Source organism: Nocardia sp. JW2 (assembly GCF_051843015.1).
Taxonomy (GTDB): Bacteria; Actinomycetota; Actinomycetes; order Mycobacteriales; family Mycobacteriaceae; genus Nocardia; species Nocardia coubleae.
Genome location: NZ_JBPXLK010000003.1, coordinates 1 through 112122, shown reverse-complemented (window position 1 = coordinate 112122; position 112122 = coordinate 1). Strand labels below are relative to the sequence as shown.

The 112122-nt window shown below is 68.0% G+C and carries 109 protein-coding genes, 1 tRNA gene, 1 rRNA gene, 1 other RNA gene and 1 pseudogene; 60 read left to right on the top strand and 53 right to left on the bottom strand.

The genetic code is table 11. The features are described 5' to 3' along the window. The first annotated feature begins 230 nt into the window (after window positions 1–230). A complete protein-coding gene (locus ACSVDM_RS05815; RefSeq protein WP_439263396.1) occupies window positions 231–857 on the top strand; it encodes a GNAT family N-acetyltransferase in 627 nt (208 codons plus the stop codon). Here ACSVDM_RS05815 and ACSVDM_RS05810 read toward each other — a convergent pair. Both ACSVDM_RS05810 and ACSVDM_RS05805 read right to left on the bottom strand, forming a co-directional pair. Continuing rightward, a complete protein-coding gene (locus tag ACSVDM_RS05810) occupies window positions 843–1319 on the bottom strand; it encodes a hypothetical protein (protein WP_439263394.1) in 477 nt (158 codons plus the stop codon). The two genes, ACSVDM_RS05815 and ACSVDM_RS05810, sit on opposite strands and share 15 nt — an antisense overlap. Next, entirely contained in the window at window positions 1306–1464 is a 159-nt protein-coding gene (locus ACSVDM_RS05805) for an ATP-grasp domain-containing protein (RefSeq protein WP_439263749.1), read from the bottom strand. Before ACSVDM_RS05805 ends, ACSVDM_RS05810 begins: the two co-directional genes overlap by 14 nt. A gap of 208 nt (window positions 1465–1672) precedes the next feature. On the opposite strand from ACSVDM_RS05805, the gene ACSVDM_RS05800 reads away from it, so the two are divergent. Further along, the gene (locus tag ACSVDM_RS05800) at window positions 1673–2899 is read left to right on the top strand and encodes a vWA domain-containing protein (RefSeq protein ID WP_439263392.1); all 1227 of its coding nucleotides are present in this window, start codon (window positions 1673–1675) and stop codon (window positions 2897–2899) included. Window positions 2900–2905: 6 nt separating this feature from the next. On the opposite strand, the gene ACSVDM_RS05795 is transcribed toward ACSVDM_RS05800, so the two are convergent. After that, window positions 2906–3283: a MerR family transcriptional regulator gene (locus ACSVDM_RS05795; protein ID WP_357151716.1), complete on the bottom strand. Its 378-nt coding sequence runs from the start codon at window positions 3281–3283 to the stop codon at window positions 2906–2908. Between the two features lie 65 nt (window positions 3284–3348). On the opposite strand from ACSVDM_RS05795, the gene ACSVDM_RS05790 reads away from it, so the two are divergent. Together ACSVDM_RS05790 and ACSVDM_RS05785 are read left to right on the top strand one after the other, a co-directional pair. After that, the gene (locus ACSVDM_RS05790) at window positions 3349–4449 is read left to right on the top strand and encodes an alkene reductase (RefSeq protein WP_439263390.1); all 1101 of its coding nucleotides are present in this window, start codon (window positions 3349–3351) and stop codon (window positions 4447–4449) included. A 133-nt stretch (window positions 4450–4582) separates the two neighbouring features. Then, window positions 4583–5071: an FBP domain-containing protein gene (locus ACSVDM_RS05785; RefSeq protein WP_067487172.1), complete on the top strand. Its 489-nt coding sequence runs from the start codon at window positions 4583–4585 to the stop codon at window positions 5069–5071. A 164-nt stretch (window positions 5072–5235) separates the two neighbouring features. Here ACSVDM_RS05785 and ACSVDM_RS05780 read toward each other — a convergent pair whose 3' ends face one another. Then, a complete protein-coding gene (locus tag ACSVDM_RS05780; protein WP_067487175.1) occupies window positions 5236–5526 on the bottom strand; it encodes a hypothetical protein in 291 nt (96 codons plus the stop codon). A gap of 203 nt (window positions 5527–5729) precedes the next feature. Between ACSVDM_RS05780 and ACSVDM_RS05775 the strand changes: the two genes are divergently transcribed. After that, window positions 5730–6023 carry a hypothetical protein gene (locus ACSVDM_RS05775; protein WP_067487178.1) on the top strand — a complete coding sequence of 98 codons (294 nt, stop codon included), beginning with the start codon at window positions 5730–5732 and terminating at the stop codon, window positions 6021–6023. On the opposite strand, the gene ACSVDM_RS05770 is transcribed toward ACSVDM_RS05775, so the two are convergent. Further along, the gene (locus tag ACSVDM_RS05770) at window positions 6020–7696 is read right to left on the bottom strand and encodes a TerD family protein (RefSeq protein WP_439263387.1); all 1677 of its coding nucleotides are present in this window, start codon (window positions 7694–7696) and stop codon (window positions 6020–6022) included. The two genes, ACSVDM_RS05775 and ACSVDM_RS05770, sit on opposite strands and share 4 nt — an antisense overlap. A gap of 170 nt (window positions 7697–7866) precedes the next feature. Between ACSVDM_RS05770 and ACSVDM_RS05765 the strand changes: the two genes are divergently transcribed. Continuing rightward, on the top strand, window positions 7867–8721 hold the full coding sequence (locus ACSVDM_RS05765; RefSeq protein ID WP_439263385.1) for a carbonic anhydrase: 855 nt from the start codon (window positions 7867–7869) through the stop codon (window positions 8719–8721). A 54-nt stretch (window positions 8722–8775) separates the two neighbouring features. Continuing rightward, on the top strand, window positions 8776–9261 hold the full coding sequence (locus ACSVDM_RS05760) for a hypothetical protein (protein WP_174550357.1): 486 nt from the start codon (window positions 8776–8778) through the stop codon (window positions 9259–9261). Here the strand turns inward: ACSVDM_RS05760 and pabB are convergent. Next, complete coding sequence (gene pabB, locus ACSVDM_RS05755) at window positions 9258–11309, bottom strand: aminodeoxychorismate synthase component I (RefSeq protein WP_439263383.1); 2052 nt, start codon at window positions 11307–11309, stop codon at window positions 9258–9260. The two genes, ACSVDM_RS05760 and pabB, sit on opposite strands and share 4 nt — an antisense overlap. Window positions 11310–11348: 39 nt before the next feature. Here pabB and ACSVDM_RS05750 point away from each other — a divergent pair, with 39 nt between their 5' ends. The 3 genes from ACSVDM_RS05750 (at window position 11349) to ACSVDM_RS05740 (ending at window position 14219) form a co-directional block, all read left to right on the top strand. Next, window positions 11349–12389 (top strand): phosphotransferase family protein, encoded by a 1041-nt coding sequence (locus tag ACSVDM_RS05750; RefSeq protein WP_439263381.1) that lies wholly within the window; start codon window positions 11349–11351, stop codon window positions 12387–12389. A gap of 71 nt (window positions 12390–12460) precedes the next feature. Then, entirely contained in the window at window positions 12461–12985 is a 525-nt protein-coding gene (locus ACSVDM_RS05745; protein ID WP_439263379.1) for a DinB family protein, read from the top strand. 103 nt (window positions 12986–13088) lie between these two features. Continuing rightward, window positions 13089–14219, top strand: coding sequence for an NDMA-dependent alcohol dehydrogenase (locus ACSVDM_RS05740; RefSeq protein WP_439263377.1), 1131 nt, complete (start codon window positions 13089–13091; stop codon window positions 14217–14219). Here ACSVDM_RS05740 and aztA read toward each other — a convergent pair. Then, window positions 14198–14896: a zinc ABC transporter ATP-binding protein AztA gene (gene aztA / locus ACSVDM_RS05735; protein WP_439263375.1), complete on the bottom strand. Its 699-nt coding sequence runs from the start codon at window positions 14894–14896 to the stop codon at window positions 14198–14200. The genes ACSVDM_RS05740 and aztA overlap by 22 nt on opposite strands. A gap of 48 nt (window positions 14897–14944) precedes the next feature. Here aztA and aztB point away from each other — a divergent pair, with 48 nt between their 5' ends. Genes aztB through aztD form a run of 3 tightly spaced genes read left to right on the top strand, consistent with a single transcriptional unit; the run spans window position 14945 to window position 19067 of the window. Further along, on the top strand, window positions 14945–16918 hold the full coding sequence (gene aztB, locus ACSVDM_RS05730; protein ID WP_439263373.1) for a zinc ABC transporter permease AztB: 1974 nt from the start codon (window positions 14945–14947) through the stop codon (window positions 16916–16918). Beyond that, on the top strand, window positions 16915–17883 hold the full coding sequence (aztC, locus tag ACSVDM_RS05725) for a zinc ABC transporter substrate-binding protein AztC (RefSeq protein WP_439263371.1): 969 nt from the start codon (window positions 16915–16917) through the stop codon (window positions 17881–17883). Before aztB ends, aztC begins: the two co-directional genes overlap by 4 nt. 23 nt (window positions 17884–17906) lie before the next feature. Then, window positions 17907–19067, top strand: coding sequence for a zinc metallochaperone AztD (gene aztD / locus ACSVDM_RS05720; protein ID WP_439263369.1), 1161 nt, complete (start codon window positions 17907–17909; stop codon window positions 19065–19067). Between the two features lie 90 nt (window positions 19068–19157). Here aztD and ACSVDM_RS05715 read toward each other — a convergent pair whose 3' ends face one another. Next, a complete protein-coding gene (locus tag ACSVDM_RS05715) occupies window positions 19158–20354 on the bottom strand; it encodes a serine hydrolase domain-containing protein (protein ID WP_439263367.1) in 1197 nt (398 codons plus the stop codon). A gap of 31 nt (window positions 20355–20385) precedes the next feature. Between ACSVDM_RS05715 and ACSVDM_RS05710 the strand changes: the two genes are divergently transcribed. Then, window positions 20386–21201 carry a serine hydrolase domain-containing protein gene (locus tag ACSVDM_RS05710; RefSeq protein WP_225281120.1) on the top strand — a complete coding sequence of 272 codons (816 nt, stop codon included), beginning with the start codon at window positions 20386–20388 and terminating at the stop codon, window positions 21199–21201. A gap of 101 nt (window positions 21202–21302) precedes the next feature. Then, window positions 21303–21830: a DUF3145 domain-containing protein gene (locus ACSVDM_RS05705; RefSeq protein WP_067487208.1), complete on the top strand. Its 528-nt coding sequence runs from the start codon at window positions 21303–21305 to the stop codon at window positions 21828–21830. 57 nt (window positions 21831–21887) lie between these two features. Here the strand turns inward: ACSVDM_RS05705 and ACSVDM_RS05700 are convergent, their stop codons facing one another. From ACSVDM_RS05700 to ACSVDM_RS05690, 3 genes are read right to left on the bottom strand one after another with little or no spacing between them, the layout of a single operon-like run. Next, window positions 21888–22427, bottom strand: a complete 540-nt coding sequence (locus ACSVDM_RS05700; protein WP_439263364.1) for a hypothetical protein — start codon at window positions 22425–22427, stop codon at window positions 21888–21890. Further along, complete coding sequence (locus tag ACSVDM_RS05695) at window positions 22424–23062, bottom strand: MFS transporter (protein ID WP_439263362.1); 639 nt, start codon at window positions 23060–23062, stop codon at window positions 22424–22426. Before ACSVDM_RS05695 ends, ACSVDM_RS05700 begins: the two co-directional genes overlap by 4 nt. Continuing rightward, entirely contained in the window at window positions 23035–23895 is an 861-nt protein-coding gene (locus ACSVDM_RS05690; protein WP_439263360.1) for an MFS transporter, read from the bottom strand. Before ACSVDM_RS05690 ends, ACSVDM_RS05695 begins: the two co-directional genes overlap by 28 nt. Before the next feature lie 109 nt (window positions 23896–24004). Here ACSVDM_RS05690 and ACSVDM_RS05685 point away from each other — a divergent pair, with 109 nt between their 5' ends. Then, window positions 24005–24721 carry a TetR/AcrR family transcriptional regulator gene (locus ACSVDM_RS05685; RefSeq protein WP_439263358.1) on the top strand — a complete coding sequence of 239 codons (717 nt, stop codon included), beginning with the start codon at window positions 24005–24007 and terminating at the stop codon, window positions 24719–24721. A 27-nt stretch (window positions 24722–24748) separates the two neighbouring features. Here ACSVDM_RS05685 and ACSVDM_RS05680 read toward each other — a convergent pair whose 3' ends face one another. Next, entirely contained in the window at window positions 24749–26413 is a 1665-nt protein-coding gene (locus tag ACSVDM_RS05680; protein ID WP_439263356.1) for an ATP-binding cassette domain-containing protein, read from the bottom strand. 275 nt (window positions 26414–26688) lie between these two features. Between ACSVDM_RS05680 and ACSVDM_RS05675 the strand changes: the two genes are divergently transcribed. Continuing rightward, complete coding sequence (locus tag ACSVDM_RS05675) at window positions 26689–27093, top strand: hypothetical protein (RefSeq protein ID WP_157105051.1); 405 nt, start codon at window positions 26689–26691, stop codon at window positions 27091–27093. A 25-nt stretch (window positions 27094–27118) separates the two neighbouring features. Here the strand turns inward: ACSVDM_RS05675 and ACSVDM_RS05670 are convergent, their stop codons facing one another. Then, window positions 27119–28006, bottom strand: a complete 888-nt coding sequence (locus ACSVDM_RS05670) for a ribonuclease Z (protein WP_439263354.1) — start codon at window positions 28004–28006, stop codon at window positions 27119–27121. Window positions 28007–28151: 145 nt separating this feature from the next. Between ACSVDM_RS05670 and ACSVDM_RS05665 the strand changes: the two genes are divergently transcribed. The 3 genes from ACSVDM_RS05665 (at window position 28152) to ACSVDM_RS05655 (ending at window position 29883) form a co-directional block, all read left to right on the top strand. Next, window positions 28152–28913 carry a class I SAM-dependent methyltransferase gene (locus tag ACSVDM_RS05665; protein ID WP_439263352.1) on the top strand — a complete coding sequence of 254 codons (762 nt, stop codon included), beginning with the start codon at window positions 28152–28154 and terminating at the stop codon, window positions 28911–28913. Window positions 28914–29063: 150 nt separating this feature from the next. Beyond that, window positions 29064–29621: an RNA polymerase sigma factor gene (locus ACSVDM_RS05660; protein ID WP_181697990.1), complete on the top strand. Its 558-nt coding sequence runs from the start codon at window positions 29064–29066 to the stop codon at window positions 29619–29621. Continuing rightward, complete coding sequence (locus ACSVDM_RS05655; protein ID WP_439263350.1) at window positions 29614–29883, top strand: hypothetical protein; 270 nt, start codon at window positions 29614–29616, stop codon at window positions 29881–29883. Before ACSVDM_RS05660 ends, ACSVDM_RS05655 begins: the two co-directional genes overlap by 8 nt. 33 nt (window positions 29884–29916) lie before the next feature. Here ACSVDM_RS05655 and ACSVDM_RS05650 read toward each other — a convergent pair whose 3' ends face one another. After that, complete coding sequence (locus ACSVDM_RS05650; protein ID WP_439263348.1) at window positions 29917–30819, bottom strand: aminoglycoside phosphotransferase family protein; 903 nt, start codon at window positions 30817–30819, stop codon at window positions 29917–29919. A gap of 50 nt (window positions 30820–30869) precedes the next feature. Between ACSVDM_RS05650 and ACSVDM_RS05645 the strand changes: the two genes are divergently transcribed. Further along, window positions 30870–31349 (top strand): hypothetical protein, encoded by a 480-nt coding sequence (locus ACSVDM_RS05645; RefSeq protein ID WP_439263346.1) that lies wholly within the window; start codon window positions 30870–30872, stop codon window positions 31347–31349. 78 nt (window positions 31350–31427) lie between these two features. Then, entirely contained in the window at window positions 31428–32402 is a 975-nt protein-coding gene (gene ligD, locus ACSVDM_RS05640) for a non-homologous end-joining DNA ligase (protein ID WP_439263344.1), read from the top strand. Window positions 32403–32437: 35 nt separating this feature from the next. On the opposite strand, the gene ACSVDM_RS05635 is transcribed toward ligD, so the two are convergent. From ACSVDM_RS05635 to ACSVDM_RS05620, 4 genes are all read right to left on the bottom strand, one after another. Continuing rightward, window positions 32438–32509 (bottom strand) — tRNA-Val (locus ACSVDM_RS05635). A 31-nt stretch (window positions 32510–32540) separates the two neighbouring features. Continuing rightward, window positions 32541–33005, bottom strand: a complete 465-nt coding sequence (locus ACSVDM_RS05630) for a peroxiredoxin (RefSeq protein ID WP_067487241.1) — start codon at window positions 33003–33005, stop codon at window positions 32541–32543. A 74-nt stretch (window positions 33006–33079) separates the two neighbouring features. Next, complete coding sequence (locus ACSVDM_RS05625) at window positions 33080–33502, bottom strand: DUF3052 domain-containing protein (protein ID WP_067487242.1); 423 nt, start codon at window positions 33500–33502, stop codon at window positions 33080–33082. A 118-nt stretch (window positions 33503–33620) separates the two neighbouring features. After that, the gene (locus ACSVDM_RS05620) at window positions 33621–34175 is read right to left on the bottom strand and encodes a hypothetical protein (protein ID WP_439263342.1); all 555 of its coding nucleotides are present in this window, start codon (window positions 34173–34175) and stop codon (window positions 33621–33623) included. A gap of 207 nt (window positions 34176–34382) precedes the next feature. Between ACSVDM_RS05620 and aceE the strand changes: the two genes are divergently transcribed. The 7 genes from aceE (at window position 34383) to ACSVDM_RS05585 (ending at window position 43375) form a co-directional block, all read left to right on the top strand. After that, entirely contained in the window at window positions 34383–37256 is a 2874-nt protein-coding gene (aceE, locus tag ACSVDM_RS05615; protein ID WP_439263340.1) for a pyruvate dehydrogenase (acetyl-transferring), homodimeric type, read from the top strand. Between the two features lie 44 nt (window positions 37257–37300). Further along, the gene (locus ACSVDM_RS05610) at window positions 37301–38602 is read left to right on the top strand and encodes a PucR family transcriptional regulator (RefSeq protein ID WP_174552191.1); all 1302 of its coding nucleotides are present in this window, start codon (window positions 37301–37303) and stop codon (window positions 38600–38602) included. 127 nt (window positions 38603–38729) lie between these two features. Then, window positions 38730–39644, top strand: a complete 915-nt coding sequence (locus ACSVDM_RS05605; RefSeq protein ID WP_067642221.1) for an ACP S-malonyltransferase — start codon at window positions 38730–38732, stop codon at window positions 39642–39644. 83 nt (window positions 39645–39727) lie between these two features. Then, the gene (acpM, locus tag ACSVDM_RS05600; RefSeq protein ID WP_019046010.1) at window positions 39728–40027 is read left to right on the top strand and encodes a meromycolate extension acyl carrier protein AcpM; all 300 of its coding nucleotides are present in this window, start codon (window positions 39728–39730) and stop codon (window positions 40025–40027) included. Between the two features lie 11 nt (window positions 40028–40038). Continuing rightward, window positions 40039–41289, top strand: coding sequence for a KasA/KasB family beta-ketoacyl-ACP synthase (locus ACSVDM_RS05595; protein ID WP_067487248.1), 1251 nt, complete (start codon window positions 40039–40041; stop codon window positions 41287–41289). A gap of 106 nt (window positions 41290–41395) precedes the next feature. Continuing rightward, entirely contained in the window at window positions 41396–42841 is a 1446-nt protein-coding gene (locus ACSVDM_RS05590) for an acyl-CoA carboxylase subunit beta (protein WP_067487425.1), read from the top strand. Window positions 42842–42919: 78 nt separating this feature from the next. After that, window positions 42920–43375 carry a winged helix-turn-helix transcriptional regulator gene (locus ACSVDM_RS05585; protein ID WP_439263336.1) on the top strand — a complete coding sequence of 152 codons (456 nt, stop codon included), beginning with the start codon at window positions 42920–42922 and terminating at the stop codon, window positions 43373–43375. Between the two features lie 71 nt (window positions 43376–43446). On the opposite strand, the gene ACSVDM_RS05580 is transcribed toward ACSVDM_RS05585, so the two are convergent. Continuing rightward, window positions 43447–44136: a nitroreductase gene (locus tag ACSVDM_RS05580; protein WP_439263334.1), complete on the bottom strand. Its 690-nt coding sequence runs from the start codon at window positions 44134–44136 to the stop codon at window positions 43447–43449. Between the two features lie 192 nt (window positions 44137–44328). Then, on the bottom strand, window positions 44329–46137 hold the full coding sequence (locus ACSVDM_RS05575; RefSeq protein ID WP_439263332.1) for a vWA domain-containing protein: 1809 nt from the start codon (window positions 46135–46137) through the stop codon (window positions 44329–44331). 164 nt (window positions 46138–46301) lie between these two features. Here ACSVDM_RS05575 and ACSVDM_RS05570 point away from each other — a divergent pair. Together ACSVDM_RS05570 and ACSVDM_RS05565 are read left to right on the top strand one after the other, a co-directional pair. Beyond that, window positions 46302–46910: pseudogene (locus ACSVDM_RS05570) on the top strand (HsdM family class I SAM-dependent methyltransferase); the annotation flags it as partial. Window positions 46911–47079: 169 nt separating this feature from the next. After that, a complete protein-coding gene (locus ACSVDM_RS05565) occupies window positions 47080–47556 on the top strand; it encodes a pentapeptide repeat-containing protein (RefSeq protein WP_439263748.1) in 477 nt (158 codons plus the stop codon). Window positions 47557–48394: 838 nt separating this feature from the next. Here the strand turns inward: ACSVDM_RS05565 and ACSVDM_RS05560 are convergent. Both ACSVDM_RS05560 and ACSVDM_RS05555 read right to left on the bottom strand, forming a co-directional pair. Beyond that, window positions 48395–49012, bottom strand: a complete 618-nt coding sequence (locus tag ACSVDM_RS05560) for a TetR/AcrR family transcriptional regulator (protein ID WP_067487261.1) — start codon at window positions 49010–49012, stop codon at window positions 48395–48397. A gap of 313 nt (window positions 49013–49325) precedes the next feature. Beyond that, window positions 49326–49841 carry a gamma carbonic anhydrase family protein gene (locus tag ACSVDM_RS05555; RefSeq protein WP_439263330.1) on the bottom strand — a complete coding sequence of 172 codons (516 nt, stop codon included), beginning with the start codon at window positions 49839–49841 and terminating at the stop codon, window positions 49326–49328. 136 nt (window positions 49842–49977) lie between these two features. On the opposite strand from ACSVDM_RS05555, the gene ald reads away from it, so the two are divergent. Beyond that, complete coding sequence (ald, locus tag ACSVDM_RS05550) at window positions 49978–51090, top strand: alanine dehydrogenase (protein WP_439263328.1); 1113 nt, start codon at window positions 49978–49980, stop codon at window positions 51088–51090. On the opposite strand, the gene ACSVDM_RS05545 is transcribed toward ald, so the two are convergent. The 3 genes from ACSVDM_RS05545 to sigJ all read right to left on the bottom strand — a co-directional run bounded on the left by ACSVDM_RS05545 (window position 51087) and on the right by sigJ (window position 53561). Continuing rightward, the gene (locus ACSVDM_RS05545; protein ID WP_439263326.1) at window positions 51087–51581 is read right to left on the bottom strand and encodes a nuclear transport factor 2 family protein; all 495 of its coding nucleotides are present in this window, start codon (window positions 51579–51581) and stop codon (window positions 51087–51089) included. The two genes, ald and ACSVDM_RS05545, sit on opposite strands and share 4 nt — an antisense overlap. A gap of 52 nt (window positions 51582–51633) precedes the next feature. Then, on the bottom strand, window positions 51634–52494 hold the full coding sequence (locus ACSVDM_RS05540; protein ID WP_439263324.1) for an SDR family NAD(P)-dependent oxidoreductase: 861 nt from the start codon (window positions 52492–52494) through the stop codon (window positions 51634–51636). A gap of 128 nt (window positions 52495–52622) precedes the next feature. Then, window positions 52623–53561: an RNA polymerase sigma factor SigJ gene (gene sigJ, locus ACSVDM_RS05535; RefSeq protein WP_067487275.1), complete on the bottom strand. Its 939-nt coding sequence runs from the start codon at window positions 53559–53561 to the stop codon at window positions 52623–52625. Between the two features lie 110 nt (window positions 53562–53671). On the opposite strand from sigJ, the gene ACSVDM_RS05530 reads away from it, so the two are divergent. Then, complete coding sequence (locus ACSVDM_RS05530; RefSeq protein WP_439263322.1) at window positions 53672–54589, top strand: cobalamin biosynthesis protein; 918 nt, start codon at window positions 53672–53674, stop codon at window positions 54587–54589. Between the two features lie 3 nt (window positions 54590–54592). Here the strand turns inward: ACSVDM_RS05530 and ACSVDM_RS05525 are convergent, their stop codons facing one another. Next, complete coding sequence (locus tag ACSVDM_RS05525; protein WP_439263320.1) at window positions 54593–55450, bottom strand: SURF1 family cytochrome oxidase biogenesis protein; 858 nt, start codon at window positions 55448–55450, stop codon at window positions 54593–54595. Next, on the bottom strand, window positions 55450–55944 hold the full coding sequence (locus ACSVDM_RS05520) for a low molecular weight protein-tyrosine-phosphatase (protein ID WP_439263319.1): 495 nt from the start codon (window positions 55942–55944) through the stop codon (window positions 55450–55452). The genes ACSVDM_RS05525 and ACSVDM_RS05520 overlap by 1 nt, the downstream gene beginning before the upstream one ends. A 52-nt stretch (window positions 55945–55996) precedes the next feature. On the opposite strand from ACSVDM_RS05520, the gene ACSVDM_RS05515 reads away from it, so the two are divergent. Together ACSVDM_RS05515 and ACSVDM_RS05510 are read left to right on the top strand one after the other, a co-directional pair. After that, window positions 55997–57268 (top strand): pyridoxal phosphate-dependent aminotransferase, encoded by a 1272-nt coding sequence (locus ACSVDM_RS05515; protein WP_439263317.1) that lies wholly within the window; start codon window positions 55997–55999, stop codon window positions 57266–57268. 127 nt (window positions 57269–57395) lie between these two features. Beyond that, a complete protein-coding gene (locus ACSVDM_RS05510; RefSeq protein WP_439263315.1) occupies window positions 57396–58511 on the top strand; it encodes a Nif3-like dinuclear metal center hexameric protein in 1116 nt (371 codons plus the stop codon). Between the two features lies 1 nt (window position 58512). On the opposite strand, the gene ACSVDM_RS05505 is transcribed toward ACSVDM_RS05510, so the two are convergent. Then, window positions 58513–58800: a hypothetical protein gene (locus tag ACSVDM_RS05505; RefSeq protein WP_439263313.1), complete on the bottom strand. Its 288-nt coding sequence runs from the start codon at window positions 58798–58800 to the stop codon at window positions 58513–58515. A gap of 73 nt (window positions 58801–58873) precedes the next feature. On the opposite strand from ACSVDM_RS05505, the gene ACSVDM_RS05500 reads away from it, so the two are divergent. The 3 genes from ACSVDM_RS05500 to ACSVDM_RS05490 all read left to right on the top strand — a co-directional run bounded on the left by ACSVDM_RS05500 (window position 58874) and on the right by ACSVDM_RS05490 (window position 61754). Then, window positions 58874–59611: a zinc ribbon domain-containing protein gene (locus ACSVDM_RS05500; protein WP_067642208.1), complete on the top strand. Its 738-nt coding sequence runs from the start codon at window positions 58874–58876 to the stop codon at window positions 59609–59611. 17 nt (window positions 59612–59628) lie between these two features. Beyond that, complete coding sequence (locus tag ACSVDM_RS05495) at window positions 59629–60951, top strand: bifunctional RNase H/acid phosphatase (RefSeq protein WP_439263747.1); 1323 nt, start codon at window positions 59629–59631, stop codon at window positions 60949–60951. 98 nt (window positions 60952–61049) lie between these two features. Continuing rightward, window positions 61050–61754 (top strand): S1 family peptidase, encoded by a 705-nt coding sequence (locus ACSVDM_RS05490; protein WP_243749924.1) that lies wholly within the window; start codon window positions 61050–61052, stop codon window positions 61752–61754. 33 nt (window positions 61755–61787) lie between these two features. On the opposite strand, the gene ACSVDM_RS05485 is transcribed toward ACSVDM_RS05490, so the two are convergent. Continuing rightward, window positions 61788–62573 (bottom strand): helix-turn-helix domain-containing protein, encoded by a 786-nt coding sequence (locus ACSVDM_RS05485; RefSeq protein WP_439263311.1) that lies wholly within the window; start codon window positions 62571–62573, stop codon window positions 61788–61790. Window positions 62574–62684: 111 nt separating this feature from the next. Between ACSVDM_RS05485 and ACSVDM_RS05480 the strand changes: the two genes are divergently transcribed. After that, window positions 62685–63074 (top strand): hypothetical protein, encoded by a 390-nt coding sequence (locus ACSVDM_RS05480; RefSeq protein ID WP_439263309.1) that lies wholly within the window; start codon window positions 62685–62687, stop codon window positions 63072–63074. Between the two features lie 48 nt (window positions 63075–63122). On the opposite strand, the gene ACSVDM_RS05475 is transcribed toward ACSVDM_RS05480, so the two are convergent. Beyond that, complete coding sequence (locus ACSVDM_RS05475) at window positions 63123–64010, bottom strand: alpha/beta hydrolase (protein WP_067487303.1); 888 nt, start codon at window positions 64008–64010, stop codon at window positions 63123–63125. A gap of 36 nt (window positions 64011–64046) precedes the next feature. On the opposite strand from ACSVDM_RS05475, the gene rnpB reads away from it, so the two are divergent. Then, window positions 64047–64456, top strand: an RNA gene (rnpB, locus tag ACSVDM_RS05470) — RNase P RNA component class A. Window positions 64457–64517: 61 nt separating this feature from the next. Here the strand turns inward: rnpB and ACSVDM_RS05465 are convergent. Continuing rightward, on the bottom strand, window positions 64518–64880 hold the full coding sequence (locus ACSVDM_RS05465; protein WP_439263307.1) for a hypothetical protein: 363 nt from the start codon (window positions 64878–64880) through the stop codon (window positions 64518–64520). Window positions 64881–65274: 394 nt separating this feature from the next. Here ACSVDM_RS05465 and ACSVDM_RS05460 point away from each other — a divergent pair, with 394 nt between their 5' ends. Both ACSVDM_RS05460 and ACSVDM_RS05455 read left to right on the top strand, forming a co-directional pair. Continuing rightward, window positions 65275–65607, top strand: a complete 333-nt coding sequence (locus tag ACSVDM_RS05460) for a hypothetical protein (protein WP_439263305.1) — start codon at window positions 65275–65277, stop codon at window positions 65605–65607. Between the two features lie 19 nt (window positions 65608–65626). Next, window positions 65627–67084 carry an RNB domain-containing ribonuclease gene (locus ACSVDM_RS05455; protein ID WP_439263303.1) on the top strand — a complete coding sequence of 486 codons (1458 nt, stop codon included), beginning with the start codon at window positions 65627–65629 and terminating at the stop codon, window positions 67082–67084. Window positions 67085–67240: 156 nt separating this feature from the next. Here ACSVDM_RS05455 and ACSVDM_RS05450 read toward each other — a convergent pair whose 3' ends face one another. The 4 genes from ACSVDM_RS05450 to panB all read right to left on the bottom strand — a co-directional run bounded on the left by ACSVDM_RS05450 (window position 67241) and on the right by panB (window position 70451). After that, complete coding sequence (locus ACSVDM_RS05450; protein WP_439263301.1) at window positions 67241–68089, bottom strand: CHAD domain-containing protein; 849 nt, start codon at window positions 68087–68089, stop codon at window positions 67241–67243. A gap of 3 nt (window positions 68090–68092) precedes the next feature. Next, window positions 68093–69055: a prolyl aminopeptidase gene (gene pip, locus ACSVDM_RS05445; protein WP_439263299.1), complete on the bottom strand. Its 963-nt coding sequence runs from the start codon at window positions 69053–69055 to the stop codon at window positions 68093–68095. Further along, window positions 69055–69486 (bottom strand): hypothetical protein, encoded by a 432-nt coding sequence (locus tag ACSVDM_RS05440; RefSeq protein WP_439263297.1) that lies wholly within the window; start codon window positions 69484–69486, stop codon window positions 69055–69057. The genes pip and ACSVDM_RS05440 overlap by 1 nt, the downstream gene beginning before the upstream one ends. Window positions 69487–69593: 107 nt before the next feature. Then, the gene (panB, locus tag ACSVDM_RS05435; protein ID WP_357151621.1) at window positions 69594–70451 is read right to left on the bottom strand and encodes a 3-methyl-2-oxobutanoate hydroxymethyltransferase; all 858 of its coding nucleotides are present in this window, start codon (window positions 70449–70451) and stop codon (window positions 69594–69596) included. Between the two features lie 203 nt (window positions 70452–70654). Between panB and ACSVDM_RS05430 the strand changes: the two genes are divergently transcribed. From ACSVDM_RS05430 to ACSVDM_RS05420, 3 genes are all read left to right on the top strand, one after another. Further along, window positions 70655–72196, top strand: coding sequence for an alpha/beta hydrolase (locus tag ACSVDM_RS05430; protein WP_439263295.1), 1542 nt, complete (start codon window positions 70655–70657; stop codon window positions 72194–72196). 113 nt (window positions 72197–72309) lie between these two features. Continuing rightward, complete coding sequence (gene glnA / locus ACSVDM_RS05425) at window positions 72310–73650, top strand: type I glutamate--ammonia ligase (protein ID WP_067487327.1); 1341 nt, start codon at window positions 72310–72312, stop codon at window positions 73648–73650. A gap of 61 nt (window positions 73651–73711) precedes the next feature. Then, on the top strand, window positions 73712–76723 hold the full coding sequence (locus ACSVDM_RS05420; protein ID WP_439263293.1) for a bifunctional [glutamine synthetase] adenylyltransferase/[glutamine synthetase]-adenylyl-L-tyrosine phosphorylase: 3012 nt from the start codon (window positions 73712–73714) through the stop codon (window positions 76721–76723). A 59-nt stretch (window positions 76724–76782) separates the two neighbouring features. Here the strand turns inward: ACSVDM_RS05420 and ACSVDM_RS05415 are convergent, their stop codons facing one another. Then, window positions 76783–76986 (bottom strand): cold-shock protein, encoded by a 204-nt coding sequence (locus ACSVDM_RS05415; protein ID WP_056821080.1) that lies wholly within the window; start codon window positions 76984–76986, stop codon window positions 76783–76785. 221 nt (window positions 76987–77207) lie between these two features. On the opposite strand from ACSVDM_RS05415, the gene ACSVDM_RS05410 reads away from it, so the two are divergent. Both ACSVDM_RS05410 and ACSVDM_RS05405 read left to right on the top strand, forming a co-directional pair. Further along, window positions 77208–78203 carry a hypothetical protein gene (locus tag ACSVDM_RS05410; protein WP_067642372.1) on the top strand — a complete coding sequence of 332 codons (996 nt, stop codon included), beginning with the start codon at window positions 77208–77210 and terminating at the stop codon, window positions 78201–78203. A gap of 115 nt (window positions 78204–78318) precedes the next feature. Next, complete coding sequence (locus ACSVDM_RS05405; RefSeq protein WP_439263290.1) at window positions 78319–80835, top strand: GmrSD restriction endonuclease domain-containing protein; 2517 nt, start codon at window positions 78319–78321, stop codon at window positions 80833–80835. On the opposite strand, the gene ACSVDM_RS05400 is transcribed toward ACSVDM_RS05405, so the two are convergent. Further along, window positions 80832–81089 (bottom strand): hypothetical protein, encoded by a 258-nt coding sequence (locus ACSVDM_RS05400; protein WP_439263288.1) that lies wholly within the window; start codon window positions 81087–81089, stop codon window positions 80832–80834. The two genes, ACSVDM_RS05405 and ACSVDM_RS05400, sit on opposite strands and share 4 nt — an antisense overlap. Before the next feature lie 94 nt (window positions 81090–81183). Between ACSVDM_RS05400 and ACSVDM_RS05395 the strand changes: the two genes are divergently transcribed. After that, a complete protein-coding gene (locus tag ACSVDM_RS05395; protein WP_439263286.1) occupies window positions 81184–82134 on the top strand; it encodes an endonuclease/exonuclease/phosphatase family protein in 951 nt (316 codons plus the stop codon). Between the two features lie 73 nt (window positions 82135–82207). Beyond that, window positions 82208–83659: a metallopeptidase gene (locus ACSVDM_RS05390; protein ID WP_439263285.1), complete on the top strand. Its 1452-nt coding sequence runs from the start codon at window positions 82208–82210 to the stop codon at window positions 83657–83659. On the opposite strand, the gene ACSVDM_RS05385 is transcribed toward ACSVDM_RS05390, so the two are convergent. Genes ACSVDM_RS05385 through ACSVDM_RS05375 form a run of 3 tightly spaced genes read right to left on the bottom strand, consistent with a single transcriptional unit; the run spans window position 83660 to window position 86433 of the window. Beyond that, complete coding sequence (locus ACSVDM_RS05385; protein ID WP_439263283.1) at window positions 83660–84121, bottom strand: 6,7-dimethyl-8-ribityllumazine synthase; 462 nt, start codon at window positions 84119–84121, stop codon at window positions 83660–83662. A 24-nt stretch (window positions 84122–84145) separates the two neighbouring features. Then, window positions 84146–84979, bottom strand: coding sequence for an alpha/beta hydrolase (locus ACSVDM_RS05380; RefSeq protein WP_439263281.1), 834 nt, complete (start codon window positions 84977–84979; stop codon window positions 84146–84148). After that, window positions 84976–86433 carry a M20/M25/M40 family metallo-hydrolase gene (locus ACSVDM_RS05375; protein ID WP_439263279.1) on the bottom strand — a complete coding sequence of 486 codons (1458 nt, stop codon included), beginning with the start codon at window positions 86431–86433 and terminating at the stop codon, window positions 84976–84978. The genes ACSVDM_RS05380 and ACSVDM_RS05375 overlap by 4 nt, the downstream gene beginning before the upstream one ends. Window positions 86434–86533: 100 nt before the next feature. Here ACSVDM_RS05375 and ACSVDM_RS05370 point away from each other — a divergent pair, with 100 nt between their 5' ends. Then, complete coding sequence (locus ACSVDM_RS05370) at window positions 86534–87280, top strand: DUF4191 domain-containing protein (protein WP_067487348.1); 747 nt, start codon at window positions 86534–86536, stop codon at window positions 87278–87280. A 51-nt stretch (window positions 87281–87331) separates the two neighbouring features. On the opposite strand, the gene ACSVDM_RS05365 is transcribed toward ACSVDM_RS05370, so the two are convergent. Together ACSVDM_RS05365 and ACSVDM_RS05360 are read right to left on the bottom strand one after the other, a co-directional pair. Further along, window positions 87332–87715 (bottom strand): YrdB family protein, encoded by a 384-nt coding sequence (locus ACSVDM_RS05365; RefSeq protein ID WP_067487351.1) that lies wholly within the window; start codon window positions 87713–87715, stop codon window positions 87332–87334. Window positions 87716–87754: 39 nt separating this feature from the next. Next, window positions 87755–88207, bottom strand: a complete 453-nt coding sequence (locus ACSVDM_RS05360) for an RDD family protein (RefSeq protein WP_067487354.1) — start codon at window positions 88205–88207, stop codon at window positions 87755–87757. A gap of 253 nt (window positions 88208–88460) precedes the next feature. Here ACSVDM_RS05360 and glnA (ACSVDM_RS05355) point away from each other — a divergent pair, with 253 nt between their 5' ends. Then, complete coding sequence (gene glnA / locus ACSVDM_RS05355) at window positions 88461–89897, top strand: type I glutamate--ammonia ligase (protein WP_067642193.1); 1437 nt, start codon at window positions 88461–88463, stop codon at window positions 89895–89897. Between the two features lie 188 nt (window positions 89898–90085). After that, on the top strand, window positions 90086–91738 hold the full coding sequence (locus ACSVDM_RS05350) for a CocE/NonD family hydrolase (protein ID WP_439263276.1): 1653 nt from the start codon (window positions 90086–90088) through the stop codon (window positions 91736–91738). Here the strand turns inward: ACSVDM_RS05350 and ACSVDM_RS05345 are convergent. From ACSVDM_RS05345 to ACSVDM_RS05335, 3 genes are all read right to left on the bottom strand, one after another. After that, the gene (locus ACSVDM_RS05345; protein ID WP_439263274.1) at window positions 91735–93444 is read right to left on the bottom strand and encodes an alpha/beta fold hydrolase; all 1710 of its coding nucleotides are present in this window, start codon (window positions 93442–93444) and stop codon (window positions 91735–91737) included. The two genes, ACSVDM_RS05350 and ACSVDM_RS05345, sit on opposite strands and share 4 nt — an antisense overlap. 73 nt (window positions 93445–93517) lie before the next feature. Then, entirely contained in the window at window positions 93518–94072 is a 555-nt protein-coding gene (locus ACSVDM_RS05340; RefSeq protein WP_439263272.1) for a TetR/AcrR family transcriptional regulator, read from the bottom strand. 37 nt (window positions 94073–94109) lie between these two features. Further along, window positions 94110–95063: an NAD(P)H-dependent flavin oxidoreductase gene (locus ACSVDM_RS05335; protein ID WP_439263270.1), complete on the bottom strand. Its 954-nt coding sequence runs from the start codon at window positions 95061–95063 to the stop codon at window positions 94110–94112. Window positions 95064–95197: 134 nt separating this feature from the next. On the opposite strand from ACSVDM_RS05335, the gene ACSVDM_RS05330 reads away from it, so the two are divergent. Beyond that, entirely contained in the window at window positions 95198–95494 is a 297-nt protein-coding gene (locus tag ACSVDM_RS05330; protein ID WP_067642188.1) for a hypothetical protein, read from the top strand. Here the strand turns inward: ACSVDM_RS05330 and ACSVDM_RS05325 are convergent. After that, the gene (locus ACSVDM_RS05325; protein ID WP_067642187.1) at window positions 95427–96008 is read right to left on the bottom strand and encodes a TetR/AcrR family transcriptional regulator; all 582 of its coding nucleotides are present in this window, start codon (window positions 96006–96008) and stop codon (window positions 95427–95429) included. The two genes, ACSVDM_RS05330 and ACSVDM_RS05325, sit on opposite strands and share 68 nt — an antisense overlap. Window positions 96009–96106: 98 nt before the next feature. On the opposite strand from ACSVDM_RS05325, the gene ACSVDM_RS05320 reads away from it, so the two are divergent. Both ACSVDM_RS05320 and ACSVDM_RS05315 read left to right on the top strand, forming a co-directional pair. Next, window positions 96107–96772: a class I SAM-dependent methyltransferase gene (locus ACSVDM_RS05320; RefSeq protein ID WP_439263269.1), complete on the top strand. Its 666-nt coding sequence runs from the start codon at window positions 96107–96109 to the stop codon at window positions 96770–96772. 71 nt (window positions 96773–96843) lie between these two features. Beyond that, window positions 96844–97485: an HD domain-containing protein gene (locus tag ACSVDM_RS05315; protein WP_439263268.1), complete on the top strand. Its 642-nt coding sequence runs from the start codon at window positions 96844–96846 to the stop codon at window positions 97483–97485. 2 nt (window positions 97486–97487) lie between these two features. Here ACSVDM_RS05315 and nagB read toward each other — a convergent pair whose 3' ends face one another. From nagB to ACSVDM_RS05295, 4 genes are all read right to left on the bottom strand, one after another. Next, a complete protein-coding gene (nagB, locus tag ACSVDM_RS05310; RefSeq protein WP_439263267.1) occupies window positions 97488–98267 on the bottom strand; it encodes a glucosamine-6-phosphate deaminase in 780 nt (259 codons plus the stop codon). Then, the gene (locus ACSVDM_RS05305) at window positions 98267–99550 is read right to left on the bottom strand and encodes an N-acetylglucosamine-6-phosphate deacetylase (RefSeq protein ID WP_439263266.1); all 1284 of its coding nucleotides are present in this window, start codon (window positions 99548–99550) and stop codon (window positions 98267–98269) included. Before ACSVDM_RS05305 ends, nagB begins: the two co-directional genes overlap by 1 nt. Before the next feature lie 363 nt (window positions 99551–99913). Continuing rightward, complete coding sequence (gene ptsP, locus ACSVDM_RS05300) at window positions 99914–101578, bottom strand: phosphoenolpyruvate--protein phosphotransferase (RefSeq protein ID WP_439263265.1); 1665 nt, start codon at window positions 101576–101578, stop codon at window positions 99914–99916. Window positions 101579–101584: 6 nt separating this feature from the next. Next, the gene (locus ACSVDM_RS05295; RefSeq protein ID WP_439263264.1) at window positions 101585–102910 is read right to left on the bottom strand and encodes a PTS transporter subunit EIIC; all 1326 of its coding nucleotides are present in this window, start codon (window positions 102908–102910) and stop codon (window positions 101585–101587) included. Between the two features lie 174 nt (window positions 102911–103084). On the opposite strand from ACSVDM_RS05295, the gene ACSVDM_RS05290 reads away from it, so the two are divergent. The 3 genes from ACSVDM_RS05290 (at window position 103085) to ACSVDM_RS05280 (ending at window position 105042) form a co-directional block, all read left to right on the top strand. Beyond that, entirely contained in the window at window positions 103085–103315 is a 231-nt protein-coding gene (locus tag ACSVDM_RS05290; protein ID WP_067487390.1) for a glucose PTS transporter subunit EIIB, read from the top strand. Further along, entirely contained in the window at window positions 103312–103761 is a 450-nt protein-coding gene (locus tag ACSVDM_RS05285) for a PTS sugar transporter subunit IIA (protein WP_439263262.1), read from the top strand. The genes ACSVDM_RS05290 and ACSVDM_RS05285 overlap by 4 nt, the downstream gene beginning before the upstream one ends. Window positions 103762–103986: 225 nt before the next feature. Then, a complete protein-coding gene (locus ACSVDM_RS05280) occupies window positions 103987–105042 on the top strand; it encodes a class I SAM-dependent methyltransferase (RefSeq protein ID WP_439263261.1) in 1056 nt (351 codons plus the stop codon). Here the strand turns inward: ACSVDM_RS05280 and ACSVDM_RS05275 are convergent. Together ACSVDM_RS05275 and ACSVDM_RS05270 are read right to left on the bottom strand one after the other, a co-directional pair. Continuing rightward, complete coding sequence (locus ACSVDM_RS05275) at window positions 105024–108368, bottom strand: DEAD/DEAH box helicase (protein ID WP_439263260.1); 3345 nt, start codon at window positions 108366–108368, stop codon at window positions 105024–105026. The two genes, ACSVDM_RS05280 and ACSVDM_RS05275, sit on opposite strands and share 19 nt — an antisense overlap. A gap of 78 nt (window positions 108369–108446) precedes the next feature. After that, the gene (locus tag ACSVDM_RS05270) at window positions 108447–108701 is read right to left on the bottom strand and encodes a hypothetical protein (protein WP_067487404.1); all 255 of its coding nucleotides are present in this window, start codon (window positions 108699–108701) and stop codon (window positions 108447–108449) included. Between the two features lie 145 nt (window positions 108702–108846). On the opposite strand from ACSVDM_RS05270, the gene ACSVDM_RS05265 reads away from it, so the two are divergent. Next, entirely contained in the window at window positions 108847–109464 is a 618-nt protein-coding gene (locus ACSVDM_RS05265) for a hypothetical protein (protein WP_439263258.1), read from the top strand. Window positions 109465–109476: 12 nt separating this feature from the next. Here the strand turns inward: ACSVDM_RS05265 and ACSVDM_RS05260 are convergent, their stop codons facing one another. Beyond that, a complete protein-coding gene (locus tag ACSVDM_RS05260) occupies window positions 109477–110055 on the bottom strand; it encodes a SanA/YdcF family protein (RefSeq protein ID WP_439263256.1) in 579 nt (192 codons plus the stop codon). A gap of 538 nt (window positions 110056–110593) precedes the next feature. Here ACSVDM_RS05260 and ACSVDM_RS05255 point away from each other — a divergent pair. After that, window positions 110594–112112 (top strand): 16S ribosomal RNA (locus tag ACSVDM_RS05255). Window positions 112113–112122: the final 10 nt, after the last annotated feature.

Genomic DNA, 112122 nt, shown 5'->3' with positions numbered 1-112122 from the left:
GCCGGCTGGGATCTGCACGGTCGGACCTCATCGAATATCGTTCGCGCATGTCTTCCCGGTGGCGAGTCGCGTATGTCAGAGCGGCCGTTCAGCAAGCGCCCTGGCATTCCGTCGCCCTCGGGCTGGCGAGTTGGATCGTCGTAGTCGGAGCGCCGGCGGTGTTCGTCGGGATCGTGGTGACGATCGAATCCGGTGCCGCTGCAAAGCGATTCGCTATCACCCTATGGGCGGTGCTCGTGGTGGGCGTCCTGCTTGTCGCGGGCGGGCTGTGGGCGTGGCGGGTCAGCGGGCTCGTCGACAAGGAAGTCAGGGGGCGCTACCACGGGCTGCGGGAGGTCGAGTCCGAGCGGCTGCTGGTGCGCCGACCGGTACGGCAGGACGCGGTTGCGCTCGCCGCCGCGATCGATGCGGAGATGCTCGCCGGGAACGGGTGGACCGACCGCGAGGCTCGGACAATGGTGAAGGCTGTCCGGTCGGGTTACCCGGTACCCGGGCTGCTCGTCTTCGAGGCGCGGTCGGACGGGGCCCTCGTCGGTGGCGCGACGGTGCATCCGGGTGCCACAGACCCGTCGTCGCGAACCCTCGGCTGGTGGATCGGACCACGACACCGGCGCGCGGGCTACGCGAGCGAAGCGGTCGCGGCGCTGGTCGAGGCGATCCACGACGCCGGCTTCGCTACCGTCGAGATCGGTACCTCCGAGTCGAATCTCGCGGTGCGGCGAATCTGCGACAAGATCGGCGCGACGGAAAAGGACCGGCGAGCACAACGGTTGCCGAACGGATCGCTTGTCCCGTCGATCTGGTACGAGCACCGACAGGTAGCAACAGATGAGCCGTCTGTGTCACCCGCCGGATGACACACCCTCGCCCGTGACGGGATCGACGCCGTCGATGGCCCGCGTCAGACGTTGCGCCGCCTCACCGGGATCATGCACCGCCAACGCCTGATTGACGATCAGCCAGTCCGCGATGTCCTCACCCGAGACGTACTTGCGGAAGCAGTTGTAGATGGCGTAATAAGCGAACTCGACCGGATCGGGGAAGGTCAGGTCGTCGTCTTGCAGCGCGGCAATGGGCTCGAGATAGCGGCCGCCGATATTCGTGGGGTCCACACCGGCCCGAGCCGCCTCGAGGGCATCGATCGGAAGCTCGACGTCTACGTGGTGGCGCATCCCGACCACCGAGTCGCGATAGCGAAGCGCGGCAGGGTTTCCCCGAACATAATCGGTCCACGTCGGGAGGACATCGGCACACAGCGACAGATGAACCTGTCGCCGGTGAGCGGCCCCTAGCCGCAGAAAGCGGTCATTCGGGGTCATGCTTCACCGCCCCCAGCAGCTCTCGCCACCGCGCCATCACCAGTTCGGTGTAGTGATCCGCCGCGATCCGGTAGGCGCCGAGGGCATAGCCGTCGTTGACTTCGACAAGTGCGGTGTCCCCGTTCGCGAGCACGCCGAAGTCGATGGCGTAGGCGCATCGGTCCGGAATCGGCGTATTGCAGGTATGCGACGGTGAAATCCATCCTGCGCCTCCCGATCTCGAGGTCGAATGCTCATCCTACGTGCGCTTGCTGACCTCGTCTGCTCATCCTACGTGCGCTCGCTGACCTCGTCCGTGGTTGACGGGTTTGGCCTAGGGTGTGGGGCATCGGGTGCGAGATGAGGGGCGTGCGATGGCTGCTGTGCTGGTGAAGGGGCAGAACCTGGGGCTGGCGGCGGGGGAGGTGGTGCTGTCGGTGCGTGGTGGTGTGGCGGCGGATCTGTCGGCGCTGCTGGTCACCGAGGTGGGCAAGGTTCGAACGGATGCCGACTTCGTGTTCTTCAATCAACCCCGGGCACAAGGGGTCCGTTTGGACGGGGCGGCGCTCCACGTCACGCCGGACCAGGTGCCGGGTGAGATCGCGCAGATCCGGGCGGTGATCACCGCCGACGGGCAGACCTTCGGGAGTGGACCGGCGCCGGTCGCGGTCGTGGCCGATGCCGCGGGAAACACCGTGTGCGAGTACCTGATCGAGGGCTTGGATCGAGAGACCGTGGTGATCGCGCTCGAGCTGTATCGCCGGGGTGAGCAGTGGAAGGTGCGCGCGGTCGGGCAGGGGTATGCCGGCGGATTCGCCGATCTGGTCACCGATCACGGGGTGAGTGTCGACGACGAACCGGAAGTCGTCGCCGCACCGAGGACGGTGCCCGGCGAGCACGCGCTGTCGTTCGAGAAGCGGCAGAAGCTGGATATGCGTAAGCAGGAAGTCGCCAAGATCCTCATCGACAAGAGCGCGTTCGGAACGCGGGCGCGGGTCGTGCTGGTGATCGACAAGACCGGCAGCATGCAGAAGATGTACCGCGCCGGAACCGTGCACCGGGTGGTGGAGCGGATGATCCCGGTCGCCACCCAGCTCGACGACGACGGCACTCTCGAGGCCTACCTCTACGCCCTGTCCTACGCGAAACTCCCGGACATCACCGTGGCCGACGCCGAGCGCTGGACGCAGACCTATCTGCACCTGAACGGCACCCACGACGGTATCGACTACGGCAGCCTCGGCGGGCGCAACGACGAACTGCCGATCATGCGCGCGGTGATCGACACCCTGCACGGCAGCACCCGGCCCACGCTCGTCCTGTTCTTCACCGACGGCGGCTTCGCCAAGAAACGTGAGATCGCCGCGCTCATGCGCGAGGCCGCCCACCTGCCCGCGTTCTGGCAGTTCATCGGACTCGGCCCCGCCAACTTCGGTGTGCTGCGCACCCTGGACGAACTCGACGGCCGGGTGGTCGACAACGCGGGCTTCTTCGCCGTCCCCGACATCGACCAGCTCGACGACGCCGAGCTCTACCGACGCCTGCTCAGCGAGTTCCCCGACTGGCTGCGCGCCGCCCGAGCGGCCGGAATCGTCCGGTAGCGGTGCCTATTCCGCGGCGACGGGAATGTCTTCCGAGGCTCGCGCGATGACGTCGTCGAGGACATCCCTCGAGCGGATCAGATCGGCGATCGTGCGGTCGATCCGGGCTCGCTCGGTGCAGAGTTCATCGATGAGTTCAGGCGTGGCGTTCTCGTTGGCCCGGCCATCGGCATCGCGGATGCAGCACAGGATCTGGCCGATCTTCTTGCTGGACAGTCCGGCCGCGTACAGCTCCTGGATGTGGATCACCCGGTCCACGGCGAGATCGGGGTAGTCACGGTGGCCGCCCGGGGTTCGGGCAGAGGCAAGCAAACCCTGTTCCTCGTAGTAGCGAAGTGACCGTTCGCTGACGCCGGTCCGCGCCGCGAGCTCCCCGATTCGCATGCGCCACCAGGCCTTTCACGCATCGACTTGAATCTCACACCAATGTCAGGTTTTACCGTATCCGCATGACGAAGAACGCGGTACCCAGCCTTTTCGATGCGGCCGTTGTCGGTGCTCTCCAACTCCCCAACCGGCTCGTGATGGCGCCGATGACGCGCAACCGGGCCGCCGAGGACGGTAGCCCGACCGAACTGATGGCGACCTACTACGCCCAGCGCGCCGACGCCGGTCTGATCATCGCCGAGGCGGCCAGCCCCAACCGGGTGGGCATCACCTTCGCGGGCATCCCCGGCATCTACACCGATGCCCACATCACCGGCTGGCGCGGGATCACCGAGGCGATCCACGCGGCGGGTGGGCGGACCTTCCTGCAGGTGCAGCACGGTGGTCGCGTCGGGCATCCGGACAACAGCGGTGCCACCCCGGTCGCCCCTTCACCGGTGCGGCTGTCGACGCCGATCCGGACCGCGGCAGGCTCGCAGGACGCGGTGATTCCCCGGGAGCTGAGCATCGACGACATCCACGGCACCGTTCAGGATTTCGCACAGGCGGCCCGCAATGCGATCGCGGCCGGGTTCGACGGCGTGGAGGTGCACAGCGCCAACGGCATGCTGCTGCACCAGTTCCTGTCCGACAACACCAACCAGCGCACCGACGAATACGGCGGCACCGTCGACAACCGCATCCGGTTCACCGTGGAGGTGGTCGAGGCCGTGGCGGCGGCGATCGGACCGGAGCGAGTCGGGGTGCGCATCGCGCCCGGTGTCGGCGCCAACGACATCGTCGAATCCGACACCGAGGAGCTGTACTCAGCGCTGGTCGCCGCACTCGGCGGTCGCGGTCTGGCCTACCTGCACGTGGTATTCGCCGACCCGGGAACCCCGGTGTTCGAGCGGATCCGGGCGGGCTGGGACGGCGTGCTGATCGCCAACCCGGTGCTCGGCTGGGGTTCGCCGTTGCCCGCCGACGGTGGCAGGTCCGCGGCCGAGGAACTACTCGCCGCGGGCGCCGACCTGGTCTCACTCGGCCGGTCGTTCCTGGCCAATCCCGACCTCGTCGCCAGGTTGCGCGACGGCGCGCCGATCAACCAGTTCCGTGCGGACTACTTCTACGGTGGCGATGCGACCGGCTACACCGACTACCCGGCCCTCGAATCCGTGGCGTGACCGGCCGGATGCCTCGGCGGCCGAATCGCCGCCGAGGAATGGAGGCCGTGTGAGCTGGAGAAACTCGGTTGTCAGCGGGTGGGCAACTCGTTAGCGTGGCTACGTTTTGTGTTCGACTACCGAGAGGAATGCGATGGAACCCATCACTGAACGCGAGATCAGAGCGTCGTTCGTCAACTGTTCGAAAGGCGACGCCAAACGTCTCAATGTTCCCCGTGACCTGGCCGAACGTCCGTGGGAAGATCTCGACTTCCTCGGCTGGACCGACCCGTCCTACGCGGGGCGCTGCTACATCGCCGTGCCGCGTGACGGCAAGCTGGTGAGCATCGCGCTGCGCCACGAAACGGGTGGTTCGGGCAAGACGCAGATGTGTGCGCTGTGCCTCACCAGCCACACCGGCGGCGGGGTCTCGCTGATGACGGCGAACAAGGCCGGGGAATCGGGGCGGCGCGGGAACACGATCGGCAGCTACATGTGCACCGATCTCGCGTGCTCGCTGTACGCCCGCAACAAGAAGAAGCCCTCGATGGGCAGCCGATACCGCGAGGATCTGACCGTGGAGCAGAAGGCCGAGCGCGTGGTGGAGAACCTCTACGCGTTCGTCGACAAGCTCTACACCTAGCGAACCCGCCCCGGCTGACAGAAAGGAAGTTGCTGCCATGTGCCGACACAGTAGAGCCCAGCTGAAGCGACCCGGGTCCTGTTGAACCACAACAGAACCCGGGTCGGGAGTCCTTGCCGGTCGAGGCGGCCCGGTTCATCCGGACCGGCCCGAGCGGACAGGAATCAGATCATGGCGTTCATGATGGTGCCGCCGCTGGTGGCGACCACACCGCCGATCATCGCGCCCGCGACCATCCGCGGCGACTGCATCGCACCGCCGGTCCACTTCTCCCACGCGAACTTGCCACCCGCGTAGGTGATGGCGATGATGCCCGACAGCAGCACGAACCACGTGAAGTAACGCACCATCTGCAAGAGCTTCTCCGACAGCGGCGGCGCCTCGGGTGTCGGATTGCCGATCTGGGCCAAGGTATCGGTGAAGACCAAGGTATCGGCGACAGCGGCCAGAATCATGTTTGCTCACTCGGTAACTCGGGGGAACGGCGATGAACTGCTGTGGCCGATGGTATCCCGTCCGGCGCGGCGTCGCAGCCACCCCCTCGACAGAACCGATCGGTTTTGTTGGTGCGCTGGGGGTTCGCGGCCGTATCCTGGACTCGTCCGAATACGGCAGCGCTGGAACGTAGTTCGCTATACGCGGAAAAGGGGAGCAGGCTATGAGCATCATTCTGACGTCGATGGCCGACACCGTCACGACGTTTGCGCAGGTCGGCAACCCTACGCCGGAGGCGCCGCCGCTCTCGGACAAGATCATGCAGATGGTCCAGTACCTCACCTGGTTCATGATTCTGTCGGGCATTCTGGCCATCACCGTCGCGGGCGGAAAGTTTGCCTGGGAGAAGTGGAACGGCAGCTCCATGGAGTCGCCCAAGATGATCGCGGGCGCCATGATCGGCGGTGTGGTCGCCACCAGCGGTGGCACCATCATGAACGCGGTTCTGGGCAGCTAGATCCGCGCGCCCTTGGCCCGGTTGCAGGCCCGGCACAGGATCTGCAGGTTCGACGCGCTCGTCGCGCCGCCCCGGCTGAGCGGGATGATGTGGTCGAACTCCAGGTAGTGCCGGTCGCCGCACTCCACGCACGCGCCACCGTCGCGCTGCCACACCAGGGCTTTCACGTCCTGGGGAATGCTGCGGCTGTCGCGCTGGCCGGGTGTGAGGACCAGGCGCTTAGCCACGCGCAGCGCACCTTCGAGCGCGGCCGCCACATAGTCCGGGTCGGCCACACCGAAGGTCGCGCCGCCGCGTGCGGAGGTCGCGGCCACCACGACGGTGCCGTGTTCGGGATGCACCGAAACCACCCGGGACCAGGGCAGTTCCACACCGGTGCCGTCGCCGACGAAGCGCAGCTTCTTGGAACTGCCGATCAGCCTGCCCTCGGAGTGGCGTGGACCGCGCGCCAGCATCCGGATGTGTACAGCGGGCAGGTCGAGGTGGACGCGTTCGTCCGGGTCCAGGTGCAGGCCGCGGGTGTCGACGGCGGGCAGCTCGCCTGCGCGCAGTCGTGACAGCGTGCGGCCCCGGTGCATTCGCCTGCGCAGATCGTCGACGATGGGGCCGCCCAGGTCGAGCTCACCGACGACGTGCTCGAACGCGTCGAGTTCATCGGCGAACACCTCACCGTCGGCGAACGCGAACGCGACCATCCGCTCCACCTGGGTGAGGCCGTCCTCGCGCAGAAACGCTCTGCCCTGTTCCTCGTCGATGCGCTGGAACCGCAGTGACGCCCACACCTGCGTCCACTCCGGTGATCGGGCGCCGGGGCCGGTGAGGACCCGCACGGCGCGGTTGCGCCAGTGGGTGAGGAACTCGTCGATCTCGGCCGCACACGCCTTGCACGGAGCATGACCGCCGAAAAGCTTGCGGCGCAGAGTATTACCGCAGCGTGCGCAGTGGCCTCGGGTCGGCGGGAGGAATGGGCGAACGCTCGATGTCCATTCGTCGCCGTCCCACCAGCGCAGGCGGTCGGGCGCGTCCGGGTCGGGATGCCAGTCGGCCAGGTCGGGGTCCGCCGGTGGTGGCGGCGGGGTATCGATGACACGGCGGGTCAGGGCGGGCGCGCCGGACGGCTCGGCACCGGTCCGGCCGGTGCGTGGTTCGTCGGCCCTGCCCACGGCGGCCGGTTCGTCGACCGTGACACCGAATTCGACGGCCAGCCCCCGCAGCCCGCCTGCCCAGCCCTGGCCGATCGCACGGAAACGCCAGCCACCGTCGCGCCGGTAGAACTCCCCGAACATCATCGCCTGCACGTCCTCGATGCTGTCGACAGCGAAGCGGGCGATCGGACCGTCGGCGGCGTGGACGGTGAGGGTGAGGTCGTCGAGGCGGTCGAAGGTGGTGTCGTCCACTGATGCCGTGACGACGATGCGGGCGATGTCGGCCTCGGTGCGGGGCAGGGAGATGCTCAGCCGAGCCGTACCCGGTTCGGGTTCCTGGTCGAGGGTGACCGCCTGCGAGGCGTGGCGAGGGGCGTTGAAGAAGACGAAATCGCGGTCGGTGCGGACCAGCCCGGATTCGGTGACCAGGAGTGCGTGGGCGTCGACAGCCTGCGCGCCCCGCCATGAAACAACCACGGCGAGAAGCGATGTCGGTACCGGCGAATTCGCGCCCTTGCGTAGTTCCATGGTCCTCGCATGATGCCACGGAGGTCCGACACGGTTTGCCGGAGCGCCGCCCAGGCCATCCCGGTGGGTGTGAGCCATCTCGCAGGACCGGGCCTGGTTTTCGCCCTTCTCAGAGGTTTAGCGTTGAGGTCCGCTCGCTGCCGAAATCCGTTGTGATATAGGGATATTCGGTGCAAAGCGGACATTTTCGGGCCGCCGCGTTCGGTGCCGACGGCCGAGCTGACGAGGAGCTGGTCGGTATGTCGAATGGTCACCTACTCACCCGACGGGGAGCGCTGGCCGCGCTCGCTCTGCTCGCGGTAGCGGGTTGTGGAGGGTCGGGGCAGGCGGCGCACAGCGACGTGCACTGGGATTACGACGCGGAAGGGCCCGACCACTGGGCCGATCTGGACAGCCGGTTCGTGACCTGCCGCAGCGGGCACGCGCAGTCGCCGATCGATCTGCCCGCCCATACGGAACTGCATCCCGACGAGCACATCGACATCGAGTACCGGCCGATGTCCTCGGTGGAGGTGGTGAACAACGGGCACACGATCCAGGCGAACGTGGCGCCCGGCTCGGGTAACCGCGTCGTCGTCGACGGGAGCGCGTTCGAGTTGACCCAGTTCCACTTCCATCTGCCGAGCGAGCACACCGTCGACGGGGCGGAAGCGGCGATGGAGCTGCACTTCGTGCACGCGGACCGGGCGGGCAGGCTCGCGGTACTGGCCGTGCTGTTGCGCGCGCAGCCGGACTCGGTGCCGCTGGGGGCGGTACTCGCGGCGGCACCGGATCGGGTGGGTGCCACCAGGACGGTGACGAGCATCGATCCGCGCGCGTATCTGCCGACCGGGTTCGCCCAGTTCCGGTACGAGGGATCGCTGACCACGCCGCCGTGTACCGAAGGGGTGCGCTGGATCGTGCTGCGCGAACCCGCGCCGGTCGCGATCGCCGACGTGGAGCACTATCGCGCGCTGTTCCCGCACACCAACCGCCCGGTGCAACCGCGATTCGGCCGACCGGTCGTGCTGGCCGGACCGAACTGACGGACACGGCGGCTCCTCCCTGCGCACGAGGCCGCCGTGGGGCACAGTGGAGGCATGACGAACCCGAAGAAGCGGGGGCGCACGCCGCAACCACCACCGGTGCCGCCGCAGGCGCGCAGGGTGCCGGGCGCCGAGCTGCTGTCGGCGGCGCAGGCGGCGGTCGGCGCGGCACAGTCGGCGGCGGGGCAGGCCATCGACGCGGCGCAGCAGACGGCGGGATACGCCTTCGACGCGGCGGTGCGGCTGCCACCGGCCTCGGCGCAACTCGCCGCACAGCTGCCGGATCTGGTGGAGAACCTGTCGATCGCGGTCGACCGGCTCAACAGCACCATCGACCGCCTCGACCGCACGCTCGCCCTCGCCGACCCGGTGTTCGCCACCTACGACCGGTTGCTGCCCCGCCTCGAGGCGATGATCTCGCTGGGTGAGGACCTGTTCGGTGCCCTGGCGAAACTGCCGGGCGTGGGTCTGATCGGCCGCTTCACCGGGCGCGGTGGCGAGGAACCACCACCGGAACCGGAGAAGCGCCGACGTCGCTAGAGTGCGCGGAAGGTCGCCGCGGCCTTGAGGACCATCTCGGCGTACTCGTCCTCGGCGTCGGAATCGAGCACGATCGCCCCGCCGGCGCCGATGGTCCACTCGTCGTCGTGGCGCACGGCCGTGCGGATGACGATATTGAGGTCGGCGGTCCCGCCGAGCCCGAGGAAGCCGATGGTGCCCGAATAGATCCCGCGCGCCCGGGTTTCCAGCTCGTCGAGGATTTCCATGGTGCGCAGTTTCGGCGCCCCGGTCATCGACCCACCCGGGAAACACGCGCGCACGCAGTCGACCACACCCGCCCCCGGACGCAGGGTGCCGCGGACTGTCGACACCAATTGGTGCAGGGTGGAATAGGTTTCGGTGACCATGAGCGCGGGCACGTGCACCGAACCGACCTCGCACACGCGCCCGAGATCGTTGCGCAACAGGTCGACGATCATCAGGTTCTCGGCGCGCGTCTTCGGGTCGGCGGCCAGCGCGTCACGCAACCGGGCGTCCTCGGCGGGTGTCCGGCCACGCGGTGCGGTGCCCTTGATCGGCTTGCTCTCCACCACCCGGTCCCGGTCGACCTTGAGGAACCGTTCCGGCGACGAGCACGCCACCTCGAGCCCGTCGAACCGCAGGTAGGCGGCGTAGGGCGCGGGATTGCAGCGGCGCAGGCGGCGGTAGAAGGCCAGGCCGTCGTCCTCGCCCGCCGCGACCGCGACCGCATCGGTCAGGCAGATCTCGTAGGACTCACCCGCGTGTAAGCGCTCCTGGCATACCGCGATATCGGCCAGGTAGCGGTCGCGGCCACGCACGAGATGCGCCTGGACGGCGTCGGGATCGGCGCGCACGCGCAGGTCGACGGGGTTCTTCCAGGTCGGCAGGTCGGCGAGGGCGGATTCGGTGGCACCGAGCCAATCCGCACCCGCCGCGTCGCTACCCGGATCGGTGAGAGCGAGCAGATGGGTGCGGCCCGCCACATGGTCGACCACGACCAACCGGTCGGCGAAGATCCACTGCGCGTCCGGGGTGGGGGAGCGATGCGCCGCCCGCGCCCCACAGTCGGCCTTCACCTCGTAACCGAGATAGCCGACATAACCGCCCGCGAAATCGAAAGGCAGCGACGGTGTTTCGCAGTGCCTGGCACGCAGTTCGCGGTCCAGGTAGTCGAGTACGGTGCCCGCGACGGTCCGGGTGCCAGCGCCATCCGTCACCGTGACGGCGCCGTCGCCGACCCGGTACCCGACGATCTCGGCGTGCGGTCCCGCCGCGTCGCCGAGGAAGGAGAACCGGTCCAGACCCGGTTCGACGTGTTCGCTGTCGAGCCAGAACGCGGTCGCCGAGTCGCGGTAGCAGCGCAGGAAGATCGCCTCGGTATCGATCGCCCGTTCGATCACCTTGTGCCGCAGCACGAACCGTCTCGTCGGCGGATCCGACGGTAGTTCGGGGCCACGCACGACGACCGGCGCGGCCACCGAGGTCCGTGCCTTGGTGAGATCGGCGAAATTGCGCAACAGCGCGGCCCCGAACTCGCTCGACACCGACTCCGGATGGAACTGCACACCCCATTGCGGGCGCTCGCGGTGCCGCACACCCATCACCACGCCGTCGCCCGTCGTCGCCGTCACCTCGAGCACGTCGGGCAGCGGTCGCAACGCCGCCAGCGAGTGGTAGCGCACCACCGTGAAGTCCTGCGGCAACCCGGCGAACAGGTCCTTGTCGTCGTGGGCGACCCGATCGAGGTAGCCGTGGCGTGCCTCGGGTGCGCGACCGACCTGTCCACCGGCCCCGATCACGATGCCCTGATGTCCGAGGCATACCCCGAGTAGCGGCAGCTCGGCCTGTTCGAGCACCGCCGTCGAAATCCCCATGTCCCTGGCCCGGTCGGGACGTCCCGGTCCCGGCGAGATCACGACATTGTCGAATCGGTCGAGGCCGAGTTCGCCCACGCTGCCCACCTCGTCGTTGCGCACGACGACGGGCTCGCTCCCGTTGACCTCACTGATGAGCTGGTAGAGGTTGTAGGTGAACGAGTCGTAGTTATCGATCAACAGCGTGCGCATCGTGGCCAAAACCCTACGCCGGACGCGGTTCGGGGCAGAATGTGCGCCATGGCTGTTTCGCAACCGGATCTCGTGGCGCTCGGACGTTGGATGGACGAGCAGGGCTTACCCGGCGACACGATCGGGGAGGTCAGCCCGATCGGCGGCGGCACCCAGAACATCATGATCCGCTTCACCCGGGGCGGCCGCGAATACGTCCTGCGTCGTGGGCCCGAACACCTGCGGGCCAAGAGCAACGAGGTGATCGCCCGCGAAGCCCGCCTGCTCACCGCGCTGGACGGCACCGAGATCCGCGCACCGCGGGTGATCGCCGCCTGCACCGACCCCTCGGTCCTCGGCGCGGTCTTCTACCTGATGGAACCCATCCGCGGCTTCAATCCGCAGACCGAACTGCCCGACCTGCATGCGAACGACCCGGAGATCCGCAGGCGGATGGGGCTGTCGGCGATCGAGGCCATCGCGCGCCTCGGCACGGTCGACTACCTGGCGCTCGGCCTGGCCGACTACGGCCGCCCCGAGGGCTTCCTCGAACGTCAGGTGCCGCGCTGGCTGCGCGAACTCGACACCTACGCCGCCAACGAGGGCTACCCGGGCCCGCAGATCCCCGACGTGGAGCGCGTCGGTGACTGGCTCGACCGCAACCGTCCAGCCGATCCGTCGCCGGGCATCATGCACGGCGACTGCCACCTGGCCAACATGATGTTCGACTACGACGGCCCCGAGGTGGCGGCCATGGTCGACTGGGAGATGTCGACCATCGGCGACCCGCTGCTCGACCTCGGCTGGCAGCTGGCCACCCGCCCCGAACCCGGCACCGTCGGCGCCGGGCTGATGGGCACCCTCGGCACCGTCGGCGGCCTGCCGACACCCGAGGAGATGATCCGGCACTACGCCGAATTCTCCGACCGCGACCTGCGTGCCGTCACCTGGTACGAGGTGCTGGCCTGCTTCAAGCTCGGCATCGTGCTCGAAGGCACCCACGCCAGGGCCTTCGCGGGCAAGGCGCCCAAACAGGTGGGCGACTTCCTGCACGCGGTGACCCTCGAACTGTTCGAGAAGGCGCGCAAGCTCATCGACTGATGCCCGGATCTCGACGATCATTGGCTGAATATCAATGGACGTCAAGATTGCGACGCCATAGCCTTGGCGACATGATCGTGCCTGATACCAAGGACTGGACCTGGGTCCTCGAAAAGCCCTGCGCCGAATGCGGATACGACGCCGCGTCGATCGCGTTCGAGCAGGTGCCCGACCGGGCGCGCGCAGCTGCCGCCCACATCGCCTCGGCGCTGGACCGCGACGACGCGCGCGTGCGGCCCGACGCGCAGACGTGGTCGGTCCTCGAATATGCCGCCCACGTGCGCGATGTCTGCCGGATCTTCGACACCCGGCTCGCGCTGATGCTGGGCGGTGACGGCGCGACGGCGCCGCGATTCGCGAACTGGGATCAGGACGCCACCGCCGTCGCCGACCGCTACAACGAGCAGGACCCGGCGGTGGTCATGCAAGAGCTGTCCGCCGCTGCCGAGCAGGTGGCCGCCGCCTTCGCCGCCGCGCCCTCGGATCGGCTCGACTGGCGCGGTGCCCGCAGCGACGGATCGCTGTTCACCGTGGCCTCACTGGGCCGATACTTCCTGCACGACCTCGAGCACCACGTCCACGACGTGCGCGGATAGAGAAATCTTCACCAGATTTCTAGAACGTGTTCCAGAATCGGCCGAAAGTTCGTAGGGTGGGAGCAGTCACAACGAGGCACTGCTTGGCGAGAGGTCGATCGTAATGAAGACGAAGGGCGCGATCCTGTGGGGCGTCGACCAGGAATGGTCGGTCGAGGAGATCGAGGTCGGCGACCCCGTGTCGGGGGAGGTGCAGATCCGCATGGAAACGGCGGGCATGTGCCACTCCGATCACCACATCGTCACCGGTGCCACGCCGATGCCCGGCTACCCGGTGATGGGTGGCCACGAGGGCGCGGGTGTGATCACCAAGCTCGGGCCGAACTGCCCGAGCGATCTGGCCGTGGGCGACCACGTCATCCTTTCGTTCATCCCGGCCTGCGGACGTTGTCCGTCGTGTGTGGCCGGGAATATGGCGCTGTGTGACCTGGGTGCGGGATTGCTGATGGGACAGGCGATTTCGGACGGCACGTACCGCATCCAGGCGCGCGGCGAGAACGTCATCCCGATGTGCCTGCTCGGCACCTTCGCCCCGTACATGACGGTGCACCACACCTCGGTGGTCAAGATCGATCCGACCATTCCGTTCGAGGTGGCCTGCCTGGTCGGGTGCGGCGTGCCGACCGGCTTCGGGTCGTCCACCCATGTGGCGCAGGTGCGGCCGGGCGAGACCGTGGTGATCGCGGGCATCGGCGGCGTCGGCATGAGCGCGCTGCAGGGTGCGGTGCTCAGTGGCGCGTCGAAGGTCGTCGCCATCGACCCGAATCCGTGGAAGCGCGAGCAGGCGCAGAAGTTCGGCGCCACCCACACCTACGAGAGCATGGCCGCCGCGATCATGCCGCTGATGGATGCCACCGAGGGCCGGATGGCCGAGAAGGTCATCCTCACCATGGGTGAGATGCACGGCGACTACGTCGAGGAGGGTCTGATCCTCACCGGCAAGGCGGGCACGCTCGTCGTCACCGCCATGGGCCGCATGGACGCGGGCGAGGTGAAGATGAACAGCTTCCTGCTCTCGATGCTGCAGAAGACGGTGAAGGGCTGCATCTTCGGCGGCGGCAACGCCCGCCAGGACGCGCCGCGGCTGCTGTCGCTGTACAAGGCCGGTCAGCTCAATCTCGACGACATGGTCACCCGGAGCTACTCCCTCGAGGAGATCAACCAGGGCTACCGGGACATGCTGGACGGCAAGAACATTCGCGGGATCATCCGCTACACCGAAGCCGACTGGTAACCGACGATTCCCAGTACCTCGCCGGGTGAGCCCCCGGCGAGGATTCTGCCGTCGCGCATCTGCAGGCAATGATCGGCACGTGCCGCCTCGGCTGGGTCGTGGGTTGCCTGCACCACGGTGACCCCGTCGGCCGCGATCTCGGTGAGCGCACCCGAGATCTCGGCGCGCGCGGCGTCGTCCAGTCCGGTCGCCGGCTCGTCGAGCAGGACCAGATCGGACTCTTGCGCCAACGCCTGGGCCAGAAGTGTGCGCTGGCGCTGACCGCCCGAGAGCGTGTCCAGGCGCCGTGTCGCCAGGGCGGTGAGGTCCATCCGCTCCAGGCAGGCCCGCGCGATCTCGCGGTCGGCCTTCGTGAGCCGCCGCCACAATCCCCGATGCGCCCAGCGCCCCATCGCCACCGCCTCGCGCACCGTCATCGGTAGCGCCGCGGGAATCGCGGTGTGCTGCACCACGAATGCCGGTCGCCGCGTGGTCTCGCGGTGCACCGTGCCCGACCGGACGGGCACCGTGCCCGCCAGGACGCCGAGCAGCGTCGATTTCCCCGAACCGTTGGGTCCGACGATCGCGGTCACCTGTCCGCGCGGGATCGACGCCGTCACCTCTGACAGCACGGGCATCCGGCCGTAGCCGGCGGTGACGTCCTCGATACGGATCGTCGGGTCTGCTGTGTGTTGCATCTCACCTCGTTTGAAACGATAATCGTTTTCAGTATATCGTCCGTTGCCATGGAGTGGCTGATCGCCCCGTTCGAGGTGGCATTCGTGCAGCGGGCGCTGTGGGGCGGACTGCTGGTGTCCTGCGTGTGCGCCCTCGCCGGAACGTGGGTGGTGGTGCGCGGCATGGCTTTTCTCGGTGACGCGATGGCGCACGGCATGCTGCCGGGTGTCGCGGTGGCGGCGCTGCTCGGCGGCAATCTGATCGTCGGCGCCGCGATCAGTTGCACCGCAATGGCCTTCGGTGTGTCGGTGCTGTCGCGGAGCAAGCGGTTCGCGGCCGATACCGCGATCGGGCTGCTGTTCGTCGGGATGCTCGCGGCCGGTGTGATCATCGTGTCGCGTTCGCAGTCCTTCGCCGTCGACCTCACCGGATTCCTGTTCGGTGATGTGCTCGCGGTGCGCACTGTCGACCTGTGGTACCTCGTTGCCGCCGTCGGTCTCGCGCTGGTTGTCGCCGTGCTCGGGCACCGGGCTTTCGTCGCGCTGACCTTCGATCCGCGCAAGGCGCACACGCTCGGGTTGCACCCGAAGGCGGCGCACGTCGCGCTCGTCGGTCTGGTGACCCTGGCCATCGTCGCCTCCTTCCACGTGGTCGGCACGCTGCTGGTGTTCGGGCTGCTCATCGCGCCGCCCGCCGCCGCCGTGTACTGGTCGGACCGGATCCCGGTGGTGATGGTGCTCGCCGCCCTGATCGGCGGGTTCTCCACCGCTGCCGGGCTTGTCGTCTCGTGGCACGCGGGTACGGCGGCCGGGGCGACGATCGCCGCCGTCGCGGTCGGATCGTTCTTCGTGTCGGCGGTCGTCTCGGCGCTGCGGGAGCGGTTCGGGAAGGTCGGTGTCGCCGCGTTGGCCGCGGTGTCGGTGGCCGGGTGTACTGCGACCGAACCGGTGATCGTCGAGGAGCCGCCGCACGGGTATGTCGCCGGAGCCGAGGAGATGAGCGAGGCGCAGACCCGGCTGGTCGTGAGCGATCCGGCCACCGGTGACATCAGGGTGATCGATCTGCTGACCGAGCAGGTCACCACGCTCGCCGGACACGAAAATACCGCTGCACCAGCGGCCTCGGCCCTGGTCGGCGACGGTCGGTTCGGATTCCTGAGCACCGGTGGATCGGTGCGGGTGGTCGACAGCGGAGGATGGACCGTCGACCACGCCGATCACCGCCACTACTACAGCGCCCCGGTGCGCGAAGTCGGCAGCATCCCGGAATCCGGCGAAATTGTTGCCGCACATGGTGATCCAGCGGTGTCCGCGGTGGTGCTCGAATCCGGCGCCGCACTGGTCTTCGATCGGGTGGCGCTCGGTGACGGGCAGGTCCGTGAGCCGCACCGGATCGACGGCATCGCGCTGCCGTACGGCGAGAAGCTGATCGTCGCCGACGGCACGGGACGAGTGGATGTGCGCGGGCGCGACGGTGCGGCTGGCGAGCCCTTGGCCGGCGCGTGCCCGCAGCCGCGCGGTCAGGCCGTCACCCGGCGTGGAGTCGTATTCGGTTGCGCCGATGGAGCTTTGATCGTCGCCCAGCGTGACGGTGCGTTCGTCGCCGAGAAGGTCGCCTACCCCGAGCCTGGCGCCGATCGGGCGACCGCGTTCACTCATCGACCCGGCAGCACGACACTGACCGCGCTCGCCGGACGCACCGGTGTGTGGACCCTCGACGTCCGCAAGAAGACCTGGAAGCACACCCCGATCGCTGACGCGGTCGCGGTGAACACGGCCGGTGAGGGGTCCGCGGTGCTCGTCCTCACCCGGGACGGTGTGCTGCACGGCCTCGACCCCGAAACCGGTTCGGAGACCGCACGTGTCGCACTGACCGGCCCGGTCGAGGGTGAACCGGTGATCCGGGTCGACCCGAACCGTGCCTACATCAACGACCTCGGCGGCCGAGCCGTTCTCGAGGTCGCCTACAACGACAACCTCCGAATCGCGCGCACGTTCCCCTCGGACATCGCGCCCGGACTGATGGTGGAGACGGGCCTGTGAGTCACGAAGCACGAATCGGCAACCGTACCAACGGTTTCGGGGGCGCTCCTCGCGTCGTGGGTCTGGCGCTCGTCGTGATCGCGCTCCTCGCGTCGATCACCGCGTGCGGCACCGGCGGCGACCGCAGCGGAATCATGGTGACCACCAACATTCTCGGTGACCTGACCAAGGCCGTCGTCGGCGACACCGCCGAGGTGACGGTGCTGATGCAAGCGGGGACCGACCCTCATTCGTTCGGCATCTCCGCACGTCAGGCCGCCGATATCGAACGATCGGCGCTGGTCGTGCACAACGGCCTCGGCCTGGAGGAAGGCGTGGCCCGGCATGTGCAGGCGGCCGCGTCGGCAGGTGTGCCGACGTTGGCGGTGGCCGAGCGGACCGACCCGATCACCTACACCTCCGACGAATCCGCCGGTCAGCCCGACCCGCACTTCTGGACCGACCCGGCGCGGGTGCGCAAAGCCGTCGAGGCGATCAGCGCCGAAGTCATCGCGCGGGTCGACGGCATCGACGCCGACACCGTGCGCGCCAACACCGCCCGCTACGTGAGCGAACTCGACCAACTGGACCGGTGGATGACCGACCGGTTCGCGGCGATCCCGCCCGAACGCAGGCAGTTGGTCACCGACCACCACGTCTTCGGTTATCTCGCACAGCGATTCGGGTTCACCGTGATCGGCGCCGTCATCCCCAGCGGCACCACCCTCGCGTCCCCGAGCGCCTCGGATCTCGACGACCTCGCCACCGCCATCCGCACCGCCGGGGTGCACACGATCTTCGCCGATTCGGCCGCGCCCGACCGCCTTTCGCGTGTCCTGGCCGAGCATGCGGGCCTGCAGGTGCAGGTCGCCGCCCTGCACACCGAATCGCTCACCGAACCAGGCGGCGGCGCCGCGACCTATCTCGAGATGGCGCGCGCCAACACCGAAGCCATCGCCCGCGGTTTATCCGGGCCGACAACGTAGTTCAACAAGAGATGGAGCACGACATGCACAGTCGGTCACGGGCCACCACGATGGTGGCCATGTCCGGGGCGCTCGCCTCGGTGGTAGCGCTCAGCGGTTGCGGTAGCGACGACGCCGAAACCCACGACCACGCCCCGGGTGCCGAACCGATCGCCCTCACTTACGACGGCGGCATCTACGTCCTCGACGGCCTGACGCTCGCCCAGGAAGGCGAGGTGAAGCTCGAGGGCTTCAACCGGCTCAACCCCGCGGGCGACGACGACCACCTGATGGTGACCGTCAAGGACAGCTTCCGGGTGTTCGACGCCGACAAGGCGGAATTCACCGGCACCGAGTACGCCGCGAACAAGCCCGGCCACGTCGTGCGGCACGCGGGCAAGACCGTGCTGTTCGCCGACGGAACCGGTGAGGTGACCGTCGTCGACACCGACAAGATCGACAGCGGCAAGCCCACCGAGGTGTACAAGGCGGCCGCCGCCCACCACGGTGTCGCCGTCGAACTGAGCAACGGGAACCTGCTGGTCACCCTCGGGACCGAGGATGCGCGGGTGGGTCTCGTCGCGCTCGATAAGGACCGCAAGGAGATCGCCCGCAACGAGGACTGCCCCGGTGTCCACGGTGAGGCCACCGCCCAGAACGAGGCCGTGGTGGTGGGCTGCCAGACCGGTGCCGTGGTCTACCGCGACAGCAAGATCACCAAGGTGACCAGCCCGACCCCCTACGGCCGCATCGGCAACATGTCGGGCAGCGAAGCCTCCCCGATCGTGCTCGGTGACTACAAGCAGGACAAGGAGGCCGAACTCGAACGGCCGACCAAGATCTCGCTGGTGAACACCGTCGACGGTAGCCTGCGCCTGGTCGACATCGGCACCAGCTACTCCTTCCGTTCGCTGGGCCGCGGCCCGCAGGGTGAGGCGCTCGTGCTCGGTACCGACGGCAAGCTCCACGTCATCGACCCGGTCGCGGGCGTGGTCACCCGCACGATCCCGGTGACCGGTGCCTGGCAGGAACCGCTCGAATGGCAGGACGCGCGCCCGACGCTCTACGTTCGCGACGGCATCGCCTACGTCACCGAACCGGCGACCAAGCAGGTCCACCGCGTCGACCTCGCCGAAGGCAAGATCACCCAGTCGGTCACCCTTCCCGCCGCGCCCAACGAGATCAACGGGGTCTCCGCCCACTAGCGGGTCCTCGCGATCAAGATCACCACGCTCTGGTGGCGTTCGGCTCTCGACCGATGCCGCCACCAGAGCGTGGTGATCGTCTGTCCGGGTTCAGCGTGTGGCGCAGTCGAGGACGGCGGTGCGGAGGTTGCGGCTGCGGACGTCGTCGAGGATGGCCATGCCGAGGCGGTTCATGGTGTAGCCGAAGCCGAGACCTGTTGTGGGGTCGGCGAATCCGAAGGAGCCACCGAGGCCGGTTGTGCCGTAGGCGCGTTTGTCGGAGCCGAAGCGGAAACTTCCGCGCGATTTGCGGAAGCCCAGGTGGTAGCGGCTCTTGGTGTGCAGGACCAGGTCGGCGGCGGGGACGGAGTCGACGGCCGGGGCGGCGAGTAGGTCGAGGACATCGTCGCTGAGGGGGAGCGCGCCGGTGCGTCCGGCCGCCGCGCCGTAGACGCGGGCCAGCGCGCGGGCGTTGCCGACGCCGTTCATGCCGGGCCATTCGATGCCGAGGAATTCGCGACGAGTGGCGCGGGCGGGGGCGCCGGGGCGCGGATTGGTCAGCGCCGCATAGGAATGCCCGCGTTTGGCGTACACCTCCGCGCCGATACGTAGCGGGATGTCGGCGAGTTCGTAGCGCAGGATGTCGAGGCCCTTGGTCGCCGACAGCTGGGCGACGCGGTCCAGGGACTCGTCTTCGGGTAGCCCGATGAACAGGTCGGCGCCCACCGGTGCCGCGATCTCCTCGGCGAAGAAACGACCGAGACTGCGCCCCGCCGGATCCACGCGGCGCAGCAATTCGCTCTGGTAGAGGCCGAGGGTGAGCGCGTGATAGCCGTGCCGGGTTCCCGGTTCCCATGTCGGCTTCTGAGCGGCGAGCAGGTCGGCCAGGCTCTCGCGGTCACCGAGTTCGCTGAGCTTCACGACCCGGTCCAGGCCCGACAGGCCGGCCTGGTGGTCGATCAGCTGGCGCACGGTGATCCGGTCCTTGCCGTGCGCGGCGAACTCCGGCCAGTACTTCGCGACCGGGGCGTCGTAGTCCAGGAGTCCGCGCGAGACGGCGGTGGCGATGGTGAACGCCGACATGCCCTTCGACGACGAGAACACCGGGACGATCGTGTCGCGCTCCCAGGCAACCGCACGCGCGCGGTCGCGATGACCCGCCCACAGGTCGACCAGCGGTTCGCTGCCCGCGTAGACCGCGACGGCGGCGCCGATCTCGCCGTGGGAGGTGAAGTTGCGGCGGAAAGCATCGGCGACAGGGCCGAAACCGGCCGCCACGTCGCCGTGAACTGATGGTGCGGGACTCATGGTGTCGTCGATCGTAGCTACGCTGCCGGATATGCGTTCGTTGGAGCAGGTTCAGCAGTGGCCGGTGGCGCACGCCGCAGCTGCCGTGGTCACCGTCGACGGGGTCCACACCACGGGTGAACTCGACCGGGTGTTCCGGCTGGCTTCGGTCACCAAGCCCCTCGTCGCCTACGCGGCCCTGGTCGCCGTCGAGGAGGGCGCGATCGAACTGGATCAGCCCGCGGGCCCGCCCGGATCGACCGTGCGTCATCTGCTGGCCCACACCTCCGGTGTGGCCTTCGCCACACCGGAGGTGATCGCGAAACCGGGTGCCCGCCGCATCTACTCGAGTGCCGGATTCGAACTACTCGCCGATTTCCTCACCGAAAGCACGGGCATCCACTTTCCGGACTATCTGCACGAGGCGGTATTCGAACCACTCGGCATGCGCGACGCGGTTCTGGAAGGGTCGGCGGGGCATGCGGGACGCGCGAGCCTTCGTGACCTGACGCTATTCGCCACCGAGTTGCTGACACCCGAATTGATATCTCGGCAAACACTCGACGAGGCCACCTCCGTGCAATTCCCCGACCGCGACGGAGTACTGCCCGGATACGGCTCCCAGCGGCCCAACGACTGGGGTCTCGGCTTCGAAATCCGCGACGGGAAAACCCCGCACTGGACCGGTCATTCCAATTCGCCGCGCACCTACGGGCACTTCGGTCAGTCCGGGACGTTCCTGTGGGTCGACCCCGAAATAGGGGTAGCCACGATCGGTTTGAGCGACGAGAATTTCGGCGACTGGGCAAGAACCGCGTGGCCGAAATTTAGTGATTCCGTGATCGCAGAGACACATAACACGCAGTGAGGTAACACCCGCAACATCGCTCACTTCGCCTACACTCGCACCACACCAGTCCGACGGACCGTTGGGGAAGACGCTCCTTGTCGAGGCTGGAGGTGTTGGTAGTGCGCGCATCGAGTCAGTTCGCTGACGCGACGGCAGGTGTGGTCTACATCCACTCCTCGCCCGCCGCGTTGTGCCCGCACATCGAATGGGCACTGTCCACCGCGCTGTCCACGCCGGCGAAACTGCGCTGGACCGCGCAGCCCGCCGACGGACAGCTGCGCGCCAGCGGCGACTGGATCGGCCCCGTCGGAACCGCCGCCCGGATAGCCCAATCATTGCGTGCCTGGCCGGTCCTGCGGTTCGAAGTCACCGAGGACCCCAGCGAAGGCGTGGACGGCGAACGCTACAGTTTCGTTCCCGCCCTCGGCCTCTGGCACGGTTCCACCGGCGCCAACGGCGACGTGATGCTCGGCGAGATGCGATTACGCGCCCTCCTCCAAGCCGCCACCGAACTGAGCACCTTCGACCTCGGCGCCGAAATCGACCGTGCCCTCGGCACCGCCTGGGACGAGGACCTCGAAGCCTTCCGTCAGGGCACCGACTGCACCGGCGCCGAAGTCACCTGGCTGCGCCGCCACGTCGGCTGAGTCCGCATTCCGGCCTCTGTTCCGAGGCCGTCACACACCTTGTCCCAGCATCTTCGATCAGAACTCGCTGGGGCAGTAGATGCGACAGCGTGCGCCGGGGCCATGAGTGAGGCCGGGATAGTTGCTCACTCGGTGCCATGCGGCTGTGTCCGGGGTGTTCTCGATGAAGGCCTGATGCGCTTCCGGGACGGTCCAGTCGGAGCAGTTGAGGACCGAATCGCCGTGCGTCGAGAGGTGCTGGCCGAGGAGGCCTTCGACGGGGCGGGAGCGGAGTGCTTCGGCGAGGAGGTCGGTCCAGACCGCGGCATCACGGTCGGTCGGGAAGGTGAAGGTGGTGACGACCGTGCAGGCGGGGGTGCCGTCGGGGTCGAAGATCAGGCTGTGGCGGGGGCGGAACACGGTGGTGGCAGTGGGCGGGGTCGTCCAGAGTTCCTGGGTGAGTACGGCGGTGCCGCGCAGGTCGAGGAGAACGGTGAGGGCGGCCAGTCCGGGTGGGAGGTCGCGTTCGGCGAGCCGTGCCGCCATGGATTGCTGGTGTTCGGGGTCGTCGACCTGGTGGCGGCTGAGGACGATACCGGCGGGATCGGGGTGGTTCATCGTTGCTCCATATCGGTGAGGTCGTCGCGCAGGAAGCAGGCGACGACGAAGGCGAGGGCAGCGCACAGACCCGCAACCAGGAAGGCGTCGGTGACGCCTGCGGTGACCGGGGCGCGCAGAGCGTCGCGGACCGGTTCGGGGAGAGTCGTGAGATCGGTGTGCTGGAGGTGGGGCAGCCCGGTCAGGTGTCGTGCGTAGAGTGCGCCGAGCAGGGAAATGCCGAGGGAATTACCGAGATTGTGGGCCAGCATGGCGGTGGCGCCTGCCGCGCCGATGTCGTCGAGGCCGACACTGTTCTGCGCGATGACAATGGTGAGTTGCATGAAACACCCCATGCCCGCACCCGTCGCCAGCATTCCGGCGACCATCGGGAACCATCCGCTGTCGACGTCCAGTGACGCCAGCACAGCCATGCCGAGGGTCATCGCCGCCGCGCCGACAACCGGATACACCCGGAACCGCCCGCTCCTCGACACCGCCGCCCCGACCAGGGGAGCCACGACCAGCATCCCGCCGAGCAACGGCAGCATGAGCAGCCCGGATCCGGTGGCCGAACGGCCCTGCGCGATCTGCTGATAGAGCGGCAGGAACGTCACCGCGCCGAACATCACCAGGCCGCTGAGGAAACCGAGCACCACGGCGATCGTGAAATTTCGATGGCCGAACAGTTGCGGCGGAACCACAGGATCGCTCGCCCGCCGCTCCCAGCGCAGAAGAACACCGCACCGGCAGTCGTGACCAGCAACAGCAGCAGCACCGGAAGCGAGGCCCACGCCCACGTGCGGCCGCCTGCCGAGGCGAGCACGGTGATACCGACGATGCACACGCTGAGCGCCGCCATCCCGACCACGTCCACGCGCACGGAATCTCGGGTGCTCGGCGGCAACCGCAGCTGCGTCACCAGCAGGATCAAGGCCACCGCGCCGAGCGGCAGGTTCAGGTAGAACGCCCACCGCCACCCGATGCTGTCGGCGCACCACCCGCCGATCAGCGGCCCGCTCACGATGGCGAGCGGCATGATGACCGCCATCAGCCCCTGCACCTTCGCCCGCTGTCGCGGCGGGAACAGCACGCCGACGATCGCTATCCCGCCGACGAGCAACCCACCCGCACCCAGACCCTGAAGCGCGCGAAACCCGATGAGCTGCGGCATGTTCCGCGCCGCACCACACAACGCCGACCCGATCAGGAAGATCGTGAACGCGGCGATGAAGACGTTCTTGCGGTCGTAGAGGTCGCCGAGTTTGCCCCAGATCGGTGTGGTCACCGCCGTGGTGAGCGCGAACGAGGTGACGACCAGCGACAAATCCGCGAGCTCGCCCAGTTCGCCCGCGATGGCGGGCAGCGCGGTGCCGACGATGGTGAAGTCGAGATTGGCGACGAGGAAGGCGATCACCAGCCCGCTCATCGCGGCGAATATCCGGGCGGGAGGACCCTTCTCCAGTGTGGTGGCGGGTTCGATCGACATGCCCAAACTCCTGTGTACGACGTAGACTGTGTCTACAATGTAGACCTCAGATTGCGGTGTACACAAGACTGTTAGGGTGGGCCGGACAGCGACCCCTAAGGAGTGAGCCTTGGCGAAAGCGGATGGGACCATCTGGGAGCGACTCGGTCGGTCGCCCGCCGAGCAACGCGCTCCGCTGAGCCATGACCGCCTCGCGGCCGCCGCCATCGAAATGGCCGACCTGCACGGTCTCGATGCCCTGTCCATGCGCAAACTCGCCGAGCACCTAGGCGTCACCGCGATGGCGCCCTACCGCTACATCTCCGGCAAGGACGACCTCTTCGAGCTGATGGTTGACACCGTCCACGCCGACGTCACCCTGCCCGTCACGGCGGGCAACTGGCGGGAAACCTTGCAGGCCTACGCCGAACAGGTCCGCGAGATCACCTTGCGTCACCCCTGGCTCGTGCAGATCTTCGCGCGCCTGCCCGGCGTACTCACCCCACGCATGGCCGATATCGCCGAGCAGGTCCTCGCCTCCATGGACACAGTCGATGCCGATGTCGACGCGAAAATGGCGATGCTCGCGGGCGTCACCGCGTTCACCCACGGCGCGGCCGCCGCAGAGGTCGCCCAACGCCAGTCGATGGCGCGCCGCGGCTGGACCAGCGACGACGACGTCCGCAGCGCCTACCACCCCTACATGGCCGAACTCACCGCCACCGGCCGCCACCCCCACCTGGTCGACTACCTCGTCGGCGGGTCCAACCAGGACACCGCCGAGTGGCAGTTCCGTTTCGGGCTGGACTGCTTACTCGACGGCATCGCCACGAAACTGCCCCGCTGAGAAGGCGTCGCCGGCGGCGGTGAGGGGTCACCGCACCTCGACCCGTACCGCGTGTCGATGCGGTGGGTCCTCGGGCACCTCCTCGCCGGCCGCGTCGGGTAGTCGCAGGCGGGGCCAATCCGCCAGGTCGGCGAGCATCTGACGGTCGTGAGTGGCGACCACGACGGTGATGGGGGTGGTCGTGAGGGCGGTGGTCAGGTCGTCGACCAGGGCCGTCGAAAGGTGGTTCGTCGGTTCGTCGCAGAGCAGGACCGTGGGATCGGCGGCCAATTCGATGGCCAGGTGGAGGCGGCGTTGCTGGCCCTGTGAGAGGCGACCGAGGGGCGTGCGGTGTGCTTGTTTCTCCAGCAGGCCGAAGCTGGTGAGGGAGCGGGCGCCGTCCAGGGTGTGCCGGGCGTAGATGTCGCCCGCTGTCGCGGTGGGGTCCCATTCGGGTACTTCCTGTCCGAGCAGCGCGATGCGCGTCGTGCTGGGGGGATGGACAGCACCCGTGGCTGGGGCAAGCGTTCCGGCCAGGGCCGCGAGGAGGGTGGATTTGCCCGCGCCGTTGGGGCCGGTGATCAGGAGGCGGTCGCCTGCGTTGAGAGTCAGGTCGATCGGTGCGTTCAGGCGGCCGGGGACGGTGATGCCTTCGCACCGCAGTGCCGGTGTTCCTCGGCGGACCGGGAGTTCTGGAAAGCGCAGGCGCAGTGGGGGTTCCGGGACTGTGATGGTGTGGGCGTCGAGGTCCGACTGACGGCGTTTCAGCATCTGGACCAGGCCGGGGGCTCGTGATTGACGCTGATGCTTGCCGTGGCCCTTGTCCGGGCGCCACCCGGTGTTGAGCCGGTCGCGGGCACCGTCCACCGCCTCCCGCAGTCGTGCGCGTTCGGCGAGTTGTTCTTCGTAGTCGTGTTCCCAACGGTCTCGAGCACGGCGTCGGCCCTCCTGCCAACCGGCATAACCACCGGCGAAAAGCTGAGGGCGGCCGTCGGGGCTGGGGTCGAGATCGAGGAACTCCTGGGCGACCGCGCGCAACAGGGCGCGGTCGTGGCTGACGACGACCAGGCCGCCGGGGTGGGCGCGCAGGCGGTCGGTGAGGAAGTCGAGGCCCGCGCGGTCGAGGTGGTTCGTCGGTTCGTCCAGGAGCAGGATGTCGTTGGTCGCGCCGAGCAGGCAGGCCAGGCGGACCCGATAGCGTTGTCCCACCGACAATGTCGACAGCGGGCGGGATCGGTCGGTGCAGGCGTCCAAGGCGGCCAGGGCGATGTCGACGCGCCGTTCGGCGTCCCAGGCGTCGAGTCTGGTCGCGGCATCCAGGGCTGCGGCGTAGGCGTCGTCGGCGCCCGGTGCGTCCTCGGTGAGCAGCAGGGTGGCGGCGTCCAGATCGCGCAGGGCACGCTGGGCCGGTTCGATGGTTTCGGTGACCAGATCGCCGACCGTCTCGCCCGCGCGAACGGTGATGTTCTGCTCGGCGACGCCGACGGTGCCGACCCGGCTGACCGAACCGCTGTCAGGGTTCAGTAGACCGGCGAGAACATGCAGCAAGGTGGTCTTGCCACGCCCGTTCTCGCCGACGATCGCCAAGCGCGAACGTGCGGAGACGGTGACGGAGACGTCGGTCAGCACCGGGCGTGAACCGAGCGTGACGTGGACGGATGCGGCCCGGATATGGGCATGCGCACCAGCGGGCAGGGAAGGAGAAGTAGGCACAGAGAACTCCGCGGCTCGAGAAAGGAGCCGGGCAGCGCAAGGAAACCGCCCAGCGGATGACCCGGGACGGCGGCGTCAGAAGAGGGATGGAATGCCGGTCGCCGCCGTCAGCGGAGCGACCAAGGCTTCATCATCGCGGTGCCTGTATACACCTCAGCGACGATACCGATCCGTGCCCGCGCTGCCAACGAGATTTCCGGCACGGCCAGACCCCAGTTGTGGTGGCCACGGTTTCCTTGTGCCGAAAAGTGTTGTGCGGCACCATCAAACATGTGATGAACAGACGAATTTCCGCAGCTTTCGTACTGGCCGCCTCGGCCACCGTGGCCTTCGGGTCCATCGCACCCGCCGGTGCGGCGACGCCGTTCGTCGCCCCGCAGGTGACCTTCACCGGCACCGCCGCGGGCACCGTCACCGCCACCCTGCACAACCCGAACGACCGGGGACAGTGCTGGGCCGAGGCCGGGATCGGACCCGAGAACAACCACGCGTTCTTCGGTAACGGTTCGCCGGAGTCGCTGGCCGATGCGGGCGAAACGGTCACCACCTCGCTCGAGGGGCTCGAGCCCGGTTCCACGATCACCGCGCGCGGTGGGTGCGTCAACGGTGCCGAGTTCGCGTTCTCCGAACTGGTCACCGTGAACGTGCCGAGCTCGATGCCTTCAACCGGCAGCTTCTAGCCGGGCAGCCTTCCGGATCCACCGTTCATGGAGTGCGGCGGGCCGGAAGGGGGATGCGATCGAGGTCGTGGGCGAGGGCGGCGCCGGGAAAGTCGGCCTGCTCCAGGAACGTTCGATCGTCGGCGGCGGTGTAGCGCTCCGAGAAGTGGGTGAGCACAAGTGTTCTCACCCCACACGCACGGGCGACCTCGCCCGCCTGACGTGCGGTGAGGTGCCCGCGTTCGTGTGCCTGCTCGGTTTCCGAATCCAAAAAAGTGGATTCGATGATGAGCATGTCCACATCAGCCGCCAGCTCGAAGACGTTGTCGCACAGGCGGGTATCCATCACGAAGGCGACCTTCTGTCCAGGTCTCGGCGCCGAACACTCCTCGAGCAACGGGCCCGACAGCTCCCGCACGGCGGCACCGGAGATCCCGTGTTCGCGCAATTTCTCGGGCAGGAATGTGCGACCGTCCGGTTCGGCCAGACGGTATCCGTAGGTGGGGATGCTGTGCGACAGCGGCAGGGCGGTCAGAGTGAAACCATTGCCCTGCAACGTTTCTCCCGCACCGCTCACCGGATGTTCGACGAGACTGGGCGAGCCGTAGTAGCTCGTCGCGAACTTCAGCCGCTCCCAGTACTCGATGCCCTCGGCCGGGAAAACGGCGTGCACATCGTGCGGAACGCCGTCGCGACCCAGCCGCTGCACGATCCCCGGCACGCCGAGCGAATGATCCCCATGGAAATGGGTCACACACAACCAGTGCAATTCGGTAGCCGAAGCCCCCGCATGCGCCATCTGCCGCTGCGTCCCCTCACCCGGGTCGAACAGCACACCCCGCCCATCCCACCGCAACAGATACCCGTTGTGATTGCGGCGACGAGTCGGCACCGCCCCCGCCGTCCCGAGGACGATCAACTCCCGTGTCGACATCGCCCCATCCTCGCCGCTCCCGCCCCCACTGTCACGTCGATTCGCGGGCAGTGCGGGCGGTTGACGGCGAAATCGCTGGTGATGGTCGCAGGGGTCGGACGCGGGTGGTGTGATGGTGCCGGACGCACACTCGGTGGAGGTCGGGATGGAACTGTTCGATTACGACGCTGAGTTGCGGTTGCACAATGTGCATCTGCGGGCGGCGGCGGGGGTGGGGGTGCGGGATCGGGTGCTCGATATCGGGTGTGGTGCCGGCGGTACGACGCGGGAGGCGGCGCGGGACGCTGTGGAGGGGGAGGTGCTCGGGGTCGACGTGTCGGCGGTGATGGTCGAACAGGCTCGGCGGATCAGCGTGGAGGAAGGGCTTGGCAATGTCGGGTTCGAGGTTGCCGATGCTCAGGGTCATCCCTTCGCCGCCGGGGCGTTCGATCTGTGCATCAGCCGGTTCGGGGTGATGTTCTTCGTCGATCCCGTTGCGGCGTTCCGCAATATCGGGCGAGCATTGCGGCCGGGTGGGCGGTTGGTGGTGATGGTGTGGCAAGGGAGTGAGCACAACGAGTGGGTGACGGTGTTCCGCAGCGATATCGTCGCGTCGATGGCGAAGCCAGGGCCGGGCCCGTTCTCGCTGGCTGACCCCGGGGTCACCGAATCCGTCCTGACCGCAGCGGGTTTCGTCGACATCGCCTTCGCCGACGTGCACGAACCGGTGTATCTGGGTGCCGACGGCGACGCCGCCTACCGCAACCTGCGCCTGCTCGACGGACTCCGAACCTCACTCGACAACCTCGAACCCGCCGAGGGGGAGCGAGCCCGCGCACGGCTGCGGGAGGTGCTCGCCGCGCACGAGACCGACCAGGGCGTGCTGTTCGATTCGCTAGCGTGGATTGTCACCGCGAAACGGCCGTGAATCCTTTTTCGCGTCTCGCACCTCTTATAGGTGTCCGCGCACCGTGCGGGGACGAAACGGAGGTTGTTGTGATCATCGGAACCGGAATCGTCGTCGGCCTGGTGTTGATGTGCACGTGCGTGTACGCCCTGCGCCGCAAACGGGCCGGGCGTGACTGACTCGCGCTGGCCTGCCGAGGAACTGATCGTCTCCGCCCGCGACGGGGACGTGGATTCGATCGCCGCGCTGGTGTCGGGTTCCTACCCGAACATCCAGCGCTTCGCCCGAACCCTCTGTGCCACACCGGAAGACGCGGAGGACGCCGCCCAGGAAGCTCTCATCATCCTGTATCGCAAGATCGGGATGTTGCGGGCCTCGGGTGCGCTGGCGTCGTGGATGTTCCGGATCGTGCGCAACGAGTGCCTGCGGCGGGCGCGGATCAGGCCGCAGCACCCACCGGCGGAAGTCACTGTGACGGCCTCCGCCGAGGACGAAGTGCTGCGTCGCCTGGAAGCGGCGAGGGTGGCGGCCGCCGTCGCCACCCTGCCCGACGACCAGCGCCAGGTCCTGATCATGCGCGATATCCAGGGCCTCAGCGGACGCATCGTCGCGGACGCGCTAGGCCTCAGCACCACTGCGATGAAATCGCGCCTGCACCGTGCCCGCGCGTCGGTGCGCCAAGCACTCCAGGCCCCGCCTGATCCACCTCCCGGAGGGAAGAATGTCTGACCAACCCGACTTCGCCAGCGCGTCACTGCCCCGCCACCTGACGCGTGGGGTCGTAGGTTTCGGCGCACTGATCGGCTCGATCGCATTGCTGCCCCTCATCGGCGTGATCAGCCTGCTGTTGCTACCCGTCGGCCTCGTCGCGCTGCGTGGCTGCCCGATGTGCTGGGCCATCGGCCTCGCCCAAACTCTCTCCCGGGGAAGACTCCGCCGCTCCTGCGACAACGGGCAGTGCACGCTCACGGTCGCGAAGACGGCTGTGTAGTACCCGCCGACCATGCGAAGGGCTGCGCCGAGATCAGACGAGCATCTCGGCGAGCCGGTCGGTGACCTGTACGACCCAGTCCGGCTCACCGTGCTGTCGTCCCCACAGCGCGGCTCGCACCGCTCGCACCTGCGCCCACCGGCGTGCCCGTTCACGATCGATCCGGGCTGCCTCGCAATACATGTCGAGGCCGCGCCGGAGGCCACGCGCCGGGTCGGCACTGAACAGCAGGGGAGCGAAACGGTAGCTGCGGATCACGGTGATCGTGTCGTAGGCACGGTCACCGACGTAGCCTTTGGGGTCGATCGCCAGCCAGGGCTCGCGGTCGCCGCGCAGGACATTGGCGTCGTGGAGATCGCCGTGGACGAGCGTTTCGGGTTGGTTCGGGCCGAGCTCTCGCAGAGTGGCGAGGGCGGCAGCCATGACGCGACCAGGCAGCGGATTGCCCACTTCTGCTGCGGTAGCCGCTATTTCGTCCGGCCATTCGGCGACCAAGCGGCTCAGGCGCGGCAGAGCCGGTGGGGCGTCGACGGCCAGCCGCCACGACAGTTCACCCAGGGCGGTCACGGCTTCGTCGAAGTCGGTTACCTCCGTCAGCGATCCGCCCGGGGCGCGCTCCAGCAACATCGCATAGTGCGCGGTGTCGCGTTCGAACAGCCGCACCGCGCCCGCGCCGTTCCACGTGTCGAAGGCGTCGGCCTCGAAGTCGTTGCCGGGGTGGGGAAAGGACACCTTGATGACCGCGGGCGGGTGGTCTGTGTGGGCGACGGGCAGCACGACCCCGACATTTCCGTGCATCAGTGGTCCGTCCGGTCGGCAGGACCAGCGTTGCAGCAGATCATCGAGCAGTTGGGGGAGCGAGGTGATCCAGGCGCGGCCGGGCTCACCTTCGCGTCCGATGGTCTCGTGCGCGAAAGCCTCGGGGATTTCGGTCAACTCGGTGCCTCCACGGGTTCACCGTAGGCCGGTACGGTCGGATGTGGGGCATGGCTACGCCCCTGTCGCTGATTGCGCTGCCGTGGGGGTTTGAGATGGGCCAGGTCGATGACGTCCGAGCGAGGACCTCGGATGTCGCCGATCCCGATGCGCGGCGAGCAATGTGGGCTGCGGGTGTGGCCGGGTGTGCGCTCGGAGCGGTGCTGCTGGCCTGTTCGTCGCGGGTGATCGTGTCCGGTCTCGACTCGCCGTATCTGCTGATGATCTGCGTGGTGGGTGCCGTTCCCGGGCTGGCCGGCCTCGGTCTGCTGTTCGCCTCCCAGCAGGTTCTGCGTGGGAAGACCGCAGGAATCGGCAGGGCAGCTGTGATGCTGTTCGCTGTCGGCGTCCTTGTGACGCTCGGCTGCGTGGCGGCAATCAGTTATGGGCCTTGGATCGCGAGAATCGTCATGGCCGGACTGGCGGGCGCGACGATCGCGACAGCCCTCCTCCTCCGTGCCGCCCACCGTGCCCTGCCGGCCGGTCGATAGCGGATTCGGCCTGGTAGGACGCGCCGAGGATCCGCCGCGTGAGCGGAGCCCGGACAGCGGCGGGAATAGGCTGATCATGTGGGGTTCACGGTCCCGGCACCGATGCTGGCCAAACCCGGACGGCCACCGCAGCCGCCAGGCGGCTGGTGCGCGGAAATGAAATGGGACGGCGTGCGCGCGATCGCCCATTGCACCCCGGCGGGGATCAGTTTGTGGAGCCGGAACCTGCGCGACATCACCGCGTCCTACCCCGAGGTCGTGGCCGCGCTCACCGAGATCACCGATGGACGCACCCTGCTGCTCGACGGCGAACTCGTCGCGCCGGACGAGCGCGGCGCACCTTCGTTCTCCCGGTTGCAACAGCGCATGCACGTCCAGCGGCCGACGCCCGCGCTGATCGAGCAGGTCCGCGTCGACTATCTCGTCTTCGATGTGCTCGGTGTCGACGAGGAGGTGCTGTTCGAGGACTCCTACCGCACCCGCCGCGCCGAACTGGCCGACCTCACCCTCGACGACGGTGCGCGCGTGCGGGTTCCACCGATGTGGTCGCTGACCGACACCAGCGCGGAGGAGCTGTTGCGCGTGGCGACGGACTCCGGGTTGGAAGGAATCGTCTGCAAGCACGGCGATTCGATCTACGAACCGGGCCGCCGCTCCTCGGCCTGGACGAAAGTCGTCCTCCGACTCACGACCGAAGCCGTGATCGTCGGCGCGGTCCCCGGCAACGGCGCCAATGCCGCGACCTTCGGCGGCCTCGTCTTGGCCGGCCACACTCCGGAGGGCCGTCTGCGCTGCATCGGCGGAGTCGGCACGGGCTTCACCGCCGCGTCCCGCCGCAGCCTCCGCGCCGCCCTGGACCAGGTGCGCCGCGAGACGACACCACTCGACGATCCACCACCGGCACCGGTCGCCCGGACGGCCTGGTGGGTCGAACCGGTTTTCGTCGCCGATATCGAATACCGCGAGATCAGCGGCGACGGACTGCTCCGGCATCCGAGCTTCCGCGGGATCCGCACCGACAAGACACCCGAGGAGATCGGCCTACCGACCTGACGGTGACATGAGAACCGAACGTGTGCGACAAGATGTGGGCGCAGAGGGGATCGAACCCCCGACCGCTGGTGTGTAAAACCAGTGCTCTACCGCTGAGCTATACGCCCCTGCATCGCCGGTGGGACCGGCGGTGTCGGGTTATGAATCTAGCGCGGCCAGCGCTTTCTCCCAAGCCGCCTGGTCACGGGCCTCTCCGGGCCCGTTCATCTCCGCGAAAGTGATGTATCCGGACTTGTCGATCACGAAAGTGCCGCGGTTCGGGTAGCCGGATTTCTCGTTGAAGACGTCGTAGGCCTGGGCGACGGCGCCGTGCGGCCAGAAATCGGACAGCAGGGGGAACAGGTAGCCCTGTTCGGCCGCCCAGATCTTGTGGGTGGGTGGTGGGCCGACGGAGATCGCGAGGATCTCGGCGTCGTCGTTCTGGAATTTGGGCAGCTCGTCACGCACCTTGCACAGCTCACCCTGGCAGATGCCGGTGAAGGCGAGCGGATAGAACACCAGCAGGACATTCTTCTTGCCCCGGTAGTCCGACAGGGTGACGGGCTGGTTGTTCTGGTCCTTGAGCGTGAAATCCGGCGCGAGAGTGCCAACCTCTAGCGGCATAGGGGAGTTCCTGTCGTCGTGTCGGGTCTCAGCCGAGCGTTCTCGTCCGGCTGAGACCTTAGCGAACGGCGGTTTCAGCGCTGTTTGGACGGTGCCTTCGGCTGAACCAGGCGCGAGCCCGTCCAGCTGCCGAGGCTGATGGTTGATGTCTGGGTCAGGCCGGCCGTGGGTGCGGCTTCGGCGATCTCGCTCGGATCGACATGGCCCGGTTGACCGGTTTTGGGGGTGAGGACCCAGATGAACCCTTCGTCGGCCAGCGGGCTGATGGCATCCATCAGCTCGTCGGCCAGATCGCCGTCACCTTCTCGCCACCACAGCAGGACGGCGTCGACGACCTCGTCGGAGTCTTCGTCGACCATCTCGCCGCCCGTGATCTCCTCGATCTCGGCGCGCAATGCGTCGTCGGTGTCCTCGTCCCAGCCCAATTCCTGAACAACCAAGCCGTGAGAAATGCCAAGCTTCTGAGCGTAGTTCTGCGCGTCCGCCGCGGCGACCACGGTGGTGTCCTCCCTAAACTGCCGACAGTAAGATACGTGCAAGCGAACATGGTTATCGGCCGCAGCGCAAGCCGATCGGATGAATCGGTACCGTACGCCGCGTGTCGGCGACGTGAATTCAGCGCCGTGGGCAGGCCTGTTGTACCTCGGTACGCGCCTGATTGATTTTGCGGCTCGCATCGTTGAGACCGCCGACCGCGGAGCTGTAGGTCATCTTCCGCGTCTCGGCGGACAGCTCGCGCGCGGCGACGACATAGGCGGTGAACTTGTCGGCCAGCTCGGTCGGCAGGGCGCCAGCGGCGGCGACACCGGACTCGACGGCCGTCGCGGCGGTGTCGAGCGCGACGGCCGCGGCCTCGCGCTTGGCGGCGTAGTCGGGGGCGTTCTCGTCGTGGGCCTTCACGAAGTCGTTGTAGGCGGTGACGCCCGCACCGGTGGTGGTGGGGAATTGCCCGCAGTTGTCCTCGATGGCCTTGGTCCGGGCGGCCGCCGCACGCGAGGACGCGGCCGCCGAAGACGACGCGGCCGCCTCGGTCTTGTAGGCGGCGACTTCGGCGGGGTCGGTGGTCGGGTTACCGGTGACCTGCTGGGCGCACCCGGCGATCACCGAACCGGCGATCACCGCGACCGATGCGCAGATCAGCCCGAGTCTGCGCGCGTGCGGCACCCTCATCGTCGAACCCGTTCCCTCTCACTTCACTGACCGGTAGGTCCATCGCGAATCTAGTGGATTTCCTGCTGAGATGATGACCTGGGCGACCCTTTCGGCAAGGATGGGGGTCGCCCGAACCTTTCGAGACGGGTGCTCCGCACACCAAGCGGGCAAGCCCGGGGACCGCGACGCCGACAAGCAGTTCAGCCCCCAGTACGAGGAGCAGATTTGACCGACCTGATCCACTCTGCAGCTTCTTCCGATTCGCCGACCGACCCCGCGGCGCCCGGTGCCAAACCCACCGGGGAACGCGTGCGGGTGATCCGCGAAGGCGTGGCATCGTATCTACCCGATATCGATCCGGAGGAAACCAGCGAATGGCTGGAGTCCTTCGACGAGATGCTCGACCGGGAAGGCCCGGGCCGCGCGCGCTACCTGATGTTGCGGTTGCTCGAACGCGCCGGTGAGCGTCGCGTGTCGATTCCCGCGCTCACCTCCACCGATTACGTCAACACGATCCCCACCGAGAACGAGCCGTGGTTTCCCGGCGACGAGGAGGTGGAGCGCCGCTACCGCGCCTGGATCCGCTGGAACGCCGCGATCATGGTGCATCGCGCGCAGCGTCCCGGAATCGGTGTGGGCGGGCATATTTCGACGTATGCCTCGTCGGCGGCGCTCTACGAGGTGGGTTTCAACCACTTCTTCCGTGGCAAGGACCATCCCGGCGGAGGCGACCACATCTACATCCAGGGCCACGCCTCGCCCGGCATCTACGCGCGCGCGTTCCTCGAGGGTCGCCTGAGCACCGACCGGCTCGACGGGTTCCGGCAGGAATACAGCCACGGCGGCCTCGGCAAGGGCCTGCCGTCCTACCCGCATCCGCGCCTGATGACCGATTTCTGGGAGTTCCCGACGGTCTCGATGGGCCTGGGCCCGATGAACGCGATCTACCAGGCCAGGTTCAACCACTACCTGCACGATCGCGGTATCAAGGACACCTCCGACCAGCACGTGTGGGCGTTCCTCGGCGACGGCGAGATGGACGAACCCGAGTCGCGCGGCCTGATCCAGGTGGCCGCCAACGAGGCGCTCGACAACCTGACGTTCGTCATCAACTGCAACCTGCAGCGCCTCGACGGACCGGTGCGCGGTAACGGCAAGATCATCCAGGAACTCGAGTCGTTCTTCCGCGGCGCGGGCTGGAACGTCATCAAGGTGGTCTGGGGCCGGGAGTGGGACGCGCTGCTCGGCGCCGACCGCGACGGTGCGCTGGTGAACCTGATGAACACCACCCCCGACGGCGATTTCCAGACCTACAAGGCCAACGACGGCGCCTATGTGCGCGATCACTTCTTCGGCCGCGACCCGCGCACCAAGGCGCTGGTCCAGAACATGTCCGACAACGAGATCTGGAACCTCAAGCGCGGCGGCCACGACTACCGCAAGGTCTACGCGGCGTACGCGGCGGCGATGACGCACAAGGGCCAGCCGACGGTGATCCTGGCCAAGACCATCAAGGGCTACACCCTCGGCAAGCACTTCGAGGGCCGCAACGCCACCCACCAGATGAAGAAGCTGACGCTGCAGGACCTCAAGGACTTCCGCGATCTGCAGCGCATCCCGATCTCGGACGCGGAACTGGAGAAGGACCCGTACCTGCCCCCGTACTACCACCCCGGCCAGGACGCGCCGGAGATCCAGTACATGCAGGCCAGGCGCAAGGCGCTCGGTGGGTACCTGCCCGAACGGCGAAGTGCGGCAAAGCCGTTGACGCTGCCGGGCGACGAGGCCTACCGCTCGGTGCGCAAGGGTTCGGGCAAGCAGAACGTGGCGACCACGATGGCGCTGGTCCGGTTGATGAAGGAACTGTTGCGCGACAAGGAGATCGGCAAGCGCATCGTGCCGATCATCCCGGACGAGGCGCGCACCTTCGGTATGGACTCCTGGTTCCCGTCGCTGAAGATCTACAACCGCAACGGCCAGCTCTACACCTCCGTCGACGCGGAACTGATGCTCGCCTACAAGGAGAGCAACGTCGGCCAGATCCTGCACGAGGGGATCAACGAAGCCGGGTCGACGGCGTCGTTCACCGCGGCGGGCACCGCGTACGCCACGCACGGCGAGCCGATGATCCCGCTCTACATCTTCTATTCGATGTTCGGTTTCCAGCGCACCGGCGACGGTCTGTGGGCCGCGGCCGACCAGCTGGCCCGCGGCTTCGTCCTCGGGGCGACGGCCGGGCGGACCACGCTCACCGGTGAGGGCCTGCAGCACAACGACGGGCATTCGCTGCTGCTCGCCTCGACCAACCCGGCCGTGGTCACCTACGACCCGGCGTTCTCGTTCGAGATCGCCCACATCGTGCGCGATGGTCTGCGCCGCATGTACGGCGGCGGCAACCCGGACCCGGGGACGTTGCCGGGCACCCACCCGCAGGAGACCGGAACCTTCGGTGGGGAGAACGTTTTCTACTACATCACGCTCTACAACGAGCCCTACCAGCAGCCGGCCGAGCCCGACGACCTCGACGTGGCCGGCTTGCTCAAGGGCCTGTACCTGTACCAGCGCGGTGGTGAGGGCGAGGTGCGCGCCCAGATCCTGGTCTCCGGGGTGACCGTGCCCGCCGGTCTGCGCGCCCAGCAGATCCTGGCGCAGGAGTGGGATGTGGCCGCCGACGTGTGGTCGGTGACCTCGTTCGGCGAGTTGCGCAAGGAAGCTGTCGAGAAGGAGATCCACGCGCTCAAGCACCCCGATGCCGACCCCGGCGTCGCCTACGTCACCGAGGCGCTCGCCTCGGCACGTGGACCGGTGGTGGCCGCCACCGACTGGATGCGCGCGGTTCCCGATCAGATCCGGCAGTGGGTGCCCGGCGACTACATCACCCTCGGCACCGACGGGTTCGGCTTCTCCGACACCCGTCCCGCCGCCCGCCGGGTGTTCAATGTCGACGCCGAGTCCATCGTCGTCGCGGTGCTCGAAGGCCTGGTGAAAGACGGCACCTTCGACAAGGCCAAGGCGGTGGAAGCGGCCGCGAAATACCGCATCGACGATGTGTCCGCCGCGCCGAAGCCGAGTGCGGACGCACCGGAGGAACTGGCGTAGCGGACTATTGGACTGTGGAGCGCAAACCGCCGCGGCCCCGTCGGATCACCGAGGGCACAAGCACGCACGAGGTCTACCTGCCGACCGGGGCACTGTCCCCGAACCGGCAGACCCGTGACCCGCTGCCCGACACGCTGCTGCGACGGGTCAAGCAGTTCTCGGGCCGGCTGTCGACCGAGGCGGTCGGCGCGATGCAGGACCGGCTGCCGTTCTTCGCCGATCTGGACGCCGCCCAGCGGGCAGGCGTCCAGATGCTGGTGCAGACCGCGGTGGTGAACTTCCTGGAGTGGTTGCAGGATCCCGAATCCGACATCCGCTTCAGCCTGGACGCCTTCCAGGTGATTCCGCAGGATCTGGCGCGGCGGCTCACGCTGCGCCAGACCGTGGACATGGTCCGGGTGGCCATGGACTTCTTCGAACAGTGGCTGCCCGCCCTGGCCCGCAACGACCGCCAGCTGGTCGCGCTCACCGAGGCGGTACTGCGATACGGGCGTGAGCTCGGTTTCGCGGCCGCCTCGGTGTACGCCAGCGCGGCCGAATCCCGGGGCGCCTGGGACACCCGCCTCGAGGCGCTGGTGGTCGACGCGGTGGTGCGCGGGGACACGGGCCCGGACATGCTCTCCCGGGCGGCCACGTTGAACTGGGACGCCACCGCACCGGCAACGGTGCTCGTCGGCACCCCGCCGCAGGACCAGGGAGTGTCGACGGTCGGGGCGGTGCACACCATCGCGACCAGGCACGGTCGCGCCGCGCTCGCGGTCGTGCAGGGCGCGCGGCTGGTGATGGTGGTCAGCGGGCACCTCGGCGACGCGGGGATCGGTTCGCCGTTCCTGTCGGATCTGCTCGCCGAGGTGTTCTCCGACGGTCCGGTGGTGATCGGCCCGACCATGCGCACCCTCGGCGCCGCGCACGCCTCCGCCATCGAGGCCTTGGCCGGAATGGAGGCCGTTGTCGGGTGGCGAGGCGCGCCAAGGCCCGTTCACGCCTCGGAGTTGTTACCGGAACGGGCCCTGCTGGGCGATAGAGCTGCGATAGAGGCGCTGAACGAGTATGTTGTCCTCCCGTTGGCGTCGGCCGGATCTTCGTTGTCCGACACATTGGACGCCTACCTGGATTGTGGCGGAGCAGTAGAAACGTGCGCGCGTCAGCTGTACGTCCATCCAAATACTGTCCGGTATCGCCTCAAGCGAATCGGCGAGGTGACCGGACGTGATCCGCTCAATCCCCGCGACGCGTATGTGCTCCGGATCGCGGCCACAGTGGGCCGTTTGACACGAACGCATAACGAATCATCCACTTCTGTCACGGAAACCCCGTCAACCCCAATGGCTCACGACCCCCTGTAACGGGATTCGTGAATCGGTCGATCCGGACGCCCCACCTCGGATTTTGTGGGACCCCTACAAAACGCGTTCCAAACCTTCATTCGCGCCGACATCTCGTGCGGCGGGGGTCACAGTGTTTTCTTAGGGGGTGATCGCGTTGTTCACCCCTGGACAGGGGTCCCAGACACCCGGCATGCTCACGCCCTGGCTCGCACTCCCCGGTGCGGCTGATCGCCTCGAGCTGTGGTCGAAGGCCGCCGGCCTCGACCTGGTCCGTCTCGGCACCACCGCGACGGCGGAGGAGATCGTCGACACCTCGGTGACGCAGCCGCTCGTGGTCGCGGCCGCACTGCTGGCCTTCGCCGAAATCGCCCCCGAAACCCTTCCTGCGGATACGATCGTCGCCGGGCATTCGGTCGGCGAATTCGCCGCGGCCGCTGTCGCGGGCGTCATCACCCCGGACGAGGCCGTCAGCCTGGCCGCCATCCGCGGCCGGGAGATGGCCAAGGCGTGTGCGCAGGAACCGACCGGCATGTCCGCGGTGCTCGGTGGCGACGAAGCCACCGTGCTCGCACGGCTCGCCGAACTCGATCTCGTCCCGGCCAACCGCAACGCGGTAGGCCAGATCGTCGCGGCGGGCCGCCTGGAAGCTCTGGCGGAGCTCGCCGCGAACCCGCCGGAGAAGGCACGGGTCCGCGCATTGCCCGTCGCCGGTGCGTTCCACACCGTTTTCATGGCCCCGGCACAGGCAGCTGTCGCCGATGCCATCGCCCAGATCTCGCCGAGCGACCCGATCCGGACGCTGCTGTCGAACTTCGACGGACAACCGGTCACCTCGGGCGCCGACGCGATCGACAAGCTCGCCGCGCAGGTCACCCGTCCCGTGCGCTGGGACCTGTGCACCGAGACCGTCCGCGCCGCGGGCGTCTCGGCGGTGGCCGAACTGCCACCGGCGGGCACCCTGGTCGGCATCGCCAAACGGGAACTGAAGGGCACCCCCAACCTCGCCCTCAAGACTCCCGAAGACCTCCCCGCGTTGGCCGGACTCACCTCCGCGGGCTAGCTTTCCCCCCGGCGGTCGCGCACGACGAAGTGCGTCGGCTGTTCAAGACCCTACAAATGAGAAACAAGAAGGGAGCCACCAAAGTGGCCGCTCTGACCCAGGAACAGATCGTCGAAGAACTCGGCAAGATCATCGAAGAGGTTACGGGTATCGAACCCTCCGAGGTGACCATCGAGAAGTCCTTCGTCGACGACCTGGACATCGACTCGCTGTCCATGGTCGAGATCGCTGTGCAGACCGAGGACAAGTACGGCGTCAAGATCCCCGACGAGGATCTCGCCAGCCTGAAGACCGTGGGTGACGCTGTCTCCTACATCCAGAAGCTCGAGGCGGAGAACTCCGACGCCGCCGCGGAGCTCAAGGCCAAGTTCGACGCCGAGTAGAGGCTGAACCAGTGACCACTCCTTCCACCTTGAACGGGAATTTCCCCAACGTCGTCGTCACCAGCATGGCGGCGACCACGTCGATCGCGGGTGATGTCGATGCGACGTGGAAGGGACTCCTCAACGGTGAGAGCGGAATCGACGTTCTCGAGGATTCCTTCATCGAGGAATACGACCTGCCGGTGCGTATCGGCGGTCACCTGAAAGTCAGCCCCGACACCCTCCTGAGCCGGGTCGAGATCCGCCGCATGGCGTATGTCGAGCGCCTGGCGACCGTGCTCGGTCGCGAGGTGTGGAAGAACGCGGGCAGCCCGGAGGTCGACCACGACCGCCTGGGTGTCGCGATCGGTACCGGTCTCGGTGGCGGCGACGCGCTGATCGACTCGGTCGACAAGCTGAAGAACGGCGGCTATCGCAAGATCTCGCCGCTGGCTGTTCAGATGGTCATGCCGAACGGTCCGTCGGCTGTCGTCGGTCTAGAGCTGAAGGCCAGGGCGGGAGTGGTCACTCCGGTCTCGGCGTGCTCGTCGGGTTCGGAGGCCATCGCCAACGCGTGGCGGATGATCGTGATGGGTGACGCCGACATGGTCGTCACCGGTGGCGTCGAGGGCTTCATCGACTCGGTGCCGATCGCGGCGTTCTCCATGATGCGGGCGATGAGCACGCGCAACGACGACCCCAAGGGTGCTTCGCGTCCGTTCGACAAGGATCGTGACGGTTTCGTCTTCGGCGAAGCGGGCGCGCTCATGACGATCGAGACCGAGGAGCACGCGAAGGCTCGCGGTGCGACCATCCACGCGCGTCTGCTCGGTGCGGGCATCACCTCCGACGGTTTCCACCTGGTCGCCCCCGATCCCGAGGGCACCGGTGCGGCCAGGGCGATGACTCGTGCGATGCAGACCGCCGGTCTGACCAAGCGCGACATCACCCACATCAACGCCCACGCGACCGCGACTCCCATCGGCGACACCGCCGAGGCGAACGCGATCAACTTGGCGGTGGGTAACCACGCTTCGGTGTACGCGCCGAAGTCGGCACTCGGTCACTCGATCGGTGCCGTCGGCGCCCTCGAGTCGGTGCTCACTGTGCTCGCGATTCGGGACGGCATCGTTCCGCCGACGCTGAACCTGGACAACCAGGATCCGGAGATCGATCTCGATGTGGTGCACGGGGAAGCCCGTCGCCAGGAAATCGAGTACGCGATCAACAACTCCTTCGGCTTCGGTGGGCACAACGTCGCGCTCGCCTTCGGTCGGGCCTGACGCACGGATTTCCCGGTGGGGGGTCGGCCAACTGAATGGTTCGACCCTCCGCCGTGATCCGGCGGAGGCCGAGAGATTTTCGACAACGAAGGTAGGAGTGGACGCGATGACCATCATTGCTCCCGCGTTTCAGGATTCGGTCACCGACCCGCGTGACCCGCTCGGCCGGCTCCAGCGCTTCTTCGACCCCGGCACGATCCTGCCGCTGCATCCCCGCGACCGCTCCGGTGTGCTCGCCGCGATCGGCGAGGTCGACGGTGTCCGCACCGTCGCGTACTGCTCCGACGCCACCGTGATGGGTGGCGCGATGGGCGTCGAGGGTTGCAAGCACATCGTCGACGCGATCGACACCGCCATCGAATCCGGCATTCCCGTGGTCGGCCTGTGGCACTCCGGCGGCGCACGCCTGGCCGAGGGTGTCGAGGCGCTGCACGCGGTCGGACTCGTCTTCGAGGCGATGGTCCGCGCGTCCGGGCTCGTTCCCCAGATTTCGGTGGTGCTCGGCTTCGCCGCCGGTGGCGCCGCCTACGGTCCCGCGCTGACCGATGTGGTCATCATGGCGCCGGAGGGCCGCGTGTTCGTCACCGGTCCCGACGTGGTCCGCTCGGTGACGGGCGAGAACGTCGACATGGAGACCCTCGGTGGTCCCACCACACACTTCAAGAAGTCCGGCGTGTGCCATATCGCCGCCGACGACGAGGCCGACGCGCTGCACCGGGCCCGCAGGCTGGTGTCGATGTTCGCCGAGCAGGGCGAATTCGACCTGGTCGCGGCCGCGCACGGCGATGTCGACCTCAAGGCGATGATGCCGGAGTCGGCCAAGCGCGCCTACGACGTGAAGCCGATCATCCACGAGCTGCTCGACAATGTGGAGTCGCCCGACGGCGCGACCGAGTCGTCGTTCGAGGAGCTGCAGGGCGGTTACGCGCGCAGCATGGTGACCGGTCTCGGCCGCCTCGGTGGACGCACGGTCGGTGTGCTCGCCAACAACCCGCTGCGTCTGGGTGGCTGCCTGAACTCCGAAAGTGCCGAGAAGGCCGCGCGTTTCGTGCGGTTGTGCGATGCGTTCGGTATTCCGCTGATCGTGGTCACCGACGTTCCCGGGTACCTGCCGGGTGTCGGTCAGGAACTCGAGGGTGTGGTGCGTCGCGGCGCCAAGCTGCTGCACGCCTTCGCCGAGGCTCGCGTTCCGCGCGTCACCCTGGTGACCCGCAAGATCTACGGCGGCGCCTACATCGCCATGAACGCGCGCGCCCTCGGTGCCACGGCCGTGTTCGCCTGGCCCGGTTCGGAAGTCGCCGTGATGGGCGCAAAGGCCGCGGTCGGCATCCTGCACAAGAAGGCGCTGGCCGCCGCACCGGAAGAGGAGCGTGAGGCGCTGCACGAGCGGCTCACCGCCGAGCACGAGCGGATCGCGGGCGGAGTGGAACGCGCCGTCGCGATCGGCGTGGTCGACGAGGTGATCGACCCGGCCAAGACCCGCAGCACCCTCGCCGCGGCGTTGGCCTCGGCGCCTGCCCGCAAGAGTCACCACAAGAACATCCCGCTGTGAGCTGACCGGGAAACGGCCGCCTCGTCGTCGAGGCGGCCGTTTTCCTGTCCGCACAGCACCGCGGCGCATAATGGCAGGGTGCGTTATGAGGAGCTTGCCGATGCCCCGTGTTCCATCACGCGGCCCCTGGTGATCCTCGGTGACCGCTGGACCCTGCTGATCCTGAAGTACTGCTTCGCGGGCGTCCGCCGGTTCAACGCCTTCCAGAGCGCGCTCGGCATCTCCCGCAGTCGCCTGCACGATCGACTCGATCGCCTCATCGAGCACGAGATCCTCGTCAAACGCCCCGTCGACGACGGCGCCTACGAGGAATACCGCCTCACCGAAAAAGGCCACGCTATCTACCCGATCCTGATGGCCATCCGCGACTGGGGCGACACCTACATGGCCCCCGAGGGCCCACCTGTCGAATACCGCCACCACGACTGCACCGGCGAAGCCCACGTCCACCTCACCTGCGACGCGTGCCACGCCGAGGTCACCGCCCGTGACATCGATCCGCAGGCGGGCCCCGGCATCACCGGCGTCGCCTGACTGGTCAATCGATCGCCACGCTCTGGCGGTGTTTCCCTCTCGGGCGATGCCGCCACCAGAGCGTGATGATTTCAGGAAGTGTGCCAGGTGACCTGGTCGTCGAGGGGGGCTCGGGCGGTGCGGAAGCCGTTGATCGGGTGGTCGAGGTCGGGGTAGCCGAAGGAGACGCCGAAGACGACCTTGCGGGTGTCGGGGATGTCGAAGTACTCGTGGATGAAGGGGGAGTAGGAGGCGAGGGCCGCTTGGGGTGCGGCGCCGAGGCCTAGAGCCTGGGCGCCGAGCAGGAAGTTCTCCAACCACAGCCCGCAGTCGATGGCGCCGTACACGCCGAGGTCGGCCTCGGAGGTGACGATCGCGACGTGCGGTGCGTCGAAGAGTTCGAAATTGCGCACCATCTGGCGCATGGTCTTCTCGTGGTCGCCCTTGACGATGCCGACGCTGTCGTAGAGCTGGAATCCGCAGGCGCGCCGCCGTTCCCGGTAGACGCCTTCGTAGGCGGCCGGGAATTCGAAATCCGGTGTGTTGGCGGCGGTTTGGATGTGGGCCAGTAGTTCCTTGCGGAACCGGTCGGTGCCGTCACCCGCGGTCACGACGATCTGCCAGGGCTGGGTGTTGCACCAGGACGGGGTGCGCTGCCCGAGGGCGAGGAGTTGTTCGATCGTGGCGCGTTCGACCTGGTCGGGCTTGAACTGGCGGCAGGTCCAGCGTTCGTCGGCCAGGCGCCGTAGGGCGGCGAAATCGGGGTGGTCGGTCGGCGCCATCGCGCGGCTCCCTCGGTCGGTCGTGAGAACTAGTCTCATTTTGAGACCAATTTAGCAGTCGGGGTGGAAACGCGGAACCCGCCCGCGCCACGAAGATTCGGACGGGGGCGGGTTCTGATCGGCGAGTCCGTCGGCCGACGGTAATGGCCGCCGACTGGCACGGTAGGTGCGCGAGAAGGGATCCGGGCGGGATCAGGCTCGGCGGCGCACGACCACGGCGACGCCGATACCGACGATCAACGCGATGCCCGCGCCGACCAGCGCGTACAGGGTCCACGGGCGGGTGGTGGCCGTTGATCCGTCCACTGTCACCAGCTGGTCTTGGCTCTGCTCGCCGAGCACATCACCGCCGCCGCGATAGGCCGGGCCGGGTTCGGCCGTGCCCGAGACGCTGATGTCGAGCTGCACCGGCGTCGGCGGCATCGCGTCCGCGCCCGACGGCTGGCCGACCTTCACCGCGAGATAGTGCCAGCCCGCGATCGCCTGCTGTTTCACCGCGGAGTCGGACTGCTCGCGATTGGTGTAGCGGACCGGAACCGACTCCACCGACAGCTCGGCACTCGACCTGCCGGTGTAGGCGTTGGTGTCGGTGGCGATCTCACGGCCGAGCGGCGAATACAGCACGGTCTCCACGTTCGCCGCCGAGGTGTTGTTCGCGCCGCCGGTCTCGGCGAACTGCACGCGATAGGCCAGCCCCTGGCCCCAGTCCAGGCGGATCCGGTAGAAGACGAACTCGCCGGATTGCAGTGTGTCACTGAACTTTCCGCTGCCGGGGAGCGTGGCGGCGACGGTGAACGAGCCACCGCCGGTCACCGGCTGGACCGGCCCGCCCGGGTCGGTAAAGGTGACGGGCGTCGGGGTTGCCGCGGGCCCGGGATCGGTGACGCCCGGTTCGATGCCGATCAGGATCTCCATCGGCAGGCGAGCGGGCGCACCCGCCGAGGCGAGGTCCCAGTTCACCTCGAAGTAGTAGCGGCCGCCACCACTGCAGGTGCCGCTCGACTCGGCGCCGCCGTCGAACGTGGTGGCGACGGTGAGGGCGACACCGTCGCTGGAGCGGGTTTCGAGTTCGCGTTCGCGCTTCCCGCAGTCGGTGCCCTCGCGGTCGCGGACGCGCAGTTCGAGGGCGTTCATGTCCTCGGTGGTCGAGACGTCCTTCGCGCGGGGGAACGACACGATGCCGGTGAAATGGGCGGTGGCGCCCTCGGGCACATCGACAGCGTAATACCGCTTCTCGTGCTGACCGATCGTGTCGAGGTACTGGCCCGCCTTCGCCACCGGCGCCGAACCGTACTCGGCGGTGCCGGTGATGGGTGTTCCGGTGGCCTGGTAGTTGCGCAGGGCGGTGGAACTCACGCGGGGCAGGACACGCTCGAGGGCGGCGCCGTCGGCGGCATCGGTGTAGGTGCCGCCCGTCGCCTGAGCCATACAGGTGAGCTGAGCGCGGGCCTTGTCGTCGACGGCGAAACCGATCGCGTGCACGACGAGATCCACGCCCGCGCGCTTCAGTTCGGCGGCGACCTCGCACGGGTCGGGCGGTGCGCACGTGTCGTCACCGTCGGAGACCAGCACGATGGAGCGCGGTCCCGAATCGGGCAGCGCGTCGGCGGCCTGACGCAGCGCGGTGCCCATCGGCGTCCAACCCCGCGCCTGGATGCTGTCGACGGCGGTGGTGAGCGCGGCCTTGTCCAGGGTGTTCGGCTGGTGCAGCACTTGCACGTCCTGGCAGCCCGCGACCTTCTCCGCCTCGGTGTTGCCGGTGCCGGTGCCGTAGGTGGTGAGGCCGACGGAGGCCTGTGCGGGCGCCGAATCCACGAAGGTGCGCACCGCCTGTTTGGCCGCGTCCATCATGGTCCCGTCGCGATCCGGCCGTTCCATCGAACCCGAGGCGTCGAGGATGATCATGGTCGGCGCGTATTCGGCGGGATCCGCCTGCGCCGGTACGGGCAACAACAACGGGAGAGCCGCCGCAGCGATCACGGCGGTGCGGAATCTCAACATAGCGAGCCGACCCTACCGCCTGTCGCCGCCCCGGTCCTGACCCGATTCCCACGGGCGCGGCCGGGTCACACCATGCGCGGGCCGGGGGCGGCCGACTGTGGCCGGGGACGATGGCAGCCCGCGCCTGACGCGCAATCGGGGCGTGGCGGGGCACAATCGGACTCATGGCGTTGCAGTCCCGCGATGCGCAGGAGCGCAAACGGCACGGCAGGCACTACACCCCGCCGGAGCTGGCGCGGTTTCTGGCGCGTCGGGCACTGCTGTACGCCCCGTGCGGCGCCGAGTTGCGGGTGCTCGACCCGGCCTGTGGGGACGGGGAGCTGCTGCTCGCGGTGCATCGGGAGATGGTGTCGTGCGCACCGGGTGTCGCGGTCCGGCTCACCGGGTACGACCTGGACCGCGCCGCCGTCGGCGAAACGGTGGCCCGGGCCGCGGCCGAGGGGGTCGAGATCCACTGCCGGGCAGGGGATTTCCTGGCGAAGGCGCCGCGTCTGGCGAAGGGCTCCTTCGATCTGATCATCAGCAACCCGCCGTATGTGCGCACACAGCAGCTCGGTGGGGCCACCGCGCAACTGCTCAGCCGAAAATTCGGGCTCCGTGGGCGTATCGATCTCACCCACCCATTCGTCGCCCTGGCACCGCGTCTCCTCGCACCCGGTGGAGTGCTCGGATTGCTCTGCGCCAACAGGTTTCTCACCACCCGAGCGGGTGCCAACCTGCGCCGCATCCTCACCGCCGAACTGACCCCGGTCGAGCTCTACGACCTCGGCGACACCAAACTCTTCTCCGCCGCCGTCCTCCCCGCGATCACCATCGCCACCAGATCAGCCGCGAGCGTCGCGCATGCCCGCGTGTTTCCCGGCGAAGACACGATCCCGGCCGGTGACGGTGTGAGCGGTGTAGGCGCCGACAACGCGCATCAGAACCGCGGAACGCGCGCATATGCCGCAGCTTCCACTTCGGCGTCCGGCACTGCGGCGGGCCGAACTGCGGCGGGCGGCACTGCGGCGGGCGACACTGCGGCAGGCGGTGCTGCGGCGGGCGGTGCTGCGGCGGGCGGCACTGCGGCAGGCGGTGCTGCGGCGGGCGGTGCTGCGGCGGGCGGTGCTGCGGCGGGCGGTGCTGCGGCGTCCGGCACTGCGGCGCCCGCGATCGTGCCCAGAGATTCCCTGTCCGCCGGCGGATTCTCGAAGCGAAGCGATCCGGCGAACGTTGCCGAGAGCTCGGTCGGTTGCCGGTACGTCTCCGTCTATGAGCGAACTGGCGACGAAACAGGCTGCGGTACGGACCTGTTCGATGCGCTGGCCGGGGAATCCGACTGCCTGGTCGGTGCTGGGGGACGCGTATTCGCGGTTGAAGTGGGGACGTTGGCATCGCAGGGGCGGGAAGCGGCGAACGGGCCGTCGGCCGGCCGGGTGATCACCGAGCACGAACGTCCGCACGGGGAGACGGTCTGGCGGATGTCGAGGCCGGCCGTGGACCGTTGGCTCGACAAGATCGCCGACCGAACCTGGCACACCTTCGGCGAGACGGCGCGAATCCGGGTGGGTATCAAGACGACCGCCGATCGGGTGTTCATCTCCGACCACTGGGACGACCTCGACCCGACGCCCGAGCGAGAACTGCTGCAGCCCTTGATCACTCACCAAGACCTCGAACGGTGGCAGATCAAGAAGGATCGTGGCACCAGAGTGCTTTACCCCTACGACCTGCGGCAAACACGGCGCACGCCGGTCGATCTGGCCGAATTTCCGTGCGCAGCAGAGTATCTGCGCACCCATGAGAAGGCGCTGTCCGGTCGACGCTATGTTCTCGACGGCGGCCGCGAGTGGTACGAGATCTGGGTGCCGCAACGACCGCACCTGTGGGGCGCGCCGAAACTCGTCTTCCCCGATATCAGCGAACGGCCACGCTTCGCCCTCGACCGTTCCGGTGCCGTGGTGAACGGCGACTGCTACTGGATCTCGCTCACCGACCTCGACGCAGGCAAGTCCGCGACCGACTTGGCGTATCTCCTGATGGGCGTGGCGAATTCGGCGCTGGGCCTGCGCTTCTACGACGCGGTCTGCGGCAACCGCCTGTATTCGGGCAGGCGGCGCTGGATCACCCAGTACGTCGCCCGGCTGCCCCTGCCCGACCCGTGCGGTCCGGCCGCCGTCGAGATCGTGCGTCGCGTGCGTGGTCTCCTGGAAGACGGCGTCGCGGTGCCCGACGCCGCCGTCGACGAAGCCGTCGCCGAGGCCTTCGGGGTACCCGCTCAGTAGGAGGGCCGCACGCCGACCATCGGCAGCAGCGTGCGGCGCGCGAACTCCCGCCCGGCCTCGGCGTCGTCGAGCGGGATCAGCCCGTCGGGTGTCAGCGCCAGCGAGAGGGCGAGCCGGGCCATGATCTCGGCGACCAGGTCGGGGTCGAAGTCGGGGGAGCCCGCCTGCACCTCACGCAGCTTGTCGGCGAGATATTCGCGTCCCACCGCCAGGATGGGCCCGGCGTCGGTGGTGAGTTTGGGCAGGATCATCTCCGGTTCGGTGCCGAGCAACCGCCGCAGCAGCTCGTTGCCCGCGATGGTCGTGACGAAGGCGACGAAGATCTCGACCAGCCGGTCCTCGGGTTCGGTGACCGCGCGGACCCGCTCGTCGATCTCGCCGACATAGCGCTGCGCCTCACGCACGCCCACCGCTTCGACCAGGTCGTTCTTGGATTCGAAGCGTCGGTACAGGGTGGCCGGGCTGATGCCGGCGCGGCGCGCGATCTCGCCCATGCTTGTCCGTTTGATCCCGAAATCCAGAAACGCCGACAGCGCGCTGTCGAGCAGTTTCTCCCCGTCGGTGACGGGTTTTTCCAGGATCCGCGCGAGGATGGTCGAGACAGTGGGCATCAGCCCATTATCCCCGTGGTGGGAGATCCAGCGCGACCATCTCTTGCTCGATCGCGTTTGCCGCGAAATGCACACCCCGGGAACGTAATTCGTGAACCCGGCACTGAAGTGCCTCGATACCGCCTGGTTGTGCCGCGATATCGGCCACGCTGAGCCTGCCCCCGGATCGGTGCACACCTACCTGCGCGTATGCCACCGTGATACCTCCTGCCCCGCGTACCGGTGCCGGCCCTGAAGACTCGGTGGACCGGTCGCGATACGCAGGGCAAATGTTATCAGGTTTCCCTACTGGTCATTTGCTCAGTGTGATGCGTCACAACACTTCGGCGTCCCGGTGGTTGGCGAGATTGTGTAGGTACACAGCGGCGTTGAGCTTGATGCCGTCCTGCTGTGCCTCGGTGAGCTCGCGACGCACCTTGCCCGGCACCCCGGCAACCAGCGAGCCGGGCGGAATCTGGGCGCCCTCGGGGATGAGCGCGTTGGCCGCGATCAGGGTGCCCGCACCGATCACCGCGCCGTTGAGCACGGTGGCGCCCATGCCGACGAGCACATCGTCGCCGATGGTGCACCCGTGCAGAATCGCGTTGTGCCCCATCGACACACCGGAACCGACGGTGAGCGGGAAGCCGGGGTCGGCGTGCAGCACGCACCCGTCCTGGATGTTGGTGCGGGCGCCGACGGTGATCTGTTCGAGGTCACCGCGCAGCACCGCCGAATACCAGACGCCGACCTCGGCGCCCAGGCGCACCCGTCCGATCACGGTCGCGTTCGGCGCGATCCATGCTGACTCGTCGATCTCGGGCGCGAACCCGCTCACCTTGATGATCATGCGGCGATTATCGCGCTGGGCTCCGGCGCCGGGCGCGGTGGGCCGCCGCCCGGTGGTCGCAGCGCCTGCGAGGGAGGGATCCGGACACGCGACGGATTCGACTGCGGCCCGCCGAAACAGGATCTAGTCTGGGTGAATGACGGCAACGGGCGTAACTTCCGGTGTTCCGGCCGAGGTAAAACCGCAAGAATTCCGGGTCGCGCTGACTCCGGCCGGTGCCGCGGAGCTCGCCGCCCACGGGCACGAGGTGCTCGTGCAGGCGGGTGCGGGTGTCGGCTCGGGCTTCGCCGACGACGACTACCGGGCCGCCGGTGCGCGGATCGCGGCAAGCGCCGACCAGGTGTGGGCCGAGTCCGATCTGGTGTTGAAGGTGAAAGAACCCATCGCGCAGGAGTATTCGCTGATGCGGCGTGAGCAGGTGCTGTTCACGTATCTGCATCTGGCCGCGTCGAAGGACTGTACCGACGCGATCCTGTCGTCGGGGATCACCGCCATCGCCTATGAGACGGTCCGGGCGGCCGACGGTTCGTTGCCGTTGCTCGCGCCGATGAGCGAGGTGGCGGGCAAGCTCAGCGCCCAGGTCGGTGCCTATCACCTGATGGCGCCGATGGGCGGGGAAGGCGTGCTGCTCGGCGGCGTGCCCGGGGTTCGGCCCGCCGACGTGGTGGTGCTCGGCGGCGGCGTGGCGGGCACCAACGCGGCGAGCGTCGCGGTGGGGATGGGTGCGCGGGTGAGCGTGCTCGATACGAATCTGGCCCGGTTGCGGGAACTCGACGCCCGGTTCGCCGGGCGGGTCGGCACCTTGGCCTCGCACGCCCTCGAGATCGAAAAGGCCGTGCTCGCCGCCGATCTGGTGATCGGGTCGGTGCTCGTGCCCGGCGCCAAGGCGCCGAAGCTGGTGTCCGACGAGCTGGTCGCGCGGATGCGGCCGGGGTCGGTACTCGTCGACATCGCCGTCGACCAGGGCGGTTGCTTCCAGTCGACCCGACCGACGACGCACGCGAATCCCACCTTTCCCGTGGGTAATTCGCTGTTCTACTGTGTCGCGAACATGCCCGGCGCGGTCCCGCACACCTCCACCGTGGCGCTCACGAACGCCACCCTGCCGTATGCGCTGGCCGTCGCCGACAACGGCTGGCGTGGGGCGTGCACCGCTGATCCCGGGTTGTCGGCCGGGCTCACCGCGGTCGACGGGAAGTTGCTGTCGGCGGAAGTGGCCGCCGCGCACGGGTATTCGCTCGGGGTCTAGGCCTCCGCGAAGGTTCCCTCGGTGATGACGGAGTCCGCCAGGAGCGGGCGGGTGATCGACCAGCGCTCCGTGAAATGACTGCGCGACATCTTCCAGCGGCCGTCCTCGATCACGTAGTCGTCGTCGTAGTCGCCCGTCGAGACGAACTCGGTGTTGTCGATCAGATTGACCTGGCGGAATCGCAGGGTCCACCGGCCTGTCGCGGTGCGTTCCCCGGTGAGGGTGATGTCGGGGTGGATGCCGTGATGCATGTCGAGGACGACGTGTTTGCCGTCGACCTTGTGCAACGCGATGCGGGTGAAGATCTCGACCAGGGGCCCCGCGTCGTCGAAGGTGCCGATTCGGCCGTAGTCCAGGTCGGCGCCGGACCGGATGAAGCAGTCCCGCATCGTCTTCGGGTCCTTGTTGTCACAGGCTCGCCAGTACCGGTGCTTGAGTTGTTTGATCGCTTCGATCTGTTCGAGGGTGTCGATGCGTTGTGCGAGATCCATCGGTTGCCTGCCCGGGTGTGGAGGTGATGAGTGAATGGTCGGGTTCGCGAGGTCAGTCGACGACCGCGTCGGAGAACACCGGAGGGTTACCGAGGAATGGCCGGTGCGAAGGCGGGTGCTGGCCCCGGGTGTCCTCGACGCCGAGTTCCCGCGCGATCTCGGCGCCGATGAGCACCTGGCCGGTACGGTCCATCAACTTGGGATCGCGCGCGAGGGCATCGATGACACGACCGGTGAATTCCGGCGATTCGGCGGTCGCGGCGAGTCCGTCGTAGGCGCCCGGATTCGCGGCGAACGCGGCCAGCGTGCGCTCGGTCGCGAGCAGACCCATCCAGATCGAGACGACCGCCACGTTCCACGGACGGAAGTCGACGGCCATGTCGTGCGCCATTTTGTCCACCGCCGCCTTGCCCGCACCGTAAGCGGGCCCGTGCATATAGCAGGTGCCGCCGAACGACGACGTGTTCACGACCAAGCCCGCGCCATTGGCCACCAGCAGCGGTGCGGCGTAGTAGGTGGCGACGTAGCTCGAGCGCATACCCACATCCAGCAGGTCGAGCAAGGTGAGCGGCTTCTCCCAGAACGGCCCTTTCTCGGTCAGGCCGTCGGGTACCGCGAGAGCGTTGTTGACCAGGATGTCGAGCCGTCCGTGCTCGTCGCGAAGACGTGCGAAGAAGGACTCGACCTGGGCATCGTCGCGATGGTCGAGCACGACGGGCACGCCGTGGCCGCCGCGGCGGGTGATCTCCTCGGCGGTCGCGAACACCGTGCCCGGCAGTGGGGAATCGCCTTCGTTCCGCGTTCGCCCGGTGACGTAGACCGTCGCTCCGGTTTCCCCCAGCGCGAGCGCGATGCCTTTGCCCGCACCGCGACTCGCGCCGGTCACCACCACGATTCGTTCCGAACCCACCATCGACTCCCTACGCTGTCCGACGGGTCACACCGTGCGACACGTTCCATTACTGAACCGGACCGGCCGGAGGGGGCACAGAGATCTTCCCGGTAGCCGGGAAGGTAATGGCTCGGCTGTCACATCTACGGCTAGTCCTCGGCGCGGCCCATGTACCAGTCGGGCGCGCCCTCGGTCGGCAGGTCGCGCAGCTTGTCGGGGTTGCGGACCACATTGATGGCGACGATGCGCCCGTCGTCGACGACGAACGAGAAGACACCGATGTGGGTGCCGTCGAACACCACCAGCCCCGGTGCGCCGTTGACCAGCACCGCACGGCCCCAGGCATCGGTCGCCGACGGTGCGTGGTACCAGCCGAGCAGCATCTTGGCGATGAGTTCGGCGCCGCGCACCGGCTGGCGGATCGCGGGCACCTTGCCGCCACCGTCGGCGGTGAGCACCACCTTCTCGTCCAGCACGCCGAGCAACGAACTCAGGTCGCCCGAGCGCCAGGCCAGGGCGAACGCGGAAACCACCTTCTCCTGTTCGGCGGGCGACGCCGGGAATCGCGGCGTGCCGCTCTCCACGTGCTTGCGGGCACGCGAGGCCAGCTGACGCACCGCGGCCGGGGTGCGCCCGACCACCTCGGCGACCTCAGGACCCGACATCCCGAACACGTCCTGGAGTACGAAGGCCGTGCGTTCGGCGGGTGAGAGCGATTCGAGCACGACCAGCAGTGCGGTGGTGACCCGTTCGTCCTGGGTGATGCGGTCGGCTGGATCGTCCATGGTGCTGACCTCCGGTTCCGGCAACCACTCGCCGACGTACTGTTCGCGCCGGGCCCGCGCGGACCCGAGCTGGTCGAGGGCGAGCCTGCCCGTCACGGTGGTGAGCCAGGCGCGCAGATTGTCGATCTCGTCCGCCTTGCCCGCCTCGTGCTGCCGCTGCAGCCGCAGCCACGCCTCCTGCACCACGTCCTCGGCGTCGGCCAAGCTGCCGAGGGTGCTGTAGGCGAGCCTGCGCAGGTAGGCGCGGTGCTCCTCGAAGCGTCGCGCCAGTTCCGCGCGGTCGAGGTTCGCGGTGTCGGTCATCGTGCCAGCCGTTCGGTCGAGAGTGGGCGGTCGCCCAGGATGCTGTCATGGAGACGACGAAGCAGACGCATCCGGTGTGACATCGCTGCCCCACCGGTTAACCTCGCCCCGTGCACAAGGGGATTTCGACCGCCGCGGGACTGCTGCTCGGTTTCGCACTCGACCGCGTATTCGCCGACCCACGCCGCTGGCATCCGGTAGCCGGATTCGGCACGGCGGCAGCGGCATTGGAGCAGCGAACCTACGCCGACACCCACCGCGCCGGAATCCTGCACGAGACCGTGGCGGTCGGCTCGGTCCTCGCGTTCGCTGCGGTGGCCGCGCACGGCGGCCTGCTCGCGACAACCCTCGCCACCTGGACGGTTCTAGGAGGCCGCAGTCTTGCCCGGGCCGGCCACGACATGGCCGACCGACTCGACGCAGGCGATATCGACGGCGCCCGCGAACTGCTGCCCTCACTGTGCGGACGCGACCCCTCGGTCCTCGACGCCGACGGATTGGCCCGCGCCGCACTGGAATCCATCGCCGAGAACACCTCCGACGCCACCGTCGCACCGCTGCTGTGGGGTGCTGTGGCCGGAGTACCCGGGTTGCTCGGATATCGAGCGGTCAACACGCTCGACGCGATGATCGGCTACCGCAACGAGCGCTACCTGCGCTTCGGCTGGGCAGCCGCCCGCACCGACGATGTGGCGAATCTCGTCCCCGCGCGGGTGACCGGACTGCTCACGGTGGTGCTGGCGCCGCTCGTCGGCGGAACCCCCGGCCAGTCCTGGCAAGCCTGGCGCCAGGACGCGCGCAAACATCCGAGCCCCAACGCCGGTGTTGTCGAGGCATCGATGGCAGGCGCCCTCGGGGTCCGACTCGGAGGCCGCACCCAGTACCGCTACGGAGCGGAACTACGCCCGACACTGGGGACCGGGCGCGCCCCCGAAACCGAAGATCTCCGCAGAGCCGTCCGCATGTCGGAAGCAGTACAGATCGGAGCCGTAGCAGTCAGCGCCGCGCTGGCATTGCTGCGTAGGTGAGCGTCAGCGAGTGCGGCCGTACCGATCAGCGAGACGTGCTTCCGTTGTGGTCTCCTCGGAAGTCGAATCAGGCTGATCGGTCACCTCGGCTCCGACCTCGCCACGCTCACGACGGCGAGCCCGCATTTCGGCGAACACGAAATACCCGAGCCCGAGCGGAGCCATCACACCGAAAGCCAGCCATTGAAGGCCGTAGGAGAGGTAGGGACCCGCATCCAGTTGGGGGAGGGGAACGGGCGTGAACGCCCCCGGCTGCCCCTCGGCAAGCTGAAGATAACCGCCCTTGTCGGTACCGGTAGGAATCGGCGTCAGCGGGATACCGAGAACGGTGGATTCCTGAGTCGTATCGACCGTGTACACCTGCCGGAACCCGTCCTGCGTGCTCGGCACCTTATCGGGAACGACCCCTTCGGAAGCCCGCACTCGCGCCTCGATCCGCTGCGCCCCGCCCGGCGGCTCGGCAATCGCAGGCGGCCGCGTCCCGTCGACAGCCGCGACCAGACCACGGTCGACGAGCAGAGTACGACCGTCATCGAGCCGGAACGCCGCGAGAACCGCGTATCCCGGCGCACCATCCAGGTGGCGCAACCGGACGAGCACCGTCGAATCCGGCAGGAAGGTGCCAGTGGCGATCACCTTCCGCCACTCGGTATGAGTACCGGGATCACCGGCGAGGATGTCGGTAACAGCCACCGGATCGGCTTGCACCGAGTCGGCGATCAGCTGATTGCGGTGCTCGGTGCTGCTGTTCTTGTTCAGCTGCCAAGGCGCGAGAATCGTGAAACACAGGTAGGCGAACGCGACGACGACGAGCGCCAGAATCAGCCAGCTCGGCCGCAGCAGAAAGGTGAGTTTGCGCATCAGCGTCGCGCGGCGGCCGGGTCGCGGGCCTCGAGCTCGGCGCGCACCCAGTCGAGCAGGCCGGGGACCGCGGCCTCGATCTGGTCGCGGACCAGGTCGAAGTCGGTCTGGTCGCCGTAGTACGGGTCGGGCACGTCGACACCGTCGGCGGCGGGGTCGAAGCTGCGCAGCAGCCTGCGCTGTTCGGTGGGGACGCCTCGGTGGGCGAGTTCCCGGTCGTGGCTGGTGTCGAGCACCACGATCAGGTCGGCGTCGCGATGCTCGTCGCCGAAGGTGGCGGCGATGTGTTCGGCGGCGTAACCGGCGCGGCGCAGGGTGGCGGCGGTACGCGGGTCGGCGGGGTCACCGACATGCCACGATCCGGTGCCCGCGCTGCTCACCCGCACCCGGTTCGCCAGACCGGCACGGTACAGATGCGCTTCGAACATCTTCGCCGCCATCGGCGACCGGCAGATGTTCCCTGTGCAGACGAAGGTCACGTGCAGCTCTCCCACGGCACCATTGTCGCCGGTAGGGCCGCGGCGGCGCCACGTAGGGTGTTCAGTTGTGTTCGAGGACTCGGTCGACCCCGCGATGCTGCGCCACCACGGCGACGTGGAAGCGCGCCCGGGCATGCTCGATTTCGCGGTGAACGTCCAGGGCACCGCCCCACCCGTCTGGCTACGCGACCGCCTCACCGCCCGCCTCACCGACCTCGGCCGCTACCCCGACGCAGGCGAGGAACTCGCCGCCCGCACAGCCGTCGCCGCCCGCCACGGCCGCACCCCCGACGAGGTCCTGCTGCTGGCAGGCGCCGCCGAAGGCTTCGCGATGCTGCCCCGCCTGCGCCCCCGCCTGGCCGCCGTGGTCCACCCGTCCTTCACCGAGCCGGAACTGGCGCTGCGTGAGGCAGGCGTACCGGTGACCCGCGTCGTCCTCGAACGCCCCTACACCCTCGACCCCGGCCAGGTGCCGGAAGAAGCCGACCTGGTCGTCCTGGGCAACCCCACCAACCCGACCTCGATCCTGCACCCCGCCGAAACCATCCAGGCCCTGCGCCGCCCCGGCCGCGTCCTCGTCGTCGACGAAGCCTTCGCCGACGCGGTCGCCTGTCTCCGAGCGTCGGAGGGTTCGCCGACAGCACGACCCGGGGCCGGTGGCGCTGCGACCCAGCGTGTAGAGGCAGGTGGCGCCGCGGCCCTGGGCACGGACGCCGACGCTGCTGCGGCCCTGCGTGTGGATGCTGGTGGTGCTGCGACTCTGGGTGCGGATGCTGGTGGTGCTGCGATCCCGCGCGTGGATGTCGCGGCTGCTCCCGGTGCGGTACGTCCGAAGGACATCAGTGGTGAACCCGAGTCGCTGGCCGGGCTGAGCGCACCGGACGTCTTGGTGCTGCGCAGTCTCACCAAGACATGGGCGCTCGCCGGTCTGCGCTGCGGCTATGCACTCGGTGCTCCCGAGGTGCTGGCCCGGCTGACCGAGGGACGCCCGCACTGGCCGCTGGGCACCCTGCAGCTCGAGGCGATCCGCGCCACCGCCGAACCCGCCGCCGTCGCCGAATCCCGTCGCCTCGCCCATCGCATCGCGACCGACCGCGACGTCATGATCGACCGCCTCATAGCCCTGGGCATCGACGTGCACACTCCGGCGACCGGCCCGTTCCTGCTCCTGCGCGTTACCGACGGTGCGCTGATCCGCAAACATCTCGCCGACCGTGGAATCGCCGTCCGCCGCGCCGACACCTTCCCGGGCCTCGGCCCCGACCATTTGCGTGTCGCCGTGCGCGGGCGCGACGAGGTGGACCAGCTGGTCGATGAGTTGCGGGCCGCGCTGTGGTGATGCGTGTTCCGCAGGGCCTTCGAGGCCGGGCCGGCGCCCGATGGCCGGAAACGCAGTGGCCCAACATGATACGAGTGTCGAACCTGCCCACGACGGCGCAGGTCTCAGCGGAGCGAAGGAGGCAGCGGTGACCGACCTGGCCGAACTGATCGGGGTGCTCGACGCGGCGTACCCACCGAAACTGGCCGAATCGTGGGATTCGGTTGGTCTGGTGTGTGGTGATCCGGCGCAAGAGGTTTCGAAGGTGCTGTTCGCCGTAGACGCCACCGCCGCCGTCGTCGACGAGGCGATCGCTTGGGGCGCACAGGCTTTGGTCGTACACCACCCGCTGCTGTTGCGCGGTGTCGACACCGTGGCCGCGAATACACCGAAAGGCGCCCTGCTGCACCGGCTGATCCGCTCCGACTGCGCACTGTTCTCCGCGCACACCAACGCAGATTCCGCCGACCCCGGCGTCTCCGACGCGCTCGCCGCAGCAGTCGGCCTCACCGTCACGAGCCCGCTCGACCCCAAACCGGTTGCCCCGATGGACAAGTGGGTCATCCAGGTGCCGCAGACGCACACCGCCGCCCTGATGTCGGCACTGTTCGCGGCCGGCGCGGGCGCGATCGGCGACTACCGCGAGGCAGCCTGGTACACCTCCGGCACCGGCCAGTTCCTGCCGGTCGACGGCGCGAACCCGGCCATCGGCGCGGTCGGAACCGTCGAGACCGTCACCGAGGACGCGGTCGAGGTGGTCGCGGCGCCGTCCGCGCGCACCGCTGTCCTTGCGGCTCTGCGTGCCGCCCACCCCTACGAGGAACCGGCCTACCACGTCACCGAACGCGCACCTCTGCCGTCGTCCCTCGGCATCGGCCGCATCGGTGAACTCTCCGAACCCGAGACACTGCGCGAGTTCACCGCCCGCGTGGGCAACGGCCTACCGCGCACCGTCTGGGGCGTGCGAGCCGCGGGCGATCCGGACCGGACGATCAAACGGGTGGCTGTCTGCGGCGGTGCCGGCGACTCCTACCTCGACGCCGCCATCCGCGCGGGCGTCGACGCCTACCTCACCTCCGACCTGCGCCACCACCCCGTCGACGAACACCTCCGCCGAGGCGGGCCCGCCCTCGTCGACGCCGCCCACTGGGCTACTGAATTCCCGTGGTGCGCCCAGGCCGAATCCGTCGTCACCGGGGCGCTGCCCGGCCTCACCACCCGCGTGTCGACCCTCCGCACGGATCCGTGGACGGTCACCGGCTGAGTCACCGCACCCGCTGCCCCCACGCGGCCACGAAATTCGGGTGCGCCTGCACGGTCAACCGGCTCCCGTCCGGCGCCGGCTCGGCCTCGAGGTATCGCTCGTCCTTCACGAAAACCGCCTGCTCCGCGAACAACGCGAGCGGAAGGATCACCAGCGCGGAGATGACACAGGTCAGGAACGCGAACGCCGACGCGTGGATCGTCATCCACGCGATGCCGATCATCAGCGGGGTCAGGGCGAGACCGAAGTAGATGACATTCGGTTCCGCTCGGTCGCGGATCCGGGTCATGGCGTGTTCGCCTCGTGCGGCGCGGTACGGTTGATCGATCCATCCGTCCACCGTGTTCAGGAGTTCGTGCCCGTTGAATGTCGAACCGTCGGTCCAGTCCAAGCTGTTGCAGCTCGCCGCTGTCGATGCCGAGCTGACGCGGATCGCGCACCGGCGCACCGCGCTGCCCGAGCAGCAGGAGGTCGCGCGGCTGGCGGCCGAACGCAACGGCTACAAGGACGCCGCGGTCGCGGTCGAGATCGGCATCGACGACCTGGATCGTGACATCCGCAAACTCGAGGGTGAGGTCGAGGCGGTGCGCAAGCGTGAGGACCGCGACCGCGCCATGCTCACCTCGGGCTCCGTCGCCGCCAAACAGCTCTCCGAACTCCAGCACGAACTGGGCAGCCTGGAACGCCGTCGCGCCGTCCTCGAGGACGAACTGCTGACCGTGATGGAGCAGCGTGAGGCGATGGCCGCCGACCACGACCACGCCGGTGCCCGGCTCAGCAAGGCCGATCAGGACCTGGCCGACGCCGAACGCCTGCGCGACGAGGCGATGGCCGACCTGGAGGTCGCGCAGCAACGGTGCGAGAACGACCGCGCCGCCCTGATCGGCCTGTTCCCCGGCGAACTGCTCGCCGTCTACGACAAGCAGCGCGCCGCCCACGGTGTCGGTGCCGCCCTGCTGCAGGCCCGCCGCTGCGGTGCCTGCCGTATCGAGATCGACCGCGGTGAGATGCAGCGCATCGCCAAGGCCGCACCCGACGCGGTGGTCCGCTGCCCCGAATGCGGCGCGATCATGGTGCGCACCAAGGAATCCGGGCTGTGAGCGCTGGGCCGGTTGGTGTGCGTGAGGTGATCGTCGAAGCCGACGGTGGCTCACGCGGCAATCCCGGCCCGGCCGGTTACGGCGCGGTCGTCTTCGCCGACGACCATGTGCGCGTACTGGCCGAACGCAAGGAATATGTCGGCGTCACCACCAACAATGTGGCCGAATACCGGGGGCTGATCGCGGGTTTGGAAGCCGCGACCGAACTCGGTGCGCGGGTGGTGACGGTGCGCATGGACTCCAAGCTCGTCGTCGAACAGATGTCGGGCCGCTGGAAGATCAAGCATGCCTCCATGATTCCGCTCGCCGAGCAGGCACGTCGGCTGGTCGCCGGTTTCGACCGGGTGAGTTTCACCTGGATCCCGCGCGCCGAGAACTCCCACGCCGACCGGCTGGCGAACGAGGCGATGGACGACGGCGCCCTCGTCGGCACCGTCCGCGAGTCTCTCGCCGCGGGCTACACGCCGGGAGATCAGGTCGCCCTCGATGCGGCGGATGATCGAACCGCGGCCGAGGTGGAGCCGAGCGTCGTCGCCGGCGACGACGCATCGACTACTTCGGGCGTAACCGTGACCCCGGCCGGCGACAAGGCCGCTGTCACACCGACGGGCGAGCAGGTGGCTGTGACGCCGACAGGTGAGCAGATCGTCGTCGGTGGCACGGACAAGACGGAATCGCCTGCCGCCCAAAAGGTTTCCACCTATTCCCCGGGCTGGACCGGCGCCATCGGCCGTCCCACCCGCCTGCTCTTGTTGCGCCACGGTCAAACCGAACTGTCGGTGCAACGCCGCTACTCCGGCCGCGGCAACCCGCCCCTCACCGAACTGGGCCGCGAACAGGCCGATCGCGCCGCGAAAATGCTTGCCGCCAAAGGCGATATCGCCGCCGTTGTGAGCTCACCGTTGCAGCGGGCTCGTTCGACCGCCGAGGCCGCCGCTACCGCACTCGATGTGCCCCTGCGCATTCTCGACGGCCTCATCGAAACCGATTTCGGCCAGTGGGAAGGACTCACCTTCGCCGAAGCGGCACAGCGCGATCCGGCGCTGCACGCCGACTGGCTGGGCGACCCGTCGATCCCCGCGCCCGGTGGCGAGAGCTTCGACCAGGTGCGCGAACGGATCGAGGGTGTGCGCCGCGACCTGGTGGCGCTGTATCCCGGCGAGAACGTCGTCGTGGTCAGTCATGTCACCCCCATCAAGACCTTGCTGCAGCTGGCGCTCGGGGTGGGCCCGTCGCTGCTCTACCGGTTGCATCTGGACCTGGCTTCGCTGTGTATCGCCGAGTTCTATCCCGACGGTGGCGCTTCGGTGCGCCTGGTCAACGACACTTCCTATCTCTGAGGTGGCCCCGTGTCACCCGGGCGCGGTACGGTCGCCCGGGTTCGCGATGCGCGTCACGTCGACGCATAGCCGGTCGCGGCCGTGGAGAAAGGTACTTGATGAAGTTTCTACGGATGGCGGCGTTCGCGGCGGCCATCGCGGGGGCGCTCACCACGTCTGCCGGTGTAGGCAGCGTGTCGGCTGATCCGAGCGTGGTGCTCGGTGCCGGTTCGGGCATCGTCTTCGACAACAACTCCGGCTGCTCGCTCACGGCCATCGGCCACGACAACGCGGGCCGGCTGGTCGGTCTCACCGCCGGGCACTGCGCGTCGACCGGTGCCAAGGTCGGCGCGGAGCAGGCGCTGCACGCCGGCGTGATCGGTACCGTCGCCTTCTCCGACGACGGTGACTACCTGGATTTCGCTGTGCTGCAACTGGACGCGTCCAAGGTGGTGCCCACGCGCACGATCGGTCAGACCACCGTGGCAGGCCTTGGCCCCGCACCCGCGCCGGGCTCCACCGTGTGCTCCGACGGGCGGACCAGCGGCCGCAGCTGCGGTGTGGTGTGGGGTGAGCTCGAGGGCAACTCGATCAACCAGTACTGCTCGCAGCCGGGCGATTCCGGTGGTCCGGTCGTTGTCGGTGACCGGCTCGTCGGCATGAACCAGGGCCGGCTCACCGGCCTCGGCCCCGTGGACTTCGACGTGCCCTGCACCAACGGCGCCAACCCGATCCACTCGCCCGCCTACTTCCAGCCGATCGAGGTGATCCTCGACGTGGTGAATCGCGCGGGTGGGGTCGGCGCGGGCTTCCAGCCGATCTGATCGCCGCACGAAACACTCAGGGGCGCAGCATCGTCACGATGCTGCGCCCTGTTTCATGACGGCGGCGGTGAAGTCGTCGAGCGGGTAGAAGAACTCGACGGCCAGCTCCGACAGGGTCACGTCGGCCGGTGCGCCGAAGGTGGCCATGGTGGAGAACATCGACAGCGTGCCCGCCGGGCTGGTGATGCGGATCGGCACCTGGAACGGGCCCGTCGGTTCGGGTCTGCCCGGCGAATCCCGCGGTGCCGCATAGTCGTTCACCTCGTCGTAGAGCGCGCGTAGTCGTGCGTCGCCGGTCGACTCGGCCTGACGCAGCAGACGTTCGAGGAACAGTTCCCTGACCTGGTGCAGGTTCTCCAAGCGCCCGGCGAGACCGTCGGGGTGCAGCACCAGCCGGTAGACATTGGGCCGGGGGAGCAGCAGGTGCTCGGGCACTCCGCTCATCAGCAGTGGCATGGCGGCATTGCCCGCCACCACATCCCACCACCGGTCCACGACCACCGCCGGATACGGTTCGTGCGCGCGCAGCATGGTGTCGATCGCGGTTCGCGCGGCCGCGAGTTCGGCGTCATCGAGCCGCGACTCCCGGTAGGCGGGGGCGAACCCGGCCGCCAGCAACAACGTATTCCGTTCCCGCAGGGGTACTTCCAGCGCCTCGCACAACCGGAGCACCATCGCCCGGCTCGGCTGCGATCGCCCCGTCTCCACATACGACAGGTGCCGCGCCGAAGTATCGGCCACCAATGCCAGATCGAGCTGACTCAGCTTGCGCCGTTGCCGCCACTCCCGCACCAGCGAACCGATCCGCGCCTCCACCACCACCCGACCCTATCCGCCACGCCGGCAGCGGCACCATGACCTGTGAGGTCATTGCGGCGATGACCACACCTGCGCACTGTTGTTCTGCGACCAAGGAACAGGAGCACAACGATGACCACGATCACCAGCCGCCGCACCCTGCTACCGACCGTCTTACGTGTGGACGGTTGGAGCACAGCGCTGTTCGGCGCCGCCCTGGCGCTGACGGCACCGCTGCTGCGCGACCCGCTCGGCCTACCCACCCCCTTCGGCCTACTGTTCGGCGCGGTGATGATCACCGGCGGCGCCACCATCCTGACGTTCGCCGTCCGCGATCCACACCGCTACGCCCGCCCCGTCGCCGCCGTCAACGCAGCGTCGGCGCTCGCCATGACCGCCTTCACCGCCGCGGGCATCCTCGACCTCACCGGCCTCGGCATCGCCTTCTTCGCCGCCGGTGCTGCCCTGGTAGCGCTCTTCGCCGCCCTCGAATACGCGGGCCTGCGGCAGGCCACCCGCTGAGCCACACCTACGCCATCCTGCTCGGCGCGCAGACGGGTGCCCGCGTGATCAGGGGCGCAGGATCGATACCAGGAAGTCGGTCTGGTCGCGCACGACCTGTTCGAAGACGTCGTCGAAGTACACGTCGAAGTGGCCGACCGGGTATTCCTTGACCACCGCGTGTTTGGTGCGTGCGGCGGCCTTGCGGGTGGGGCCGGACGGTGCGACGGAATCGTTCTCGGCGATCGTGTACAGCACGGGGACCTTCAGCGACTTGGCGCGTCGGCCGGGGGCGTCGAACAGGGTGGAGAAAGCCACGCGCGCACCGACTTTGGGATCGTAGGTCGGGCTCTCCTCGGCGAGCCTGCCGAAGCCCTCGGGCACATCGGAGGCACTCATCAGGGCGGCGGCGCGTTTGCGGCCTGCCAGGCGGATGCGAATCGGCTTGCGGCGCAACGGACCGAAGAGCAGATCGGTCATGGCGACGGTCGCCACCTTGGTCAGGCTGATCGGTCCCTTGGCCCGCGCCGACGCCCAGCCGCTGGTGAACGGCACCTGGGCGACCACGGCCGCCAGATAGTCGTCGTCGGGAGCGACGGAGAGCACATGACCGCCACCGAAGGACGTGCCCCACAACGCGATCCGGGTGGCGTCGAAGCCGCGAATGCTGCGCGCGTACGCGATCGCGGCCTTCCAGTCCTGACGCTGCCTGGCGATATTGAGCACCTGGCGGGGCGCACCCTCACTGGCGCCGAAATGCCGATAGTCGAAGGCCAGCACCCCCATTCCCGCCGCGACGAACCGTCGCGCATACCGATCCAACCCCATCTCGCGGGTCGCCCCCAGCCCGTGTCCCATGATCACCAGCGGGCGCGGCCTCGGCGCACCATCGGGGAGGTAGAGCCATGCGGCGCATTGCTGGTCACCCGATGGGAAACTGACGTCGACACGTTCCATGACTGATAACCGTACCGAGTACCATGGCGGAGCGGACGAGTCGGCCGGGCGACCGCGGTGACGGGAACGGGCACATCGGTGTCGCCGCCCGCCACCGAGGAAAGTCCGGACTCCACAGAGCAGGGCGGTTGTTAACGGCAACCCGGGGTGACCCGCGGGACAGTGCCACAGAAAACAAACCGCCGCACGCTCAACGTGCGGTAAGGGTGAAACGGTGCGGTAAGAGCGCACCAGCGCCCCGGGTGACCGGGGCGGCTAGGTAAACCCCGCCCGGAGCAAGGTCGAAGGCCGCACCGGCGACGGTGCGGCTGCGCAGGTGTTCGAGGGCTGCTCGCCCGAGCCTGCGGGTGGACCGCTCGAGGCACCCGGCGACGGTGTGTCCAGATGGATGGTCGCCACCCGGCGCGAGCCGGGGACAGGATCCGGCTTACAGGCCGGCTCGCCCGCCCAGGAAACGACGAAGGCGGCGGTCCCGCACGGGACCGCCGCCTCGTCTGTCCGGGGGACTCAGCACATCAGCTTGGCCATGTCGTAGACCGCGCGCGCTTCCTGCTCGGTGGCCGAGACGGAGCCGTTGGTCGAGCTCTCGACGATGCCGGCGATGGTGTCGGCCTCGGACTTGCCCGCCTTGATGTCGGAGCACGTCTGGTTGAGCACCCCGCTCACCGCTAGGTCGTCACGGCCTGCGGCCAGCTTCGGGAAAGCGTTGCGATAGCTCACCACGAACATGCCGGCCTTGCCGGGATCGACCTGAACGGCCGGGGTGGTGGTTGCGGGGGCTGCGGCGGTGGACGAGTCCTCGCCGCAACCGGTCAGAAGCAGGGCGAAGGCGGCGGTGCCTGCCGCGAGGGCGGCGGTAGTTCTACTCACGCAGCGGGATGCTAGCGGCCCAGGAAACAAGGCGCCTCCCGTCAGGTTAACGGGAGGCGACATGTTGATTCGTGAGGCGGTGAGTCAGGCGGGGTTGATCATCAGCACCTGGGCCCAGTAGGTGGCCTGGTCAGGCCCGAGGATCGGCAACAGGTAATCGTAAATCAGCGACGACATACGCTCGGAACTCCCATTTATCGACGTGGGTGCAACACTTTCCGGCTGGTGCCGGATGTGCCGCCGCCACAGTAACAATTCGTGCGAGACGCGCGACGGGGCGGTGAATATGCGCGGGAACTCGTCGGGAACGTGAGCGAGGTCATAGAGTGTTGCCCGTCGGCAGGGCCCGTTGTGTGGGCTCAACACATCGATCGCGGAAGCAGGTCACATTTCCATGCGGGTAGTTCGTTCCATTGTCGCCGGTGCATTGATCGCCGGAGCCGCCGCGGTGCTCACCTCGATGGGTGCCGGTTCGGCGGGTGCGGTCGCGGTGACCCCGCTGCCCGGCGGGGTCCAGGTCGACCTGAGCCCCGCCGATACCGCCTGGGTGCACCAGAACAAGTTCGGCAGGACCGTCGCCGGTCTGCCGCATCCGTCGGCGGCCTCGTTCGGTCAGGCGCTCGACGCGGCGGCCGCCGTGTCGTCGACGGTGCCGGGTGGCCGGGTCACCTTCACCGTGTACGGCCCGTTCGATCAGCTCAACGGCACCATGCTGGCACTGCAGTAGAACTCGCTACGCTGCCAGGATGGAACTCCATCAACGGATCGTCTCGGCGCCGGTCGATTTCGGCGCCATCCGTTCCGAATTCGGGCTGGCCTCGGACTATCCGGCCGAGGCTGTCTCCGAGGCCCGCGACGCGGTCGACGCGTTCGCGGGCACCCGGGTGGACCGCACCGACCTCGAGCTGGTGACCATCGACCCACCCAGCGCCATGGATCTGGACCAGGCGCTGCACCTCGAACGCACCGCCACCGGTTTCACCCTGCACTACGCCATCGCCGATCTCGGCGCGGTGATCGTGCCCGGCGGTGCTCTCGCCCGCGAATCCGAATCACGCGGCCAGACCTTCTATCTCCCCGACGGCACCGTGCCGCTGCATCCGCCCGTGCTGTCGGAGGGGACCGCGAGCCTTCTGCCCGGTGTCGACCGGCCCGTCGCGTTGTGGACCATCGAACTCGACAACGACGCCGCGCTCCTTCGCTTTTCGGTCGAGCGCGCCTTGGTGCGCTCCCGTGAACGCTTCGACTACCAGCAGGTCCAGGCCGCCGCCGACGCCGGAACACTGCACCCCTCGCTGGCCGCGCTGCCCGAATTCGGTCGGCTGCGGATCGAGGCCGGTCTCGAGCGTGGCGCGATCTCGCTGCGCCTGCCTGCCCAGGACGTGGTGCGCCACGGCGACAACTGGCGCCTCGACCTGGAACCGCGCACCGCCGCCGACGACTGGAACGAGCAGGTGTCCCTGCTCACCGGTATGTGCGCGGCACGAATCATGCTCGACCACAAGGGAAGCCGGGTCGGCCTGCTGCGCACGATGCCGCCGCCGCCCGACACCGCCGTCGCCTCGATGCGTCGCACCGCCGCCGCGCTCGGCATCGCCTGGCCCGACGACCTGCCGGTCGGCCGCATGCTGGCAGAACTCGACCCCAACACCCCGGCCGGGCTGGTCCTGATGTCGGAGGCGACCACGCTGCTGCGCGGCGCCGGCTACACCCTGCTCGCCGACCTCGACGACCCCACTCCCGACCAGCTCACGCACAGCGCCATCGGCGCCCCCTACGCCCACGTCACCGCCCCGCTGCGCCGCCTGGCCGACCGCTTCACCACCGAGATCTGCCTGGCGCACTGCGCGGGCACCGAGGTACCGCAGTGGGTGCTCGACGGCCTGGCGCCCGCCGCGGAAACCCTGCGCCGCACCGATTCACTCGCCAACAAGGTCGACCGCGCGTGCGTCGACCTCACCGAGGCCACCATCCTCGGCCCCCGCGTCGGCACCGACTTCGCCGCCCTGGTCCTGCGCGAGGCCAACGGTTCCCGCGACGCGGAGATCTTCGTCGACGAACCCCCGATCCTGGCGCGCTGCGCGGGCAAGCCACCGGAAGGCGAACGGGTCTCCGTGCGCCTGCGCACCGCCGATCCCGCGACGAGAACCATCGAATTCGCCTATTCCGCCGATGGGAACGGCGAGCCCGCCGGCATCGAGTGAGCCCCGGCGCGCGTCGAGGTCGACGCGCTGCCGACGTTTGCGAACCCGCTGCGACCGATGGGGCATCGATCCTGCACGGCGGCACACCCTTTCGGTCGACAGTCAGTTCGGCATGCCGTGGCCGGTGTCGTGCGTGACAGCCGGGTTCGCCGGTGGTCAGTCGGTCGAGATGAACGCCGCGGCAGCGGGATAACCCGCGATGGCCCGGCCCGCCGCGGCCTCCTCGGTGTCGGCGAGGAGTTCGTAGACGGTGGCGTCGGTGGAATCGCCTGCGGCGGCGAGGATGGCTGCGCGGGATTCCACGGCGTCGCGGTGGTCGCCCAGGACAGATTGCAGGCGTTTGGCGCGGGTGCCCAGGTCGGTGGCGTCGGTGCCGAGGACCTCGCCCGCCGCTTCGCAGGAATAGCGTAAACGCTTGGCGCCCTTGCGGATGTCGTGCAGCAGTTCCACCCGGTCGGCGGGGGTGGCGGTCGGCTCGGCGAAGACCAGTTTGCGCAGGCGTTTGCGGTCGCGGCCGAGCACGCGCGCGAACACGTCGTCCGCGTCGTCGCCGGCGAGGGAATCGTCGAGCGGGGGATCGGTGCGCCACGTGGTGAGCACCTCGCGCAGGGCCGCGTACCGCTCACCGTCGAGGGCGGTGAGGATCTCGACGTGGGCCTCGGCGTAGGCGTCGTTGGCGGCGCCGACGAGGCGGCGGGTGACCTCGGCGGGCACCTCGCCGAACCCGTCTAGCAGTTTCGCGAACCGCTCACCTCGGACCTCCGCGTCACGGGCCACCCCGAGCAGTTCCGCGAGCCACTTCAGCTCGGTCACCGTCTCGGCGGCGGCGTCGCTGTCGAAAAGCTTGCGGTAGGAACGCAATACGCTGCGCAACCGGCGGGTGGCCACTCGCATCTGGTGCACCGAGTCCTCGGCGTCGGCGCGGACATCGGGTTCGGCGGCGAGCAGCCGGTCGATGTCCTCGCGTAGTGCCGCGACGACGGCGGGTCCGGCTTCGATCGCCATGGGTCAGCCTCGCTTCCCGAACAGGTCGGTCGCCTCCACCAGGTGATGGGTGATGCCGGGTTCGTGCGCGGTGTGCGCGGCGTCCTCGACGATGTGCAGGGTGGAGCCGGGCCAGGCGTTGTGCAGTTCCCAGGCGCTCACCGCGGGGCACACCACGTCGTGGCGGCCCTGCACGATCACTCCGGGGATGTCGGCGATCCGATGGATGTCACGCAGCAACTGTCCCTCGTCGAGGAATCCGCCGTGCCGGAAATAGTGGTTTTCGATGCGGGCGAAGGCGAGAGCGAATCGTGGCTCACCGGTCTCGGCGACCCGATCCGGGTGCGGCAGTAGCGAACTCGTGGCGCCTTCCCACGTCGACCAGGCGACGGCGGCACCGAGTGCCACCTCCGGATCCGGCGAATGCAGCAGCCGGTGATACACCTCGACGAGGTCGTCCCCGCGCTCCTCGGGTGGCACCGGTGCCAGGAACTTCGCCCACTCGGCGGGGTAGATGTTGCCCGCCGCGCCGTTGTAGTACCAGTCGATCTCCCTGCGCCGTAACAGGAAGATGCCGCGCAACACCAGTTCGGTGACCCGCTGCGGATGCGCCTGGGCGTAGGCGAGGCCGAGGGTGGAACCCCACGACCCGCCGAACACCTGCCAGCGTTCGACACCGAGGTGCTCGCGCAGTGCCTCCATGTCGGCGATCAGGTGCGGTGTGGTGTTGAACTCGAGGCTCGCCCCGTCGGCGATGTGCGGCACCGACTTTCCGCACCCGCGCTGATCGAACAACACGATCCGGTACACCGCCGGATCGAAGAACCGGCGTTGCAGCGGACCGGTGCCGCCGCCGGGTCCGCCGTGCACGAACACCACCGGCTTGCCGTCGGGGTTGCCGCTGACCTCCCAGTACACCGACTGGCCGTCGCCGACGTCGAGAAGACCTTTGTCGAACGGTTCGATCTCCGGGTACAGGGTGCGCATCAGAACGCCAATCCCGCGGCGAGGTTCGGCAGGTCGAGGGCGGTGAGCGTTTCGGTGCGCACATCGGGGCAGGCCTCGGTCGTCACCCGGTCGATCATCGCCTTGTCGGCCAGCACGTGCCCGTTGATGCCGCCGTTGCGCAGCGCCCACTCGTGCACCATCGTGTTCAGCGCGAGCCGGCCGAGCGTCGGGCCCTGCACCCGGAAGTTAGACAGCTCAGGGCGGATCATGTCGCACAACTGGTTCGCCGAGGAGTCGCTGATCTCCAGCGTGGTGCTCGGCGTCGCGGTCTTGGTGGTGGTGGCACCGGCGGTCGTGGTCGTGGCGGACCCGCTCGGGGTGACTTCCGCACCGCCACAGGCCGTCAGGGTCACGACGGCGAGGACACCGGTGACAACGAGCCCGGGACTGGTCTTCCATCGGCGATGCATGCGTAAGTACCTCTTCGAGTCGGCTGTTTCGACTCCGAGTCTGCCATCTCGCCGTCCGCCGCGCCGCTGCCCGACCCCGCCGGGTGACGGGGCCGGACGCGTGCGGATCAGAAGCTGTGTTCGGGTCCCGGGAAGGTGCCCTGACGCACCTCGTCGGCGTAAGCCGCTGCGGCGGAACGCAATTCGTCGCCCACATTGCCGAACCGCTTCACGAACTTGGCGGTCTTGCCACTGGTGTAGCCCGCCATGTCCTGCCAGACCAGCACCTGGGCATCACAATCGGCGCCCGCGCCGATTCCGACGGTCGGGATGGTCAGCTTGCGGGTGACCTGCCCGGCCAGCTCGGCGGGCACCATCTCCATCACCACGGAGAAGGCACCGGCCTCCTGCACTGCGATGGCGTCGGCGACGAGCTGCTCGGCACCGTCGCCGCGACCCTGTACCCGGAAACCGCCGAGCGTGTTCACGCTCTGCGGGGTGAAACCGATGTGGGCCATCACGGGAATGCCCGCGGCGGTGATGAGCGCGATCTGCTCGGCGACCCGCTCGCCGCCCTCCAGCTTCACCGCGTGCGCGCCGCCCTCCTTCATGAAACGGGTGGCGGTGGCCAGCGCCTGCTGAGGCGAGGACTCGTAGGTGCCGAACGGCAGGTCGGCGACCACCAGGGCGTTCGGCGCACCGCGCACCACGCCACGGACCAGCGGGATCAGCTCGTCCACGGTGATCGGCACGGTGGTGTCGTAGCCGTACACGACGTTGGCGGCGGAATCGCCGACCAGCAGGACAGGGATGCCCGCCTCTTCGAACAGGCGGGCCGAGGAGTAGTCGTAGGCGGTCAGCATCGACCAGCGCTCACCCTCGGCCTTCATCTGCTGCAGATGCTGGACGCGGGTCTTGCGGCGAGGCTTGGGGGTGGTAGCGGGAGCGGCACCGTAGGCAGGGCTCTGCTCATCGGATACGGACATCATCGTCCCTACTTTCGTCTGGTTCCTCGAGGCCCGTAGCGGGTCCCCGGGTTTTTCTGACGCATCCAGTGTGCCACCTCGCCCCGAACCGTTTTAAGGGCGTGGCCGGTGGGATCGGTCACACCCGCGCTTCGGTTACCGTGATGGCGAGCCCGTTCGGGTGCGTCGTGTTGCGCCGCCCGGCGCGGAAAGGTTGGCCAACTGTGCAGCGAGGCAGGCTCGTCGTTGTTCTCGGCGCGATCTGCGCGCTGGTCGCCACCGGATGCGCAACCGACAGCGACAGCGCCACCCCGCCCACTCCGCTGCCGCCGTCACCCCCCGGGCTGAACAATTTCTACGAACAGCGCATCGACTGGGGTTCCTGCGAGGAGTTCGGCAGCCCGGAGGAACGGCTGCCACCGAGCACCCAGTGCGCGCGCGTCACCGTGCCGATCGATTACGCCCGGCCCGACGGTCCGACCGCCCAGATCGCGTTGTCGCGCATCCCGGCCAGGGGAGACAAGATCGGGTCGCTGCTGATGAACCCGGGCGGCCCAGGCGTCTCCGGGCTGTCGATGGTCACCGTCGGGCACCGCACCGAGCTGGCCGAACGGTTCGATCGGATCGGTTTCGATCCGCGCGGCGTCGGCTCCTCGCTGCCCGCGATCGTCTGCCTGACCCCGCCCGAAGCCGATGCCGAGCGCGCCGAACCGCCCACCGACAACACCCCGGCGGGCATCGCCGAGGCCGAGGCCGAGAACCGCGAATACGCCGGTCGTTGCGCCGAGCGCTCGGGCCTCGACCTGCTCGGCCATGTCGGCACCCGCGAGGTCGTCCAGGACATGGACGTGCTGCGCTCGGCCCTCGGTGACGCGAAACTGACCTACCTCGGCTACTCCTACGGCACCCGCCTCGGTGCCGCCTACGCCGAGAAGTACCCGCAGAACGTGCGCGCGATGGTCCTCGACGGCGCCGTCGACTCCTCCCAGGAGCCGGTGCAGGAATCGCTGCGCCAGGCGGCGGGCTTCCAGGGCGTGTTCGACGCCTACGCCGCCGACTGCGCGAACAGCGCCGACTGCCCGCTCGGCACCGACCCGGCAGGCGCCGTCGCCCGGTTTCGGCAACTCGTCGACCCGCTGCAAGCCGCGCCGGCCCGCACCGAGGATCCGCGTGGCCTGAGCTACAACGACGCCATCACCGGCGTCCAGCAGGCCCTCTACAGCGACGAGATGTGGCCCCTGCTCACCCGGGGCCTCACCGAGCTGCAGGGCGGCACGGGCGACACCATGCTGCAACTGGCCGACCTCTACGACGGCCGCCGGGCCGACGGCACCTACGCCAACACCCAGGACGCGTTCAACGCCATCCGCTGCGTCGACGACCCGCGCATCACCGACCCCGCCGTCGTTGCCCGTCAGGACGCCGAATACCGCAGGGCCGCACCATTTCTCGACGACGGCAAGGGCACCGGCGCCGCCCCGCTGGAACTGTGCGCGTCCTGGCCGGTGCCCAACACGAGCGAACCGCACCGGATATCGGCGCCCGGCGTGGCGAAGATCGTCGTCGTGTCCACCACCGAGGACCCGGCCACCCCGTACCAGGCCGGTGTCGACCTGGCCGAGCAGCTCGGCGCCGCGCTCGTCACCTTCCGGGGCAACCGGCACACCGCCGCCCTCGTCGCCGGTGACCGATGCCTCGACGACGCCGTCATCGCCTACCTCACCGAACTCGCCACGCCCGCGCCCGGACTCACCTGCGGCGGGTGAGACCGCGCACACCGCCCGGTCACGCCAGGTGAGAAGTGCGGACGATGTGACGTGATAGCAAACGAGTCGGCGTATGTAACACGGATTTAACGCCAGGTGCCTACGCTCGCCGTATGGATCGCCAGAAGGAATTCGTGCTGCGGACGCTCGAAGAGCGGGACATCCGCTTCGTACGTCTCTGGTTCACCGATGTGCTGGGCTACCTCAAGTCCGTCGCCATCGCCCCCGCCGAGCTCGAAGGCGCCTTCGAGGAGGGCATCGGTTTCGACGGCTCGGCCATCGAAGGCTTCGCGCGTGTGTCCGAGGCGGACATGGTCGCCCGGCCCGATCCGTCGACCTTCCAGGTGCTGCCCTGGGCCAGCTCCAAGGGCCACCAGCATTCGGCGCGCATGTTCTGCGACATCACCATGCCCGACGGTTCGCCGTCGTGGGCCGATCCGCGCCACGTGCTGCGCCGTCAGCTGAACAAGGCCGCCGATGTGGGCTTCAGCTGCTATGTGCATCCCGAGATCGAGTTCTTCCTGCTGGAGAACCAGCTCAAGGACGGCTACCAGCCGATGCCCGCCGACAACGGCGGCTTCTTCGACCAGGCCGTGCACGACTCGGCCCCCAACTTCCGCCGCCACGCCATCGACGCGCTCGAGTCGATGGGCATCTCCGTGGAGTTCAGCCACCACGAGGGCGCGCCCGGTCAGCAGGAAATCGACCTACGCTACGCCGACGCGCTATCGATGGCCGACAACGTGATGACCTTCCGCTACCTCATCAAGGAGGTGGCGATCGACGAGGGTGTGCGCGCGACGTTCATGCCCAAGCCGTTCTCCCAGTACCCCGGTTCGGCCATGCACACCCACATGAGCCTGTTCGAGGGCGAGTCCAACGCCTTCGCCGATCCGGACGACCCGAACAACCTGTCGAGCACCGCTCGCTCGTTCATCGCGGGCATCCTCGAGCACGCCCCGGAGATCAGCGCGATCACCAACCAGTGGGTCAACTCCTACAAGCGCCTCATCCACGGTGGCGAGGCCCCCACGGCCGCGTCCTGGGGCCGTTCGAACCGCTCGGCGCTGGTCCGCGTGCCGATGTACACGCCGAACAAGTCGTCGTCGCGGCGCGTCGAGATCCGCAGCCCCGATTCGGCCTGCAACCCGTATCTCACCTTCGCGGTGCTGCTCGCGGCCGGTCTGCGCGGCATCGAGAAGGGGTACAACCTGCCGCCCGAGGCCGAGGACGACGTGTGGTCGCTGACCGACGCCGAGCGCCGCGCGATGGGCTTCCGCTCGCTGCCGGGCACCCTCGACGAGGCACTGCAGGCGATGGAGCGCTCGGAGCTGGTCGCCGAGACCCTCGGCGAGCACGTCTTCGACTTCTTCCTGCGCAACAAGCGCCGCGAATGGGCCGACTACCGCAGCCAGGTCACCCCCTGGGAGCTCAAGGAATACCTCAGCCTGTAATTCCTGAGCCGGGGGATCCGGCGTGACGCTGTCGTTGCCCGGACCATGTAAGTTTTGACGCATGGTTCGGCCACCGACTGCCCGCTCCGCTGTTCCCGGCGTAGGTCGGCTCGGGTTACTGGAACCCACCGCGGCGGACTCCCTGCACCAGCTCGGCTGGGACAATGTCGACGGCGTGCCCGTGCTCTGGGCGCTGTCACGTTCGCCCGACGCCGATCTGGCCCTGTCCACGCTGGTGCGGTTGCGTGAGGCGCTCGGAAACGAGTGGGGCGAACTGGATTCGGCGATTCGCTCCGAAACCACGCTGCGCGGCAGGCTGTTCGCGTTGCTCGGTTCCTCGACGGCTTTCGGCGACCACCTTGTCGCCGTACCGCAGCGCTGGAAAGTGCTGCGCGCCGGTCGGCTTCCGGATCGCGACGAACTGATCGCCGACCTGCTCGACGCCGTCGACGCGAAACCCGAGACCGGCCCCAACGCGGGACCCATGCTGTTCCGGGCCGGTATCTCCGGTCCGGAGTCGATCGCGTTGCTGCGCGACCGGTATCGCGATCAGCTCATGCTCCTCGCCGCGATCGACCTGGCCTCCACCGTCGAGAACGAACCGGTGCCGCCGTATCAGGTGGTCGGCAGGCACCTGTCGGATCTGGCCGACGCCGCGCTCACCGCCGCCCTGTCGGTGTCGGTGGCGCGGGTCTGCAAGAACGGCGAGGTTCCCGTGCGGCTCGCGGTGATCGCGATGGGCAAATGCGGTGCGCGCGAACTGAATTACGTCAGCGATGTGGACGTGGTCTTCGTCGCCGAGCCGGCCGACGCCACCGCCACGCGCTTGGCCGCCGAGATGATGAGTGTCGCGAGCTCGGCCTTCTTCGAAGTCGACGCCGCGCTTCGCCCCGAGGGCAAGGCCGGTGCGCTGGTGCGCACCCTCGATTCGCACCTGGCCTACTACAAGCGCTGGGCCCGCACCTGGGAGTTCCAGGCCCTGCTGAAGAACCGCCCGATGACCGGCGATCTCGAACTCGGACAGCAGTACCGCGACGCGCTCATGCCGATGGTGTGGGCCGCCTCCGAACGCCCCGACTTCGTCGCCGACGTGCAGGCCATGCGCCGCCGGGTGGAAGACCTGGTGCCCGCCGACCTGCGCGAACGCGAACTCAAACTCGGCGCGGGCAGCCTGCGCGACGTCGAATTCGCTGTGCAGCTACTGCAATTGGTGCACGGGCGGGTCGACGACTCGCTGCACGTCACCAATACCGTCGAGGCGCTCACCGCGCTCGCGGCGGGCGGCTACATCGGCCGCGACGACGCCGCCAACCTCACCGCCTCCTACGAGTTCCTGCGCCTGCTCGAGCACCGCCTGCAGCTGCAACGGCTGAAACGAACACACACCCTGCCCGCCGCCGACGACGAGGAAGGCATGCGCTGGCTGGCGCGCGCCGCCCACATCCGGCCCGACGGCCGCCAGGACGCGGTCGGCGTGCTCGACACCGAGATCCGCCGCAACGCGGTGCGGGTGCGCCGCCTGCACGCCAAGCTGTTCTACCGGCCGCTGCTCGACGCGGTGGCCCGGATGGATTCCGACGCGCTTCGCCTGAGCCCCGACGCCGCCGTGCGCCAGCTCGCCGCCCTCGGCTACGCCGCCCCGGAGAACGCGCTCGGTCACCTCAAGGCGCTCACCGGTGGAGTCTCGCGCAAGGGCCGCATCCAGGCGCTGCTGCTGCCGACCCTGCTCGAATGGCTCGGTGACACACCGAATCCCGATGCGGGCCTGCTCGCGTACCGCCGGGTGTCGGAGGGCCTCGACGACCAGATCTGGTTCCTGCGCGAACTGCGCGACGAGGGCGCCATCGCCCAGCGGTTGATGATCGTGCTCGGCTCCTCGGAGTACCTGCCCGATCTGCTCATCAACGCGCCCGAGACCATCCGCATGTACGCCGACGGTCCCGGCGGACCACAGCTGCTCGGACCGCAACCCGAGGACGTGGCGCGCGGCATCCAGACCGCCGCCGCCCGCTACGACGACCCGAAACGCGCTGTGGCGGCGGCTCGTTCGCTGCGCAGGCACGAACTGGCCCGGGTCGCCTCGGCCGACCTGCTCGGCATGCTCGATGTGCCGCAGGTGTGCGCGGCGCTGTCGTCGGTGTGGGTGGCGGTGCTCGAGGCGGCGCTCAGCGCGGTCATCCGGGCCTCGGAAGCCGAGCGTGGCGCCCCGGCGCCCGCCGACATCGCGGTGATCGGCATGGGCAGGCTCGGCGGCAAGGAACTCGGCTATGGCTCCGACGCCGACGTGCTGTTCGTGTGCGATCCGCGGCCCGGCGAAGACGAGACGACCGCGGTGAAATGGGCGACCAATGTCGCCGAGAACGTGCAGCGGCTGCTCGGGGCCCCGAGTGTCGACCCGCCGCTGCAGGTCGACGCGGGCCTGCGCCCCGAGGGTCGTCAAGGCGCCCTGGTTCGCACGCTCGCGGCCTATCAGGCCTACTACGCCCAGTGGGCCCAGTCGTGGGAGGTGCAGGCGCTGCTGCGCGCACACCAGGTGGCGGGGGATCAGGACCTCGGTGTGCGGTTCCTGCACGTCATCGACCCGGTGCGCTACCCGGCGGGCGGTGTGTCGCCCGAGGCGGTGCGCGAGATCCGCCGGATCAAGGCGCGCGTGGATTCCGAGCGGCTGCCGCGTGGCGCCAACCCCGCCACCCACACCAAACTCGGTCGCGGTGGCCTGGCCGACATCGAGTGGACGGTGCAACTGCTGCAGTTGCGGCACGCCCACGAGGTGCCCGCCCTGCACAACACCTCGACACTGCAGTCGCTCGACGTGATCGAGGCCGAGGGCATCCTCGAGCCGGAAGACGTTGCGCTGCTGCGGGAATCGTGGCTCACGGCGACGGCGGCCCGCAACGCGCTCGTGCTGGTGAAGGGCAAGCCGACCGATCAGCTGCCCGGTCCCGGCCGGCTGCTGTCGGCGGTGGCGCGCGTGGCCGGCTGGCCCAACGACGACGGCAGCGAATTCCTCGACAACTACCTGCGCATCACGCGCCGGGCCAGGGCCGTCGTCGAGCGGGTCTTCGGGGTGTGAGGACATGAGAAAGGCCCCGCTCCAGTGGTGCGGGGCCTTTCTACAGCATCACGCCGAAATCAGATGGCGCGGACGTCCTGAGCCTGGGGGCCCTTCTGGCCCTGACCGACCTCGAACTCCACGCGCTGGCCCTCTTCGAGCGACTTGAAGCCCGAGCCGCCGATGGCCGAGTAATGCACGAAGACGTCGGGGCCGCCTCCGTCTTGGGCGATGAAGCCGAAGCCCTTTTCGCCGTTGAACCACTTAACAGTGCCTTGAGTCATGTTTTTAAAAGTCTTTTCCGTAGGTGAGCCACGGCGATCACTTGCGATCAGCCCAGTCTCAGCGTCCAAGTATGCCACACTCGTCAGCAAACCGCGCATCCAACCGCATCACACCACCGTATGGGCGGAGTCTGCGGAAATCCCCGGGCGTGTCGCACGCGGTTTCGGGCATCCTTCGGCCCCGCTCACCCGCCGCCGCGAAGTGTGCCAATCTGGGCACCATGGACATCGACCTCGCCATGCGGGTACTCGACGCACACGTGGCCTTCGAGAAGCGGCGGCTGCGCGATCCCGCCGGCTTTCTCGAACTGATCACCGAGGAGGTGGACGGCGCGCTCGCCGAGGCCGACGTGCTCACTCTGGCCGAGGCCGTCACCCGCGAGCAGATCAAGGCCGTCGCGCACAAGTACGCGGTGCAGTTCCCCGTCGAGGGCGCCATCCCCGAACTCGTGGGTGAGGTGGCCGCGCGGTTGTACAACCATCGCGTCAACGACGAGATGGAAGTCGGCGAGGTGGTCGACACCCGCCACTTCGACGACCTCGTCGACGCGATCGCGGGCATGGAGGTGACGCACCGGCTGCTGCGCATGGTGCTGAACAGCCCCGTCACCGTCGATGCCTGCGTGGAGGCCGTGCAGCGCGCGGTGGTGACCGCGGTCGACGACGGGCGCCACGTGGAAGGCGGCGGGCTGGCCGCCTCGCTGCGCGGCGCGCTGTCGCGACTGGCCGAGCCGGCGATGCCGGTGATCGAGAACGGTGTCGGCCGCATCACCCGCACCGGTGCCCGATTCGTGTTGCGCGGCAACAGCAACGACGCCGACGAGGTGCTCATCGACACCGCCCGCGAGACCTGGCGCAAGCACGTCGGCGATTCGGTCGGCACGTTCCGCGAGGTGGTCTCGGCCGACGACGTCGAGGACATCGTCGTGCTCGCCTTCGAGTTCTGGCGCTCCTTCCGCGACACCGACTACTTCCACGCGCTGCTCGACGAGGGCATCGACCACGTCTTCGACAAGTACGGCGACACCGCGCTCACCGAACTCCTGGCCGAGCTCGGCGTGAGCCGCGCCGACATCATGGAGGAGGCACTGCGTTTCGGCCCGTCGGTGCTCGAAAAGCTCGACGAACGCGGCTATCTCGACGCACTGTTGCGACGCAGGCTCGCACCGTTCTACGCCTCGGCGGAGTTCCGTGCCGCGGTGGCCGGGACCGGGTAGCGCGGCACTCGACCCGCCAGTCCTGTTCGGGCGCTGGGATGTCGGAGCCTGTCGGTACGATCCGTGCGACGATGGGGCGGTTCGCCGCTAGGAGGAACGCGATCGAAAGGCTGTCGTGACACGTCTGTCCACCCTGCTCGACCAGATCGATTCCGGGGCCGTGCTGCTGCCGGAGTTCCAGCGCGGGTACGTGTGGAACCGCGATCAGGTGCGTGGGCTCATGCGGTCGCTGTACCTGGGTTACCCGGTCGGTGGCTTGCTGGTGTGGGAGACGGGATCCGACGACATCGCGGTGCGCGGCACGGCCGCCGGCTCGGGCCTGCGGCAGCTGCTGCTCGACGGCCAGCAGCGCATCACCACCCTCTACGGCATCGTGTGCGGGAAGGCGCCGTCGTTCTTCGAAGGCGACGCCGTCGCGTTCACCGGTCTCCATTTCGATGTCGAGCGTGAGCTTTTCGAGTTCCAGGTGCCCGGCCGAGACATCAGTCCGGCGTGGATCGATGTCACCGAACTCTTCGCGCTCGGCCCGATGCACTACATGTCCCGTTTCCCCGACGAGTCGCCGGAAACGCTGGCGCTGTACCTGGACCGGTTGAACAAGCTGCGCGAGATCACCCACCGCGAGTTCAATGTCGAGACCATCACCGGCTCGGACCGCACGGTCGACGAGGTGGTCGACATCTTCAACCGGGTGAACTCCGGCGGCACTAAACTCTCCAAGGGCGACCTGGCGCTGGCCACCCTGTGCGCCCAGTGGCCGCAGGCGCGCGGCAACCTGCGCGATCACCTGATCCGCTGGGACAAGGACGGCTACACCTTCACCCTCGACTGGCTGCTGCGCAATGTGATCGCGGTCGGCAACGGCCGCTCGCATTTCGACGCGCTCGGCGACCTCGAGCCCGCCGAATTCGAGCTGGCGCTGAGCGAGTCGGCGCGCCAGGTCGACACCTTCCTCGACACCGTCGCGGGCAGGCTCGGCCTCGACCACGACCGAGTCCTGATGGGGCGCTACGCGATTCCGGTCATCACCCGGCTGCTTTTCCTCAACGGCGGGCGGTTCGACAACGACCTGCACCGCGACCGGGTGCTGTACTGGTACATCCATTCGGCGCTGTGGGGCCGCTTCAGCGGGTCGACCGAGACTTTCCTGCAGCAGGACTACGACACCCTCGAACGCGGTGGTATCGACGCGCTGATCGCCTCCCTGGAACGCCTGCGCGGCGGCTCGCTCGACCTGTGTGCCGACGACTTCGCCGGCGCCACCCGCGGTTCGCGTTTCTACCCGCTGCTGTACCTGCTCACCCGCGTGGACGGTTCGCGTGATCTCGGCACCGGAACCGAACTCGGCATCGAACAGTTCGGCGACCGCACCCCGGTGCAGGTGCACTACCTGTTCCCCAAAACCCTGCTGCGCGAATACGGCTACGAACGCAACGAGATCAACGCGATCGCCAACTTCTGCTTCCTGAGTCCCGGCTCGGAAGCCGAAGTGGGCGAGCGCGAACCGGCCGACTACTTCGCGGAGATGGAGCGGCGCAACCCAGGAGTCCTCGCCTCGCAGTGGATCCCCACCGACCCCAACCTCTGGCGGGTGGAGAACTATCGCGAATTCCTGCGTGCGCGACGCATGCAGCTCTCGCGGGCGGCCGATACGTTCCTGGAGAAGCTGCGCACGGGCAACCTGCACCGGCCGACGCTGCTGACGGTCGGCGTCGCCGGTGTCACGGTCGGCGACCCGGCCGTCGACCAGGTGAACGCCCTCGTGGAGGACCTCGTCGCCGACGGATTCGGTTTCCCGCTGCTCGACAGCGAGGTCTCCGACCCCATCACCGGCCGCGAACTCGCGGTGGCGGAGGCGTTCTGGCCCGAGGGCCTGCAGCCCGGCGTCGGGATGCCCGTGGTGCTGCTGCTCGAACCGGCCGATGCCGACCTCACCCGCTTCTCCCAGCTGGGCTACGCGGTGTTCACCTCCGTCGACGCCCTGCGCGGCTACGTGGAGAACCTGCGTGCCGAGGCGTCCGGCGCTCCCGGCTTCGACGGCCCCGCCGCCGATGTGGCCGCGCTGGCCGAACGGCTGCCCGCCACCTGGGTCGGCAATTCCGAACTGGTCTGGTTCACCTACTCGTGGGCGCTGCTCGAGCAGGACCGGGCGAGCGGTCCCGAGGTGGTGGAACTGAGCCCCGAACAGGTCGCGTTGCGCTACATCGCGCTCTGGGCGCTTACGCGCACCTTCTACATCCACGCCTTCGACCAGGGCAATCCCGGTGAGTGGCGCTACTACCTCGGCGACGCCATCGGCCCCAACCCGTTGATCCCGCGTGAGTGGCTCGCCGCGCGGGCGGTCGAGTCCGGTGCGCTGGCGCCGGGTGCGGTCCCCGGCGACGAGGACATCGCGATCGCCCTGGTGCACGGCGTCATCGATACCGTCGACGAGGTGGCCAACGCGCTCACCCACATCCTGGGCGGGCCGGGCCTGTTCGCTTCGCTCTGGGCCTCGGCGGGTGCGGCCGAACACTACGGTTATCCGCTGTCGACCGATCAGATCAACGACCTCATCAACCAGGTCGTCAACGATCCGGCGTCGCGAAAGATCCAGGCCTACAACTGGATCGAAGCGGGCATGCCGCTCTAGTCCGGTGCGCCGGTCACGCGCTGGAAGGTTGTGACGAACTCGCGCAGGGCATCGGGGTCGGCCGTTTCCACGGTGATCGGAGTGCCCGCGCGGACGTCGAGTTCCGGCCAGCAGACGGGCAGGACCGGCAGCTGAACGGTCCGGGTACCGACGGTCACCGTGATCGCTGGGGTGCGGTTCGTCGCGACGGTCATCAGGTTCTCGACCGCTTGCTCGGTGAGCTGCCCGGCGGCACTGAATTGTTCGATGTACACGGCCACCTCCTTCTCGGCGGCCAGTGTAGGCCCCTCAGAGAATCCTCAGAGGCACCACATCCAGGCCTGATGCGTGCCCGCTTAGGCTGCTCGCATGATGCGCGAATGGATGGATCGAGCGCTGCTCGTCCTGGGGTGGGGCGCAGTGATCGCGGCGGTGGCCGGGATCGTGTTGCACGTCGGGAACTGGCAGCAGAGAACGTTGGTCTTGCTGGCTTCGGGGGCGATGTGGTTGATGCTCGGTGCCGTGGTGGGGGTGGTGTTGCTGCTGCTCGCGCGCGGGTGGCGCAGTGCCGCCGTGGGGGCCGCGGTGCTGGTGGGGGCAGGTGCGCTGGTCGTGCCGTCGTATGTTCCCGAGGCGCGTGCCGCCGACGGGCCGGAAGTGGTTGTGCTGCAGTCGAACATCCTCTTCGGCAAGGCCGACCCGAAGGCGGTGGTCTCGACGGTGCGCGACAACGATGTCGACGTACTCACCGTCGAGGAACTGACCTTCGACGCGATCACGGCGCTGCGCGCGGCCGGCTTGGAGGAGCAGCTTCCGCACGTCTACCTCGAAGCGGCGCACGCGGGCGGGGGAGGCACCGGGATCTACAGCCGCTATCCCTTGCGCGACACCGAGAAGTTCGACGGATTCGTGATGAGCAACCTCGGCGCGACCATGGAACACCCGCAGCGCGGCCCGATCTCGGTGTTCGCCTTCCATCCGATGCCGCCGAACCTGGACTTCGTGGCGTGGTCGAACGAGATGCGCCGGGTCGACGAGATCCTCGCCGCCACCAGCGCGCCCGCGATCGTCGGCGCGGATTTCAACGCGACCCAGAATCATTCGGCCTACCGGGCACTGCTCGACGGCCCGTTCGCCTCGGCCGCCGACCAGACCGGCGACGGCATCCTGCTCACCTATCCCGCCGACCGCCGCTGGGGGCCGTTGCTCGGTATCGACTACGTGCTCGTCGCCGGTGGCGTGGCCGAAGACGTTCGCACACTGACCCTTCCGGGGACCGACCATCGCGCTGTGCTCGCCACGCTCCGAATGGACCGCTGACACTTCTGGATTACCATGTGAGCGCTCGACAGCGGAGGCTTCGTGTCCGCGTCATTTCCGGGGAGGACAGCGTATGAGAAGACATCGGTTCGGCGTGGCCGTGGCCGCGGCACTGATGAGTGTGGGGGTGCTGGTCAGCGGTTGCTCGACGGCGAACACCGTCACCGGCGACCAGGCGGTACCTACGCAGGACAACCCGTGGGAGGTGGCGGGCGCGACCTCGAGCGAGGGGCCGAGCGGCCCGCGCCCGGGTGTGCCCGACACCGACAAGAAGGCCGAGAACACCGACAACGGTGCCATCGACAAGCTCGCGATGAACGCGATCGCCGATATCGAAGAGTACTGGCAGGGGGAGTATTCCAAGACTTTCCGCGGCGACTTCAAGCCCGCCTCGAAGTACATCTCCTGGTCGGCGCGGGCCTCGGAGGCCGAGTCGGTGGAGTTCTGCTTCGGCAGCACCTACAAGCTGGTCAATGCCGCGTACTGCCCGCTCAACCACACCATCGGCTGGGACCGTGAGGTGCTGTTGCCGCTGCTGGTCGACAAGTACAAAGAGATGTCGGTGGTGATGGTGCTGGCCCACGAGTACGGGCACGCCATCCAGGCGCAGGCCGACCTGCTGCGCGGCTTCCTGATGGACGGCCTGGTGAAGGAACAGCAGGCCGACTGCCTGGCCGGTGTGTTCCTCCGCCATGTGGCCGAAGGCAATTCGAAGCACTTCACCCTCAACACCACCGACGGCCTCAACGGCGTCCTCGGCGCGACCGTCGCCGTGCGCGACCGCGACCCCAACGACCCCGACGCCATCCACGGCTCGGCGTTCGAGCGGGTCACCGCGGTGCAGATGGGTTACACCGACGGCGCCAAGGCGTGCAAGGCCATCGACAAGGACGAGATCGCCAAGCGCCGCGAAGGGCTGCCGGTCACCTTCGAGGAGGACGAGCGCGACAAGCAGCTGCCGGTGGACCAGGAAACGCTCAGCACGCTCGCCACTCAGCTCGGCAAGTCGATGCCGGTGCAGAACGTGCCGAAGTTCGACTACAGCGGCGTCACCCGCAACTGCGCGAAAACGACCACGACCGAACCGGTCTCGTACTGCCCGTCGTCCAACACCATCGGCACCGACGTGCCCGCCATGGCCGAGCGGGCCGGAGAAGGCGCGAGCGGTGAGGAGGAACCGCTGTCGGCGGTCGTCACCGGCGACTACAACGCCGCCGTGGTCTTCGTCTCCCGCTATGCCCTTGCGCTGCAACAGGATCGGCAGGTCTCGCTGACCGGCGCGGCCACCGCGGGCCTTCGCACGGCCTGCCTGTCGGGTGCGCTCACCACGAAACTCAGTGAGCCGGGCAGTGATCCGCGCCTGTCGGCGGGCGACCTCGACGAAGCGGTCTCCGGCCTGCTCGCCGACGGCCTGGCCGCCAGCGATGTCGACGGCAAGGTGGTGCCGAGCGGATACCAGCGCCTCGAGGCCTTCCGCACCGGCGTCCTGCAGGGCGAGCAGGTCTGCTGGACTCAGTTCGAGTAATCAGGAAACCGGCAGCGTTCGAAGGGAGCTGAGGGTGTTCGCCACCGCGCGGGCAGCCTCGGCTCCCTTCGTCACGAAGTGGTTGGTGTAGTAGTCCACGTGCTCGCTGTGCTCGTGGAAGTGGTGCGGGGTGAGCACCACCGAGAACACCGGCACATCGGTGTCGAGCTGCACGCGCATCAGCCCGTCGATCACCGCCGAGGCGACGAAGTCGTGGCGGTAGATGCCGCCGTCGACGACCAGGGCGGCGGCGACGATCGCCTCGTAGCGGCCGGTGGCGGCCAGGCGCTTGGCGTGCAGCGGGATCTCGAAGGCGCCCGGCACGTCGAACACCTCGACCACCGCCTGGTCGAAGCCCAGGTCGGCGTACTCGGCGAGGAAGCCCTCGTGTGCTTTGTTGACGATGGAACTGTGCCAGCTGGCGCGGATGAAGGCGACGGCGCCGGAAGTGGTGTTTCCCATGGTCGGAGTCTACTAGGCGATAAGTTACTTATCGGTAATATGGGTCGTGAGCCAGTCGACGACGTCGCCGATCACCTCGTCGCGCTCCGGTTCGTTGAAGACCTCGTGGTAGTAGCCCGCATAGCGGCGCACGGTCTTGTCGGCCGAGCCCGCGTCGCGTTCCAGCACGTCGGCGCTCGACGGCGCGGCGATCGCGTCGCCGGTGCCGTGCAGCACGAGCAGCGGTGCGGTGAGCGAACCGAGGCGCTGCTTCACCAGTTCGGTGTGGCGCAGGATCTCCACCGCTGTGCGCGCGGGCAGCTTCCCTCGGAACACCAGCGGATCGTTGTCGTAGGCGCGGACCACCTCGGGATCGCGGCTGATCTCCGACGAATCCAGTTTCAGCACACCGAGATTCGGGGCGAACCGGGTGAGCAGCGGCGCCGCCGCACGCTGCACCGGATTGCCGAGCGGGATGTCGAGCGGCGGTGCGGACACCACGACACCCGTCACGTCGACGGGCGCGCGGGTGGCCAGATGCAGGACGACGAGACTGCCCATCGAATGCCCGAGCAGGAAACGCGGCAGGCCGGGGTTGGCGGCACTGGCGATGTCGAGCAGGGCCGCCACATTGTCGGCGGCGGCATCCATCGAACCGATATTGGCCCGGTGACCCGCCGAGTGCCCGTGCCCGACGTGGTCGAGCGCGTACACCGCGAACCCGGCTTCGGCCAGCGCGGCACCGACGTATTCGTAGCGGCCGGAATGTTCGGCCACGCCGTGGACCAGTGTCACAACGGCACGTGGAGAGTCGGGTTGCCATGCGCGCCAGGCGATCCGCCCGCCGTTGCCCGCGAATTCACCGGTCTCGGTGGTCATTGCTGCGTTCCTGTCGGCTCGGGCGCTGTCCGGTCGGTGGACGCGGCCTGCTCTGGCCGGTCGCTCGGTGCGGCGAGCCGCTGGATCAGGCGCCGGTTGAATTCGATCAGCCGAGCGTAGTTGAGCCGCGAGATCCGTTCGTCGGTTCCGTGTATCCGCTCCAGGTCTTTGGCGTCGAGCACAATCGGCGCGAAATTACAGCGCGTTTCGACCAGATCGTCGTAGTGGCGCGAATCGGTGGCACCCGGCACCAGACCGGTGGTGGTGACGATGCCGGGCACCAGGCCCGTGGCGAGCTCGGCGATCAGTTCGTACGCGGGCCCGGGGCCGTCGACCCGTGATGGTTCGGAGGTGGGGCCGACGAGTTCGACCGTCACGCCGTCGTCGCCGATCACCCGGCGGCAGTGCGCGAGGACGGCCGCGACCGAATCACCGGGCAGGATACGGAAATTGACCAGCGCCTCCGCGCTCTGCGGCAGCACATTGGCCTTCACCCCACCCGCGATCACCGTGGGTGCCGTCGTCGTGCGCACGAGCGCTTCCGTGCTGGGAGCCAGCGCCATGATCCGGGTGAGCAGCGGTGCCGCGAGCCGCGACAGCACCTCGGAATCGGTGAGCCCGAGCAGCTTGCGGCGCGGTCCGGGCAGGGCCACGCGCATCCGGGCGAGCATGTCGGCGATCACCGGCGTCAGCCGCAACGGCATCGGCCGGTCCTGCACCCGGGCCACCGCGCGAGCCAGCCTGCCGACCGCGGTCTGGCGCCCGGGCATCGAGGAGTGCCCGCCGGTCGCGGTCACCGAAAGCCGCACCGTCGCGTAGCCCTTCTCGCCGAGCATGATGCTGGCGACCGGCCGGTCGACGCCGTCGGCGACCCCGTCGGTGATGACACCGCCCTCGTCGAGCAGCAGATCGGCCCGTACGCCGAGGTCGCGCAGGTGCCCGGCCATACGCACCGCGCCGCCGTCGCCGAACACCTCCTCGTCGTGACCGAAGGCCAGATAAACCGTGCGGGTCGGCCGGATTCCGTTCCGCAATGCCCACTCGACGGCCTCGAGAACGGCGAGTACCCGGCTCTTGTCGTCGATCGCGCCCCGGCCCCAGATGAACTCGTCGTCGACCACACCGGCGAACGGCGGATGGGTCCAGCGTTGCGGGTCGTCGGCCGGGACCACGTCCTGATGGGCCAGCAGAATCGCCGACACACCCTCCTCGACGCCCGGCCAGCGGTAGAGCCTGCTGCGGCCGAACACGGTGAGCTCGAGCTCGGCGTGGGTCAGCGGGAACGCGGCCTCGAGGTGCTCGGCCAGGCGGGCGAACTCGGCGTCGGCGCTGCGGGCGGGATCGTCGGCCGAGACAGTCGCGCAGCGCAGGGCCGCGGCCAGCCGTTCGGCCACCTCGTCGTCGGCACCGTCGGTGACGGGGGAGTGAGAACTGTTGTCGGTGATCGGGCGCACCTGCGCCATTCTCGCCGGACACGCAACGGAAAGTGCGGCGAATCGTCGCGAGTGTCATGCGGTCCGACCGGCGCGCGACGGTGCATCTAAGCTGAACACCATGGCAGGAGGCAAGGGCGGCAAGCCGTCGAAGGAAGCCAAGGCCGCGGCTAAAGCGGCCCGTAAGCAGGCATCACGCGAACGTCGTCAGCAGTTGTGGCAGGCGTTCAACATGCAGCGCAAGGAAGACAAGGCGCTGCTGCCGCTGATGATCGGCGCACTCGTGGCCACGACGGTGGTGTTCTTCGTCATCGGCCTGATCTTCGACATGCAGTGGTTCCTGCTGCCGCTCGGTCTGCTGCTCGGTGTGCTGTTCGCCTTCATCATCTTCGGGCGGCGCGTGCAGAAGAACGTCTACCGCAAGGCCGAGGGCCAGGCGGGCGCGGCGGCGTGGGTGCTGGAGAACCTGCAGGGCAAGTGGCGGGTCGCCAACGGCGTGGCCGCGACTACCCAGCTCGACGCGGTGCACCGCGTGATCGGTCTGCCGGGCGTCATCTTCGTCGCCGAGGGTTCGCCGCAGCGGGTCAAGTCGCTCATCGCGCAGGAGAAGAAGCGCACCGGGCGCCTCATCGGTGACACCCCCATCTACGAGGTGATCGTCGGCAACGAGGAAGGCCAGACCCCGCTCAAGGACCTGCAGAAATTCCTCACCAAGCTGCCGCGCAACATCGACGTCAAGCGGATCGACCAGATCGAGGGCAGGCTCTCGGCCCTCAGCTCCCGCAGCGGCGGTCCCGCGATGCCGAAGGGCCCGATGCCCCCCGGCGCGAAGATGAAGGGCATGCAGCGCGCCATCCGTCGCCGCTGACCCACCCCGTCGCGAGCCCGTCACCGTGCAAGGTGATGGGCTCGCCGCTTTTCAGGCCTGGGACGTGCGTCCGGTCAGCAGCCACAGCACACGGTCGTAGGCCAGCAGGTGATAGCCGACGAGGACAGCCGCCGAGATCAGCGCCAGCCGGGGCAACGCCGCTGCCCACAGGGCCGCGGCCCCGCCGAACAGCACAGCGAGCTCGACCCCGAGCCGCACCGGACCAGGGACCGGCACCGGCGCGTCACCGCTGCGGCTCGGGTCGTCGGGGACCGCGAGCGTGCCCCACAGCACAGCCGCCGCGACCGGCAGCACCACGACGAGCAGATATCGCCACGGAGAATCGAAGGCACGCCAGCCGAACACCCCGAACGAGGTGATGGCGATCAGTTCGAGCAGAAAACGTACGGCCAACAGGGCCGGATTCAGTGACACGGCCTGATCGTATGGCCGCGCCGCACGCCGCGCGCTCGATCAGCGGGCGTTGACCAGGGCGGTGCCGGTGGCCTGGTCGTGCATGCCGCGGCCGTCGGCATCGGTGAACAGGGCGGGCACCACGAAGAACACCAGCACCTGCCGGGCCAGCGCGCGCACGAACCCGACCGGCACCGGCGCGTCGATCCGCGCCACCCGCATCCGCAGGAAGTACTGGCCGGGAGTGAACCCGAACAGCGTCACCGCGAGCACACCGATCACGAACCACACCAGCAGCGGCACCGACGACGACGCGAAACTGCCGGTGATGACGGCCGCGATGCCCACCGCGATGAACCAGTCGACGAACAGCGCCACCACCCGCCGCCACGTCGGGGCCAGCGAGCCCGCGCCCTCGCGAGGCAACCCGTAGAGCTCGCCGGGGTAACCCGCTGTCTCGTCGTCGCCTTCGGTGGGATTGCCCGAGAGCCAAGTGCCGGTGATGCGCGCCATGAGTTCCAGGATAGAGCCGGGTCAGGGGCGGCTACCGACCGCATTGACGGAGGTCACGTGAGCGCGCGCGGGTGAAGATGGCAGGATTGGGCCTGCAGGTCGCGCCCGGATGGCAGACATCACCGTCGCCCGGCATGCGCGTAACACTGGCGAAACACAGCCTTGACTGTAGGGAAACACCGCGTCCATAACGTCAGGTCGCGACGAACCCACGCATCGTGACGGGCTGGGAACCGATCCGTAAGGAGAACAAGTGACGTTCAGCACGGCCGAAGAGGTCATCCAGTACATCAAGGAACAGGACATCGAGTACGTCGATATCCGTTTCTCGGACCTTCCCGGCGTCCAGCAGCACTTCTCGATCCCGGCCAAGGCGTTCACCGCCGACCTGGCCGAAGAGGGTCTCGCGTTCGACGGTTCCTCGGTGCGTGGCTTCCAGTCGATCGACGAGTCGGACATGCTCCTGCTCCCCGACTTCAGCACCGCCCGGATCGACCCGTTCCGTGCCGCGAAGACGCTCAACCTGAACTTCTTCGTGCACGACCCGTTCACTCGTGAGGCATACTCCCGCGACCCGCGCAACATCGCGCGCAAGGCGGAGGAGTACCTGCGTTCGACCGGTATCGCCGACACCGCGTACTTCGGTGCCGAGGCCGAGTTCTACATCTTCGACGGCATCCGCTACGGCTCGGGCATGAACGGCTCGTTCTACGAGATCGAGTCGATCTCGGGCTCGTGGAACACCGGCAACGAGTTCAACCCGGACGGCAGCCGCAACCTCGGCTACAAGGTCCGCAACAAGGGCGGTTACTTCCCCGTCGCCCCGTACGACCACTACGTCGACCTGCGCGACAAGATCTCGACCAACCTGCAGAACGCGGGCTTCGAGCTCGAGCGCGGCCACCACGAGGTCGGCACCGCCGGTCAGGCCGAGATCAACTACAAGTTCGGCACCCTGCTGGGCGCTGCGGACGACCTGCAGCTGTTCAAGTACATCGTGAAGAACACCGCGTGGCAGGAAGGCAAGTCTGTCACCTTCATGCCGAAACCCCTCTTCGGTGACAACGGCTCGGGCATGCACGTGCACCAGTCGCTGTGGAAGGACGGCAAGCCGCTGTTCCACGACGAGGCCGGCTACGGCGGCCTGTCGGATCTGGCGCGTCACTACATCGGCGGCATCCTGCACCACGCCCCGTCGCTGCTGGCGTTCACCAACCCGACCGTCAACTCCTACCACCGTCTGGTGCCGGGCTACGAGGCCCCCATCAACCTGGTGTACTCGCAGCGCAACCGCTCGGCTGCCGTGCGTATCCCGGTGACGGGCAACAACCCGAAGGCCAAGCGCATCGAGTTCCGCGCGCCCGACTCCTCGGGTAACCCGTACCTGGCCTTCGCCGCCATGATGATGGCCGGCCTGGACGGCATCAAGAACAAGATCGAGCCGCTGGCTCCGGTCGACAAGGACCTCTACGAGCTGCCGCCCGAGGAGGCCAAGAACATCCCGCAGGCCCCCACCAGCCTCGCGACGGTCATCGACCGCCTCGAGCAGGATCACGACTACCTCACCGAAGGCAACGTCTTCACCGAGGACCTGATCGAGACCTGGATCCAGCTCAAGCGCGACAACGAAATCGCGCCGGTGAACCTGCGTCCGCACCCGTACGAGTTCGAGCTCTACTACGACGTGTAAGCCTGACCTGTGCGAACGGGCCTGATCGGCCCGTTCGGTCCGCAGCTGGTACGCAGTTCGAAAGTCCCCTCCGGCACCGTCGGAGGGGACTTTCGTCTGTGGTGGTCAGCCGCCGGTGAGCCCGGTCGATTGTGCGCCCCCGGATGTCGGGGCTGGACGGGGTGGGCGGTAGCGGTCATAGTGCTCGGGTGCGATGGGGTGTTGTGGTGGCTCGGGCCGTGGTCGGCGTGGCGTTGGTGTTCGGTGTCGCGGCGGCGCCGGTGTCGGCGGATGAGCCACCGATCGAGGTCGAGTTCAGCTGGACCCAGGAGTATTTCACCGCTGCCGATGGCACTCGGTTGCATGCGGATGTGTTGCGGCCCGCTGGGTTGGCGGCCGACGCCCGCACCCCTGTTCTGCTGACGGCGAGTCCGTACCGTGCGCACCTGGCGTACCTGAGCGTGCCGCGCCCGGGTGGTGGCCCGTCGACGGAGAATCTGCCGGTCGAGTGGGCGCTGCGCGCGGGGTACACCTATGTGATCGTGGACTTGCGCGGCTTCGGCGGGTCCAACGGCTGTCCGGATTACGGCGGGCCGGGGGAGCGCTCGGATGTGGTCGCGGCGGTCGAGTGGGCGGCGAGCAGGCCGTGGTCGACCGGCCGGGTCGGCATGGTCGGCACCTCGTATGAGGGCTGGACCGGGATGATGGCGCTGGCCGAGAAGCCGAAGGGGCTCGCGGCGGTCGCGGCGTTCGCGCCGGTCGTCGACCCGTATTCGTACCTGTACATGCAGGGCACCTCGTGGAAGTTCGGCGGCAAACCGCTGACCGAGGACGGTGTGCGCCCCGCCGACATGGCAGGCGGTGAGCATCTGGCCATCGCGTCGACCCCCGGACACTGGGCCGACAGCGACGAGTACAAAGCCAACGCCGTCCAGATGACCCAGGCCTGCGCGGACAGCTACCTCGGGCTCACCATGAACCACAACGGCTCCGACCCCGGCTGGCGGGAGCGCGACATGGTCGAGGACCTGCGTGGCAACACCACCCCGCTGTTCCTCGGCCAGGGTTTCCTCGACGCCAATACCCGCGCCGACCGGGTCATCGAGGCCTGGGAAGCGCGGGGCCCGGGCGAGCATCGCGCCTGGTTCGGACAGTGGGGCCACTCCGATTGCCGGGAGAAGTGCGGCACACCACATTTCGCCGCCGAACTGTACGCATTCCTGGACCGGCACGTGGCCGGCGCCGACGTCGAGGTGCCCGGCCCGCCGGTCACCGTCGGCCAGTTCGACGGTGGGTGGCGCAGCGAAGACGTGTGGCCGCCGGTCGACACGCGCCGCACGACGGTCCAGTTGCGCACCGGAACCTATGTCGATCGTGGTCTGCTGCCCGGCGCCGACCGGGAGATCTGGTCCATCTCGGATCCGGTCACCCAGCCGGTGCACCTGGCGGGCCGCCCCACCGCGTCCCTGACGCTGTCCGGCCCGCCCGAGGCGACGGTCGCGCTCGAGCTGTACGACATCGCCCCCGACGGCCGCGCCACGGTGATGAGCCGGGGGATCGCCCCGGTTCGCACCGAAACCCAGGTCCGGCTGTTGTGGCAGGACGCGCGGTTGGCTGTCGGGCATCGGTTGGGTGTGCGCATCACCGATGTGGTCGACGACGTGTGGTCGCATACCCCGACCAATGCGCGGGTCACCGTCGAGGCGGCCCGGGTGGAACTGCCGTTGCTCACCGCCGTCCGCGAGCTGAACCTGTCCGGTGGTGTGCCGACCTGGCATGCGCGGTGGCGCGGTGCCGAAACCGTGGAACTCGGGCAGGCGCTGTTGAACGATCCGGCCCTGCGGGTCGAACTGCCTGCTTAAACCTGCTGGGAGACAGCCTTTTCCGAGCCCTCGAGCACGCGGATGACCTGGTCGGGATGGGTCAGCTGCGGGTAGTGTCCGGCACCGGCGATGGTGGTGACCCGGTGGGCGGTCGGCTGCGTCAGCGGGTCGTCGGCACCGACGACGATGTCGACCGGAACCCGGACCTCGGCGAGTTTCGCGGCCAGGTCGGCACGGTATCGGTCCTTGCGTACCGACCGCATGATCGCGAACGTACGCTGAGCCACCCCGGTGCGCCGCAAGCCCGCGACCGCCGATTCGATGGCCGCGCCATTCGGAATACCCAGGCGCGCGGCCAGTTTCGCGGCCGGAAGCCGCTTCGCGACAGCGGCAGCCAGCGGTGAAGCGGTAACCCACGGCAGCTGTGACTGGAGGAACCACGGTGCGATCAGCACCAGTCGCGAAACCCGATCCGGATGGCGCAGCGCGTATTCGACGGCGGCGCCGGTGCCGAGGGAGTGTCCGACGAGCACGGGCGTGCTGCGTACCGGTGCGAGCAGGTCATCGATCCACTCGGCTGTCGACATGTCCGACGCGGCCGAGCGGCCGAGTCCGGGCATGTCCGCGGCGAGGACCGAACCGTCCAGCGCATCGGCGAGATCAGCCCATGAATCGCTGTCGAGCGGAATGCCGTGCAGCAGCACATAATCTGGGTCGGCATGATCGCCACTCAGCCATGTTCCCGTGCGGAAACCGGCTGCCCGCGTCGTCTCCACGGCACCGTTACGAGTCGCGACGATCCGGTCGGTATAGGACCGCAGGAGATCGCCGACCGGTGGCTGCGTGATACCCAGCCGTGCGGCGACTTCGTCGCTGGCCGAGGTGTCGTATCGGTCGCTGCTGATGAACGACAGCGTCTCGGGATCGGTCTGGGTGAGTGCCCGTGGCAGCCGCCGCAAGATTTCGGCAGGGACGGTGAAGCGCGGCGCGCGGACATGCAAGTGATCGGCGACGAGGCGGATCAGCTCGGGAAGATTCGGGGTCGTGGCGTCGAGGACGGGGTAGGAACGTCCCTCTGTGTCAGGCAGGGTGGGCAGCCCGATGATGAAACGGGTCAGGTAGTCCAGGTCGACGACCGGGATGAACGTGTCGGCCGACCCCGGCAGCACGGGCAACTTTCCGCGCCATAGCAAGTCGATCAGGTCGGCGAGCCCGAAGAACTGACCTGGACCGACCGCGCTGGACGGGTTGGCGAAAGTCAAAGGAATGTTCTTGTCGGCAGCCACTTTTCGTAGCAGCGCGTCGGCCTCGACCTTCGAAGCCTCGTAGGCGCCGGAACGGTAGTCGGTGTGCCCGGCCTCGGCGCGATATCCGGTGATGTGCACGATTCTGCGTAGATCAGGTTGCCGCGCCGCCCATTCCAGTACGTGCAGGGCGCCGTCGAGATTGACCCGACGCGCCACGTCGGCATCGAGTCCGAACTTCATCAACGCGGCCGCGTTGTACACATCGCGTACCCCTTCGATCGAGTCACCCAATGCCAAATCAGGTTCGGCGATATCGGTCGTGGTGATCGTCAGACCGTCGGTGTCCACGCCCTGCTCGACCAGCCACGTGGACAGGCGCTGCTCACTGCCGGCGCGCAAGGCTGCCGTGACGGTGTGCCCCGTGTGCAGCAATTCCGCGACCAGTGAGCGGCCGATGAATCCGGCCGCCCCGAAAACGATCGAATCGGTATGAACCATGGTGTCCTACTTTCAGTAGACCGATTGGCATATTTTGTGGGGATAGAAGAGCCCCGCTGCGGGCGCTGCGGGGTCAGACGAGGAGGTCGATGGTGTCGGCCAGCTGATCGAGAGGGCGACGATCGCGGTGTGCTCTGGCCAGCACCAATCCGCCCTCGATCAGGGCGAGCGCCGCCGTGGCGAGGCGTTCGGGCTCGGGGTGGCCGAACGCGGTCAGTCGCTCCCGGATGGCGTCTTCCCAGAGGCGGTAGGTGGCCGAACAAGTCTGTTGCACAGCATCATTGGTCGACGCGGTATCCAATGCCACTGCCGCCACCGGGCAGCCGATGGTCCAGTCGGAGGCCTCGAGTTGATCCCCGAGCAGCCGGAGCATGGTGTGGGCGAATTCCCGCGCGTCGGCAGCCTCGATAGTGCGGATCAACTGCGCCATCTCGGTGCCGCTGTCGGTGAGTGCCGCCGAGATCAGTTCGTCCTTACCGCCGGGGAAGTGAAAATACAGCGACCCGCGTGGCGCTCCACTGTCCTCGACGATCTGCTTGAGTCCGGTGCCGAAGTAGCCGCGCGATTCGATCAGCGACCGGGTGGTCCTGATCAGCTTGCACCGGGTTTCGGCTCCTTTTGCACCCACGAGACAAAACTAGACCGGTCAACATATTTTCGCAAGGTCAGCCTGCCGTGAGCAACTCGGCGGCTTCAGCGCAGAGGCGCGCGATGGTTTCGGCGACCGGTTCCACATGCGTGACCAGCCCGACGCTCTGACCCGCGTCGACCGGCGCGATCCGTGGATCGTCGGCGGCAATGGCCGCGCGCAGGTCATCGACACCGGGCGGGTTCTCGTCACCCTCGGCCCTGGTCCACGGATCGGTGAATTCGTTGCGCAGCACCCGCGCCGGATAGATCGGCGGCCACGGCAGGTCGAGTGCCTCGTCGAATTCGGTGGTCACCACGGTGCTGGTGGAGTCGGCGGCGAGCATGGCCCGCCGCGCGTTCTCGCCCAGCAGCGACTCCTCGGCGGCGGCTAGACAGGTACCGAGCCACGCGCCCGACGCCCCGGCGGCCAGTACCGCGGCCAGTGTCCGTCCGGAACCGATACCGCCCGCGGCGAGCACCGGCACGCTCGCGATGTCGAGCACCGCGTCGAGCAGCGGCATGAGCGCCAGCCGGTCGGCGCCGTGCCCGCCGCCTTCGCTGCCGCGCGCGACGATCACGTCGACGCCCGCCTCCTGTGCCCGATGTGCGCCGGGGACGTCGTAGACCTGCGTGATCGCGAGAATGCCTGCCGCTTGGACCTCGGGCACCCAGGAGAAGTCCGTTCCGAAGCTGATCGACAGTGCACGTGGCCGAGCGGCGAGGGCGGTGTCGAGCAGGTCGGCTTCGCGTGTGCGTACCCAGTCGACCAGCCCGATGCCCACCGGGGCACCGCCTGCCTCGCTCAGTTCGCGGCGCAGTGCCTGCGCCGAACCGGCACTGCCCATCCCGATCATGCCGAGTCCACCCGTCTCGCACACGGCTGCCGCGAGCCGTCCACCCGCCGCGCCGCCCATCGGTGCGTTCACGATCGGGACCCGCAGACCGAGCGAGCGCGACCATGCGGTGGACAGGACCGGATCGGGGGTCATCGGCGCGGCTCCTCTCGTCCCGGACGGGCGCCGGGCGCGGCAGTTCCCATCATGACAGCCCGAATGAACGCGACCTGTCGGTCATGGCGCGTATGTTCGACGGCACTGCCGCATCGACACCAACGGGGGTCCGGATGACGATCAGAGATCGACTGGAACAGGCCATCACCGAACCGCCTACAGTCTTCGGCGAACCTACCGACACGGCCGATGGCGCCACCGTCATCACCGTCGCTCGCGGCGGCGGATTCGGCAGGCCCGCACGGCCCGTCGGCGTCTTCGTCATTCACGAAGGCCGAGCACACTGGTCACCGGCGGTCGACGCCAATCGCATTGCCCAGCTGGGGGAGTGGATCGGTCTGCTCACCGGCGTGATCCTGGCGCTCGCCCTGTTGCGCCGTCCGCCGTGGCCGGATCTGCGCCGCCACTGATCCCGGTCGCCACCAGCTTCTCGAACTGCTGCCATGCCCGCTCGGCGGGCAGCGGATCGGCCGGGTCGATGATCTCCGCGGTGAGGCCGAGTAGTCCCCAGGACACGAACGCGACGGTGGTCGCGGGCCAGTCACCGAACAGTTCGGCGATCAGCTCCGCCAATCCGCGCCGGTAGGCGTGGATCACGGTGGTCGCCGCTTTGGGCCCCACCAGCGGCCGGTACACCTCGGGATACCGGCCCGCGAGCTGGAACAGCACCCGCAGCCGGCCGAGCGGGGAGGCCCCCGCCGCGGTGTTCGCGATTTCGCGACGCAGGAATTCGGTGCAGCTCACCAGCAGCAGGTCGTCCTTGTCCCGGTAGTGGGCGTAGAAGGTGGACCGGCCCACGTCGGCGCGTTCGATGATGTCGCTCACCGTCACCCGCTCGTAGCCACGCTCGATCATCAGCTCGATCAGCGCGCGGTGCAGGGCGTCGCGGGTGCGCCGGACGCGGCGATCGGTGTGCTCGGACATCGTGCCTCCCGGACGGATTTCCCGGATCTGTGCGGAAACGGACAGATCGCCACATCTTGCGCCTGGTCGTGGCCACGACCTCGCCCGACCATAGGTTCATGACAGGAAAACAGCTTCTCACTCCCATGTTCGTCGACGACGGTGACACCGGTCTGCTCATCGCTGGCCTGCGCCGGTACAACTTGTTCACCAGTGTGTTCTTCCTCGGCAGGCATCGCGCGCTGCTCACCGAACTCGTCACGGCCGCAGGGGTGCGCCCCGGTGACCGTGTGCTCGATATCGGTTGTGGCCCGGGAAAACTCGTCCGCGCCCTCGGTATCGCGACGGGCACGACCGGTGCCGCAGTTGGTGTCGACCCGTCGGCGGCCGCCATCGACGACAACCGGCGGCGCGACCGCACTCCTCATCACCGCTACGAGGAGGGGCCCGCGCAGCGATTGCCTTTCGGTGATGCCGAATTCGATGTGGTGACCAGCACTTTCGTCATGCATCACATCCCGGAGCAACACCGTGCGGAGGCACTGGCGCAGATGTGGCGCGTGCTGCGTCCCGGTGGCAGGTTGCTGCTTGCCGATGCCTCACCGTCACCTCGAATGCGCAGATTGCTCGCACCGATGTTCGGCGGTTTCGACGCTGTCGATATCCGCCGCTACCGTGACCAGCTGACGGCCATCGGATTCACCGAGCTCGGCTACACCCAGAGCCGTTATCAGACCGGCATTCTCACCTGTGTGAAACCCGCATCCGTGACCGCTCAGCGCTGATCGGCCCGACTTGTCGGTGCCCTCGGCTAGGGTCGGGGCAACAGGATCGCAATCGAGCACGGGGGTGTCGCATGGAGTTCGATCAGCGCGAAGCGCAGGCACGGGAATTCGCCGTCGCTGCGCACGGTGACCAGCGTTATGGGGAGCGGCCGTACGTCACCCATCTCGCGGCCGTGCGCGGAGTGCTCGACGACTTCGGCTTCGGCGGCGATCTCGCGGTGGCGGCCTGGCTGCACGACGTCATCGAGGACACCCCGGTCACCGCCGAAGAGGTCGAATCCCGTTTCGGACGTGCGGTTCTCGATCTCGTCTGGGCGGTCACCGGCGTGGGTTCGGACCGCAAGGCACGAAACCTGGACGCCTACACCAAGATCGCCGCCCACCCCCGCGCCGTGATCCTCAAACTCGCCGACCGCACGGCCAATGCCGAGGCGAGCCCACCCGCCTCCAGCTGGATGGGCATGTACCGCACCGAGCACCCCACCTTCAAAGCGCATCTCGGCGGATTGCTCGCCGACGACCCGACGGTCGCCCGCATGTGGGAACGTCTCGACCGCCGATTAGGCCCCGAGGTGGCCGCGCCGTCCGCGCAATGGGCCGAGATCGACCGGCTCGTCGCGGCGGGCGAACACGCACAGGCGGTGGCCGCCGTGCGTGCCGCCTTCGAGTGCGACCCGGGTGAAGCCGAACGCATCCTGGCCGAACGCGCCTGACCTCAAAACGACTGCCACACAGGCTTGTTCGCGAGGGCGTACTTGTAATAGTCGGCCAGCTTCAGTTTGCTCGCGGCGGCTTCATCGATCACCACGGTGACATGCGGATGCCACTGCATCACCGAGGCCGGGCAGAACGCCGACAGCGGTCCCTCGGCGGCCGCCGCGATGGCGTCGGCCTTCCCCGCGCCGAGGGCGATCATCACCAGGTGCCGGGCTTCGCAGATGGTGCCGAGCCCTTGGGTGAGCACATGGTGCGGGACGTCGTCGGGGCCGTCGAAGAACCGGGCATTGTCCCGGCGGGTCTGCTCGGTGAGCGTCTTTACCCTGGTCCGTGAGGTCAGCGACGAACCGGGCTCGTTGAAACCGATGTGCCCGTCGGTGCCGATACCGAGCAGCTGCACGTCCACCCCGCCGGCGGCGGCGATCGCGGCGTCGTAACGCCTGCCCTCGCCCGCGATGTCGCCCGCCTCCCCGTTCGGGCTCAACACACGCGCAGGATCGAGGTTCACATGATCGACGAATTCCGACCGGATCACCGAGAAGTACGACTGCGGATGGCTTTTCGGCAGCCCGACGTACTCGTCGAGCAGAAACCCGCTGGCCGTGGTGAAGTCCAGTTCACCGTCGCGGTAGCGGCGCGCCAGTTCCCGGTAACTGCCGAGCGGCGACGACCCGGTGGCCAGACCGAGGATCGCGTTGCCCTGGCGCACATAGCCGCCGACGATATCGGCGACCGTGGTGGCCACTTCGTGTTCGTCCGCGCGGATCACGATTTCCATCAGCTTCCTTCCGTTCCGGCGACGAACACCCGCCGCACCTGCCATTGCCGATCGACCACGAGCACATCGGCCCGCGCACCCGCCCGCAACGTGCCCCGCTCGGCCCCGAGCCCGAGCACCCGTGCAGGTGTGCGCGTGGCAGCCCTGACCGCATCGACGAGGGGGATACCCGCATGCTCCACCGACCACCGCACCACCTCGAGCAGTGTCGCCGTGCCGCCCGCGATAGCACCGGGCGAACCGTCTTCGGTGGCGAGCCGGGCGATCCCGTGCCGCACCTGCACATCCAGGGCGCCGAGCCGGTAATCACCGTCGCTCATCCCGGCGGCCGCCATCGCGTCCGATACCAGGGCGATCTGGTCGGCGCCGACGGTATCGAACACCATCGCGACGGTCTCGGGCGCCAGATGCACACCGTCGGCGATCAACTCGACAACCATCTCGCCGCGGCCGGCGGCGGCCAAGCAGGCGGCAGCGGGTCCGGGCCTGCGGTGATGCAGCTCGGGCATCCCGTTGAACAGATGGGTGGCGGTGATCGGTTCGCCGCCGAACCGCACCGGGCCGCCGACTTCGGTTCGGGTCGCTCCGGAGCTCTCGACAGTCTGCGGAGCCGTACCGGGGCTTCGCCGGGCGGATGCCTGCTCGGTTGTTCCGCGCGGGTGGGCCCACTCGGCGATCCGAGCCGACGTCGTCGCCGCGTCGGCATCGGTATGCCCCAGGCTCGGCAGCACACCGTATTCGCGCATCGCGGCCAGCAATTCGCCGAAGTGCGCGGTTTCGGGCGCCAACGTCATCGACCGGACGGTGCCGCGCGACGCCCGGCAGATCCGCTCGAACAGCACCGGATCACCGGCGACGATGGCCGCCGGATCCTGCGCACCACACCGCACCGCATTGATGAACGGCCCCTCGAGATGAACCCCGAGCAGCTCCCCGTCGTCCACCAGATCCGCCAGCACCGCCGCCTGCTCGACCAACACCTCCGGCGCCGCCGACACCAAGCTGCCGAGCAACCCAGTCGTGCCGTGCGCGCGATGATGCGCCGCCGCAACCCGCGCCCCCGCCCCGTCAGCATTGGGAAACCCGAACCCGGCCCCACCGTGACAATGCAGGTCGATCAACCCGGGCAGCACAAGGTCATCCGTCGCCTCCGGAAGTTCCTGCGGGCGTGGATAACTCGCCGCCGCACCAACCCACGTAATCGTCGCCCCATCGAATTCGACCACACCATCGGCAATCTCACCCCCACCCGCCCCGACGACCCACCCCCGCAAGGCAGTCACGCCCACCCACCTTTCCCTCTCCCGATACCGCCGGATACCGGTCTGCCCGCAACCGCCGCACCCCGCGGGCCGATGATCGACCAGCGCGCCGGCAGGGGCCCAACCGTTGGCAGCGTCACTGCCCGATATGCGCCGACCACCATCCCCGCCACTGGCCCGACCGCTGAAATCCTTGCTGCCGGAAGCTCGGCTGCCACGACCGCAGCCGGCGCCCCTGCCGGTGACTTGGTTGCGACTCGGTGCCCGATCAGTGATACCCCCACTGCCAGGGGGACGGCCGCCACCACGCTGTCGGCGGCCGAACGTCGCACGCCGCGCGCAGCCGCAGCGACCACCGAGCCGCTCGACCTCGCCGTCACCACCTCATGCCCGTCCAACGATCGCCGCGACCACCTCACGTGCCGTCTGTGGCCCACGCGCGGCGCACGCCGCGTCGGCCGCTTCCTGACAACGCTGAATGTCGATCCCTGCCAAGGCAGCTCGGACAGCGGGCAAGGCGGGTACCGACATCGACAGGCTCGTCACTCCGAGCCCGACCAGCACCGGGGCGAGCAGGGGATCCGACGCCGCCTCACCGCACACACCGACAGACTTGCCCGATGCCGTTCCCGCCGCGCCGACCATCGCGATCAAATCGAGCACCGCGGGCTGCCAGGGGTCGAGGAGCTGCGCGAGGCTGCCCGCCATCCGGTCCGCGGCACAGGTGTACTGGCTGAGGTCGTTGGTACCGATGCTCACGAAGTCCAGGTGCGCCAGCAGATCGGCCGCCCGCAATGCCGCCGCCGGGATCTCGATCATCACCCCGACCTTGCGCACTCCGGATTCCCTTGCCAGCGCGGCGAATCCGGCGGCCTCGTCGGCCGTGGCGACCATCGGCGCCATCACCCACAGATCGGCACCGGTCGCCTCACCCGCGCGAGCCAAAGCGGTGAGCTGGGTGGCCAGTGTTTCCGGGAACACCGACCCGATCCGCAATCCGCGCACACCGAGCGCCGGATTCTCCTCGGTCCCGAGATCGAGAAACGGCAGCGGCTTGTCCGAGCCCGCGTCGAGCGTGCGCACCACCACGCGGCGGCCCGCGAACTGTTCGAGAACCGCTGTGTAAGAAGCGGTCTGCTCGTCCAGCGAAGGCTCCGACGCCTTGCCGAGGTACATGAACTCGGTACGGAACAGGCCCACACCCTCACTGTCGACCGGCGCCGCCTTCACCGCGTCGTCGACCGTGCCGATATTGACCAGCAGGTGCACCGGGGTGCCGTCGGCCGTGCGCCCCGGCCCACTGGCCGCCGCCAGCCGCGCCTTGTCGGCGGCCGCCTGCTCGGCCGCCGCCTGCTGACGCTCGGGGCTCGGGTCGATCACCACTTCACCGGTCGACCCGTCGAGCAGCACCGGTGCGCCCTCGACGAGCTTGTCGGTCTGCGGGCAGTTCACCACCGCGGGCAGACCGAGCGATTTCGCCAGGATGGCGGTATGACTGGTCGGCCCGCCTTCGCTGGTGAGCAGGCCGACCACATCACTGCCACCCAGCATCGCCGTGTCGGCCGGCGCCAGATCGCGCGCGACGAGCACGAACGGAAACCCCGGCTCGGGGATGCCCGGCATCGGTTCACCGAGCAGCACCGCGATGGTTCGCCCGCCGATATCGCGCAGATCGGTCGCGCGTTCGGCCATGTACCCGCCCAATGCCTCGAGCTTGGCGCAGAACCCCTCGAATGCCAGGTGCACGGCGTGTGCCGTCGGCATTCCCGCCTTCAATTCCTTCTCGGCGGCGGCGACGATGCCCGGGTCGCGGGCCATCGTCGCCGACATCGAAAGGATCTCCGCCGCAACACCATCCACGCGCGACGCCCTGGCGGCCATTTCGTCGGCCACCCCCGCGAGCGCCGCTTTCACCCGGGCCAGTTCCTCGTCGGGTGGCCCGCCGACCGGGTCCTGCGCGGAGGTCTCGAGTTGCGAACCGAATCGCAACCACGGCGCACACACCACCCCGGGACTGACCCCGAGCCCACGGATCACCTGTTCCGGCATCGGGCGTCACTCACCTTCCGGCTTCTTGTCCAGCTTCGTCTCGGTTCCATCGTTTCGAGTATCGCCGCTGTCCGCCGCTACGGGTTCGGCTTGCGCCTCGACCACGCCGGAGACCTCGTCATCGGTCTCCTCCTCACGGCCAGGCGTGCGCAGGTTCCACTTCTTGATCACGAAGCTGAACAGCAGGTAATACACCAACGCGTACCCGAGGCCGATCGGGATCAGCAGCCACGCGTCGGTCGCCTTGCCGAAGTTCAGCAGATAGTCGATGGCGCCTGCCGAGAAGGTGAACCCGTCGTGGATACCGAGCGCGTTGACCAAGGCCATCGAGGTACCGGTCAGGATCGCGTGCACCACGTACAGCGGCCACGCCACGAACATGAACGAGAACTCGAGCGGTTCGGTGATACCGGTGACGAACGCGGTGAGCCCGGTGGAGAGCATGATGCCGCCGACCAGCTTCTTCTGCGACGGCCGCGCATTGCGCCAGATGGCGAAGGCAGCGGCGGGCAGCGCGAACATCATGATCGGGAAGAAGCCGGTCATGAAGGTGCCCGCGCTCGGGTCGCCCGCGAAGAATCGGTTCAGGTCGCCGCGCACCAGCTGACCGGAAGCATCGGTGTAATCGCCGACGAGGAACCAGACCGTGGAGTTCAGAATGTGGTGCAGACCGGTGGGAATCAGCAACCGGTTGGCCGCGCCGTAGATACCGCCACCGACCACCGAATTGTCCGCGACCGCCTCACCGACCCAGGTGAGCGCCGAGTTGAACGCCGGATACAGGAAGGCCATCGCGACACCCACCACCAGACCGGTGACGGCGGTGAGAATGGGAACCAGCCGCCTGCCGTTGAAGAACCCGAGAAAGTCGGGCAGCTTCGTGCGATAGAACCGCTGCCACAGGATCGCCGAGAGCAGACCCATCACGATGCCGCCGAGCACGCCGTAGTTGATGAGAGCCTGCGCGCCCTTGGGGTCGGTCTTGCCTTCCAGCACGATCGGCGACATCGCCTCGAACACGCCGTTGATCACCATGTAACCGACCACGGCGGCGAGTGCGGTCGACCCGTCGGCCTTCTTGGCCCAACCGATGGCGATGCCCACGGCGAAGATCAGCGGCAACCAGGTGAACACCGCCTGACCCGCCGCCGAGATCACCGACGCCGCACTTTCCAGCGCGGAGAAGCGGCCGAGTAGATCGTCCTGGCCGAGACGCAACAGGATGCCCGCCGCGGGAAGCACGGCGATGGGCAGCATCAGGCTGCGCCCGAGGCGCTGCAATCCCGCGAATGTCTTGGATTCTTGCTTGGGGCTGTCGGTAACGGCAGTCATGTCGACCTTCTTCGTCCAGCGGTTGTGAACCAGTGGCTCTGACGGGTACTGTCCGGTCATAACCAGTTGTCAGTTTGACCAGGTGGCCGCCGGATGTCAACCGCGAAATATGACGTGGCGCACAACCGAGGCTCCCATACTGGAACCGGCTACCACTGCGGAAAGGGAGAACACATGTCCAAAGCGGAAGCGATCGTCCAGGGCCTGGGCGGCGCGGAGAACATCGTCGAGATCGAGGCGTGCATCACCCGTTTGCGCACCGAGGTGCGCGACGGTGCCAAGGTCGACGAGGCCGCGCTCAAGGCGGCAGGCGCCCACGGCGTCCTCAAGTCGGGCACCGTCGTACAGGTCGTCGTCGGCCCCGAAGCCGACACCCTGGCCGAGGACATCGGGGACATCCTGTGAACGTCACCGCCCCCCTCGCCGGCCGCGTCATCCCGCTGTCGGAGGTTCCCGACCAGGTCTTCGCCGATCAACTGGTCGGCTCCGGCGTGGCCATCGACCCCGATCGCACCCGCGGTCCCCTCACCGTCACCGCCCCCATCGGCGGCAAGCTCCTCAAACTCCACCCGCACGCCTTCGTCGTCTTCGGCGGCGGCGTCGGTGTCCTGGTCCACCTCGGCATCGACACGGTGAAACTCAAAGGCGAAGGCTTCACCCTCCACGCCACCGAAGGCGAAACCGTCGAGACCGGCACCCCCATCGTCACCTTCGACCCCACCGAGATCGCCGCCACCGGCAACCCGATCATCTGCCCGATCGTCGTAATGGACTCCCCGAAGAACTCCATCAATCCCGACACGATCGACACAGTCGTGGAACCCGGCGCACCCCTGTTCGATACGCCTTAACCGGCCGCAGGGAGGACGAGAGCAGCAGCGCAAGCGACGGGTCCGAGAAATGAGTTCGGCCTCATGACAACTCCGATCCTGTGAACTCTGCCTAGCCTCTCGCAAACAGGCGGCAATCGACAGCGGTGAGATCGAATCGTTGGGCACGCGGTGAACCGTGACGTTTCCTTGTCCGTTCTTCTTTCAGCAGGCTGTTCCAGCCCGCATCGAATCGGGAGGACCCAAGTGAGCGCAGTGGAGCAGACCAGTGAGCAGTTCGCGCAGCGATTGTTCGAAGCGGCGCTCGGCACGGTCGACATCCTGGCCATCCATCTGGGCGACCGGCTCGGCTGGTATTCGGCGCTCGCCGCCGGCCCCGCCGACGCGGCCGAACTCACCACCCGCGCCGGCGGCGACCGCCGATACGCGCAGGAATGGCTCGAACAGCAAGCCGCGACAGGCGTCCTCACGGTGACGCCGGACGGCCGCTTCGCCCTCCCGGCGGGCCCGGCCGAGGTGCTCACCGACACGAACAGCCTGGACTACCTCGCCCCGCTCGCCCGGATGCTGGCCGGTGCGGCGATCCAGCTCCCCGCCCTGGTGCGCGCCTATCGCGACGGCGGCGGTGTCGGTTGGTCCGAATACGGCACCGACGTGCGCGAATCCCAAGCCGACATGAACCGGCCCTGGTTCGAACACCGCCTGGCCGCCGACCTCGCCACCGTCCCCGACATCCATGCCCTGCTTTCGGCCCCCGGCGCCCGAGTCGCCGATATCGGCTCCGGCGGCGGCTGGTCCTCGATCGCCCTGGCCCGCGCCTACCCCGACCTGCGGGTCGACGGTTACGACATCGACCCGCCGTCGATCGCCATGGCCACCGCCAACGCCGCCGACCTCGCCGACCGCGTCCACTTCCACCACGCCGACGTCACGACCGACCTCCCGGAATCGACCTACGACGCCGTCTTCGCCTTCGAATGCGTGCACGACATGCCGTACCCGGTCGAGGTGCTGTCAGCCGCACGATGTGCGCTGCGTCCCGGCGGGGTGGTGATCGTGATGGACGAGGCCGTAGACCCGGACTTCACTTCTCCCGCGAGCGATGTCGACCGCCTCATGTACGGCTTCAGCCTGCTCATCTGCCTACCGGACGGCATGGCGCACCCCGGTTCGGCGGGTACCGGAACCGTGATGCGCGCCGAGCAGTTGGGGGAGTACGCCCACAAGGCGGGCTTCACCACCGTCGACATCCTGCCGATCGAGAATTTCGGCTTCTGGCGGTTCTACCGGTTGACGGTGTGAGCGACCAGCTGATCGGACTCGGCCGGCCAATGCCGGGCGAGCACGTCGAAATACCGCTGGCTGCTCCACAATCGATAGTTGCCGATCACGTACACCCGCCGCCGCGCCCGCGACACCGCAGCGTTGAGCACATTCGGGTTGGCCGCGGCCCAGCGCCGCGAACCGCCCGCGGCGGGTGAGGTGCCGAGTACCAGCACAACCACCTCGGCCGAGTTTCCACGCATGCCATGGATCGTGCCCACCTGGGCGGCGGCGAACTCGTCCCCGAGCACCTCGCGGGCGACCCGCCGCGCACCGTCGGCGACATCGCGGAACGGGCTGACCACCCGGATGTCGTCGGCCGCGACCCCGTCCTCCCGCAACTCCGTCAGCAAGGCACCGAGCGCCTCACCTTCGCCGGGAATCCAGTTCCCCTCGGCGCGTGCGGATCTCACATCGATCCACCGATCGTGCCCCGGGAAGTCGGGCCGCTCGGGCGTGCCGAAGACGAGCAGGTCGTCGTCGTAGGCGATCCGATGGGTCAGCTCGAAGATCGGCAGATCGCTGCGCCGATGCACCCGCAACGGCGTTCCCACCCACACCGGCCGGTCGTAATCGGCCGGTGTCAGCCAGGTCCCGAACCGGACGCCACGATCTGCCGCCTGCCGCGCCGAGGCCAGATCCGGCCTCCACTCCGCATCGAGCCCGTACTGGCGAACCAGCGCTTCCTGCGCCGAAGTCGGCAGCGTCACAACGGGTCCCAGCTGACGATGATCTCCGACGATCACCGCCCGGCGCGCGCGCCACAGTCCACCCGCCACCGCCTGCGGCGCGGCCTGGCCCGCGTCGTCGACGAACAACCAACCGAGCGCCTCGCGCCCCAGCCCGGCGAACAACTTGGGCAACGCGGCGAACGTCGTCGTGAGCATCGGCACCGCGAGGAACAGCGTCTGCCAGGCGGCCGCGATGGTTTCCGGCTTAGGCGCCACCGCGAGCTCGTCGCGGATCAGCGCGATCGCCACGATCAAGTTGTCGCGCACCCGGGGCGCGGCGTTCAGCAGCAGCGCCCGGTGCAGCCGCAGCGCCGAGAGGAAGAGCTCACGCCGAGCCGTCGAGTACTGCTCGTCGGCCCACGGATTGCACAGCTGGAACTGCTCGTCGTCTGCCGCGACATCACCGAAAGGAATAGTCTCCGCCCAGTTCTCGCGCGCCGCTTCGATGATGTCGAGTGCCCGTGCCCGCCGCTCGGTCAAGGCGACGTGGTCGCGGATGAGGGTGCGCCCGTGCTCGGCCGCCTGCGCCCACTGTTCACGCGCATGGTCGACCTCGCCTTGCCTGCGCCGCATCTCCGCCTCGGCGTCGTGGCGTTCGCGCAACAGCTCGTTGGAGCGTGCACTCCATCGTCGGCCGGCGCGGAATCCGGTGGACAACGACTCCGCGAACCCTGGCTTACGCCCGCCGTGCTCGGTGAGCAACGTGCTGACCCGATGATGCGTGGCCTGCGCCGCGCGCAGCTGTTCGGTTGCCTGCTGATGCTGTGCGCGCCAGTGTGCGTGTGCCGCATCGGCATTGGCGATCTCCGCCGACAGCGACAGCAGGTCGTCGTTCATCGCAGGCAGTTCGGCGACCGCGTCGGCCACGTCCTGACGCTGCTGTGCGAGTGTTCGAACGTGCTCGCGCCTGCTCTCGAAGTCGCGCACGGCGGTCTGCCAGTCGGGCACCGAATCCGGGTCCGCCTCGGCCTGTTTGAGCAGATCGAGCATTCCCGCCGAACCGGCATGGGCCTTGCGCTCGGTGGCGAACCGGTCGCCGAACCAGAACTGCTCGCCGAAGGTTCGTCGCGCCCCGCCGAGCGCCGAGGCGATCAATCCCCACGCGGGTTCGCCGCTGACGAATTCGGCCAGCTCGCCGAAGTGGTTGATCCGCACGTCGGAGTCGATCGCGTCGCGGTGCTGGATCTCGGCCACCACATCGGCGGCACTCCGGTCGCTGCCGGTGGCGAGCACCACCTCGAACCCGGTCGTCTCGGGGGCGAGCCGGTGCGCGCCGACGGTGTAGTTCTTGGCGACCTGCACCTGCTCGGTGACACCGGTGAACACATCCATCGGGTCGTCGAAAGCGGCCAGCCGTTCCGCTCTTTCGACCACGATCGCCGCGAGCAGGTCCCGCAGCATCGTCGTCGTTCCGGTGCCCGGCGCGCCGTGCACGGCGAAAATCCCCGCGCTGTCGCGGAGTTCGGTCATCGCCTGATCTACCGCGAACTGCTGGCCCGCGACGAGCGGATCACCCGGCCACCGCCCGTCCGGCACGCGCTGGGGCAGCAGCCCTTCGACCATCACGTCCTGTCGTTGACGAACGTCGATCCGCTGATCTATGGGCAAGGTTTCACTCGCCGCGAGGTAGTCCCGCAGCGCTGCCCCGACGTCCCCACGCTCCACCGCCGCGGCGAGCGCACGCAACTCCACGCCCAGTCCGCTGTTGAGCCGATCCTCGGCCGCCGTGCTGTCGGCATCCCTGGCCGCCACCTGCACGCACGCCACCCGCACCCCACCGGCCCGCAATTCGGACCGGATGGAGAGCGCCCCACACAGATCCCCCGCGAACGTCTGCAATGCCCGCCCGGTCACCAGCGGCGTACCGAATTCCTCGTTCGCCATGACGCCGCGCACGAACGCGGTGGCCGACATCCCCGCCAGCCCGGGCGAAACGACACCGTCCGCACCCGCCGCGATCAGCGACGCGCCGACGCCACGACCGACCACATCCAGGGCACGCCAACGCGGGCCGGGATCGTCGGCCTCCGGGTCGGCGCTCGGTACCTCGGTGGTCAGCAGGTCGAACGCGGCGGTGAAGGCCGAGGAGTCGTGCTCGAACCCGTCGGCCCAACCCGGGTCGGCGGGGCCGGGGGAGCGCAACCGGTTGATCGCCCACGCCAGCCCCGACAGCGTCGCCGATCCCTCGACAACCATGCCGTCGTCGCTCAATGTCACCGCGAAAGTGGCTGTGGTTCCGGACTGTCGCGCGTCCGCTTCGAGCTCGTCGCGCCCGAAGGCGCGCATCAGCGATTCACGCGCACGCCCCACTTCGAACAGCCCGCCGAACACCACGAACTGCCATACCCGGCCCGGTTGCAGCGCGGGGAGCGCGGTGAGGTCTTCCCACGGTGCCGGTTCGTCGGCGCCGAGTTCCACCACCAGCGCACCGGTTTCGCGGCAGACCCCGATCTCCGGTACCAGTTGCGGACCGAACAGTTCGACGGTCCGCCAGAAACGCACGAGCCGCGCGGCATGCTCGGACCCGTTCACGATGCACCCCATTCCGTCGGCCAGCATGCTGACAACTCGCACCACGGTACGTGATGGCGCGTGCACGGGCACGGTAGGCCGATGGTCCCGGCGCCGTCGACGAGACCATCGGCGCTGGTCCTACAGGCGAGGCAGGCACCCGGCGGCCCGAAGCCGCGCCGCCAGCGACGAATTCACCATCGCACTCGACCCGCCTCCACCGGTGAGCGCCACCAGCACGTCACCACCGAGTCCGGCGCCGATCGAGCACCCGAGCACATTGACGTCGATGTAGATGTTCTCCTTGGACTCCGGTTCCGCGACAGCCGAACCGGCCCCCACCGCCGTGGCGGCCACAACGGCCAGCATGATCCCAACAGCTTTGACGATGCGCACTAGCTCTCCTCGAATTGCGGTGATCGGAATCGGTCCATCCGGTCGCGGACCGACGAGAGGGTTGACCGAACCCCCTCCACAGAAACCTCGAGTCCGGTCCATATTCGCGTTGACGGCCGAACCCCCGGAACCGCACGCTGACCCGATGGACGAGTTGAACCGCGCCGCAGACCTGTTCGCCGTCGGCGAGCTGGACGAGTCGCATCTGACGATGATCGGCGCCGAGGCCTTGGCCCGAGGGGTCGATTCCCCGGCGCTGATCGAACTCGTCTGTCTGCACCGAACCGATTGCCGCGACGCCCCGGAACTGTTCCGCGCTGCGCTCGCCGAACTCGAGATCGTTCACCTCGGGGGTTGGCGCGAACGGGAGGTAGCTGTCCGGCTCAGTCGCGCGAATCGCAACGCCGCCGCCCTACTGGCCGACGAGGGAGACTCCGACGAGTGTCTGAGCCTGATCTTCACTGATCTGTTCGAGCTGACGATGCGTCCCGAGCCCGAACCACCGGAGTTGGAGGAACTGGCCTGGGGCTTCTACACCATGCAAATCAGCCTGGAGGACGGCCTGGATGCCGCGATCATCTGGGACGAGATCCGCACAGGATGCCGAAACCTGCTGGCGGGCCCTCCCTATGCGCCTGTGTACCCGCGGGCCGGCCGGGTGGATGAAACCCCGCCCGAGCCGCACATCCCTGCGGAAACACCCGACCGTCCGAGGCTGCTGGATCGACTTCGCGCCGGGCTCGTAGCAATCCTGCGCCGATAACCCTTTGGCAGATCAGCGCAGGATCATCCCCACGACCGCCTTGGGCGCCGCCAACCACTCCCGGATGTTGTTGCGCACCTCGGTGGCCCGCCTGCACTCGCAATAGGCGACAACCCCGTCGGCGTCGATATCCGCCGCCCGGCACAGCGCGACGGCCCGAGGCAGATGCTGGTACTGGCTGACGATGATCGCGCGCTTCACCCCGAACATCGACCGCGCCCGCTCACAGGTCTCCCGCGTGGAAAACCCTTCCCCATCCGCTCGTACGATGCCCGGATCCACTCCGTGCTCGAGGAGATAACGCCGCATCGACACGATCTCGTCGCCGGACGTCCCGCCGGCATCCCCGGACAGCAGGATCTCACGCGCCTTCCCCGCCGCGACCAATTCGATCGCCACATCCAGGCGACCCCGCAGATACGCCATCGGCGTCCCGTCCGGCGCGACCCGCGCACCGGGAACAATGACAACCGGAACAGTGGGCGCTCCGGCCACATCGCTGCGATGCCCCGACGACAACATCCACATGGCCGCATTGGCACAGACCGTCACCAACACCACGCCACTCGCCAACACCACGCCGGCCTTCATAACGCGACGTAACCGCCGCCGCCTTCCACTACGTTCCTCGCTCAACGCGCGACCCTCCCATTGTTGTGGTTCGAAACCCGGCCTGACTAGGGAATTTGACATCGGAATTCCAGCCACGTAACTTTATTCCAGTCAGAGCGACACGGACACCGACCCGGTGCCGAAGAGCTGGTCCGACAGGGCCGCTACGGTACAGGGAAACGAGGTAGGACGATGAGCGCCTGACCGATCATGTGTTCAGGGTTCTTCCGGATTTGCGTCCGGTCGACGCTCTGAGCTACAGTACGAACCCTTGCCTCACTGAAACCCTTCACCGGGTGGATGTTTGTGCGTGTGTTCTTTGAGAACTCAATAGTGTGTCGATGAATGTCAGTGCCAATATTTTTATTGGTTCCAGCCTTCGCGTACCCCCCGGTCGTGGGAGGTTGGACATTTTGAACAACAGCGAATCTTTTTTGCTGGTGTTCGCTTTGCTAGATTTTTCGGACTCTAGTTAGATATTTCTGATTACACCCTTTTGGGGTGTGGTTGAGAGTCTTCAACGGAGAGTTTGATTCTGGCTCAGGACGAACGCTAGCGGCGTGCTTAACACATGCAAGTCGAGCGGTAAGGCCCTTCGGGGTACACGAGCGGCGAACGGGTGAGTAACACGTGGGTGATCTGCCTTGCACTTCGGGATAAGCCTGGGAAACTGGGTCTAATACCGGATATGACCTCGGGATGCATGTTCTGGGGTGGAAAGATTTATCGGTGCGAGATGGGCCCGCGGCCTATCAGCTTGTTGGTGAGGTAACGGCTCACCAAGGCGACGACGGGTAGCCGACCTGAGAGGGTGACCGGCCACACTGGGACTGAGACACGGCCCAGACTCCTACGGGAGGCAGCAGTGGGGAATATTGCACAATGGGCGAAAGCCTGATGCAGCGACGCCGCGTGCGGGATGACGGCCTTCGGGTTGTAAACCGCTTTTGACAGGGACGAAGCGCAAGTGACTGTACCTGTAGAATAAGGACCGGCCAACTACGTGCCAGCAGCCGCGGTAATACGTAGGGTCCGAGCGTTGTCCGGAATTACTGGGCGTAAAGAGCTTGTAGGCGGTTCGTCGCGTCGTTTGTGAAAACTTGGGGCTCAACCTTAAGCTTGCAGGCGATACGGGCGGACTAGAGTACTTCAGGGGAGACTGGAATTCCTGGTGTAGCGGTGAAATGCGCAGATATCAGGAGGAACACCGGTGGCGAAGGCGGGTCTCTGGGAAGTAACTGACGCTGAGAAGCGAAAGCATGGGTAGCAAACAGGATTAGATACCCTGGTAGTCCATGCCGTAAACGGTGGGTACTAGGTGTGGGGCTCCTTCCACGGACTCCGTGCCGTAGCTAACGCATTAAGTACCCCGCCTGGGGAGTACGGCCGCAAGGCTAAAACTCAAAGAAATTGACGGGGGCCCGCACAAGCGGCGGAGCATGTGGATTAATTCGATGCAACGCGAAGAACCTTACCTGGGTTTGACATACACCAGAAAGCCGTAGAGATACGGCCCCCCTTGTGGTTGGTGTACAGGTGGTGCATGGCTGTCGTCAGCTCGTGTCGTGAGATGTTGGGTTAAGTCCCGCAACGAGCGCAACCCTTATCTTATGTTGCCAGCGCGTAATGGCGGGGACTCGTGAGAGACTGCCGGGGTCAACTCGGAGGAAGGTGGGGACGACGTCAAGTCATCATGCCCCTTATGTCCAGGGCTTCACACATGCTACAATGGCCGGTACAGAGGGCTGCGATACCGTGAGGTGGAGCGAATCCCTTAAAGCCGGTCTCAGTTCGGATCGGGGTCTGCAACTCGACCCCGTGAAGTTGGAGTCGCTAGTAATCGCAGATCAGCAACGCTGCGGTGAATACGTTCCCGGGCCTTGTACACACCGCCCGTCACGTCATGAAAGTCGGTAACACCCGAAGCCGGTGGCCTAACCCCTTGTGGGAGGGAGCCGTCGAAGGTGGGATCGGCGATTGGGACGAAGTCGTAACAAGGTAGCCGTACCGGAAGGTGCGGCTGGATCACCTCCTTTCTAAGGAGCA

Bases quoted from the DNA above. Each gene is read 5' to 3' on its own strand.
- ACSVDM_RS05670 (WP_439263354.1), bottom strand. From the start codon at position 28,006: ATGTCGACACGGGAGTTGATCGTCCTCGGGACGGCGGGGGCGGTGCCG.
- ACSVDM_RS05565 (WP_439263748.1), top strand. From the start codon at position 47,080: ATGCCGCAGCTTCCACTTCGGCGTCCGGCACTGCGGCGGGCCGAACTG.
- ACSVDM_RS05370 (WP_067487348.1), top strand. From the start codon at position 86,534: ATGGCAGGAGGCAAGGGCGGCAAGCCGTCGAAGGAAGCCAAGGCCGCG.
- ACSVDM_RS05655 (WP_439263350.1), top strand. From the start codon at position 29,614: ATGTCTGACCAACCCGACTTCGCCAGCGCGTCACTGCCCCGCCACCTG.
- ACSVDM_RS05780 (WP_067487175.1), bottom strand. From the start codon at position 5,526: ATGATTCTGGCCGCTGTCGCCGATACCTTGGTCTTCACCGATACCTTG.
- ACSVDM_RS05395 (WP_439263286.1), top strand. From the start codon at position 81,184: ATGATGCGCGAATGGATGGATCGAGCGCTGCTCGTCCTGGGGTGGGGC.
- ACSVDM_RS05265 (WP_439263258.1), top strand. From the start codon at position 108,847: ATGGACGAGTTGAACCGCGCCGCAGACCTGTTCGCCGTCGGCGAGCTG.
- glnA (WP_067487327.1), top strand. From the start codon at position 72,310: ATGGATCGCCAGAAGGAATTCGTGCTGCGGACGCTCGAAGAGCGGGAC.
- ACSVDM_RS05700 (WP_439263364.1), bottom strand. From the start codon at position 22,427: ATGAACCACCCCGATCCCGCCGGTATCGTCCTCAGCCGCCACCAGGTC.
- ACSVDM_RS05750 (WP_439263381.1), top strand. From the start codon at position 11,349: ATGTGCGCCATGGCTGTTTCGCAACCGGATCTCGTGGCGCTCGGACGT.
- ACSVDM_RS05460 (WP_439263305.1), top strand. From the start codon at position 65,275: ATGCGGGTAGTTCGTTCCATTGTCGCCGGTGCATTGATCGCCGGAGCC.
- ACSVDM_RS05480 (WP_439263309.1), top strand. From the start codon at position 62,685: ATGACCACGATCACCAGCCGCCGCACCCTGCTACCGACCGTCTTACGT.
- ACSVDM_RS05345 (WP_439263274.1), bottom strand. From the start codon at position 93,444: ATGGTTCATACCGATTCGATCGTTTTCGGGGCGGCCGGATTCATCGGC.
- panB (WP_357151621.1), bottom strand. From the start codon at position 70,451: ATGTCCGTATCCGATGAGCAGAGCCCTGCCTACGGTGCCGCTCCCGCT.
- ACSVDM_RS05260 (WP_439263256.1), bottom strand. From the start codon at position 110,055: ATGAAGGCCGGCGTGGTGTTGGCGAGTGGCGTGGTGTTGGTGACGGTC.
- ACSVDM_RS05760 (WP_174550357.1), top strand. From the start codon at position 8,776: ATGACGAACCCGAAGAAGCGGGGGCGCACGCCGCAACCACCACCGGTG.
- ACSVDM_RS05785 (WP_067487172.1), top strand. From the start codon at position 4,583: ATGGAACCCATCACTGAACGCGAGATCAGAGCGTCGTTCGTCAACTGT.
- pip (WP_439263299.1), bottom strand. From the start codon at position 69,055: ATGCGCACCCTGTACCCGGAGATCGAACCGTTCGACAAAGGTCTTCTC.
- ACSVDM_RS05575 (WP_439263332.1), bottom strand. From the start codon at position 46,137: ATGTTGAGATTCCGCACCGCCGTGATCGCTGCGGCGGCTCTCCCGTTG.
- ACSVDM_RS05455 (WP_439263303.1), top strand. From the start codon at position 65,627: ATGGAACTCCATCAACGGATCGTCTCGGCGCCGGTCGATTTCGGCGCC.
- ACSVDM_RS05420 (WP_439263293.1), top strand. From the start codon at position 73,712: ATGGTTCGGCCACCGACTGCCCGCTCCGCTGTTCCCGGCGTAGGTCGG.
- ACSVDM_RS05745 (WP_439263379.1), top strand. From the start codon at position 12,461: ATGATCGTGCCTGATACCAAGGACTGGACCTGGGTCCTCGAAAAGCCC.
- ACSVDM_RS05800 (WP_439263392.1), top strand. From the start codon at position 1,673: ATGGCTGCTGTGCTGGTGAAGGGGCAGAACCTGGGGCTGGCGGCGGGG.
- ACSVDM_RS05320 (WP_439263269.1), top strand. From the start codon at position 96,107: ATGACAGGAAAACAGCTTCTCACTCCCATGTTCGTCGACGACGGTGAC.
- ACSVDM_RS05475 (WP_067487303.1), bottom strand. From the start codon at position 64,010: ATGGAACGTGTCGACGTCAGTTTCCCATCGGGTGACCAGCAATGCGCC.
- ACSVDM_RS05690 (WP_439263360.1), bottom strand. From the start codon at position 23,895: ATGTCGATCGAACCCGCCACCACACTGGAGAAGGGTCCTCCCGCCCGG.
- ACSVDM_RS05620 (WP_439263342.1), bottom strand. From the start codon at position 34,175: ATGAGGGTGCCGCACGCGCGCAGACTCGGGCTGATCTGCGCATCGGTC.
- ald (WP_439263328.1), top strand. From the start codon at position 49,978: ATGACGGCAACGGGCGTAACTTCCGGTGTTCCGGCCGAGGTAAAACCG.
- aztA (WP_439263375.1), bottom strand. From the start codon at position 14,896: ATGCAACACACAGCAGACCCGACGATCCGTATCGAGGACGTCACCGCC.
- nagB (WP_439263267.1), bottom strand. From the start codon at position 98,267: ATGGAAATCGTGATCCGCGCGGACGAACACGAAGTGGCCACCACGGTC.
- ACSVDM_RS05390 (WP_439263285.1), top strand. From the start codon at position 82,208: ATGAGAAGACATCGGTTCGGCGTGGCCGTGGCCGCGGCACTGATGAGT.
- ACSVDM_RS05810 (WP_439263394.1), bottom strand. From the start codon at position 1,319: ATGACCCCGAATGACCGCTTTCTGCGGCTAGGGGCCGCTCACCGGCGA.
- ACSVDM_RS05290 (WP_067487390.1), top strand. From the start codon at position 103,085: ATGTCCAAAGCGGAAGCGATCGTCCAGGGCCTGGGCGGCGCGGAGAAC.
- ACSVDM_RS05580 (WP_439263334.1), bottom strand. From the start codon at position 44,136: ATGGCGCCGACCGACCACCCCGATTTCGCCGCCCTACGGCGCCTGGCC.
- ACSVDM_RS05590 (WP_067487425.1), top strand. From the start codon at position 41,396: ATGACCATCATTGCTCCCGCGTTTCAGGATTCGGTCACCGACCCGCGT.
- ACSVDM_RS05645 (WP_439263346.1), top strand. From the start codon at position 30,870: ATGGCTACGCCCCTGTCGCTGATTGCGCTGCCGTGGGGGTTTGAGATG.
- ACSVDM_RS05335 (WP_439263270.1), bottom strand. From the start codon at position 95,063: ATGACCCCCGATCCGGTCCTGTCCACCGCATGGTCGCGCTCGCTCGGT.
- ACSVDM_RS05410 (WP_067642372.1), top strand. From the start codon at position 77,208: ATGGACATCGACCTCGCCATGCGGGTACTCGACGCACACGTGGCCTTC.
- ACSVDM_RS05325 (WP_067642187.1), bottom strand. From the start codon at position 96,008: ATGTCCGAGCACACCGATCGCCGCGTCCGGCGCACCCGCGACGCCCTG.
- sigJ (WP_067487275.1), bottom strand. From the start codon at position 53,561: ATGACCGACACCGCGAACCTCGACCGCGCGGAACTGGCGCGACGCTTC.
- ACSVDM_RS05775 (WP_067487178.1), top strand. From the start codon at position 5,730: ATGAGCATCATTCTGACGTCGATGGCCGACACCGTCACGACGTTTGCG.
- ACSVDM_RS05795 (WP_357151716.1), bottom strand. From the start codon at position 3,283: ATGCGAATCGGGGAGCTCGCGGCGCGGACCGGCGTCAGCGAACGGTCA.
- aztD (WP_439263369.1), top strand. From the start codon at position 17,907: ATGCACAGTCGGTCACGGGCCACCACGATGGTGGCCATGTCCGGGGCG.
- ACSVDM_RS05490 (WP_243749924.1), top strand. From the start codon at position 61,050: ATGAAGTTTCTACGGATGGCGGCGTTCGCGGCGGCCATCGCGGGGGCG.
- ACSVDM_RS05415 (WP_056821080.1), bottom strand. From the start codon at position 76,986: ATGACTCAAGGCACTGTTAAGTGGTTCAACGGCGAAAAGGGCTTCGGC.
- ACSVDM_RS05790 (WP_439263390.1), top strand. From the start codon at position 3,349: ATGACGAAGAACGCGGTACCCAGCCTTTTCGATGCGGCCGTTGTCGGT.
- ACSVDM_RS05540 (WP_439263324.1), bottom strand. From the start codon at position 52,494: ATGGTGGGTTCGGAACGAATCGTGGTGGTGACCGGCGCGAGTCGCGGT.
- ACSVDM_RS05440 (WP_439263297.1), bottom strand. From the start codon at position 69,486: ATGCATCGCCGATGGAAGACCAGTCCCGGGCTCGTTGTCACCGGTGTC.
- ptsP (WP_439263265.1), bottom strand. From the start codon at position 101,578: ATGCCGGAACAGGTGATCCGTGGGCTCGGGGTCAGTCCCGGGGTGGTG.
- ACSVDM_RS05770 (WP_439263387.1), bottom strand. From the start codon at position 7,696: ATGGAACTACGCAAGGGCGCGAATTCGCCGGTACCGACATCGCTTCTC.
- ACSVDM_RS05295 (WP_439263264.1), bottom strand. From the start codon at position 102,910: ATGACTGCCGTTACCGACAGCCCCAAGCAAGAATCCAAGACATTCGCG.
- ACSVDM_RS05630 (WP_067487241.1), bottom strand. From the start codon at position 33,005: ATGCCGCTAGAGGTTGGCACTCTCGCGCCGGATTTCACGCTCAAGGAC.
- ACSVDM_RS05560 (WP_067487261.1), bottom strand. From the start codon at position 49,012: ATGCCCACTGTCTCGACCATCCTCGCGCGGATCCTGGAAAAACCCGTC.
- ACSVDM_RS05380 (WP_439263281.1), bottom strand. From the start codon at position 84,979: ATGACCACCGAGACCGGTGAATTCGCGGGCAACGGCGGGCGGATCGCC.
- ACSVDM_RS05330 (WP_067642188.1), top strand. From the start codon at position 95,198: ATGACGATCAGAGATCGACTGGAACAGGCCATCACCGAACCGCCTACA.
- ACSVDM_RS05360 (WP_067487354.1), bottom strand. From the start codon at position 88,207: ATGGCGCGCATCACCGGCACTTGGCTCTCGGGCAATCCCACCGAAGGC.
- pabB (WP_439263383.1), bottom strand. From the start codon at position 11,309: ATGCGCACGCTGTTGATCGATAACTACGACTCGTTCACCTACAACCTC.
- ACSVDM_RS05545 (WP_439263326.1), bottom strand. From the start codon at position 51,581: ATGGATCTCGCACAACGCATCGACACCCTCGAACAGATCGAAGCGATC.
- ACSVDM_RS05665 (WP_439263352.1), top strand. From the start codon at position 28,152: ATGGAACTGTTCGATTACGACGCTGAGTTGCGGTTGCACAATGTGCAT.
- ACSVDM_RS05450 (WP_439263301.1), bottom strand. From the start codon at position 68,089: ATGGCGATCGAAGCCGGACCCGCCGTCGTCGCGGCACTACGCGAGGAC.
- ACSVDM_RS05385 (WP_439263283.1), bottom strand. From the start codon at position 84,121: ATGGGAAACACCACTTCCGGCGCCGTCGCCTTCATCCGCGCCAGCTGG.
- ACSVDM_RS05675 (WP_157105051.1), top strand. From the start codon at position 26,689: ATGAACAGACGAATTTCCGCAGCTTTCGTACTGGCCGCCTCGGCCACC.
- ACSVDM_RS05710 (WP_225281120.1), top strand. From the start codon at position 20,386: ATGCGTTCGTTGGAGCAGGTTCAGCAGTGGCCGGTGGCGCACGCCGCA.
- ACSVDM_RS05555 (WP_439263330.1), bottom strand. From the start codon at position 49,841: ATGATCATCAAGGTGAGCGGGTTCGCGCCCGAGATCGACGAGTCAGCA.
- ACSVDM_RS05740 (WP_439263377.1), top strand. From the start codon at position 13,089: ATGAAGACGAAGGGCGCGATCCTGTGGGGCGTCGACCAGGAATGGTCG.
- ACSVDM_RS05525 (WP_439263320.1), bottom strand. From the start codon at position 55,450: ATGCGCAAACTCACCTTTCTGCTGCGGCCGAGCTGGCTGATTCTGGCG.
- ACSVDM_RS05315 (WP_439263268.1), top strand. From the start codon at position 96,844: ATGGAGTTCGATCAGCGCGAAGCGCAGGCACGGGAATTCGCCGTCGCT.
- ACSVDM_RS05715 (WP_439263367.1), bottom strand. From the start codon at position 20,354: ATGAGTCCCGCACCATCAGTTCACGGCGACGTGGCGGCCGGTTTCGGC.
- ACSVDM_RS05505 (WP_439263313.1), bottom strand. From the start codon at position 58,800: ATGACCCGGATCCGCGACCGAGCGGAACCGAATGTCATCTACTTCGGT.
- aztB (WP_439263373.1), top strand. From the start codon at position 14,945: ATGGAGTGGCTGATCGCCCCGTTCGAGGTGGCATTCGTGCAGCGGGCG.